Source organism: Ruegeria sp. HKCCE4148, assembly GCF_017872495.1.
Lineage (GTDB): Bacteria > Pseudomonadota > Alphaproteobacteria > Rhodobacterales > Rhodobacteraceae > Ruegeria.
In genome coordinates this window covers 855738-971080 of sequence record NZ_JAEDOS010000001.1, presented here as the reverse complement: position 1 = coordinate 971080, position 115343 = coordinate 855738, and the positions used below count along the sequence as shown (strand labels likewise).

Below are 115343 nucleotides of genomic sequence, written 5' to 3'. Positions count from 1 at the left end.
TGTCTGGATGGCTACGCGCATACTTTGTCGCGTCGCTTGCGGTCGGCATATTGATCGGTCTCAACGCAGACAAAAGTAGCATGATCTATTCAATTTCGACTGGGTTAACAGGGGGTGTGATAATAGCCCTGTCTCTTCGGGTTAAACTACCCAGCCTTTCGGCAGTGAATACAAAAGCTCTGTTGATTGGTGTGGTGTTTGCTGCGGTCGCAGTCGAGGTCACCCGGTACTAACCCGACGACACTGTTAAGTCTTTCCGTAGTATAAGCCGAGCCATTTGGCTCAGCTTACTAGATTTAGATAATCTGAAATTCATTTACTCAAAGTCTCTGCAATACCTTTCATCACAACCATAGAGTCCAGGTACATAGGTGTATTTTGAACGTCTGGCTGGCTTGATAGCTTCACCATAACCACATTGGCTTTTTGGTTCACATACAACAGCTGCCCATAGACACCAATGCCGTAAAACGCACCTTTTTCTCTGTCTTTCACCCAAACTTGATTACGGTAGTGGAAGCCTTCAAACACCTCCGCGTATGCGCTTTTCTCATAAGCTGCGATAACGTCATCATTTGCTTGAATCGTGTCAGCTATCCAATCTGGAGGAATAACTTGAGTGTCGTTAACCTTTCCGTTGTCCAGCATCATTATGCCAAATCGCAATAGGTCACGAGAGCTGGTAAATAACCCACCACTCGTTTGCACAATCCTTTTGGGTCCTAGTTCGCTATATGCAGGGTCCTGAGCACCGATGTCCTGCCACAACTCGGCCAGTACATCCAGATAGCTTTCTCCAGTCGCCGACTCGATAACCATACCCAGCAGCGCAGATAGCACTGAACGGTAACTATAAACTTCACCGTCTTCTACCAAGGTCTCGCGATCGCTAAGAGAGATCATGTACTCCTTAACGCCAGACTCTGTATCACAAATTTCAACTTTTTCAGAGAGGTCCTGACCAAACGCACAGAACAGATCACCGGCGTCGTCTAAGTAGCCGCTAGAAGCATCTTTCCAATCAACAGCAGCGGTCATATCAAGTAGGTGTCTAACCGTTGTATTTTTGAATGCTGGGCCTTCCAACTCTGGCAGGTATTCGGTGATCAGCTTTTTGGGATCTAATTCTCCCGCCTCAACCGCCAGCCCTGCTGCCATACCCAACACTGTCTTGGTGATCGAGTGAATGCGGTGAGGCGTATCAGCTCTCATGCCATTGAAGTACTTTTCAGCGACCAATTTGCCATCGTGATAAATCAAAAAGCTATCGGTATGTGTTTGATGCAACCAATCGTTGATATTCTGTTCTTCATTATTGCTAGCTGTGAAAACAAAAGTCTCAAGCTCAGTTGGGTATGCCGCTTTTTCCAAAGTACGTACCCAATCTGACGGTGGAACTCGTGCCAATTCGCCAAAAACATTTATGCCTTCAAATATCCAAGGGCTTCTATCTACAGACTCAACGGTTTCATCCCAGAAATAACCAGCCTCTGCGCTTGCTGGTTGTGTAGAAGCAGTAAATACCGCACCGGAGGCCAAAAGAGCGATAGCAATAGCGGAGGTCACTAACGGCTTGTTTGCATGACTTTTCATTTTTGGGGATCTCCGAAGGATTGGGCAATCTCCAAGCAACCCAGCCATGCTTCAGCTCTGGTGTCTAGCCCCTTGTGCCTGGACCACGGAGCGGTCAGACGACTGCGAACTACTCTACGATAGGACAGCTTAGTAGTCGCAAGCGGTTGTGGGCTGATAAAATTGCGCTGGTCGCCTCATGCAATGTCCTCTTGGTCCGCATCTGTGAGGATGTAAAGCTCGCAATGAAGGTCCGCTTCCGGGCTGCGACCGGTTATCAGAAAGCGATGAGCATAAGGCGGCTTTGTCCCGCACACCGCAACTTGGCCCATCGCGCGAGGAAGGTCCGGATAGAGCCCGTTTTGACAAATGCCGCAGGTCGCATGAATGTCCGTTGTGCGCCCTGCGGTTTTTGGCTTGGGTTAGGTCGCCTAAGTGATTTCTCCGGCAAAGGCCCTGCTCACGCCGGGAACACCCAAAACGCGTTGCTTCAAGGCAGCAAGCGCAGGGAAAATTTGTGTGATCTTACCGTCGATCTTGGCCTCCCAGTGCAGTGTCGACGCCACGTATAAATCGGCCAGGCTCATTGTATCACCCGCGAGAAAATCCTGATCCCGAAGGGCCGCGTCCAGTAAGGCATAATTATCCATCAAATCAGTCTCAGCCAGCTTGGAAACCGCTGCAAGATCGCCTTCGCCCGCAATACGCTGCGGAAAGAACAGCCTGATCCAAATCGGATGAATCGTTGCGTAGCAGAAGAACAACCATTTCAACGCTTCACGCCCTTCATAAGTAGAAAGCTCCGGCATCAAGCCTGCCTCAGGGTTCTTTGCTGCGAGCCATAGGTTGATGGCTCCGCCTTCGAAGGCAGGCCCGCCGTCGTCCAAAAGTGCTGGCACTTTTCCAAGCGGGTTGGCTTCTTCAAACGCCTCTGACTTGTTGCCGAGATCGACGACTTCGAGCTCAAATGGGGTTTGCGTGATTGTAAGTGCCGCGTGAACCGCTGAAGAGCAGCTGGCAGGCAAATGGAAAAACTTGGTCATTTCAGTCTCATGTGTGGGTTTGTGTCGTGGCGGATGGAGAGCAGAAAAGAGGGCCCACTCTCCATAGCACTTAGTTGCGGCGCATCCAGTCCGCGATGGCGCGGCCAATCGCGATTGGCTGATCTTCCTGGATGAAGTGCAGGCCCTGACCGATAAACACTGTCTCCAGATCACCGATCAGGTTGCTGTAGAAAGGAACGGCTTGTGGCGGCACCAGAACGCCCGGCTCCGCGTAGGTCAGCAAGACAGGCATATCCGTTTCGCCCATGAAGGATTGAATGTCGGCCATCAGCTGAACATTCTCCGTTGGTTCTCCCCCAATCGGAACTTCGCGCGGCCACATCCAGGTTGGAAGACGGCTTTCGACAGCTGCATAGGGTGCGCCATAGGCCTGCATTGCCTGCTCGCCCAGGGTGCGGTTGACCATCATGGGTAAGATGCCTTCCACGAAGAAATTGCCCTCCATGACCATCTCGTATCCCTGTTCTTCATCCTGAAGTGCGCGGAACATGCCGCCCATCTCTTCGCCCATGGCTTCATAGCTGGGCTGCGGCATCGCGGGTGGAAGAACGCCTTCCATAAAGGCCAATCTGACTACGAGATCGGGATTGCGCCGGGCAAAATCCCACGCCAGTGCGGCACCCCAGTCATGCCCGACGAGCGTAATATCTGTAAGGCCCATCTCGGCAACAAATGCGTCGAGAAACCGGGCGTGATCCGCGAAGGAATAGTCGATGTCCGGTTTGCCAGATGACCCCATACCGATAAGATCCACTGCGATTGCGCGATGCGTTTCGGCCACATGTGGCATGACATTGCGCCAAAGATAACTTGAGGTCGGGTTTCCATGCACAAACAGGACCGGATCCCCGGAACCTGTCTCGATATATGACATCGAAGAAGACAGAACATCGACACTCTGTGGAGCGAGCGTCAGTTCCTCCGACACTGCAGGGATCGGCAGTTTTGCGCCTTCGGACATCGCAGCAACTGGCATCGAGGCGAGCGCCATCGTTCCGGCCAAAGCCAGAATACTTGACTTGAGTTTCATGGTATTTCCTTGAAGGTAGTTGGTTTCTTCCGGACAAGGACTGCTTGCTCGTCCGGTTTCAGGGCGCCTGATAGCTCAGGCGTGCTTCGTGGTCAGAATGATCGACGCGCTCTCTAGGTCGAATATCGAGTCGCGCAGTGCAACATGCGACTGATACTCGGCGTCGCCAGCCATGCCCTGCATCGAGGATTCGGGATCGTCGGTCTCGAACAAGTTGACGAGGTCAGCCTGTTGCGTCCCTCGCAGCGACTTGAGCGCCCGAAGTGGGGCATCAACGCGCCGCAGTCCGTTGCGTTCCATCGCGGGGCGGACTTTCTCAAAATACTCCAGCGCGTCTTCGATGGTTTTGCCTTCCCTGAAGGGAAGAATGTCAACAAGAATAAATGCCATTTCGGTTCTCCTAAGTGCTTCTTTTCTCACCCCAGGCACGGCCTCACAGACGGCGTTTGGGGCATGATCTCGGGCTGAGTTGCTCGAACAGGGCAAAGCTAGTAGTCTCACTACCGGTACGCAATTTCCTGAGAAGAGACACCTTGGTGCAAAAATGAGACAGATGGATTGGAGCGACTTGAGGCTTTTTCTGCTGTTTGTGCGAAGTGGCTCTACTCGGGCTGCTGGCGCGGCTCTCGGGATCAGCCATTCGACCGTCGCGCGCCGGTTGGAGGCGATGAGCACGTTAGCGGGTGCACCACTTTATCAGCGACAAGGTAGCAAAATCGAGCTTTCTCAAACTGGACAGGAAGTGCTTTCGACAGCTGCAACCATTGAGGATGAGATCGCCAACTTGGATCGCCGCACTTTCGGGCAGAGCCGCGAGATTTCCGGACCGCTCACCCTGTCGATGGGGGATGTTCTGGCGGTCAAACCGATGCTGGAGATTCTGGACGAATTCAGGCAAAGTCATCCTGGTATCGATCTGCGGGTGATAACGAGCGCATCGCTGTCCGACCTGGACAGACGTGATGCCGACCTTGCATTGCGGTTCGGACAAAGCCCGGACGACCACCTCGTTGGTCGCAAACTGACTGAAACCGCCCGCGCGGTTTATCTTTCCAGGGCACTTGCTCAGAAAATTCGAAACGGCAAGCCATTTGAGGACGTGGGTTGGATAAGCTTTAGTCCCAGTGGCTCTTCAGAGTCCTGGAAGAAAAGCACCCCCTTCCCAAACCATCCTACAGTCATGCGGATAAGTGACATGCGAACGCAGCAGTTTGCCTGTCGCGCGGGCATTGGTCTGGTTCTTTTGCCTTGTGTCCTTTGCGACCAGGACCCCGAGTTGGTGAGGATAACAGACCCCGAATTCGTTCCACGCCAGGATCTTTGGCTGTTGCGCCACGCGGAACTTCGCGACAATGCCCGTGTGCGCGTTCTGAGTGATCATTTGGTACGCTCTCTTCCGCAGCTGATCGGTGTATACAGGGGTGAGAGTGCAGTGACGATAGAGCTGCCAAAACAGACTGGCTGAAATCGTCTTTCAAGCTGAGTGAACCCCCGCCGCCATTTTGAACCGCCTCTTCGAAACTATTCTGCTCTGCTTAGCGACGGCAATTGTTGTAAAGGCCACGAAACTTTGCTGCTCTTCTCTTGCTCGCGGGTGACGCCAAGTTCCTGAAGCCGTCGTTCGAGCAGAATAGTTCAACGGTAGCTTTGTCCGCACTGTGGTCCTTGCCACGTTTTCAGCCAACGTCCGCTGTCTAGAGAAGCGGTCGTTCGTTTATAGGTCCCGACCCTAGCCACGCCGCAGAAATTTAAGCGGCCGTTTAGTCACGCTGCAGCTAGATTTGCAACGCCCACTGCGGCTTTGCGAATAGAACTGCCGGTTGCTTTGGATCCAAACAAAGCGACCGCAAGATGCGGTCACTCTTAGAAATTTGTTCAAAGACTAATTGCTTCAGCCGCCCTGGTTCCTTTGCAAGCTCTCCAGCACTTGGTCGATCGAGAAACTCGCAGGCTTTTGTCGGGGCGGATAATTCTCGAATGTTGACAAGAATTGCGCAACAAACGCCTGAGCAGGGACCAAGAGATAGGTCCGGTCGAGCCGCCATCTTGAGTACCCGATTGACTCGTGCTCCGCCCGTTCGAACGGATCGGTGTAAAGGTCGATGATCTTTGGTAGCCGCAGGAACGTCAGGGGCTCCTGCCAGACGTCAAACCCATGAGCGCGCTGTTCCGCAAAGACGACCTTCCAGCGATTATAGCGGAGGTTCATCAGGTCGCCACCGTCCGAGAAGTACAGGAACTCTCGCCGTGGACCTTCTTCCGCCTCACCCCGGAAGTAGGGCATGAAGTCATACCCGTCCAGGTGCACCGGCTCGTTGTCCTCGCCAAAAGGCGCCTCGGTCAGCATACGTTCTTTCATGTCTCCATCGCCGAGCGCCGACATCAGCGTTGGGAACCAGTCGAGGTGGCTGATGATCTGGTTAGATTTTCGACCCGGCTCGATCACGCCGGGCCACTTGACCAGCAACGGAATGCGGAATCCACCCTCCCAGTTGTCGTTCTTTTCTCCCCGGAACGGCGTTGTGCCGCCATCTGGCCACGAGAAGACTTCGGCGCCGTTATCGGTGGAATACATCACAACGGTGTTGTCGGCGATGCCAAGCTCGTCGAGCTTATCCAGCATTTGCCCGACCATGCCGTCATGCTCCACCATTCCGTCCGGATAGACGCCGAGGCCGGTAACGCCCTCACTTTCCTCCTTGAGACGTGTATGGATGTGCATCCGCGTGGTGTTGTACCAGAGAAAGAATGGCTTATCCTGATCTACCGCGCGATCGATAAAGTCCAACGCCCCGGCGGTGACCTCTTCATCGATGGTCTCCATGCGCGTCTTCGTCAGTGGACCTGTATCTTCGATCTGCCCGTCAGCGGTTGATCGGATAACGCCGCGCGGACCGAAGTTCTCGCGAAACTCAGGGTTCTGAGGATAGTCGACGTTCTCTGGCTCTTCCTCAGCATTGAGGTGGTAAAGGTTGCCGAAGAACTCGTTGAAACCATGGTTGGTTGGAAGGTGTTCATCCCTGTCACCGAGGTGGTTCTTGCCGTATTGCGCGGTCATATAGCCTTTCGACTTCATGTACTCGGCAATCGTCGGGTCCTTCTCGGACATACCTTCGGGCGCACCCGGCAGACCGACTTTGAGCAGGCCGGTTCTGAAGCCGGATTGCCCCGTGATAAAGGAGGCCCGCCCCGCAGTACAGGACTGTTCGCCATAAGAATGCGTAAACAGCATCCCTTCGTTGGCGATCCGGTCGATGTTGGGCGTCTGATATCCCATCATGCCCTGATTGTAGGCACTGATGTTCCAATATCCGACGTCGTCGCCCCAGATGATCAGGACGTTTGGAGGAGCGTCCTGAGCTACGACAGCTGTAGCGGAGACTGTCAAGCCAATTCCAATAATCACTCCGGACAACGGTCGGCGAGCGAATTGTAATAATTCGGGCAATCTCATTTGTGTCCTCCCAAAACGTAAATCCTGGTTTAGTTTGACAGGTTAGCCGTGATTGCGCTTAGCTTTTCCGGCCAAGAGACGGAGGTGTTTACGCCTGCTCTTACCTAGGGCGGAGTTCTTTTTGGGCTGTTGAGAGAGAAGACATGGCGAACCTGAACCTCGTTATCGCGCAGGCTATCAAACCGGCCATCAGTGCATCAGATTTGTCACTGTACACCTTGGAACGTATCGCTGACCACGCCGGGCTGCCACCAAGTATCGTTGAGAACCCAGCGGGTATTGTGCCGCTGCATGCGGTCGAGTTTTTTCTTGCCCTTCTCCAGCAAAAGGTAGGCGAACAAAGCTTTTTGTTCAGAAGTCTCGAGCTTGACCCAGAAGAAAACAGGCAGACGCATTCAGTCGTTGGCATCCCGCTTCCCTGCGGCTTAACGAATTTCGAAGGGCTGAATCACCTGACCGAGAAGTTCAACAGTTTTATATCAGGAGCACGCTTTTTCTGTCATAGGCAGGGCGATCGTTTTTGGATTATGCGAACCACGGCCGCGACGGATTGGTCGGATGAATGGCCCACGCTTCAATACAATCTGGCTATAATGCAACTCGCAACCCGGCGCGTACTCGGCTGCAGCGTGCTCCCAGTCGCGCTGGCCCTACCCATGTTTCCAGAAAAGGTCGAGTTGCATGACGAGCTTCGCCACATTCCTGTGGTCCAATCAAAAGATCACTTTGGTATTGCTTTCGATCTTATAGGTATCGTTGACCGAAACTTCACGCTTTCCCCAACCAGCAGGACCGTTCTCGATGAAGAACCGCTTCCGATTGACTCCAATCTGAGGCAATCAATTATTAGTTGCATTTCGACATTTTTGACGTTGTCGACAACGGACAGTCTATCCGACCGAGTAGCCAAAGCCTTCGGCATCAGTACGCGAACATATCGGCGCATCTTGGCTGAGCATGGAACGAGTCATGCTCGTCTCCTGTCGGATGCTCGTCTAAACCTCGCGACAAAACTGCTTTTGCAAGACAACTGCAGTATCACCGAAACTGCATTGGAACTGGGTTACGGATACCCCGGTGATTTCACCAGATTCTTCAAAAAGCGAATGGGAGTTACTCCGGCCGAATTTCGTCAAATATATTTCAAATAAGCGTTTAAACAGACTAATTCCTATGACTGTGCAACCGCTTTAGTGGCTGCAAGACAGTTACCGAACGTCGCGAAAAGTTTTTTGCGTCTACGAATTTATTCGCCTTATCATTTCGATAACGGGCTTGAAGCCACGAACGACCGGCTCCGTTTACTGTGCTGTCAGCCGCTTTCAACGACCGCTTCCGGATAATCGCGTTGCAATGCTGCGACAGGCTTCGAAAGTAAGCGGTCGCATTGAGGCCAATTTCGCTGCATTAGCTTCGGGCGGGTTTGTCACGCACCGCGTGAGTTCAGCCAGTCTCTGATTTTGCGCTTGCAGCGAACGGCAGGTTCGACGGGCCGCGCCGCAGCATCGGTTACCATAGCTCAATGGCCGGTTTGGGCCGTAAAGGCCCAGAACAACGAACCCGATGCCGCAGCCGCAGGGGTTTTCTGCGCAAACAAAAGCTGCGCCTGCACGGGTCCGTTTAGTCCGCGTATGCGACCTTCGCGGCAGCTTTATTGAACGGCAGCTTTCTCTACGTGAGGACGGGGATCATTTCCTTATGTCGTCCAGGAATTCCAGAACGCGCGCATAGTCTCCACTGACCTCGCGCGCTTGCACCAAGGTCTGCAATAGAGAAACCGGCCAAATTTGCGCGGCCGGTCTTTCGATTTTACCGATTTCTGAGGAGATTTTCAGGTCGGCTCTGCTTCTCCGGCGGGTTGGAATGTTCAGCCGGTCTCACCGAATCCTTTCGGGACTGGCAGATCAGGCAAGGTCGCCGCACGTTTCTGCAGGGCCCGCCCGATGACCACGCGGCTGATTTCGGTTGTCCCGTCCACGATCCGCAGCATTTGTGCAAGGCGGGACAAACGGTCCAGACCATATGGCTGCAACAGCCCCATGCCGCCCAGCACTTGCGTGCAGGTGTTCGCAGCCTTAAATGCGGCATCTGGCACAAACCGTTTGGCATGAGCGGCCATCAGTGGGCCCTCGGGCGTGCCCAGGGATTCCGCCGCCTTGCGATAAAGCAGCCTGGAGGCTTCAAGATCTGTTGCAACCTCGCCCAGCATCCACTGGATCCCGTCCAGATCGAGGTTCCTGCCGCCAAACATCTTGCGGTTCCTGGAATAGGACAGCGCCGTATCCAGGGCAGCCTGCATCAATCCACAGCATCCTGACGCGATTGAGACGCGGGCGATGTCGATCGCCATGAGTGAACCTTGCAGGCCCTGACCAATGGGCAGGATGATGTTGTCTTCGCTCACCACGACCTTGTCCATATACATCTCGGCCAGAGGCAGGAAGTTGTAGGACGGTGTGTCGTAGAGCGGGCCAAAGCTGAGGCCCGGCGCGTCGGCGGGAATAGCGATCATCGCCATATCCCTGTGGCCGGGTGCGTCACTGGTTTTGACCACGGTGAAATAGATATCGGCCTCGGTCGCCAGGCTGACCCATGCCTTCGCGCCACTGATCGTCCAGGTGCCGTCGCCATTGATCGTGGCGCGGCTGTACATGTTCATCGGGTCCGATCCCGATTGCGGTTCGGTCAGCGCAAAGTTCGCCAGTTTGCGCCCCGAAGTCAGGTCGCGCGCCCATTTTTCTTTGAAGGTATCGGTGCCGTATCCGCAGCCCGCGAAGGTGCAGATATTGTGCATCGACAAGGCAAAGGCATAAGCGCCATCGCCCAGCCCCAGTTGTTCATAGACCTGAATGCCCTCTGCCAGCGGCAAGCCCTGACCGCCAAACTCTTCGGGGGCGTAGAGGCCCGTCAGGCCGGCGGCCCCGGCTTTGTCGGACGCATCACGGGGCCATGTCTTGGCGGTGTTCCAGGCGTCCACATTGGGCAGGACCACCTGCTCGGCGTGGTCGCGTGCGGCCTGGAGTATGGTGGCGAGTTTGTCTGACATTGGTGGATCCTTTCAAGGACGATTATTCTCATTTGACGCCACAAACCCGCAGCCATGAATGGCCGGATTGATGAGCTATCAAGGCGAAACTTCAGCTGAGAATGCTTTTCTGCCGCAAGATTTAGCGAGTCAGCCCGCTAAGCTCTATCTCGTGCGCTGACAGATCATTGTCCAAAAGTGACAAAACAGGCGCTTTACGTCTGCATCCTGCGATAAGAGCTGGGGGTGCTGCCGGTCCAGCGTTGAAAGGCCCGGTGAAAATTGGCAGCCGAGGAGAATCCGACATCATGTGCGATGGCCTCGACGCTTTTGCGTCCCGCCTGCAAATCGCGGATCGCAATGTCGCGGCGCAGGGCATCCTTGATCGCCTGAAACGATGTGCCATCCGCCTGCAACCTGCGGATCAGGGTGCGCGGGGTCATGTGCATTGCGGATGCTGTCTGGGTCAGGGTCGCCGCGTCCCATCCCGTTTGACCCAGATAGGTGCGCACCCGAAGCGATTGGGTGTGCTCGCGCGAAGAGGTGAAGATCCAGTCCCGGGGCGCGTTTTGCAAAAACCGGTCAAGGTCAGCGGTGCTGCGCGTCTGCACGGGACCCAGTGCATTCGGATCGAACGAGATTGCGGTGGCGGGCTGGCCAAACCGCAGCGGTGCAGGAAAGATGATCGCGTAATCCTGATCAAAGTCCGGGCGGTCAAACGCGAAACCGACAGCCTTAACCGGAACCTCATGCCCTGCCAGCCAAGACATGAGCCCGTGGGCAAGTTTGAGGATCAGCATATGCCCAAACCGCTGAAGCGGCACGTCGCCTTGTGGTTTCAGGGTGAGCACCAATGCGCTTTCAGTATCATCCAGGTCAAACTGATAGTCATCCAGCAGCAAATTCCAGAAGGTCGAAAACCGGTAGAGCGCCGATGCAAGAGACGTGGCTTCCCTGACAGTGGTCAGAAGATGTTGTAGGGCCCTCGGCCGGACGGGTCTGCTCCAAAGCCCCATCATCTCATCACCGATCTCAACTGCGGCAAGTTGATAGAGGCAAACGATCTGATCCAGCGTGACGCGACCATTCGGCGAGCGCGTATCCGCGTTCAGACCGGACCGGCTAAGCAGCGACGCCATCTGCGCCTCTGGGCACAGGGCACGCAGCGCCGCCAGCCAGTCATCGACAAACTGGCTGGAAACCGTGGAAAGGATCGTTGGCGTGACATTGGTCATAACGCCTCAGGAGGTATCACCAATTCCGGTCGACATGAAACGCAGGCTTGCAGATGGCGGCCTTCGCAGATGACAGAATGTCAATGTCTCAACCAGATAACGCTCTGCTTGAACTCATTTCAGTGGGGTCAGGCGACTTCGAACAACGCTGCGGCCCCCATGCCTCCGCCAACACACATGGAGGTCACCACGTATTTTACGCCACGACGCCTCCCCTCAAGCAGAGCGTGCCCGACTTGTCTCGCACCTGTCATGCCGTAGGGGTGGCCAATCGATATCGCACCGCCGTTCACGTTGTAGATTTCGGGATCAATCCCAAGGTGGTCGCGGCAATAGAGAACCTGGCAGGCAAAGGCTTCGTTAAGCTCCCAAAGGCCGATGTCTTCGATGCGAAGACCTGCATTCTTAAGCAGCTTTGGAATGGCATAGATCGGGCCGACCCCCATCTCTTCCGGTGCGTTTCCTGCAACAGCCATGCCGCGATAGATACCTAGCGGTGTGAGACCCTGTTGCTCAGCCATTTTGCCTTCCATGAGCACACAAGCCGAGGCCCCGTCAGAAAGCTGGCTTGCGTTTCCGGCAGTGATCAGTCCTCCTTCGACAACCGGGTTCAGCTGGCCAAGTGTTTCGGCCGTCGTACCCGGCCTGTTGCCTTCGTCTTTTGACAAGGTCACTTCTTCCAGGGTTTCCTCTCCGGTTTCGCGATTCTTGCCCCGCTTTATCGCAGTGATCGGGACAATCTCGTCATCAAAGGCGCCAGCAGCCTGAGCCCGGGCCGTCCGACCTTGGGAAAGTGCAGCATATTCATCCTGGGCGTCACGACTGATCCCATATACCTGCGCCACATTTTCCGCCGTCATCAGCATCGGCATATAGGCATGTTCAGATTGGGCGATAACGTTTGGATCTTTCTCATCGCCCGCCCATTTCAGATAGGCATTCTGCAGGATGGAAATATTTTCCTGCCCGCCTGCCACGGAGACATTCTGACCATCCACAATGACCTGCTTTGCGGCCGTCGCAATGGCCATCAATCCCGATGAACATTGCCTGTCGATCGTCTGTCCTGCCACCGTATTGGGAAGGCCCGCCGCCAGCGCCGACAAACGCGCGACATTCATGCCTGCGGTTCCCGCCGTAAGGACCGATCCGATGACGACATCTTCGATCGAACCGGGGTCCACGCCTGCACGTTCAACAGCGTGTTGAATGGCGTGCCCCATCATGGTAGGGGATTTGATGTTGTTCAGCGAACCTTTGAAGGCAACCCCAATAGGGGTTCGTGCGGTTGAGACGATAACGGCTTCTCTCATGATTTTTCCTTTTTGGCATCAAAATGCGCGGCAAGTGTTACGCCCGAGGTTGCGAGTTCTTCCAGCAAAGGCGCAGGCGTGAACCACATCTCACCATAGGCACCAAGCGACTGCCGATAGTGGTTCATGCGTTCCAGAATCTGGCTTAATCCAAACTCGTCGGCATAGTGCATTGGGCCGCCGCGCCAGTTCGGAAAGCCATAGCCGTTGGTCCAGATCAGGTCGCAATCACCCGGGCGCGTCGCAATGCCCTCTTCAAGGATCAAGAAGCCCTCGTTGATCAGGGGGAACAGACAACGCTCAAGGATTTCCTGATCGTCGATTTCCCTGCGCTTCACGCCATGCAAGTCTGCCAATTGGGCACTGATTTGAACAATCTCAGGGTCTTCGACCCGCGTCCGCCCCTCGTAGACATAGCTTCCTCGCCCGGTTTTCTGACCCAGTCGGCCTAGTTTAAACAACCTGTCCTGCACAGCCTGGTATGTCGGGTCATGCGCGATTTCACTACGCCGCTCCTGACGCACGCGGGCGCCCACATCGACTCCCGCCAGATCTGCCATCGCATGAATGCCCATGGCCATGCCGAAGCCTTCAAGGACGTCATCCACCTGTTTCGGCGTCGCCCCCTCTAGAAGCAGACGGGATCCTTCGCGGAAGTATGGCTCCAGCATCCGGTTTCCAACAAAGCCGTAGCACACGCCAACCGTGACAGGGAGCTTTCGGATCTTCTTTGCGACCGTGATTGCCGTTGCAATGACATCGGGAGCGGTCTTGGCGCCGCGCACCACCTCCAGCAAGCGCATGACATTGGCCGGGCTGAAGAAATGGAGACCAATCACATCCTCCGGGCGGGATGTGACTGCGGCGATTTCATCAACATCCAATGTCGATGTGTTTGAGGCCAGTATCGCGCCAGGTTTTGCGTGTCGGTCCAGGGCTTCAAAAATCTGGCGTTTGACATCCATGCTTTCAAACGCCGCTTCAATGATCAGGTCGGCCTCTGCAAGGTCGCCGTAGCTGAGTGTCCCGGTGGCGTTGGCGGAGATTGCCTCTGCCCGATCCGCACTGAGCCGCCCTTTTTGAGCCGCACGCTGGAAATGCTCCCGGACCTTTTCCAGCCCCTGTTCGAGCGCACCTTGCGTGGTTTCCAGAAACGTGACCGGATACCCCGCCTGCAGAAAGGCGATGGCAATGCCGCGCCCCATTGTTCCGGCACCGATCATAGCCACCGATGAAATGCTACGTGGTTGGTCAGCACGGGTACCGCTAGCGTCTTTGACGAGTTCGGAGGCTCGTACCAGCCCATAGACAGTTCAGCGAATGCTCGGGGATGAATATTGGGCCTTTCCTCTGTCTTGGCACAGCCGCTCATATGAACGTCTATTCAGCACAGTAGAGTTCGGGCAAATGGTTGAACCGTTGAGTTCCCTCTCGCAGCGCAAAGTTTCTGCGTGGATAAATCGCGCCGTATCCCGCACTTGCGCGTCCGCCCGCGATGCAGCGAAAGGTCGCTCTGAACTTCACCGCCCGAGCAATGTTGAATGACCCAAAACGGGAAGCGCAGGGCTTCGCTGCGTAAAGTCTTCTGCACTCGCAAAGGAATGTTGCATCAGCAGTAGCCGCGCGCGCATAAGGCGGATTAGTCCCGCAGAGCACCAGTTCCGCCAACTGTCGATTATGCACTTGCAGCGAAGGTCCGGTCTGAGGAGTTGCACCGATGCGACATCGGATACTTGTTGAAGTCCAATTGGCAGCGTTTCACACTCAGCTTCGGTTTTTCCGGGGCGGGAAACCCGCCCCGGCGCACCGGTCACTCAGCAACCGGATCGTCATCGCAGCGTGGGAAGGCGACCATTTCGACGTCAGGGAACATGCTGTGTTTGACGTTGATCGACGTGATGTTGCCGAGGTCGTCGGTGTTGACGAATAGCACGCCACAGCGGTCCCAGAAGTTCTTGCCGTCTTTTTCACCGGATTTGACGTTCAGTTTCAGAGTTTGAGTAGCCATTGTTTGATCCTCATTTTGAGTGTTTCGATGAACACGACCAACGCGGGCACCAAGGGGCTGTCAGCGAGAAACTTGCCTCGCGAGGAATGCGCTGGCGCAGGGGAATTTTCTTGTTGAAGCGGGGCTTGCACCGCGTCCGGCACGGCTGCCCGCTTATGTTCAGCAGCCGGAAACACGGCACTGAGGATCTGGGTTTGGCGCGACAATCTGACCTGATCTCGTTTGAACCAGAATAGACGCACTTTCGCACGAGGCAGGCGCAACCAGCTTTAGTTCAGCAGGTGCAACCTAGCCGTCAGCGCGCCATCGATCGAAGCAAGCAACGCCTCAGGGAAACCTTCCGGAAGCTGATTGAACGTGGCCTCAATGATCGCGTGCGAAGTCTCCTGCAGCTCTTCGAACAGGCGCTGCACGACTGCGCGGGAAATGCCGGATTTAACTCCTGTCTCCACGATGTGGCGGCCGACTATATTTGCCACTTTGTAGTGGTTTGAGTTTCCGAAATTCATAGCGAGCTTGAAGTATTTCCGCTCGATCTGCCGGGCGTCGACGGTCGGCTGCACCGTCAGCACGTCGTAAAGCGGTGTCATGCGGAAACGGCCGCCGGGTAAGAGGCTGACGCTGAAGTTCTTTCCATGACCATCTGTTGCACCCAGCAACCAGAAAAGGACATTCGCTTTGAAAAAATCGTACCGGTCTTTGTTGGGGTCATCACTTCCCAACAAGAGATCCATGATATCCGGGATCCCTGGACCGCCCTCGTTCTGGTACTTTTGCGTGGGCACAATGGATAGTGCTTGGCAGCAATCTTCCTGTGGCAGACGGATCAAGCGGCCATCAGACGTCCAGCGCCGATCAAAACGCTCAACCACCAAGGCTTTCTTGTCGCCAAATTGCGCCATCTCGACATTCGCCGCCCGAAGCCCAAACGCCTCCATCAGCTTGAGACACAAGTATTCATTCTCAATGCTGTCGGACAGATCCATGCCGTTGGGCAGTCTGCCTATTTGCGGCTTGATGATGTGCGTGGTTGGTGTCGTGCCGGTTGGCTCTATCCACTGGCCATCTTTACGAAGGAGCGCTGTCTTTTCCTGCGCGCCTGCGACCGAAATTCGGAAGTCATTCTCGCGGCGGATACCCAGTGGTGCTAGATCGAGGTCGCTCAAAATTGCCCCGATCTGCGCCTCGTCAACAGGTTCTCCCGTTAACTCGGACATTGGCTGGGGCTCTTGCCCATCGGGCAGAAACTGCAGCGCGCCAATGCAATCGCGCCCGATTTGTGACAGCAGGCTGAAGGCATCGACGCCTTCAGCCCCTACACGTTCCGCGACCCGTCGGCGGATGACGTCGCTGTCAGGCAACAGGTTGTCAAAAACGGCGAGCACAGGAGCGCCGCTGTAGCGGTTCTCCTGCAATGGCAATGATAGCGACACCGGCATCCGGTGCTCCCATTCGAGCCAGTCTCGCGCATAGGCGAAACTGACGCCGCCCGAGGGCTCACGGACCAACTGGCCCACGAGCCGCGAGTTCAGGAAAACGTTCAGCGGTGTGTAGCTGCGCTTACGGCCCATGTCAGAAGATGTCCTCTAGCCCGTCTGATGTGCCTTTACTGCGCTCGGTCACAGTTATTTCGAGATTCAAAGCCGCGATCAAATCGAATACCGTTTCCAGCTTGGCTCCACCGCTGCCGTTCTCGATCTTGGAAATTGTCTCTTGCCAGACACCGCTCATCGAGGCGAGTTCCTTCTGGGTAAGGTTCTTTGCCTTCCGAGCCTGACGAATTGCGTGGCCCAAGTTTTTTGATGTACGAACGAGGTGCTTCATGGCGGTTCTCCTGCCACTCCATATGACCTCTGGGTCATAAATTGTCAATATGATCTCCAAATCATAATCGCACAGTATGATCTGAGCACCATAAATCCGACGGCATTGGTAGCTGTCTCCCAGACTTAGCGAATGCTCTCACACCTGCAGCCCCGCAGCACGAACCTGTTCGGGCGTCACCAGCTGTGATGCAATCAAATCCTCGATCTGCCGGTTGGTGATGTGGCGGCATAGAGGATGGCGCTCGTGGATCCATTCGGCAAGGCTGGCGCGCCCTTTGGCTTCGGCCTCTAGCGCCTTCTCTCGGTCCGCCCGTATGTTCCCTCTTTCAGTCCTACGTGGTTTCTGCTGTCAAAGAACCACATTGAAAGAGTATCGCGATGGAAGCGACTTATCTCAGACCAGAATAATTCGTGATTTTAATCTGACTATGCTGATTTCCCCGTCGTCGTCGCTCGTTTCGCCGCACAGAACGAGCCAAGAAGGCGTCAATCACAGATTTCGAACGTCTGCACTGCCGCGACAGCTGACCCCGCACTGTCGTGCTCTGTCAGGCGTTCGCCATTAGACAAACTCCCAGAAGTTGATAGTAGCGAAATAGTCAATGCCATTTTCTAGCAGCAGCGGAGTCGCTATTTTTTACAATGTGTCTGAACGCTGCACACACGTATTTGGGTAGAAGCCCTAGCTATCTGTGCGACAGAAGGCCTACGTCTTGTGACCCAAGGCATGCCCTTGAATGAATCCAACAAGATTACCAAAATGTGAAGCCTCATCAGTGCAGGCGCTTTGTTCAAACAGACCTTGCGGAACTTTCTTAACGTAACTTTTTCCTGAACCAATCGTCATTCTATCTACCTTCCAAGCTTCTTCTGGCTATTTGCTCGTTTCACATTCGCGAAGTAGACCGTGCCTGGACGGACGTGCTTAACCCCTGCCGTGCAGCACAAATAGACGCCTATATCAAAGTGGTTCATTTTTGCCTTTTTGTGCGGAGCATTTGGAGCAACGTTAAGAGTTGGTCCACTGTAATTCGCGACTTGCTGAGCATCTATGTAGACGATGATTTGTCCGTCTGCCTTATGGGACCATTTGGCGTACACTTGAAAGTTCCGCCATTGGTTTTTGAAGTCACGCATGTTCATCAACGGAATGCGGGCAACGTCCCTGCAGTCGTGATTTGCAGCGTCGCGAGGCGCTTGGAGGCGCAAATAAATAGTGTCGCCTTGACCCTTGCGTGTAGAGTGGTTGATTGAAGCGTGAGGGCACGCGCCGCCCTTCCATTGAGTGAAAATGTAACTTCCCTTGGTCTGTGACCCTTGTGTAGGAAAGCTCGCTGGAACAAGCATATCCCACCCATACCAAGCCTCTGATGGTTGGGCGAAAATCCAAGTGCCATCGCTCTTAGCTTCCCTAAGCATTGAGCGGACAGAACCATATGAACAATCGCCCTTACCTGTACCATCGCCGTAGGTAGAAGTTACGCAATCACCGCCATAGATAGAAAATGAATGCACACGCTTTGCTTTAATACCGTCAACTTTACGCAACCGCTTGTATGAATTTGGCAAGTTCGATGCGCTCTGCTCAAATCTCACACCGCCCGCATTCAACGGGGCACTGAATGTCGCTACTACTATTGCCGCCACCAAAATTATTTGTGGCACAAAAATTTTCACTGCCTCAATCCTCCAATTTCGTTCATTCACGCGAAGCACAAGTAGCTCACGCTCCATCTATAAGTGCCAAATTGGGACTTGTTGCGCGTACCAGTCAAGCCCTATGTTGGAAATCAACTAGTTTGCAGCTTTGGGCTTAAGCATGGCAGGGATTGAAAAATTAGCACGTCTGAAGCAACTGCTACTTGGCATGGAGCGGGACTTAGGAATTGATGATTTAAGTGCCGTTCAGAGAAATATTGTGTACGCTGCAACGCTCCTGAGCGAAACTTCAAAAACGGTTGAGACGGAAGAACTGCGGCAACATGAATTGCTGAATGGTGTGTCGCGTAGTGCCTTTTTTCGAGCATTGCGAGAACTAGTAGAAGCAGGGTACTTACAACACGCGCAGGGGCGACAACGATCGTCGTATGTCGTGTCGAAAGAGTTAGGTAGCTGAGCCGTTGAAAGCATTTAGCGACCAAAACCTGCTGACACCGTTTCTTATTATCTCGCTTGCGCACCTACTCGCATTTGGAATCTCAATTTACATTTTACTCCCCCTACAAGCCCAATACACGCCAGAGCTAGCACCCTATGCCAGCTTACTTTTCCTCCCACATGGCGTCCGCATATTGTCAGCATGGATGATGGGCTGGAAAGCTATTCCGTTGTTCGCACCAACTGCTTTACTGACGCACTGGATGAACTTTGGGGTTGCGGGTTTTACACTGGCGGGGCTTGCTGGTGTTTTCTCTGGAATAGTGTGTGCTGCGGTAACCTTTTGGACGCTAGCAAGGATTGGGATGGACTTTCGAATAACGGCAAATCGTGCAGCAAATTGGCGAGATGTGATGGTAGCAGGTGCAATTGCCTCAGCAATCAATACCTTTGGAATGGGTTGGGCTTTTAGCCACAACACAGATACGCTGATTGGCTATTTCATTGGCGACGTGAGTGGATTGTTTGCATGTATGCTAATCCTCATGCTGGCTTTTAAAGTCATGCGCGAGACAGCTGAAAAGGCAAATAAGATCAACTAACTACGGGAAAGTTTATTGGTACACAAAACGGCACACAGCGTAAATTTTCCCGCGCATATTATTGAATTTAATTTATTATTCTTGCCGTCGATCTCTTGCAAATCCGTGTACACCGGTTCGATTCCGGTACTCGCCTCCAAATCAGTCAACCACTTTCGTGACGCCTTGCCGCGTTCTTGCGCCCACAATTAGCGGTGCGATTATGTTTTTGTGCCTTTAGGCCGCGATTTTGCTCGATTGGGTTTAGGCAATACCTTGTCGTTTTCATTCGGAACTGCCTGCATGTAACACTCGATAACTTGCGCTATGCAGCATGCCGACCAACCCCGATAACATCGCGAGTTGGCGTAGTGACAGAGCTGCGTTCAGCAATCGGGTCGCGGCTGTCACGTGTGCAACTAATAGTTAATAGTGCCCTCAATCAGCCATTGATCCATCGAGGTGTCCCAACCTCGTGCCGTTACTTTGCAATTTGGGTCGAAGCCACCATGCAAGGTCCTCCGACCTTGGTTTCAAAATGCGATGCAAATCAAATGGGTACTTCAGGCAATCAGTTTTGCCAATATGGCCAATGACTAAGGCAGGTGATTCCAAATACACGCCCCATCCCAAGCTTAGACTTGAATTGCCGGGCCTGTCTAAATTTGAGAGCCCATTTCACGCATTGCTTCTATTATGGTGTTCGCACGAAGTTTTTTTTGACCATCAGGCTCCTTAACCTGGCTCGCCATCGTCCAAGCCTGTAGCAAGCGGTCCTCCAATTCTGGATCATGTATCTTTTTCAAGTGAGGATCTGAAAACAGGTCTGGATCATTGGCGGGAAGAAGCTGTTCCACATTGTCTTCTTTCAATTGCTCCCAAGCGCCAATCCAACGTGCATCACGCCCCTGTTTGATTGCTTGTTCGGTCTTTTGGAGAAAGTTCTCAAGCACGCTTGGCGTTAGACCTCGATAACGCTCAGTATCTTTAAAATCCAAACCTTTTGTAAGCTCGATCAGTTTCGCTCTTTGCAGCTGAGAAATCGTATCTCCTGCTTCAGCGCAATTGAATCGCACCCATTTCTTAAAGTGTACCTCTCTCGGCCCGGCGCCGACATTAAGACGCTGCTCGGATGCCGCCGCGCCAAAGTCCGTGATTCCCAGCTCTTGCAAAAAACGTTTTGCGACTCCTTCACACTTCACTTCCCTAGTGTAAGGCAGCACTCTCACTTCGATTTCAGGAAACCTATTGAATGAGCCCCATAAGGGCAGTCTAGTAAATTGCAAAGACCGTCGATCTGCAAATTCGCGGAAACTATCAAAGCGTTGAAAGGCGGAAACCATTTGCGAATACGCCGAGTCTAATCCAGTGGCAGGGTGACGCAAAAAAAGAATACATGTTATTCTATAACCCAAATCCTCAAAATAGTTCTTAATTCGTTCCAAGCAAAGCGGTTCGCGCATAATCACAAACATTGTCTCTGAAGAAATTAGGAGATCTGGGAAGCCTGCGCCCGTTATCTCTGCGGTTAGGCTTTGAATTAACCCGGACAAATCTGTCCGCGCTGGCAATCCAGATATCGCACGCACAAGCTGGTGGTGTGCGCCATTCGTGTTCTGCCCTGCACTCGGAACGAACAGCCCGTGGTGATTAAACCAATCTCTATTGTCCAGAAGAAGTGTTTGAATTGACGTCGTTCCAGTCTTAGGCGCGCCAATATGCAGATAACAGTGCCGTGAGATGTCAAACTACCTTAACTATCAAGTCTTTGCCCGAGTTCGTGTTGTGAAAGCCTGACACCAACGTCACTTTGAAGTCAACTGGCACATATAGCACCTTCGGGTGGCGTTTATGATCGGGCTTTATAGAGAGCATTCCGGGCCATCCAGCCTGAAGCCGTTCGACCCTATAGCACATGTCAGAAGCTGAGATATCGGGTCTGGTAGCGTGTTGCCGCGCATTCGAAGAAGACAGTCATCGCCACCAAACACACCCAACCCAGTGCGAAGTATTATGTCCCTCATTCGGTCTAAAACGAAATTTCATGACAACGCGAACGGAATGGACTAAGGACTAATGCAAGAGAAGCCAAAATATCTGGACGAATTGTGGAATACATAGCATTTACCTTCGAGATGGGGGTCGTTTGCGCCCTTCTCGCTTTCACTGTTTTCCTGTTTGTGTCCGAGATCGTCAGAATTGATCTTTCCGCAATATTGGTTTTGGTTCTTGTCGGCTTGCTAAGCTACGCGCCCGGCCTTGAGAATCTGGCGGATGTGCCGCGTCTGTTTGATGGATTCGCGTCAAACGCAGTTATCTCGATCATTGCGGTCATGATTGTTGGCGCTGGACTGGACAAAACTGGCATCATGAACAAGGTTGCGGCTGCTATTTTGAAATATGGCGGCAAGTCGGAAAACCGGGTTCTGCCGATCATATCCGGAACCGTTGGCGTCATTTCGTCTTTCATGCAGAACGTGGGCGCGGCCGCATTGTTTCTGCCGGTTGTCAGCCGGATATCCTCGCGATCTGGAATACCTCTGTCGCGCCTGCTTATGCCGATGGGGTTCTGTGCGATTCTGGGCGGCACGATGACGATGGTGGGGTCTTCACCGCTGATCTTGCTTAATGATCTGATCCAGACAGCAAATGACGGATTGCCGGACTCTCAGAAAATGCAACCGTTCGGATTGTTCTCGGTAACGCCGATCGGTGCGGTATTGATCCTGACCGGCATCGGGTATTTTCTGTTGCTGGGGCGCTGGGTTCTTCCCGAAGCGGAAGGGGAAGACAACACTGGCACCGGTCAGGGCACACAGGAGTATTTGCAGAGGGTCTACGGGCTAAAGGCAGATGTATTCGAAGTTGTTGTGCCCGCGGAAAGCCCGCTGGTGGGAAAAATTCTTGCCGATATCAACCACGAGAGCCACCTGTACATCATTTCAACTTTCTATCGCGGTAAAACCTCGATGGTTCAGGTTCTGACCGCAGAAATCGCGGCCCCTTGTCGGCTGGCTATTGTCGGACGACGTTCTGAGGTTCAGGAATTTGCCACGAAATACGGTTTGACCGTTCTTCCTGATCTGGACATTTTTGTTGAAGAGTTCGCCCCCACCAATGCCGGCGTGGCCGAAGTGGTTATCACCCCGGACAGCAAACTGATCGGGAAATGCCCGCGTGAGCTTTTGTTCCGCAAGACTTATGGCATGTCGCTGCTTGCCATTCACCGAGGGGAAGAAACGCTCAGCCACGTTGAGACTGAAGATCACGAATCCACTCAGATAGGGCTTGAAAAGTTCCATGCCGGGGACATGCTTGTTGCGCATACCCGTTGGGACAACCTTATGCGGATCACGCGCGATCCCGATTTCGTTGTGGTGACAACCGATTTTCCACAGGATGAACTGAGGCCGCAGAAGGTCGGGTGGGCCCTTGCCTTTTTTGCCATTTCATTGTCCCTAATCCTGTTCACGGACGTGCGCCTTTCGCTGTGTCTTCTGACCGGGGCAGCCGGAATGATGTTGACCCGCGTGCTTAGCGTGGATGAGGCCTATCGTGCCGTTGGATGGAACACCGTCTTCCTGCTCGCCTGCCTCATACCTTTGGGACAGGCCGTGCAGAACACCGGCACAGCTGCATGGATCGCACAGCAAATCATGGTCATTCTTGACGGCTGGCCACTTTGGTCGCTTCAAGCAGGCATTGCCGTTCTGGCAACAGCGTTTTCATTGGTCATGTCGAACGTTGGCGCCACCGTTCTGCTCGTACCACTGGCCGTATCAATTGCCGTGGCTGCAGGAGGCAACCCAGCAGTCTTTGCACTCACAGTCGCCATATCAACCTCGAACAGCTTCATCATCCCGACCCATCAGGTCAACGCACTGATCATGGGTCCGGCCGGATACAAGGTCATGGATTTCGTACGCTCGGGCGGCATTATGACTGCTTTGTTCCTGATCGTTTCGTTGGTGATGATCAACGTCCTGTACTAGCGTAGCAATCGGGGCCGGATTTATGGGCTGACCAACCCCGACTGCCAATGACACCTCACTGGAAAGCCCAGGCTGGACCTTTACGCCGGACCTCGCCCTTGCGGAACAACCTCGTACCCTGGCTCTTCCGGTTCATCATCTTCCATCTCCGGCGGGAAACCGGGGGCTGTGATGTCCAGGCCTGTCGCCTCTTCCAGTCGTTTGATGATATTCGGCGACAGCTCGCGATCCCCATACCGGGCAATGCCATCTTCAAAAATCTTGATCATGACCGGGTTCATTTCCAGAGGCACCCCGGCGCGGTCAGCGACCTCTTGAAACAGACCAATGTCCTTTTTCACCAAGTCCATAGTGAAAGAAATATCGCGCGATCCGTTCAGGATGACCTGACTTTCCGTTTCATGCACAAAGGACGTACCGGACGAGATTTTTATCGCCTCGTATGTTGTGTTCAGATCCATCCCGGCAGCCTTTGCCGTGACCAGCGCTTCGGCGCAGGTGATCAGGTTGGCCGTGGCCAGATAGTTGGTCATCACCTTCAAAACCGAGGCAGAGCCCAATTCACCAGTGTGCAAAACACGCCGCCCCATGGTGGTCAGAAACGGCAGAATTCGCTCAAAAGTCGCACGATCACATCCCGCGAAGATCGAGATATTGCCGGTGGCCGCCCGGTGGCACCCGCCCGAAACCGGGCAGTCCACTGCCGCGCCTCCGCGTTCGATCACCTCGGCCCCCAAACGCTTGACTTCGGCCTCATCGGTTGTCGACATCTCCATCCAGATTTTGCCGGGGCCCACTTCGGGCAGCATCTCTTGCATGACCGCATCTGATGCCGCAGGCGATGGCAAGCAGGTGATGACGGCATCGCAATCGCGCATCAACTGTGCCGGACCTTCGGCTGCCTTTGCGCCAAGGGCGACGAACTCGCCCACCAGATCCGCGTTCAGATCATGCACTATCAGATCAATCCCGTTTCGCAGCAAGGAACCCGAAAGCTTGCCGCCAACGTTTCCCAACCCGATGAATCCTACTTTCATATGTCGCCTCTCCCTGCTGGCTTGTACCCGTCATGCGATCACGGATTTATCTGACCATTCATGCCGCCCAACGACAACCACAGGTCGCTTTTCACACCCACACCCTGATGTTACGCGCAACGCGCTTGACAAGCGGGCCAGCGGTGCCGCATGACCCATTCGTTGGTGTCGGCAAGAGCCGATGAAAAGGGAATGCGTCAACGGATCTTCCGCCAAACGCAGCCGCCCCCGCGACCGTGACCGGAGAGGGTGCCCAATGCCACTGGCCAAGGCCGGGAAGGCGGGACATCCGACAGAGGACCCTGACGTACCGGGCCTCTGACATCCGCAAGCCGGGAGACCTGCCAGCACCCGAAGTTGAAACCGGGCGGGGTGTTCCGGTATCGGGTCCATGTTGCAACACGTGGCCCGCTTGAAACCCCGTCCCCCGCGAAGAGGATTTGGGGGGATGAGAGACATGACTGAGACCACACCGGTCGAACTGCTGGTCTGCACGACCTGCCGCCGCGGGCTGCCCATCGAAGACGATGCGCAACGCCCCGGCACTTTGCTGCACCAGGCATTGGAACAAGCCGAACTGCCTGAAGGCATCACCCTGAAACCTGTCGAATGCCTTTCGAACTGCGATCAGGGCTGTTCTATCGTGCTGCGTGGTGGTCCCGATCGCTGGACCTTCGTTTACGAGAACCTGAACGAATTAGACCATGTCGATGTAATCGTCGACGGCGCAACCAAGTATCTGGCCACCGAAGATGGCCTGGTGAAATGGCGCGAGCGCCCTGAACATTTCCGCAAAAACTGCGCCTCGCGCATTCCCCCGATTGGAGCCTGACATGTCGAATCTCGAAAAACTTCCCGTCACCGTGATCACCGGCTTTCTGGGCTCGGGAAAAACAACGCTGGTCAAACACCTGATGCAGAACCCTCAGGGCAAACGTCTGGCCGTCGTCGTCAACGAGTTTGGCGATGTGGGCGTGGATGGCGATATCCTGAAATCCTGCGCCATCCCGGATTGCCCTGCGGAAAACATCATGGAGTTGGCAAACGGTTGCATCTGCTGCACCGTCGCGGATGACTTCATCCCGACCATCGAGGCGCTGATGGCGCTGGAACCGCGCCCCGAGCATATCCTGATCGAAACCTCTGGCCTCGCCCTGCCAAAACCGTTGTTGAAGGCGTTCGACTGGCCGGATATCCGCTCAAAGATCACTGTCGATGGCGTGATCGCTCTGGCCGATGCCGAGGCCGTCGCCGCCGGTCGCTTTGCCCCGAATGTCGAAGCTGTCGATGCCCAGCGCCTCGCCGACGACTCGATCGATCACGAAACGCCGCTGTCCGAAGTGTTCGAAGATCAGATCTCGTGCGCCGACATTATCCTTCTGACCAAGCCTGATCTTGCAGGGCCCGAAGGTGTGGCCAAGGCCAAAGAAGTGATCGCCGCCGAAGCCCCTCGCCACCTGCCTGTTGTCGAAGTCGCCGAGGGCGTTGTGGATGTCCGCGTTGTACTGGGTCTGGAAGCCGCAGCCGAGGACGACATGGATGCGCGTCCGTCGCACCACGACGGTCACCACGATCACGAGCATGACGATTTCGAAAGCACCATCGTCGAGTTGCCGGAACAAACCGATCCAGCTGATCTGGTCGCCAAGATCGAACGTCTGGCGACCGAGCTGAACATCCTGCGGGTCAAAGGTTATGCGGCAGTACAGGGCAAACCCATGCGCCTGCTGGTTCAGGCTGTGGGCGCACGCGTCCGTCACCAATATGACCGCCCATGGGGACCAGAGGAAGAGCGCCGTTCGCGTCTGGTTGTTATCGCCGAGCATGACGACATCAAAGAGGCCGAAATCCACGCGATCCTCGCGGGCGTCACCGAGGCTGCCGAGTAAACCATGCACGTCGTCTTCCGCGAAAGCCACGGGCTCGAGGAAACCGAGACCCCAACCGATCTGGGCCAAAGCCCGGCGGATCTGGTTGTTTTGTCCTTCTCGGACAGCGACCTCGGCGCTTTCGCGGCGGGCTGGCATCGTGGCGGCGGAACCGAGGGGCGAATGCCGACGCTTCGATTGGCCAATTTGACCGCGCTCAAACACCCTCTGTCCGTCGACACCTATGTCGAGCAGACGTTGGACGGCGCCAAGGGCATTCTGATCCGCCTGATTGGCGGCGTGCCTTACTGGTCCTACGGCTTGCAACAGGTTCTGGCGCTGGCGCATGCTAAGGGCATCGCGCTTGCCGTTCTGCCCGCGGACGGGCGAGAGGATACGCGGCTGGATGACTACTCTACCCTGCCCGTTTCAACGCTGCGCCGTTTGGCCCATCTGTGTGACACCGGTGGTGAGGTCGCAGCGCAAGCCGCATTGGCCCAGATGGCCTTGGCAGCAGGGCTTTATGCCGGGCCGGTGATGGGCGCAAAGACCCTGCCTGAATGCGGCGCATGGTGCCCGGATCGCGGTGTAATCCCAACGGATACCGCGTTCGAAGGCGACGCAAAACGTATCGTCGTCACGTTTTACCGCGCATATCTGACGTCGGCCGACACTGCCCCAGTCGCAGCTCTGATCCGCAGTTTGCGTGCGCGCGGATTTGCGGCAGTGGGCCTGTTCGCACCTTCGCTCAAAGCGCCAACTGCTGCCGATTGGTTGCGCGAGACGCTTGGGGCGTTGACCCCCGCTGCCATCATCAACGCAACGTCCTTTTCGGGCAAAGGCGCGTCGGGCACGTCTCCGCTGGATGCCGCCAATGTGCCGGTGTTTCAGGTCGCTCTGGCCACCTCGCGCCGCAAAGCCTGGGCTGAGGCGGAACGCGGTCTCTCGCCTGCCGACCTTGCCATGCATGTTGTCTTGCCTGAGGTAGACGGACGAATTTCGGCGGGCATCGCCTCGTTCAAAGAACCGGGCAAACGCGATCCTCATCTGGAATACTCCCGCTTTGCCCATCGGGCCGAGGCCGAACGGATCGAAGCCATTATCGACCGGGTATCAGGCTGGCTGCGCCTGAACGACAAACCAAAGACGGATCAGATCCCGGCGCTTGTGCTGTCGACCTACCCCGGGAAAGACTGGCAGATGGCCCATGCGGTGGGTCTGGACGCGCTGGCATCCGCCGAGGCGATGCTGTCCGATCTCCAGAACGAAGGTTATGACACCGCGCCAGCAGAACCGATTGCCGAGACTCTTTTGGACGCTCGGATTTCATGGCCGCTGGACGAGTACTTGCAAGCGCTGACCTATCTGCCCGAGCAATTGCGAACCGACCTTCGAACGGTTTGGGGCAAATGCGAAGACGATCCGGCCTTTGCAGATGGCGCGTTTCACTTTACAGCTCTACGCCGGGGCCAAGCTCTGGTCGCGCTGCAACCCGAACGCGGAACACCGGAACTGCGCGATGACGATTATCACGACCTTTCGCGCACGCCCCGTCACAGCTATGTCGCCTTTTATTTGTGGCTGCGCAAAGGTCTTGGTGCGGACGCGCTGATCCATATTGGTGCGCATGGCACATTGGAATGGTTGCCCGGGAAGTCCGTTGCACTGTCTGCTGATTGCTGGCCCGAAGCGCTGATCCGCGACCTGCCAGTGATCTACCCCTTTATCGTCAATGACCCCGGCGAAGCCGCGCAGGCCAAGCGTCGGATCGGGGCCGTCACGCTGGGCCATATCCCACCGCCGATGAAGGAAAGCGGGACGCCGGACCGGATGGTGCGGTTGGAGTCGCTGCTGGATGAGTTCTCGAACGCAGACGGGTTAGACCCCAAGCGCCGCGACCGTTTGCAAGAAGATATTCGGGACGAAGCGCAGGCCATCGGGCTGGAAAACGATCTTGGGCTCGATCAAGCCACCTGCACAGCCGAGGCGATCACCCGGATCGACCGTTTTGTCTGTGACATCAAGGAAAGCCAATTCGGCGACGGGCTACATATCTTTGGCCGCGTGCCCGAAGTGACAGGCAATTTCGACCCAACGGCTTCGGCCCATGCCGAACGAAGTGCTCTGATCGACGCGCTCGGGGGCAAAAGGATCGAGGCTGGCCCATCCGGCTCTCCCTATCGTGGGCGGTCGGACGTGCTGCCGACAGGGCGGAACCTTTATACAACCGACCCACGCTCGGTCCCAACCCGCGCAGCATATGCGCAGGGCGTCAAACTGGCTGAAGAGCTTGTGCGCCGTCATCTGCAAGAAGAAGGCGATTACCCCAAAGGGCTGATTGTTGACCTGTGGGGCTCAGCCACCATGCGTACTGCGGGCGAAGAATTCGCCATGGCGCTGCATCTTCTGGGTGTAAAGCCTGTTTGGGACAAAGGTTCAGAGCGTGTATCTGGCATCGAGGTGCTTCCGATCACGGATCTCAGTCGCCCGCGACTGGACGTGACGTTGCGCGTGTCGGGCCTGTTCCGTGATGTGTTCCCGACCCTTTCGGCGCTGTACGGTCAGGCCGTTCGTGCGCTGTCTGCGCGCGACGAAGCGCCGGACTGGAACCCCTATGCAGGCTTGGCCCCTACGGCCCGCGTCTACGGCCCGGCGCCCGGCAGTTATGGCGTCAACATGACCCAATTGTCCGAAGTCTACACCGACGAAGCGCGCGTCCAGGCGGGCGAGGCTTGGCTGGAAGCCAGTTCTTTCGCGCTGGAAGGCGAACACATCGCACAGGACAAAGACGGTATCACCCAGCGCGTGGCCAATGCTGACAGCTTTGTTCACCTGCAGGATCTGACCGAAACCGATCTGCTGCTGGCCAATGACTACGCTACGCATGAGGCCGGATTTGCGGCAGCCAAGAAAATCACCGGTGGTAGCGTGCAGCTTTACCATCTGGACAACACAAACCCCGAAATCCCCCGCGCCCGAACCCTGCCGGAAGAGATCAGCCGTGTCGTTCACGCTCGCGCCGCAAATCCCAACTGGATCGCAGGGATGCAACGGCATGGCTTCAGGGGCGCAGCTGAAATCGCGGCGACGCTGGATCACATGGCATCCTTCGCCCATCTGTCCGGGACGGTCGCACCACATCTGTTCGATCTTTACCACGATGCCACTTTGGGCAACGAAGAAGTGGACACCTTCCTGCAAGAGGCCAATCCCCTGGCCCATCAAGCAATGCAGGACCGGTTCCGCGCGTTGCTTGAGGCCGGGCTTTGGAACACCCGTCGAAACTCGATCCGGGCGGATCTGGAGGGCCTGACATGAGCGCTCCTATCGTGCAGGGTTGGTGCCCCGGTGCCCATCGTCCAATGATGTCTGGTGACGGATTGGTCGTGCGGGTCCGGCCCCGGCTTGCACGACTGACAGCGGATCAGGCGCTGGGTCTGTGCGACCTTGCAGATCGGTTTGGCAACGGGTCGATCGACTTGACCAACCGTGCCAATCTTCAATTGCGGGGCGTGGAGGACTATGACCATCAGCCGCTGCTTAAGGAGCTTGCAGCGCTGAACCTTCTGGATGCGGAACCCGGCATCGAGGTGCGACGCAATATTCTGGTCACACCGCTGTATCAGGCTGGTGATTTGACTGCGCGCCTCACCCAGGAACTGATCGACCGGTTGGCAGAGTTGCCTGCCCTGCCCGCCAAGTTCGGCTTTGCCATCGACACCGGACCCGCGCGGCTTTTGAACGCGGATTCAGCGGATATTCGTCTGGAAACGGGCGTTGACGGCCTGATCCTGCGCGCCGATGGCTGCGAAACTGGGCGACCTGTGACCGAGGCCGACGCCATTGATCATATGATCGCGTTAGCCATGTGGTTTTCAAAGATATACACTTCCGAAACTCGCCGCATGGCGCGGGTCATCGACGCGTTGCCGCAGGAATGGCAAGGACATGCGCCGGGCCCCGTCGGCTCAAAACTGCAACCTGGCCCATGTGATCTGGGCGCGCTGTATGGTGCAGCTTTTGGATCGCTGCCTGCGCGCAAGCTTTATGATCTGATTGACGACGGCGGCGCGACTGCCCTGCGTGTCACGCCGTGGCGGCTGATCTTACTGGAAGGCGGGGCGGCGATACCCGCAACAAAGTTTGTCACGGATGCCTCTGACCCGCTGATGACCACCGACGCCTGCCCCGGCGCACCGTTCTGCCCACAGGCGCAGGTGGAAACCCGCGACATCGCCCGCGCCTTGGCCGCGCGCATACCCGGACGACTGCATGTCTCGGGATGTGCCAAGGGCTGTGCCCGGATGGGGCCTGCCGACATCACATTGGTGGGCGCAAACGGACGATTTGATCTTGTAAAACAGGGCCGCGCAGGGGATGAGCCCTGCCAGCGCGGGCTCGACCCCGAAACACTCATGACTATGGACTTCACCTGATGCCCTACACATACGAAACCGATGGCGCGGCGATCTACAAGGAAAGCTTTGCCACCATCCGGTCCGAGGCTGATCTGGCCCGTTTTGATGCCGATGAAGAGCAGGTCGCCGTCCGGATGATCCACGCTGCGGGTATGGTCGGGCTGGAAGAGTTCATTCATTTCTCGCCTGGTTTTGTGACGGATGCCCGCACGGCGTTGGAAAATGGCGCACCGATCCTGTGTGATGCTCGTATGGTCAGCGAAGGTGTGACCCGTTTCCGCCTGCCCGCCGATAACGAAGTGATCTGCACCCTGCATGACGAACGCGTGCGCCCTTTGGCCGCCGAGATGAGCAACACCCGCTCTGCTGCCGCGCTGGAACTGTGGCGTCCGCATCTGGACGGGGCATTGGTCGCCATCGGCAACGCGCCAACGGCCCTGTTCCACCTTCTGAACATGTTGGAAGACCCCGACTGCCCGCGCCCTGCCGCGATCATTGGCTGCCCCGTGGGCTTTGTCGGCGCAATGGAATCCAAGGATGCGCTGTGGGAGGCACAACCGGTGCCGTCCTGCATTGTCAAAGGTCGTCTGGGCGGCAGTGCCATCACCGTGGCAGCCGTCAACGCCATCGCAAGCCGGGCAGAATGAGCATGGGCACCATATACGGCGTGGGTCTTGGCCCCGGCGACCCGGATCTGATGAGCGTCCGGGCAGATCGTCTGTTGCGCAATGCCAAGCATGTGGCCTTTTTCCGCAAGCCGGGCCGCAGCGGTCAGGCCCGCAAGATCGTCAACGGCATGATCCCTGAAGGTGCGGTGGAATTTCCGATGGAATACCCCGTAACCACCGAGATCCCCGTCACGGACCCGCGTTACAATGAGTTGCTGGCCGCATTCTACGAGGATTGCACTGCCCATCTGAAAACACTGTCCGAACAGGGCGAAGACGTTGTGGTTCTGTGCGAGGGCGATCCGTTCTTCTATGGCTCTTTCATGCATCTTTACAACCGGTTGCGCAATGAAACTCCGGTTGAGGTTGTGCCTGCAATCACCGGCATGTCCGGTGCGTGGACCGCGACAGGTGACCCGATCACATGGGGTGATGACGTGTTGACCGTGCTGGTTGGCACCTTGCCGGAAGACACTTTGGCCGAGCGTATGGCGCAAACTGATGCGCTCGTTGTGATGAAGATCGGGCGGAACATCGAGAAGGTGAAGCGGGCTTTGAAAACCTCAGGCCTCTATGACCGGGCGTGGATCGTCGAATACGCACAGATGCCGAACCAAACGGTGACAAAACTGTCGGAGGCATGCGAAAAGATCACCCCGTATTTCTCGATCATCGTGGTGCATGGTCAGGGACGGCGGCCATGAGCGGTTGGGTCAAGATTGCAGGGCTGGGGCCGGGCGACGAGGCATTGGTGACACCAGAAGTCACTGCGGCGCTGGCTGAGGCCACCGATGTGGTAGGTTACATCCCGTACGTCGCGCGTGTGACCGAACGCCCTGGCCTGACCTTGCACGCAAGCGACAACCGGGTCGAAATCGACCGCTCGCAACACGCATTGCAAATGGCTGCCGAGGGCAAAAAAGTTGTCGTCGTATCCTCAGGCGACCCCGGTGTGTTTGCCATGGCCGCAGCCGTCTTTGAGGCGCTGGAGAGCGGCCCGTCTGAATGGCGCGAACTTCAGATCGATGTACTGCCGGGCATCACCGCAATGTTGGCCGCATCTGCGCGGGCGGGTGCGCCCATGGGACATGATTTCTGTGCCATAAACCTCAGCGACAATCTGAAACCGTGGTCATTAATCGAAAAGCGTCTGCGTCTGGCGGCACAGGCCGATTTCTCGATGGCCTTCTACAATCCACGCTCAAAGTCTCGTCCGGAAGGCTTTGTAAAGACATTGGAAATCCTACGTGACGAATGCGAGCCCGAGCGCCTGATTATGTTCGCTCGCGCGGTTTCGCGGTCAGACGAGGCGATCCGAATTTCGACGCTTGCCGAAGCCACGCCCGAGATGGCGGATATGCAGACAGTGGTCATTGTGGGTTCGTCCCGCACCCGCGTGATCGAGCGCAAAGGCACACCAATCGTCTACACCCCACGTTTTACCCCTGATAAGGATCAGGGATGAGACAGCCAGTCCAGAACCTGTGCGACAGTCGTAAGCTCGGTCCGTTGCGGCAGAACCGGGCGGTCGATCATCAACACGGGCAAGCCCAGCGCGCGCGCCGCATCCAGCTTGGCCCGCGCGCCGGTGCCTCCCGCGTTCTTGGAGACGACAAGCTGCGTCCCATGGCGCTGCATCAGCGCGCGATCGTCGGCTTCGGTAAAGGGCCCTCTGGCAACGACAACTTCGGCATTCGGCAGGGGCAAGCTGTCGGGGTCATCCACCAGACGCAGCAGATAATTGTGCTGGGGCTGGGCGGCAAAATCCTCAAGATGCATGCGGCCAACGGCCAGGAAAACCCGCTGTGCGTCCCCGGACAGTGCATCGACAGCCGCCGCGATATCAGGGACGTGATGCCAGTTATCGCCGGTCTGCGGCGTCCACGCCGCGCGGGTCAGCGCGGCCAGGGGCATCTGCGTTGCCCAACACGCCTCGATCGCGTTTCGGCTCATCTGGGCCGCAAACGGATGGGTTGCGTCCACGACATGAGTGATGGCGTTGTCGCGGATGAAATCCGCCAAACCTTCCGAGCCGCCGTAACCGCCAACACGGACTGGCAAAGGCTGCGGGCGTGGCGTTTCCACCCGTCCTGCGTAGGAATAGACAGCCGTAATTCGTTGTTCCACAAAGGTTTTAGCCAAGGCGTTGGCCTCGGTCGTACCGCCCAGAAGCAACACATTGGGGATCAGGAGATTAGTCATGTCTGATGCTCCGTGGCTGACCGTTCTGGGATTGGGCGAAGATGGGCTTGATGGCCTGTCGCCAACAAGCCGTCAAGTGCTGGACCGGGCCGAAGTGATCATGGGGCCACCGCGCCACCTGTCGCTGGTGCCCGAAACCTGGGCGGAACGCATTGAATGGCCGGTGCCGTTTTCGGATGGCTTGCCGATCCTGCAAGGTTTGCGCGGGAAACAGACCGTTGTTCTGGCTTCGGGCGATCCGTTCTGGTTTGGCGCGGGCTCGGTCATTGCTCGCAATTTCGATGCCGGTGAATGGACCGCCCTGCCCGGCCAATCCACCTTTTCGCTGGCCGCTGCACGGCTCGGCTGGCCCTTGGAAAGTACTTTGACCTTTGGCCTGCACGCCGCGCCGCTGACCCGTTTGCGGCCCCATCTGGCCCCGGGTCTGCGCGCGATTCTGTTGCTGCGCGACGGAAAGGCTGTGGCGGAACTAGCAACATATTTGACTGAAACCGGTTTTGCAGATTCTTCTCTGCACGTTATGCAGGCTTTGGGCGGTCCGCGCGAAAGCTCCAAAACCGTCACTCTGACCGAGGCCCTTCTTGGCACGTTCGACCATCCCGTCTGCGTTGGCCTGGACGTCACTGGCTCAGGTCCGGCCCTGTCCAAAGCGTCTGGCAAACCCGATGACATCTTTGAAACCGACGGTCAAATCACCAAACGCCCCATCCGAGCGCTGACCCTTTCAGCGCTTGCCCCGCAACGGGGCGAACATCTGTGGGATATCGGCGGCGGCACGGGTTCAATAAGCATCGAATGGCTGATGTGTGATCCGACCCTTTCCGCAACGTGTTTCGAGCCCCGTGCTGACCGGGCCGAGCGTATCCGCCGAAATGCAGATACGTTGGGGCAGGATCGATTGAATGTAGTACACGGAACCGCACCAGAAGCGCTGTCCGGTGTCGACCTGCCGGATGCCGTTTTCATCGGCGGAGGGTTGAGCGCCAATCTGCTGGCGTGGCTGCGCGATGCGCTTCCCAAAGACACACGTCTTGTCGCCAATGCGGTCACATTGGAAAGCGAGGCCCTGCTGGCACGTTGGCACGAAGACTTGGGCGGTGACCTGCTTCGGATAGAACTTGCACAATCAGCCCCGCTGGGACCAAGGCGCGGCTGGAAATCCGCCTATCCGGTGGTGCAGTGGAGCGTGACGCTATGATCGTTGCTGGCCTCGGTTTCTCCTCTTCTGCGACAGCCGACAGCTTGCGTGAAGCGTTTGACGCGGCGACTGCGAACCATGATGTGGCAGCCTTAGCGACTGTCGCCGACAAGGAAGGCCATTCAGCACTGACATCCTTTGCAGAAGAGGTGTCTCTGCCCGTGCATTTCGTTGCCGCAGCTGATCTGGCCGGGCAACGCACGCTCACTTGCTCGACCCGTAGCCGGGCCACCTATGGCACCGGAAGCGTGGCCGAAGCATCCGCATTGGCTGCCGCCGGAAAGCTTGTTGGCTCGGGCGCGCGGTTGCTCTCACCCAGACAGATTTCAGACGACCGGCTGGCGACCTGCGCCATAGCCATCGGAGGACAAACATGACCGTTCATTTCATCGGCGCCGGACCGGGCGCCGCCGACCTGTTGACACTGCGCGGGCGCGATATCATCGCATCCTGTCCTGTGTGCCTTTACGCTGGGTCTCTGGTGCCGGAAGAGATCCTGAGCCACTGCCCCGAGGGCGCAAAGATCATCAACACAGCGCCGATGGATCTGGATCAGATCATGGCCGAGATCGACGCGGCCCATAAAGCGGGTCAGGATGTGGCGCGCCTTCATTCCGGTGATCTGTCGGTCTGGTCGGCTATGGGTGAGCAAATCCGCCGCTTGAAAGAGATGGGCATCCCGGTCAGCGTCACACCGGGCGTGCCTTCGTTTGCCGCTGCCGCTGCTGCGCTGGGTACGGAACTGACGTTGCCGGGTCTGGCGCAATCCGTGGTGCTGACCCGAACACCGGGACGAGCATCCTCGATGCCCGAAGGCGAAACCTTGGAAAACTTCGCGCGCACAGGGGCGACGCTGGCTATTCACCTGTCGATCGGCAATCTGGACAAGGTCATCGCCGATCTGACACCGGCCTATGGGGCAGATTGCCCGGTAGCCGTAGTTTACCGCGCCAGCTGGCCGGATGAGCAGATCATTCGAGCAACGCTGGAGACGCTGAAAGACGCGCTGGACGAGAAAATCTCGCGCACTGCATTGATTATGGTCGGTCCGGCGCTGGCGGGCGAAGGCTTTGACGAAAGCTGCCTGTATTCAAAAGATTACGACCGCCGCTATCGCCCGCAAAGCGCAGAAAGCCCTTGGTCCAGCTGGAGCCACGGCGATGACTAACCCCCCCGGCGTTCTGATTTCAGCGCCGTCCTCCGGCACCGGCAAGACAACGGTGATGCTGGGCCTGTTGCGGGCTTTGGCCGAGGATGGTCTGACCGTGCAACCGTTCAAAAGCGGACCCGATTACATTGATCCTGCGTTCCATCGGGCGGCAGCGGGACGAGCCTCGTTCAACCTGGACAGCTGGGCGATGGGTGATCCTTTGCTGAGCGCAATTTCAGCGCAGGCCGAAGGTGCGGATATCGTTGTGGCCGAAGGTTCGATGGGGCTGTTCGACGGTGTCGCCAAGCCCGGAGAGCTGGGCCACGGGTCAAGTGCTGAAACCGCTGCGCGGATGGGATGGCCGGTGGTGCTGGTTCTGGACGTCGGCGGTCAGGCGCAATCGGCGGCAGCGACGGCGTTAGGATTCAAGTTGTACAATCCCGATCTGCCTTTTGCCGGAGTGATCCTGAACCGCTGCGCCAGCCCCCGGCACGAGCGTTTGACCCGACTGGGCATGGAACGCGCAGGATTGCCGGTACTGGGCGTGCTGCCCCGTCGCGGAGATCTGACATTGCCGGAACGGCATCTAGGTCTGATTCAGGCGGTTGAGCATCCGGATCTGGAAAGCGCAATCGTCGGCTATGCTGCGTTTCTGCGCGAACATGTTGATCTTGAGGCGATCAAGCGGGCGGCTTCCTCAGGCCCCGGCGGGCCATCGTCAGCCGCGCTGCCGCGCCCACCTGCTCAGCGGATTGCGCTGGCTCGGGATGCGGCCTTTTCGTTCACCTATCCGCACCTGTTGGAAGGCTGGCGCGCGGCTGGGGCCGAAATCCTGCCTTTCTCGCCACTGGCCGATGAAGCCCCGGCGACGGATGCCGATCTGATCTGGTTGCCCGGTGGATACCCTGAGTTGCACGCCGGAACCTTGGCCGCAGCGAACACGTTCCTGACGGGTCTGCGCAAGCATGCCGAGACCAAGCCGGTTCATGGGGAATGCGGGGGCTATATGGCGCTTGGGACAGCGCTGATCGACAAGGATGGCGTGCAGCATGAAATGGCAGGCTTACTTGGGCTTGTGACCTCTTACCAGAAGCGAAAATTCAACCTTGGGTACCGCAAGGCTGAATTGCTGGCACAGATGCCCGGTTTTGCTGAAGGCGCTGCACTGCGCGGGCACGAATTCCACTATTCTTCGATTGTGGAGCAACCTGATGCCCCGCTTGCGCGTGTGTTTGATGCAGAAGGCGCAGAAGGCCCGCAGACAGGCTCGGTGCGCGGCAATGTCACCGGCACGTTCTTTCACCTGATCGCAGAGGCCTCGGCATGAGCGGCTTTGTCTCTTTCATCGGTTCGGGCCCCGGAGACCCTGAACTGCTGACACTGAAGGCCGTGGACCGGATGCAGAAAGCGGATGCCGTGCTGTTTGATGACCTGAGCAGCGGGCCCATTCTGAGCCACGCGCGCGAGGATGCGGATCTTGTGGGGGTCGGCAAACGGGCTGGACGCCCCTCGCCCAAACAGGACCACGTCAGCCGGTTGTTGGTGGATTATGCCCAGACCGGCCAGCACGTTGTGCGGCTGAAGTCCGGCGATGGCGGGATGTTCGGGCGTCTGGAAGAAGAGCTTGTGGCCCTGCGTGAAGCAGGTATTGCCTATGAGATCATTCCTGGCATCCCCTCAGCCATTGCGGCGGCGGCTGCAGCCGGTATTCCGCTGACACGCCGTCTGACCGCACGGCGGGTACAGTTTGTCACCGGTCATGACGTCAGCGGCGAACTGCCGGACGATCTGAACCTGACTGCTTTGGCTGACCCTCAGGCCACCACCGTTGTGTTCATGGGCAAGCGCACCTTCCCGCTGCTGGTTCAAGCGTTGAATGCTCATGGCCTGCCACTGGACACTCCGGCGTTGATGGCTGAATCCGTGTCGACCCCGGATCAAAAGCTCCGGCGCGCTACCATCGGCGCGTTGGCGGATCAGTTGAAGTCCGAGATTGGCAAAGCTCCGGCGCTGATCCTGTATGGCCCACTGGCGGAGTTCGTAGATGATTGACCTAAGCCTGATCGGCATCGGCACGGGAAACCCCGATCATGTGACCTTTCAAGGGGCGAAGGCGATCCGGGCGGCGGACTTGATTCTGATTCCGCGAAAAGGGGAGAACAAAGCCGATCTGGCCGGGCTGCGCGAGGAAATCATTGCCGAAGTAACCGATACCGCGCCCCAGATCGCTTACTTCGATATCCCCAAACGCCGCGCTGACGATGGCTATTTGCGCGGAGTTGACGAATGGCACGATGCCATTGCCCTGCGCTGGCAAGAGGCTATGGATACCCACCCAACGGCACAACATGTGGCCTTGCTGATTTGGGGAGATCCGTCGCTTTATGACAGTTCGCTGCGCATCGCGTCGCGGCTGGACCCCAAACCCAACACGAAAGTGATCCCCGGCATTACTGCCTTGCATGCGCTGACTGCGGCCCACGCGATCCCGATCAATGATCTGGGTGCGCCTTATGTCGTCACAACAGGCCGCCGCATTCGGGATGAAGGGTGGCCCGCAACCGGCTCAAAAGTAGCGGTTATGTTAGATGGAGAATGCTCGTTCCAATCCCTTGAGATGGCGGAATTCGACATCTGGTGGGGCGCGTATGTGGGTATGAAAGAAGAGCTGCTGATCAGCGGTCCGCTGGATCAGGTCGCGCAGCGGATTCTGGACACCCGAGCCAAAGCCCGCGCCGATCACGGCTGGATCATGGATATCTACCTGTTAAAGAAGCGCGCCGCATAAAAGCGCGAGCCGAACACGGGTTTGTGACTGCGCTACACGGCCAAGTCTGGCACACATGATTCAGCAAGTTTTCGGAGACGTGATGATGAAAGCGCTCATACCCCTGTTCTGCCTGATCGCTTTGCCCGTCTGGGCACAAGACATACCCAAGGGTTGGGTCGTACACCCATCAGACAAGCCCTATGCCGAACTGGTCGATGCCACCAAAGCCGCCATCAAGGAAAACGGGTTGATCGTCGTAACTCAGGCTGGCCCCACCAAGGCGGCGGCTGCGCGCGGGATCACCATTCCGGGCAACCGGGTGATCGGGGCCTTTAACAATGACTATGCAGTGCGGGTGCTTGAAACCTCGACCCATGCGATGATCGAAGCGCCCATCCGCTTTTATGTCACCGAAAACGAGGACGGCTCTGCCACTCTGTCCTACAAAACTCCCAGCTTTGTTTTTGCCCCATACGCATCGGAAGGTGGGCAAGCCTTGCTGGACATTTCCGCAGAACTTGACACAAAGTTTCAATCTGTCGCCGAAGACGCAGTCAAATAGTCACACTGGCGTGAACCGGCTTGCGTCTGTGGGCGTCCTCCGCAATCTGCTTTGAAACGGTTATTTCGGAGCATGACTGATGCAGGACTCTTCGCCCCGCGCTGCGGATCTTCTGGCCCAACGACTGTACGAAGCGGGGTGCCGCCACGCATTTGGGATGCCAGGGGGTGAGGTTCTTACGCTGGTGGACGCACTAGAGAAGGCAGGCATCACCTTCCATCTGACCAAGCATGAAAATTCTGCCGGGTTTATGGCAGAGGCGGTGCATCACCGCGATGGCGCACCTGCGATATTGGTGGCCACACTTGGTCCGGGAGCGATGAACGGTATCAACGTCGTTGCAAATGCGCTACAGGACCGCGTGCCCATGATCGTTCTGACCGGATGTGTCGACGCAGATGAGGCCCTGACCTACACGCATCAGGTCATGGACCACGCCCAAGTATACCGCTCGATCACCAAGGGTACCTTCACGCTGACCGCCAACGGCGCGGACGTGGTGGCCGACAAGGCGGTATCGCTGGCCATGCAGCCGCGCCCCGGCCCGGTTCATGTTGATGTACCTATCTCGGTTGCTGAAACGCCAGTGATCGGTGTGAAACGCCGCCGTCTTGCCAAGGTCGCGCCAGTAAGCCCGGGGGGGGAGTGTCTGGAAAAGGCCCGCCGATGGGTGGCCGAGGCCGAGCGCCCAATTGCCATCATCGGTCTGGATGTCCTCTATGATGACTCGCGCAGTGTGGTGCAGGCGTTTTTGGAACATTTTGGCATTCCCTTCGTGACGACCTACAAAGCCAAAGGCGTGGTGCCCGAGGATCACCCCCTGTGTCTGGGCGGTGCGGGCCTGTCTCCTTTGGCGGACAAACATCTGGTGCCGCTGGTCGAACAATCCGATTTGGTGCTGTGCCTGGGCTATGACCCGATCGAAATGCGGCCCGGTTGGCGCGAGATTTGGGATCCCGAAACCAAGCGCGTCATCGACATCTCTGCCGTGGTGAACGATCATTACATGCATCAGGCGGGTCTAAACCTTGTTGCCGATACAGGCGAAACGCTGGAAGCCATCGCCAAAGGCAACCCCGCCCGTACAACTTGGCCAAATGGCGAGCCCTCACAGGTCAAAACTGCTTTGGCAGAGGCTTTCCCAAATGACGAATCCTGGGGACCGGCGGCAGTCATTGCTGAAACCCGGGCGGTTTTGCCCCCTGAAACTCTGGCAACCGCAGATAGCGGCGCACATCGTATTTTGCTGAGTCAGATGTGGGGGTGCAGTGAAGAGCGCGGGCTGATCCAGTCTTCGGCGCTGTGTACTATGGGCTGCGCGGTTCCGATGGCCATCGGCCTGAAACTGGCCGAACCTCAACGCCCGGTCATCAGCTTCTCAGGCGATGCCGGTTTTCTGATGGTGGCTGGTGAATTGTCGACCGCCGCCGAAATGGGAGGCAACCCGATCTTTTTGGTCTTTGTGGATGCAAGCCTTGCTCTGATCGAACTGAAACAGCGTCAAAGACAAATGGGCAACAAGGGCGTGGACTTTGGCCACCATGATTTCGCGGCCATGGGCCGAGCCTTTGGTGGGAATGGCCAAACCGTTCGCAACAGGGCAGAGTTGCGCGCAGCGTTGGAAGCTGCTGTAAAGGCCGAGACATTTACCGTCATTGCTGCTGAAATTGAGCGCGGAGGTTATGATGGCCGCATCTGAAGGCCCCCTGAACGGCGTCAAGGTTCTGGATCTTAGCCGGATTCTGGCAGGGCCCACATGCACGCAGTTGCTTGGCGATCTGGGCGCAACCGTCATCAAGATCGAAAACCCCGCCACAGGCGGCGACGACACAAGACAATGGGGTCCACCCTATGTGACAGATGCCCAGGGCAACCGCTCGGACCTAAGTGCGTATTTCATGTCAGCCAACCGCAACAAGAAATCCGTCGCTCTGGATATCGCCAAAGCCGAAGGCCAGGCGGAAATTCGGCGGCTGGCGTCACATGCGGATATACTTATCGAAAATTTCAAGCCCGGCGGGCTGGCGAAATACGGTCTCGACTACGCCACCCTGTCGCAAGAGTTTCCCGATTTGGTCTACTGCTCAATATCGGGCTACGGACAGACAGGCCCCAATTCCAGCAAGCCCGGCTACGATCTGATGGCACAGGGCTATGGTGGGATCATGTCACTGACCGGCGATCCGGAAGGTGCGCCCATGAAAGTTGGCGTCGGAATCGCAGATGTGATGTGTGGTATGTACGCAACCGTCGGCATCCTTGCCGCACTACGTCACCGCGACCTGACTGGCGAAGGGCAGCAGATTGATCTGGCTTTGGTGGATGCTCAGATCGCGTGGCTGATCAATGAAGGCGTAAATTATCTGACTTCAGGCGATGTCCCGCAGCGGCGCGGCAACGGGCACCCGAATATCGTACCCTACGACGTCTATGAAACCGCTGACGGGCACGTCATTCTCGCGGTTGGAAATGACGGTCAGTTCAGAAAACTCTGCAGCTTTATCGAAAGAGCAGAACTGGCAGACGACCCCAGATTTGCAACCAATCCAGCCCGTTTGGAAAATCGAGATGCGCTGAACGCGGTTCTTCGTCCTGCGGTTAAAACGTTGAGCACACAGGCCGTTATTTCTGGACTTGAAGCCGTCAAAGTTCCTGTTGGTCCGGTTCAGACGCTTGATCAGGTCTTTGATACTGAACAGGTGGCCGCGCGGCAGATGCAGATCGCAATGCAAGCCCAACCTGGTCAGGTCAACCTGATCGGGAATCCACTCAACTTGTCTCGTACGCCTGTAACATATCGCAGCGCGCCACCGGTCTGCGGGGCGGATACTCAGGCGGTTCTGAGCGCCGAAAACCCTTTCGAAGATTGAAATACTTGCACATTTAGGCAGCAACTCGCTGAAACATGCTCTTGAATCGGCGGTTTTTTTCGCCTTTTTCGCACACGGCATTTCACCAATTCGAGAGCAGGATCGATACTGTTACGCCCCTCCCTCACACTCTGTTACATCGAACAGTGTGAAGTACCGCAATCAGATTGGACCAAAGTATGAAACAAGACGTTTTTGGACAGATGAACACCCTGACGCAGCCAGCGGCTGTGGATGCATGGAATGGTGTTCTGCTTGGGTTCATGGCGCATGCGGCAGTCACGCCCCAACATCTGGGCAAGGTGCTTGAGCTTGAGCCCGACTTTGCGCTGGGTCATGCGGTCAAAGGTCTGTTCATGGCTCTGCTGGGTCGGCGCGAGATGATGGCGGTCGCGGTAGAGGCTCTGGCTGCGGCCAATGCCGCGTCCGAGCGGCAACCGATTTCGGCCCGAGAGCAGCTGTACGTAGACTCGTTGGCGCTGTTTCTGACAGGCCAACAGACGCAGGCGGTTCAGAAATTCGAAGCCATTCTGCGCGAACACCCGCAGGACACATTGGCGATGAAACTGAGCCATGCGACACGATTCGTACTGGGTGATGCCGATGGGATGCGCCGGTCGATTGAACGCGTGATGCCATCCTATGATCCCGACCATCCCGGTCGGGGTTATCTGTTGGGCTGCCACTCCTTTGCGCTGGAGGAAACTGGTGCCTACGAAAAAGCCGAGATCGCTGGCCGTCAGGCGTTGTGGATGGTTTCGGATGATGCGTGGGGTCTGCACGCGGTGGCCCATGTTCATGAGATGACCGGCAACGCACAGCTGGGTCTGGATTGGTTGGCCGGACGCGAAGACGCCTGGGCGCACTGTAACAATTTCCGCTATCACGTCTGGTGGCACAAAGCCCTGATGCATCTTGATCTGGGCCAGGTCGATCAGGTGATGGAGCTGTATGACGCCCATATCCGCAAGGATAAAACCGACGACTACCGCGACATTTCGAATGCAACCTCGCTGTTGTCTCGGCTTGAGCTTGAGGGCGTAAATGTTGGAAACCGCTGGGAAGAACTGGCTGATCTGAGTGCTGCGCGCACCGAAGATGGCTGCCTGATCTTTGCGGACCTGCATTACCTGCTGGCCTTGACGGGCGATAACCGCGCCGATTCCACCGCCAAGATGCTGAGCCGGATGAACCGTGATGCCGCCCAAGCCAATGATGACGCCACCCGTCGTATGGCTGATCCGGGTGTTTCAGCAGCCATGGGATTGGAAGCCTTCGGAGACGGCCATTATGGCACCGCCTTCGATCACCTGCTGACGGCGCGTGGATCGATGCAACTGGCCGGTGGCAGCCACGCGCAACGTGATGTATTTGAACGCATTACCATCGATTCTGGCCTGCGCGCCGGACGCCTGGACGCGGTCGAGCGCATTCTGGACGACCGTCGTGCCAAACGCGCCGGAGGCGAAGACAATTACGCCGTCGCGCGCCGTGCCCTGATCGACGCGGCCCGAGACAGCGGCGACGTTCAAAGCGTTCCCGCAGAATAACAAGACGACCAAGAAGGACAGAAAACGTATGGCGACCATATCGCCCGCTTCTGATTTTGCATCTGCATCGGCCCCGGCCGCAGCTCCTGCCCGCACGCGTGATCCGCGATTGGATTTCTATCGCGGCATCGCGATGTTCATCATTCTGATTGCCCATATTCCCAACGATCCCTGGGCCAGGTGGATACCCGCGCGGTTCGGTTATTCAGACGCGACCGAGATCTTTGTGTTCTGTTCGGGCATGGCCTCGGCCATTGCTTTTGGCGGCGCATTTCTGCGCAAAGGTTGGTGGATGGGAACAGCGCGTGTCGCCTTCCGTATCTGGCAGGTCTACTGGGCGCATATCTGCCTGTTCTTCTTTGTAGCCATGACCATGGCCGCGCTAGATCAGACAGGGTGGTTTGAAAAGACCTATATCTCATCCCTCAACCTGCAGCATTTCTTCAACGATCCGGCCCCGCAGATGGTTGGAATTTTTACGCTGACTTATGTGCCAAACTACTTTGACATCCTGCCGATGTATCTGGTGGTCCTGGCGCTGATGCCGCTGTACATGGCGCTCTACCGTGTCAGTTTCTGGCTGATGGCAGCGGTTTGCGTGGCGATCTGGTTTATCGCTCAGACCGGTGCGCTGGCATTGCCGGCCGAACCGTGGTCAGACCGTCAGTGGTTCTTCAATCCATTTGGTTGGCAGCTGCTTTTCTTCACAGGGTTCGCTTTTATGCGCGGCTGGATTCCCGCCCCGCCGATATCAAGGGCACTGATCTGGGCGGCAATCGCCTTTGTTGTCTTGTCGGCTCCGTTCGGGTCGTGGAAGGTCTTTACCTGGATCAACACTGCCGCGCCCGAGCTTGGCGCTGTGATCCGCAAGGGCTGGCCCCTGACTGAAGAGCTGCGCGGCAAAACCGAGTTCGGCCTTCTGCGCTATGTCCACTTCCTGTCACTGGCCTATCTGGGCTGGGTTGCAGCCGGTGAACACGGCCATCGCCTGATCGCAACCGGCCACAGCATGGGCGCGCGTGTCTGGCAATTCCTGCTGGCAGTTATCACAAAGGTCGGTCAGCAATCCCTTGCCGTCTTTGTGTTTTCCATGGCCGCAGCCCGCTTGATCGGCGTGGCGCTAGACCAATCTGGGCGGGATGTTGCCAGTGTCTTTATCGCCAACATGATTGGCTTTGCGATGATCATCGGCGTGGCCTATCTGGCCGCGTGGTTCAAGTCACAACCCTGGAAGACAAAGAAATGAACTTTACCCGTCGCGCATTCCTCGTCTCGACGACCGCCTTGGCCTTTGCCCCGTCTGCCTATGCAACGGGCGGTGAGGTTCCGTTTGACCGCGACTATGTGATCAAAATGGCCCGCGACCTAGCCAGCCGCCCCTATGCAGAACGCGAGATGGTGCCGCAGGAATGGCAGGATCTGACCTATCAGCAGTACCGCTCGATCCGGTTCAGGCTGGATCGTGCTCTATGGTACGAAACCGAAACGCCGTTCAACGTCGATTTCTTCACGCCGGGTCTGTATTTCCCGCGCACTGTCAAAGTGGAAACGGTTGAGAATGGCATGACCACGCCGGTCGCATTCGATCTGGCGATGTTCGATAAATCCGAAGACGTGCCACAACTGCCGATCGACGATACGCTGGGTTTTTCGGGCTTGCGCCTTCGGACCGAGATGCACCGCCCCGGCAAGACAGATGAATTCTGCGTCTGGCAGGGAGCCAGCTATTTCCGCGCCATCGGCCTGCACGAGGTTTATGGCCTGTCCGCGCGTGGTCTGGCGCTGAAAACCGGCGATCCGGATGGTGAGGAGTTCCCCGAATTCATCCGCTTCTGGCTGGAACGTCCCGCACCCGGCCAGCGTAATATGGTCGTCCACGCGCTGATGGACAGCCCCAGCGTGACCGGTGCCTATCGGTTCAACGTTACCGCAGGTGCAGACTGCATCATGGATGTTGAGGCAACGCTGTTCCCGCGCGAAGATCTGTCTCATGTCGGTATCGCACCGGGAACGTCGATGTTCCTGTTCGATCAGACCAACCACAGCCGGTTCGACGATTTCCGCCCGGCGGTTCATGACAGCGACGGGCTGCTGATCCGCAATGGCGCAGGCGAAGTTCTGTGGCGGCCGCTAGCCAATCCGACCCGTCTGCAAATTTCGTCTTTTGTGGACACGAACCCACGTGGTTTCGGTCTGATGCAACGCAAGCGCGAGTTTTCGGATTACGCAGACCTTGAGGCCAACTATCACAAACGTCCCGGCCTGTGGGTCGAACCCAACCAGGATTGGGGCAAAGGCACCGTGACGCTGGTTGAAATCCCGGCAGATCAGGAAATCTATGACAACATCGTCGCCTATTGGCGCCCATCAGAGCCCTATGCGGCGGGCAGTCAAGTCGACCTGTCCTATCGCCTGATCTGGGGGGAAGAACCCCAACGCACTCCAATGCCACGTGTCATCAACAGCGCGATGGGCGAAAATACCTTTGGTGAGGGTCGTCTGGCAGTGATCGACTTTGAAGACAGTGAACTGTTCGAGGACATCGACGCGATCTCGATCTTTGTTGACTCGCCTCATGCCGAAACTTCTGAAGGTGTTCTGCAACGCAATCCCGATACCGGTGGTCTGCGTCTGGCCTTTTCTTTCCAGCCCGAAGATCGCAATCATGTCGAACTGCGCGCTCAGCTTCTGAAAGACAAACAGCCTGCCTCTGAGGTCTGGCTTTACCGTTGGACCACATGAGCCGCGATCTGCATATCATGCCGCCAGAAGCCCCTCTGGCGATGCCCGCGCAGAACTTCAGCGCGCGGTTCCGGGATGCGGATGCGCCTTCCGGCAAGCGCGGCTCGTCGGCTGGGTTCTGGCGTGCTTTGGCGTTTTCCCCGGCAATGGCGGCAACACTGGGTCTGCTCTGGGTGATGAGTGACTGGTTCAGCGCCGAGGGGATCAATCTGGTCGAAGCGATACTGCTGGCGCTGATCTCGTTCAACTTTTTCTGGATCACTTTCACGGTTTGCACGGTGCTTTTGGGTATGGTGTCCCTGTCTAGGCAGGACCGTCCCCAAAAGAGCCATCGCGCGCAGCCGCTGCGTGTGGCCTTGCTGACCCCGGTTTACAACGAGGTGCCGTGGAACGTACTGGGCAACGCCCGCACCATGCTTGAAGATTTACAAACCCGTGGTGGGCGGCACCACTATGCCATGTTCATTTTGTCGGACACGCGGGACCCCGAGATAGCAGCGCAGGAACAGGCCAGTGTCGAGGCGTTGCGCACCACTTTGGCACCGGGGCTGGAGTTGTACTATCGACGCCGTGAACAGAATACTGACCGAAAGGTAGGCAATATCGCCGATTGGGTGAGCCGCTGGGGTGCGGACTGGGATGCGATGCTGGTGCTGGATGCCGACAGCCTGATGACCGGACGCGCGATCTATCGTCTGACCGATGCGTTGGCGCGTGATCCCGGTGCGGGATTGATTCAAAGCTACCCGCAGCTCATTGGCGCGCAGTCAGTTTTTGCCCGGATGCAGCAATTCGCCAACGGTGTCTATGGTATCGCCTTTGCCGAAGGTCTGGCGCGCTGGTGCGGGCAAGAAGGCAACTATTGGGGCCACAACGCCATCATCCGCACCAAGGCTTTTGCCACAAGCGCTGGCCTGCCCAAGCTGCGTTCATTCAGCGGTCAGGACAAGCTGATCATGAGCCACGATTTTGTCGAGGCGGGATTGCTGCGCCGCGCGGGTTGGGCCGTGCGCTTTCTGCCGCGTATTCGCGGATCATACGAAGAAACACCACCCACCCTCATCGATCATGCCATGCGGGACCGCCGCTGGTGTCAGGGCAACCTGCAACACCTGAAACTGCTGGGGTCAACCGGGTTCCGCGCTGTGTCGCGCTTTCACATGTTCCATGGCGCCATCGGATATCTGATGTCACCCTTGTGGTTCGCACTGCTCTTGATGTGGGCGCTGATTGGTCAAGGTCAGGACGCATCCGTCCTACACTATTTCAGCCCTGACAATCCGCTGTTCCCCCAATGGCCCGAGATGTCGGAAACCCGTCATGTGCTGATTATTCTGGTCATGTACGCCATGCTGCTGGCCCCCAAAGTGCTGGGTGTTTTGGCTCTGCCACTCAGCGGTGTGCGCTATTCCGACTTTGGTGGTGCGCGCAAGTTTCTGACGTCGTTCCTGGCCGAGGTTCTACTTTCTATTCTGTACGCGCCTATTCTGATGGTGCAGCAGATGATTGCGGTCTTCCGCACGGCCTTTGGCATCCAACGCGGCTGGTCTCCGCAAGCCCGCGATGGCGGCAGCTATGGGCTCGGTACGTTGGTGCTGTGCCACGCATTGGAAACGATCAGTGGCATCGCGCTGAGCGTCGGTATCCTGTCCGGTCTGGTTTCGATCTGGTTGGCCCCGATTGCCATTAGCCTCGCGCTGGCCATACCGCTTTCGGCCCTCAGCGGTGTTTCGGCAAGCGCGGCCCGGAGAATGGTCGGAATGCGCGAAGACTTCAGCGAACCCGCCATCACTCGATCAGCCCGCCGTTATCGGGATGAGTTGAAGCGGTTGGTCGAAGGCAAAGGCAACATGACCCCGGCAGAATAATCAGCTGCCGGGTAACCCCTCGTACCAATCGACGATCATGTCTGCCCAACCGGCAGGAACATTGTGCCCCCCGGGAAACAGCGCGAATTCTAACGCGCTGCCTTCGGCGCAACCGGTCCAGCGGCGACGCATGAAGTCGTCCGTCACAGTGAAACTGCTTGGTTTGTGATCGACGCAGCCATTGGCTTCACGCCAGATTTCAAGCCCGGCAAAGATGTCGCCTTGTTGAAAGCGCCCACCGCCCAGCAATCGCCCTTCAAGCGGTACGACATTGTCTGTCCAACCGTGGGTGTGGAACATGCGGATCGGGCCTTCACACGTCTCAGGATGCGGACGCCAGAACCCTCCGGACACCGGTACGTAAGCGGAGAATGTATCCGGTGCGTCACAGGCCAGGTAGTTGACCATAAAGCCGCCTGCCGAAAATCCACCCAGCAGAACCCGATCAGGATCGACGCCAAACCGGTCTGCGGCATCTTGCATGACTTCGGTCAGAAAGGCGGTTTCGTCCCGATCACCAAAACCCGGATAAAAGTTCCAGCTTTTGGTGCCGCCACGGTCCGGTCGCTCCAAACCCTCAGGCGCCATAACCGCATAGCCACGCTTCAGCAGAGGTTCGACCATCGAGCGATTGCGCATCGTGCCCGATCCGCTGCCACCATAGCCGTGCAGGAACACCACCATCGGAGGGTTGTCCCCCTCGGGCAGCTCAAGATGATACGCGCCCATCGGTGTTTCGCAAACCATGTCTTGACCGGCGCATCCGGCCCAAGCGGCCTGCCCGGCGGCGGCAATGAGTGCCGCCAGACTAAGTGTTCGGATCATCCTGCATCCTCGTTAAACTTTCGAACCGGCAGCCCGGCCCTGACCCAACCCGGGCCTGCGGCCGAGCCCAGCATACCCTCGGGCACGTCAATGATCTGGGTAAAACCCGCTGCAATAAGTTGGTTGCTCAAACGCGCTGAGCGCACCCCCCGCGCACATATGAGCGCCACTGGCGTATCCAGCCTCCCACCGGTCATCTGCTGCAAGGTCTCAACGAAGTCTTCGCGCCGCATATCAAGCGGCGATGCACCTTCGCCAATGCCCGATGCGCGCCATTCCCGCGGAGTTCGTATGTCGACCAACAGTATTTTTCCTTCGCGGGCCTGTTCATGCGCCATTTCAACGCTGATCCGCCCGCCGCCGTGATCTTCTGGGATCAAACGATATTCCCGGATCGCAAAGCCCGCGGCGATCGCGACACCACCGCCGATCAACACCCACCTTCGGGTTCGGTTCACTTTTTCGATCACCGATAGCCTCCTGTTCGATGCCCATTCATCTAGCACATTTGGGTGGAAACGGATGCCTTAAAACCTATGCACAGGATCAAGATTGCGTCATTTTTTCACAGGGCTACCGTACAGTTAAATGTTTCGCTAGTTATCAGTGAAGAAGTTACAAAATCTGGACAGCCTAGGAAATATCTTTACAAAATAGGCTTCATCCTGACCGCTCAGACCGGAGTATCGCACTTGTCCCTATTCCTTATCGCGGCCCTTCCTTTCCTTGGTGCTGTATTCCCTGCTCTGCTGATCCGAGCAGGCAGAAACGCGGCAGCATCCGCTGCGGCGTTAACCACGTTTCTTGCCCTAATGGGTTTGCTGATCCACATCCCATCGGTCATGCGCGGAGACGTCGTGACCGCCCGCTTCGATTGGATTCCCGGTCTTGGCCTGAATGCCAACTTCATGTTGGACGGGTTGGGCTTTCTGTTCGCCCTACTGATATTGGGTATCGGTCTGCTGATCATCCTTTACGCGCGGTTCTACCTGTCGCGCGAAGATCCGATGGGGCAGTTCTACACTTATCTGCTATTGTTTCAGGGTGCTATGGTCGGGATTGTTCTGTCAGACAACATCCTGCTTTTGCTTATTTTCTGGGAACTTACATCGCTCAGCTCGTTCCTGCTGATCGGTTATTGGAAGCACCTGCCCGAAGGCCGTCAAGGTGCGCGGATGGCGCTGGCCGTCACCGGAGGCGGCGGGTTGGCAATGATCGCCGGGATGCTGATCCTGGGAAACATCGTGGGCTCATATGACCTGAGTGTCATTCTACAGAACAAAGAGCTGATCCAAGCTTCGCCCTACTACCTTCCCGCACTGATCCTGATCCTGCTGGGCGCTTTCACCAAATCGGCGCAGTTCCCTTTCCATTTCTGGCTACCGCACGCGATGGCGGCACCGACACCCGTATCTGCTTATCTGCACTCGGCCACCATGGTGAAGGCCGGTCTGTTCCTAATGGCGCGGATGTGGCCGGTTTTGGCCGGGACGGATGCGTGGTTCTATATCGTGGCCACTACCGGTCTGGTGACGATGTTGCTGGGCGCGGTGATTGCGCTGTTCAAGGATGACCTGAAAGCGCTGCTGGCGTTTTCGACTGTGTCGCATCTGGGCCTGATCACCATGTTGCTGGGTTTCGGCACGAAATTCGCAGCCGTGGCAGCGGTGTTCCACATCATCAACCACGCGACCTTCAAGGCAGCGCTGTTTATGACAGCTGGGATTGTCGATCATGAGACCGGAACACGCGACGTCAAGCGGTTGGGCGGTTTGCGTCATTTGATGCCGATCACCTTCACAATCGGCACCATCGCCGCGCTTTCAATGGCTGGTTTGCCACCCCTGAACGGCTTCTTGTCGAAAGAGATGATGCTGGAAGAAACCGTGCACACCACATGGCTGAACTCAGCCTATCTGGTGCCGGGCCTGGCCTTGCTCGCATCTCTGTTTTCCGCAGCTTATTCCTTCCGTTTCGTGAGCCACGTGTTCCTTGGCCCGCAGCGCGACGATTACCCTGCACATCCGCATGATCCGCCGGTTGGGCTTTGGATTGCCCCCGCTTTCCTTGTCGTGCTGGTCGTTCTGATCGGTCTCTATTCAGCCGCCATTGTCGGTCCGTTGGTCGCCGTGGTGTCCAGCGCTGTGATCGGTGGGGAAAAGCTGCCATACTATTCGCTTAAACTGTGGCACGGCTTTGTGCCCGCGCTGTACATGTCGATCGTAGCAACGCTGGGCGGTCTGTTCCTGCTGTCGATGCACAAACGCGGAGAGCAGCTTTGGAATGCCCTGCCACGCCCTGAAGCCAAGGTGATATTCGAAACCATCATCCACGCCTTCACGCGCCTCAGCCAATGGGTTACGGATGAGCTGCACAACGGTGTCCTCAGCCGTTATGCGATCATCTTCATCGCCTTTACGGTCGGGCTGGGCTACTACGCCTATTCGACCGGTACCATTGGGGTTGAAACCCGCGTTCCACTGCCTGCGCAAATCATCCCGATCGTCGGCTGGCTCTGTCTGGTCGGCGCGACGCTGGGCATCATGTGGTTCCACCGCAACCGCCTGCTCTCGCTTGTTCTGATTGGCGTTGTGGGCCTGATCGTGTCAGTCGCCTTCAACTATCTATCCGCGCCGGACTTGGCGCTGACGCAAATCTCGGTTGAAGTTGTAACCATGATCCTGCTTCTGCTGTCGCTGAACTTTCTGCCCACGGAAACGCCGTGGGACAGTTCAGCCGCACGGCGGTGGCGAGACGCTGCGATTTCTGTCGTCGCGGGCATCGGGACCGGCGCACTGATCTACGCGATCATGCTGCGGGATTTCGCGTTCCCAACGATCTCGGACTTCCATTTGGCGAACTCCTACAAAGGTGGTGGCGGCACGAACGTCGTGAACGTCATTCTGGTCGACTTCCGGGGCTTTGATACCTTTGGCGAGATCATCGTACTGGGCATCGCGGCGCTGATCATCTTTGCCCTGACCGAAGCGGTTCTGGGTACAAATGTGCGCGGCTATTTGCTGAACCGCAAACCGCACTGGCCTCAATCTGGGGACTCACATCCGCTGATGATGGTTGTGGTCACTCGCGTCATGATGCCAATCGCATTGATGGTGGGCGCCTACATCTTCTTCCGCGGACATAACCAACCCGGGGGTGGCTTCATCGCGGGCTTGATTGTCGCGATTGCGTTCCTGATGCAGTACATGGCCAGCGGTTACACCTGGGCCATCGAACGGCAAAGGTTCTACTATCACGGAACCATCGGCTGGGGCGTGCTGATAGCTGCGGCGACCGGATTGGGGGCCTGGTTCAACGAACGCCCCTTCCTGACCAGCGATTTTGGCTACATCAACTGGCCGCCGCTGGAAGAGTTCGAGTGGGCCACGGCCATGCTGTTTGACGTGGGCGTCTTTCTCGCCGTTCTTGGGGCGGTGATGCTCGCGCTGGACAGCCTGTCACGCTTTGCCTGGCGGCCGGGCATGGCACAGGAATTCCCAATGGATATCAACCCGCTGCGGGATTCCTCTGAAGATGAAGACAAAGAGAAGGAGCAGGCCTGATGGAAGCGCTCGTAGCCTCTGCCGTAGGCATTATGACCGCCGCCGGGATTTTCCTGATCCTGCGTCGTCGGACATTCCCGGTCATTCTGGGCCTGTCACTCATCACCTATGCTGTGAACGTGTTCTTGTTTGCCACCGGGCGACTCGCGCTGAATGCGCCTGCCGTTCTGAACAAATACGAAGACGTGCCCTATACCGACCCGCTGCCACAGGCGCTGGTGCTGACGGCCATCGTGATTTCTTTTGGAATGACAGCCGTAATCGTGATGATCGCGCTCTCGGCTTATTTGTCCTCGAAGGATGACCATATCGACATGAGCCCACAGGACAGCGTAGACGCGCCGGGAGAAGACGCATGAACCACTGGATCGTTGCGCCGATCGTCCTTCCCGCGATCCTGGCCCCGTTTATCATCATGGTCCTGCGCTATCATCTGGACCTGCAGCGTATCTTCTCGGTCTCGGGCGTTATTGCCCTGCTTGGCATAGCGCTGACCATTACCGCGCAAGCTTCGGGCGGTGAAATTCTGGTCTACGAGCTTGGCAACTGGCCAGCGCCATTCGGCATCGTCATGGTGCTGGACAGGCTGTCGGCCATGATGGTTCTGCTAACGGCACTGCTAGCCCTGCCGATTGTGCTTTATGCCATCGCGTCGGGCTGGGATGAGCGCGGCAAACATTTCCACGCGCTGTTCCATTTCCAGCTTATGGGCGTCTGCGGAGCTTTCCTGACAGGCGATGCGTTCAACCTGTTCGTTTTCTTCGAGGTCCTTCTAATCGCCTCTTACGGTTTGATGACCCATGGAGGCGGTTCGGTCCGGTTAAAATCCGGCGTGCAATATGTTGCGTACAACCTCTTGGGTTCGACCCTGTTCCTGTTTGCCTTAGGGACAATCTATGGCGTCACCGGTACGCTGAACATGGCAGATATCGCTGTGCGCGTTGCCGAAATCCCCGCCGAGGACACCGCCCTTTTGCGGGTTGGCGCGGTGCTTCTGCTTTTGGTGTTCTGTATCAAGGCCGCCGTTTTGCCGCTGCATTTCTGGCTTCCAGCCAGCTACGCCAATGCGCCATTACCCGTGGCTGCCCTATTTGCCATCATGACCAAAGTTGGTGCTTACTCGATCATTCGCATGTATACGCTGGCCTTCGGACCCGAGGTCGAAGCGACGCAAGGTTTGGTAGGCGATTGGCTGCAACCCGCAGCGCTTGTGACTTTGGCCGTTGGGGCCATCGGAATTTTGGGATCGCAACACATAGCTCGCATGGTTGCGTTTTGCGCCATCGCCTCGATGGGGACCTTGCTGATCGCGATCTCACAATTCACGCCAGATGCGACGGCTGCAGCACTCTATTATGTGTTCCACTCGACCTTGGCGACTGCGCTGTTGTTCCTTGTTGCTGATCTGGTGATGGAGCGTCGCGGCGGGGCAATTGCACCAACAACGCCCATGCCGCAAAGCGGCCTGATCTCGGCCCTGTTCTTTGTCGGGGCCATCGCGATGGCAGGTATGCCGCCACTTTCAGGCTTCATCGGCAAGTTGCTGGTATTGGACGCGTCGCGGGATGCATCGGACGCAACTGCGGTCTGGGCTGTTATTCTGATCGGATCTTTTGTCACCATTGTTGGGCTGGCGCGCGCGGGCACATTGATCTTCTGGAAAAGCCACGACACGCAGGTGGTTACCGTAGAAGACCCTGTCGATGGTGAAGAGGTACCCGCACCGGTTGCCCCGGAACCGCAACCGGGCCTTGCTATCACAGCCGTGTTTGGGTTGGTGGCAGGTCTGATCCTTCTGACCCTGTTTGCGGGCCCTGCATTGGAATACACAAGCAAAACGGCAGGCCAGTTGTTTGCGCCTGAAAACTACATCTCTGCCGTATTGGGAGGGGAAGAATGATGAAACTGCTGCGCCGGATTTTTCCGCACCCTCATCTGACTTTCTTGCTGACATTCGTGTGGGTTTTGCTGGCCAATAATGGATCGTTGAATTCGTTGGTTTTTGGCCTGATCCTGGGGATCATCATCCCCTTCATAACGCAGCCCTATTGGCCGGATCGCCCCAAACTGCGTAATTGGCGGATGGTGGCAGAGTATATACTGGTCGTGCTTTGGGACATTGTGGTTGCAAACGTGACCGTTGCCCGGATCATCCTGTTCAAGCGGGATGCCGACCGCCAACCCAACTGGATCTGCGTCCCGCTGGAACTGCGCACCCCCGAGGCGATTACCGTGTTGGCCGGAACAATCACCATGACCCCCGGCACGGTCAGCTGCGATCTGTCGGCACAAGGGCATAACCTGCTGGTCCATTGCCTTGACGCCCCCGACCCCGAGGCGGTTCGCGATCAGATCAAACAACGCTATGAACGCCGCCTGAAGGAGATTTTCGAATGATCGAATACGCCATCTACTTCGCCTTCGCCTGTTTTGGCGCCGCAATCATGATGTGCCTGTGGCGGATCATCACCGCTGACGGCGTCGGCACGCGCGTTCTGGCGCTGGATACGATGGTGATCAACACCATTGCCCTGATGATCCTTTATGGTCTGGATCAAGGTACCGAGATCTTTTTCGAGGCCGCCATGATCATTGCCATGCTGGGTTTTGTTTCAACCGTGGCCTATGCGCGCTTCATGCTGCGCGGCAACATCATCGAGTGAGGGCGACATGACATTTCTCGTCGAATTGCTGATCGCCGTCTTCTTGATCATGTCGGGTATCTTCGGGTTTGTCGGCTCGTTTGGGATGATCAAACTGAAAGATCCAATGTCGCGCCTGCACGCGCCGACCAAGGCGACAACGTTGGGAGTGGGCGGCGTCTTGCTGGCTTCAATAGCGCATTCGGTGCTGCTGGAGGGTAAACTGTCCATGCACGAGCTGCTGATCACGCTGTTTCTGTTCCTGACCGCTCCGATCACGGCCCTGTTCATTGCCAAATGGCACATTCACCGTCATGAAAAGCCCGAAGGTCTGCCGGATGCCGGTGAGGATGAGCTTTGGGCCACCCACGCGGTCGAGCAGGTCGAAGACGTCCCGGACCATAGCGCGAACTAATTCCTATGCATTCACCTCCGCTGCCCCTGACCCGCGATTTGGTTCTTGTTGGCGGAGGTCATACCCACGCGCTGCTTTTGCGAAAATGGGGGATGACTCCTCTTGCAGGTGCGCGGGTCACTGTAATAAATCCAGGCCCTACTGCTCCTTATTCCGGTATGTTGCCGGGATATGTCGCCGGGCACTACGACCGATGGGAATTGGACATCGATCTGGTAAAACTGGCGCGCTTTGCAGATGCGCGGGTCATACTGGGTGCCGTCGAAGGGATCGATACTGATAGCCATCAGGTGCATGTTTCCGGGCACCCGCCAGTCGGGTTCGATGTGGCTTCGGTCAATGTTGGGATCACCTCGGACATGCCCGCTCTGCCGGGCTTTGCCGAACATGCCATTCCAGCCAAACCTCTGGGCCGATTTGCCGCGCGATGGGCTGACTATCTGAATCATGATGGCCCTGCGTCTGTCGCGGTGATCGGCGGGGGCGTTGCCGGGGCCGAATTGGTCATGGCCATGGCCCACGCTCTCAAAGCAAAGGGGCGCGCGGCGCGGATCACGCTGATCGACAATGCCTCAATCCTGGCGGCTACCAAACCCAAGGCGGAGGCCACGATCCGTCGCGCCATGCAGGATCTGGGTGTGGAAGTCATCGAAAACGCAGTGATTACCCGGATCGCCGCTGATCACGTCCAACTGCAGGACGGCCGCGCTATCCCCGCCCATTTCGTCACCGGAGCCGCCGGGGCGCGCCCATATGACTGGATCGCACGTACAGGGCTGGATCTGCAAGACGGGTACATCCGGGTGAACAGCTATCTTCAATCCAGCGATCCTGCTGTCTTTGCCGCCGGGGATTGCGCTCATCTGTCAGAAAATCCGCGCCCCAAGGCAGGCGTTTACGCGGTGCGCGAAGCACCCGTTCTTTTCGACAATCTGCGTGCTGCACTAAGTGCGGGACGGATGCGCAGATATGTCCCGCAGAAGGATTACCTCAAACTGATCTCGTTGGGCGGCAAATCCGCGCTGGGTGAGCGTTTAGGTACATCCTTGAGCGGCCCGATCATGTGGAAATGGAAGAACCACATCGACCAAACTTTCATGAACAGGTTTCGAGACCTGCCGCAAATGAAGCTTTCTGCATTGCCACACGACCGGGCCTTCGGGCTGGATAAGGCGCTTGGGGAAAAACCCATGTGCGGAGGATGCGGCGCCAAGGTCGGGCGCGATGCGTTGCAGACAGCACTGAAATCCCAGCCCGCGCCTGACCGTTCAGACATCATCCCCCTGCCCGGAGACGATGCAGCCTTGCTACAAACAGGTGGCGTTCAGCAGGTCATGACATCAGATCACCTGCGGGCTTTCACCAATGATCCCGTCCTGATGGCGCGTATCGCTGCTGTTCACGCTTTGGGGGATATCTGGGCCATGGGGGCTGCACCTCAGGCCGCAACTGCGACGATCATCCTTCCTCGTATGTCTGCCAGTCTTCAGGGCCGCACCATGTCAGAAATCATGGCAGTGGCAGGCGACGTGATGAGAGAGGCCGGGGCTGAGATCGTGGGTGGCCACAGTTCCATGGGCGATGAGATGACCATCGGCTTTACCATAACCGGCCTGTGTGAAACGCCGCCCATCACTTTGTCGGGCGGGCAACCGGGAGACCGTTTGATCCTGACCAAGCCCTTGGGCAGCGGCGTTCTGATGGCTGCCGAAATGGCCGGTCTGGCAGATGGAGCCTGGGTCGCGGCCGCTTATCAGCACATGACCCAATCGCAAGGGAAAGCATCAAGAATACTGGCCAAGGCCCATGCGATGACCGACGTGACCGGGTTTGGTTTAGCCGGGCACCTGCACGGTATCTGCGACGCGTCAAACTGTGGTGCAGTACTTGATCTGAACGCGGTCGAGGTAATGGACGGCGCGTTGACTTTGACAGATCAGGGCGTGCGCTCGACCATCTTTGCCGACAACCGGGTGATTGCCATGGACCTGCCCGCCGAAGGCAAAGCCGCTTTGCTGTTTGATCCTCAGACGGCTGGTGGTTTGCTTGCCGCTGTCGATCCGTCAGTGGCCGATGCCCTGATCAAGGATTTGAAGGCCGCGGGTTATCCGGCTGTAATCATAGGCGAATTGACTGAAACACCGGGCCTGCGGCTTCAAAGTTGATCCAGCAGGCTTTCGATTTGGGACGCGGCCGCTGAAAGGCCGCCGTCGTCCAAGGACGCAATGTCGAGATTGGCCAGCACCTCAACCGACCGGGATTGCCGTGATTTGGTGTAGGCCGGGTCGTAGTGCTGTTCCATCAACGCCTGTGTCAGCGCGTGTTTTTCACCCGCATCGATCAGGCACATCCACCCGTCGACGACCTCGTGACCGCGATGAAAACGCAGCGGGGACAACCGATCCCGCAAACGATCACTGTCGGACAGGATATCGTCATAGGCCCTCACCAGATAAGCGGTCCGCGCTTCAATCGGCGCTGTGATTTGCACCCTGGGGGCCGCACACAACGCCGTCCAAAGGCTGGGCGGCAGGATCAGACTGCCGATTTTCGAAGACTCCGCCTCGACTACAACAGGACGCGCTGGATCTATTGCGCACAGCGCGCTGGACAATGCCGATTCAAACGCCTTTTGCGCAGGCTGTCCACCTGGCCTTTCCCCCAGCAAAGATCCCCTGTGATTGGCCAATGCCTCAAGGTCCAGAACCTGTACGCCGCGCCTTTGCAACAGAGCCAACAGATCCGTCTTGGCCGTTCCGGTATAGCCATCCAAGGCGATCAATCGATGCGGCAGAGGATCGTCGTACAAATACGCATTCACCAACCGGCGATAGGTGCGATAGCCGCCTTCGACCACATCAGCGCGCCAACCGATTTGCTGCAACATCCAGGTGAACGATCCGGAACGCTGGCCACCGCGCCAGCAATAGACCAAGGGGCGCCAACTGCCCTCGTGTTGGCTCAGGTGCTGTTCGATGTGATTGGCTGCATTGCGGAACACAAGCGCCGCCCCAAGTTTCCGTGCCAGAAAGGGGCTTTCCTGCACATAGATGGTCCCGACGCGCGCCCGTTCCTCATTATTCAGAACCGGCAAGTTGATCGCACCCGGCAAATGATCCTCGGCATACTCAGCCGGGCTGCGCACGTCGATAACCGTGTCAAAACCATGCGCGTAAAGTTGGGACAGATCGGGGAATTTCAAAGCCATACCAGAGGTCTAGCTTGCTGTGTTTCGAAAGGAAAGGCCACGCGCCCTCACCCGCCAAAAGGTTCATTCAGTTCAGGTCCGCTGGCCCGGTTCGAATTCACTGCCGGGTCGACGCGGTGAAAGGTCAGCACATCCTCGGCCCCCGGCTGCATCAATCGCGCGGCCCCTTTTCCCGCCTCGCCCAGCCATAATGGCCAATCTTCAGGCTCAAGGATCAAGGGCATCCGATGGTGTATGCCCTTGAGGCCTTCATTTGCACCTGTCGTCACGATCGCACAGGTGCCCTGTCGGCTTTCCTGAGGGCCCCAGTCCTGCCAAACCCCAGCAAAGGCAATCGGTGCCCCATCCTTGCGATGGATGTACCACGGCAAGCGGGTTCCCTGTTCGGTCTTGGTCCATTCATAGAACCCCGTAGCCACGATCAAACAACGGCGCGATCGGCAAGCGTCGCGAAAGGCTGGTTTGTCAGCCAAAGTCTCTGACCGGGCGTTGATCAACAATGGTCCGGCTGTTTCGGATTTGTACCAATGTGGCAAAAACCCCCAACGCAGCGCATCTAAATGACGACCGGTCTCGCCACTGCGCACCACATGTACCTGATTTGTCGGACAAACATTGTAATTTGGAACAGCCGGTAAGGCATTTGCAGGCCGGGCAGAAAACAGCTGTGCCATGGCGTCATTGGGAAGAGTTATTGCAAACCGTCCGCACATAGGTAATGAACCATCGATATATTCTTGATACAGGCGCAGGATCTTTCGGGTCACATGAAAAACCAAACCGCTCAAACCCTCAAGAGCAAAGCAATTTCCCTTTTGGAAACAGGCAAACTGCAACAGGCGTTGAAGAAAGCCCAGTTTGGGGTCAAGAAATTCCCCAAGGACTCGGATTTTCATGCAATCGCCGGTTTTGTTCTGACAGAGCTGAAGCAGTATAAGAAATCCATACCCCACTTTTTGGAAGCCTCGCGCAAGAAACCCGATGATCCGCAATTTGCCGAAAACCTGGCAAATGCCCTGATGCAAACGGGGCAAATCACGCGCGCACTGACATATGCCGAACAAAAGGTTGAACAGTTTCCCAACAACAAAGAGCTTCGCCGGGTCATTGACGAGATTCAGCGCGAAGGCCGAAACTGGCGTTCGATTGTAGAGTTCACAACGCATAGCCTTGCTTCGGACCCTGACAACCCGGAACTTCTTGCAAAAAGGGCGCGGGCTTATCTTCAGATGGGCTTTGTCGAGGAAAGCACGCGTGACATAGAACGCGCTTATGACTTGGCACCGGAAAACATCATGGTCGCTTTCCAAAAGTCGCTCAATCTGCATCATTCTGGCGACAAGGAAATGGCGTTCAGTATCTTAAACGACATCCTGAACACTCAACCCCATCACGCAAATGCTCTGCTGCAAGCGGCCACAATGGCGTCAAAAGAGAACGTGCCGCAATTGATGTCTGCGGTCGAGGCTGCGGCGGCTGAAAAAGATGAACCCCTGCAAGAGCTAGAATTTGCCAAGGCGCATCTTGTCCAAAAAACCGACGGTATCGCCGCGGCTTTGCCCCAGTTTGCAAAAGCAAATGCCGTACAACACGACGCGGTGCCTTATGACTTTGCAGCAGAAGAAGAAAAGCTGCACAAAATCATCGAGCTGTTCCCCGAAGGAACATCATCCTTTGAAGGTATCCAGTCCGAAGCGCCGCTGCCGATTTTTGTGATTGGACAGCCGCGATCCGGCACGACCCTGATGGAAATGATGCTGAGTTCGGCCCCCGACATCGCCGGGTGCGGTGAGTTGATGTTGATCCCGGAACTGACAAACAATTTCCACGCAACCGACAAGGTGTTTGACGCGGAAGCCGCAAAAGACATCGCGCGCTCGTATCGGGAAAACATGCCGAACATACCGGAAAACTCGATTGGGTTTGTCGATAAGCTGCCGCACAATTACCAGCGCGTTGGGTTTATTCTGGCCGCCTTCCCCAACGCCAAGATTGTCAACATGCTGCGCGATCCCAGAGACGTCGGTTTGTCGAAATGGATCAGACGTTTTCCCGCAGGCGGCATGAACTACGCCTCAAGTCTGGACGCCATTGCACATTCCGCCAATCTCTATCGCCGCTATATAGCGCACTGGGACACGGTGTTCGAAGGTCAGATCCTAACTTTGCCCTACGAAGAGTTGGTGGCAGATCCCAAAACCCACAGCCAGCGCGTGGCTGAATTTTGCGGAGTAGATTGGCACGAGTCGATGGTACACCCCGAGAAAAACACAAAACAGGTTCGCACGGCCAGTGTGGATCAAGTGCGAAGCAAGATCTCGACCAAGTCAATTGGCGGCTGGCGCGAAGTGGCCGATCACATAACGGCAATGCTGGACGGCTTTGACCCGAAACTCTGGCCGGAATACGATTTCAGCTGACACGCAGCGAAACAAAAAAAGCCGCATCACCTGGATGCGGCTTTTTTGTTTCAGACGGTAGATTTACTTCTGCTTGATACGCCCATCCAGATAAGGCTGATACGGCGCGTTTTCCGCCAGATATTCAGCTGTGACATCGGCCAGATCGGGGCCGAAATCATAGGCATTCTTGTCGTCGCCTTCGAACATCGAGTACCCGTCGCCGCCGTTGCGCACATAGTTATTGGTCACAACGAGGTAGGTCTTGTTCGGGTCAATCGGAACAAACCCATCACCTTCGGCCACCATGACCTCACTGATGCGGCCTTCGTTCGGGGCCATGCTTGGGTCCCAAGTGTAGCTCAGGCCCGCGACTTGCGGGAAGCGGCCTTTTACTTCTTCAACTTGGCTAACACCATTCTCCAGCGCATCAATGACGGTTTGACCGGTGATCTCAAAAGTGGACAACGTGTTCTGGAACGGCAGCACCGTCAGAACTTCACCCATGGTCACGTCGCCCTCATCGATCGAAGCGCGCAGGCCACCTGAATTGGCGATCGCAATCTGCGCACCCTGATCGGCGACACGGGCCAGCATCGCGTCGGCCACAAGGTTGCCCATTTCGCATTCCTGTACCCGACAGACCGACCTGTCGCCCTGAATCGCGGCGGCCGAGCTTGCAACAACGCGTTGCTTCATCTCTTCAATTGGCGCGCCCATTTCGGCCACGCGGGCCGCGATGCCTTCGTCAGGTGTGACTGAGGCGTCCAGCAGTATGGGCTCTCCTTCTGCGGCGATCAGATTGCCATCGTCATCAAAGGTCAGTGTGATTTCGCCCAGGTATTTGGAATAGGCATACGCCTGAACAACCGGCACATCGCCGACCATCGTCGGGTATGCCCCGGCGGCGCCTTCCTGTGTATTTGACAAAAGCGTGTGCGAATGGCCACCGACCACAAGGTCAAGCCCCGGCACCTGTTCTGCAATTTCCAGATCCTTGGCCAGTCCCACATGGTTCAACGCGATGATGATATTGACGCCTTCATCCTGCAAAGCGGCCACATCCGCTTTCAGGCTTTCGATCTCGTCCTGAAACACGACATCTTTGCCGGGGCTTGACGTTTCGACCGTATCCGTAGCCAACGCCGAGATGATGCCCACTTTCTGTCCGCCGACATCAAGCACCACATGGTTTTCAACCTTGCCCTTCAGCTCGGCCGACGATGACAGGTCCAGATTGCCTGAAATCACCGGAAAGCTGACCGTTTCAATAAACGACGCCAACCCTTCCGGGCCGTCGTCAAATTCGTGGTTGCCCACGGCCATGACGTCATAGCCGATCGCTTCCATAAATTCGGCTTCTGCTGAACCTTTGTAGGTGGTGTAGAACAGCGATCCCTGGAACGGGTCCCCGGCGTCCAGCAGCAGAACATTCTGATCCGCCAGCGCATCACGGCGGGAATCAACGATCGTCTTGAGGCGCGCAACCCCGCCAAAACACTTACCTTCTGCTTCATCCTCAGCATCGCAGGTCGAGTCGTATTTGTTTATCGACTCGATGCGGCTATGAATGTCGTTGGTGTGCAGAATGGTTAGCTTGTATTCGGCCGCTGCCACGCCGGCAGTCAGGCCAAGAATTGCTGTAGACGCCAGAAATCGGGTCAACATACTGAATCTCCCTGTTTATATTTTCAGAGATCGTGCGCCTATGACGCCCAAGAGTCAAAGAGGAAATCCAGCTTGATTCCAAGCGCTGCGCGGGGCATCAGATCGATATGCTGATTTACAAAATTTTCCGGGCCGATGAATGGGCCGCCTTGCAAGACAAGGGCGCGACAGATGGCGCGCCAATTGATGTCACCGATGGCTTTGTCCATTTTTCAACGGCTGAACAAGCTGCTGAGACGGCGGCGAAACACTTCGCAGGTGTGGATGATCTGACGTTACTGGCCTGTAATGCCGACGCCATGGGCGAAGATCTGAAATGGGAAGTATCGCGCGGCGGTGCCCTGTTCCCGCATCTCTATCGCCAGATCCGGCTTAGCGACGTTGTCTGGTCACGCCTCCTGCCGTTTGACGGTGCTGTTCACCAGTTCCCCGAGGATATGGAATGACGTCCTTTATCGACCCGGAACGGGATCAGTTCGAGGCATTTAAGGCTCTGGACCGGAACCAGCCAATTGAAATGCTCAATCTGGTGAAATTCCGGGCCACAGCGCAGTATCCTGCTGCGCATGAATTGGCGGGCGCGGGGCTGACCGGGGCACAAGCCTATCAGAAATACGGCGCTGAAACTGCGCCGATTGTTGCACGTATCGGGGCAAGCATTTTGTGGCGTGGGGTGTTTGAAACAACTCTCATTGGGCCGTCGGATGAAACATGGGATGCCGTCTTTATCGCACGCTATCCGACAGCACACGCGTTCCTTGAAATGGTGACAGACCCGGTGTACCGGGCGGCGGTGATCCATCGTCAGGCTGCGGTCGAAACCTCGCGCCTGATCCGGTGCGGATCAGGGGAAAGCGGAAAGGCCTTCGGATGAAACTGATTGAAAAACTGGGGCTGAACGCTCTGCACCGCATGGACCCCGAAGCTGCTCATGGCATGTCGATCAAGGCGCTGAAATCCGGTCTAACGCCCGCGCCGGGGCCTGTGACAACACCGCGCCTGAAAACCAACTTGGCGGGTGTGGATCTGCCAAATCCGGTCGGCCTGGCCGCTGGTTTCGACAAGAACGGTGAGGTCCTCGCACCTCTGTCGCGCGCCGGGTTTGGCTTTATCGAGGTGGGCGCAGTCACGCCCCGTCCGCAGCTAGGAAACCCCAAACCACGCCTGTTTCGTCTGACCGAGGACAAGGCAGCCATCAACCGCTTTGGTTTCAACAACGAAGGCATGGAGGTGATGGCCAAACGGCTGGCAGAGCGCCCCAAAGACGCTGTGATCGGCCTGAACCTTGGGGCCAATAAAGACAGCGAAGACCGAGCAGGTGATTTTGCGAAAGTTCTGGCACATTGCGCGGCACATCTGGATTTCGCCACCGTAAACGTATCGTCACCGAACACGGAAAAACTGCGCGATTTGCAGGGCAAGGCCGCGCTGACCGCGCTGTTGAATGGTGTGATCGAAATACGCGATGCACTGCCCCGCCCGCTTCCGATCTTTCTGAAAATTGCGCCTGATCTGACCGAGCCTGAGTTGCAGGACATTGCTGAGGTTGCTCGCGAAACCCGCGTGGATGCGGTGATCGCCACCAACACCACCCTGTCGCGTGACGGGTTGCGTAGCGCGCATAAAGGTGAAGCCGGAGGATTGTCTGGCGCGCCTTTGTTCGAAAAATCCACCCGCGTGCTGGCAAAGCTGAGCCAGTTGACCGGTGGAGAAATCCCGCTGATCGGCGTCGGCGGCATCAGCAACGCAGAACAGGCTTACGCCAAGATCTGCGCCGGGGCGTCTGCTGTACAGTTCTATACCGCCATGGTTTACGGTGGGATCTCACTTGCTGCTGATATCGCGCATGGGCTAGATCAATTGCTGGCGCGTGATGGCTATGACAGCGTTGCCCAGGCCGTGGGCAGCAAACGAGAGGACTGGCTGTGATCGAATACTGGCATAACCCCCGCTGTTCCAAATCCCGCGCCGGACTGGCGCTTTTGGAAGAAAAGGGTGCGCAGATCACATTGCGAAAATACCTTGAAGATGTGCCCTCGGCCGATGCGTTGCGGGCCGCTCAGAAAGCACTGGGACTGCCTGTAATTGACATGGTGCGTACCGGCGAAAAGCGGTTCAAGGAATTGGGGCTGGCAAAAACCGCATCGGATGACGAGCTGATCCGCGCCATGGCCGAGAACCCCATTCTGATCGAACGGCCTCTGGCCATTGCCGCTGACAAAGCTGCCATCGGGCGTCCGCCGGAGAACCTGTTGGCTTTGCTTTAGGCCACTTGCGCTTCCAGCTTGGGATAGCGCCAGCCCATCGTCGCACCCCGCGCGATGTTCAGAACCATCAGTGCGGCCCAAAGGCCGTGATTGCCAAAGCTCGGTACCAGAACGAACAGAGCGACCACATAGATCGCTACGGATTGAATCATTGCGTTGCGCATGGCGCGGGTCCAAGTGGCACCAATGTAGATGCCATCAAACATCCAACTGGCCACACCGACAACTGGCGCTAACGCCGCCCAAAACAAGTAGTCACGGCTGGCCAAACGCACCTCGGGCGAGGTTGACATCAGATCAATCAGGGACGGGCCAGCCAGGAAGAACACAGCCCCCAGTAATATGGCTCCACCAAGCCCCCATTGCGATGCCATGATACTGGCGCGTCGCAGCTGGTGCCGATCCCGCGCACCGACTGCGCCACCGACCAAAGCCTCGGCCGAAAAGGCGAACCCGTCCAGGGCGAAGGCTGTGATCTCAAGGAATTGCAGAAGAACCTGATTGGCGGCCAGGTTCACGTCGCCCAGATCCGCGCCCACGAAAAGGAAGGTCGTAAACGAGCCCGTCAAAAGGACCGATCGGATCATGATGTCACCGTTGACCTGCATCATTCGGCGTAGGCGCGCAGCATCGAAAATCCTGGCCCGGTCGCGCCAGATTTTACCTTCGAATCCATCCCGACACAGCCAAAGGCCCAGCGCCAAACCAGTCCACTCTGCGATCAGGGTGGCCACAGCGACGCCCTCCACGCCCCATCCCAGCCCCAGAACAAACCACAGGTCCAGAACGATATTCAGCCCGTTCATCCAAATTTGCAGAACGAAAACGCCACGCGTCCGTTCAACCGCGATCAGCCATCCGGTCACGGCATACAAAGCAATGGTGGCCGGAGCACCCCAAATACGAATCTCGAGATAGGCGCGCGTCAATGCCTCAACTTCGGGGCTGGCAGGTGACAGGGCAAATGCCCCGGCAAAGACCGCTGCTTGCGCAAGAACAAAGAACACACCGGCCGCTGCACCCAACATCAAGCCCCGGATCAGCAAAGCACGGGTTTCCACTACGTCACCTGCCCCGCGCGCTTGGGCAGCCAAACCGGTCGTGCCCATGCGTAGAAAACCGAATATCCAATAGATCGAGGCCAGAATGACCGCACCCACACCCACGGCACCGATCGGTGCGGCCTGCCCCATTTGCCCCACAACGCCCGTATCGACCGCGCCAAGAATGGGCACGGTTGCGTTCGACAGAACAATCGGGACTGCGATCTTCAGCACCCGCCTATGCGTGATGGGCGCCGAGGCGTCCTGCATGGTCAGCCCTTATCTCTGGGAGGTTGAGGCATCAGGAAATGCCCGGACGCCTGCGCAAAAAGTTTTGCATGGTTGTCCTGCCAGGCTTCAACCCGGACCGAGGCATAGCGCCGACCGGATCGGCTGATAAAGGCCCGCGCATAGGCATCGCGTGGCAAGCCTGAGCGTAGGTAGTCAACGGTAAAGTCGATTGTCTTGGGAAAGCGAATGCTCTTGTCCGTCACGATGGCTTCGGCGTCTATCTCTCCGCTTTCTATGCTTGGGAACATGTGTTCCCAGCTAAGCGTGATGACGGCTGTCACTTCGAGAAACGCAGCTGTCACGCCGCCGTGAATCGCAGGCAGAAACGGATTGCCAATCAGCTTGTCATCAAAGTGCAGAACACCGGTCAATTCATCACCGCGTCGGTCGAAGCCGATGTTGAGAAAACGGATGTAAGGAACACCATCAACCAACGCGCGCAATGCCGCATCACGCCTTTGCTTGACCACCTGCACGGGTTCTGGACGCGGTCTTGCCATGTTACTTCCCCTCAACCGTGAAAGAGCCGGCCGCAGTCGCCACCGGTAAGTCCTTGTCGTTATCCACTGCAGTGGCCCGAACAAAGGCAACGTTCCGCGTGATGTGATAGCAGGTCGCGCTGGCGGTAATGGTCTGACCTGGCTTTGCCGCACGCATGTAGTCGATCCGGAGGTCGATAGTTGCTGTCCCGCCGGGCGCGGAAGGGTGGCTCATGACAGCAGCGCCGCAGCATGTATCCAAGATGGTCGAGATCGCCCCACCATGGATCACGCCGGTGCGCGGATCTCCGATCAGGTCCTCGTTGTATGGCAGGGTAATCTCTGCCTCACCCTCGCCGATATGGGTCAGCGTCAGGTTCAAAGCCCGCGCATGAGGGATCGCCTCGATAAACTGGCGGGCTAAAACTGTCTTGTCGACCATCGTTATCTGTCCTGTTCTCTGCGCCCCCTTTATGAGCCGCTGCATCGGCAAAGGGCAAGCCCACCTGTTGCGCTTGGGATCGGGACCGCCTAGGTTGCTGGCGAGGAGATCAGGAATGTCCAACAATCGTTTGTCATTCAAAGAGATGTGTGCCGAGTTCGACGTAACGCCGCGCACCCTGCGCTATTACGAATACATCGAACTTTTGCAGCCGGACCGCGAAGGTCGGTCCCGCTTTTACGGTGCGCGGGAATGCGCCCGGATGAAGCTGATCATGCGTGGCCGTAAGTTTGGCTTCCCACTGGAAGAGATTCGCCAATGGCTGTTGATCTATGAAGATCAGGGCAACGCGGCGCAAATGGCCACATTTGTCGAAATGGCTGATCGTCAGATGAGCGAGCTTGAACAGCAGCGCCAGCAACTGGACGAAGCGATGGATGAGCTGAAGCGTCTGCGCGATCAGACGGCAAAGTCTCTGGAATAACCCCCCGTATTCTTAAGTCTGCTTCGCCAAGTCAGCGCGGCTCAGCACACCTCATGCGTGTGAGAACAACTTTCACACACGCAAAAGGCTGAGTTTTCGCGTGACCTTAGGGAAAGAAAATTTCATCAATCAGCGTTTACGCGTTCGGATGTTACGTCAACTTTGAAATGACGCAGCGTCTGAATTACGTAAACGTCACTCACGTGTTGTAAAGCGCAAAGCAACTGCGCAACTCATGTTTCATGACGCCAGTGACGAGAGTATGACGAATGACCGAAGATGTGATGACAATCCGCGAGATGTGCGAGACCTATGATGTCACACCACGCACATTGCGGTTTTACGAGGCCAAGGAACTTTTGTTCCCGATCCGCGAAGGCCAAAAACGTCTGTTCACCAAGCGTGACCGGGCGCGGCTGAAACTGATTCTACGCGGCAAACGCTTTGGCTTCAGCCTGGAAGAAATCCGCCAACTTCTGGATCTGTACCATGTGGGCGACCAGCAGGTCACTCAGATGACCCGCACCTATGAAATCGCGTTAGAACGCCTGGCCGACATGGAAGAACGCCGCCGCGAACTGACGCAAGCCATCGACGATCTGAAAGAGCAGTTGCGCTGGGGCGAGAAGGTTATCGCCTCGATGAAACAGGAAAAGAAGGCGGCCGAATAACCTCGACCCGCCATCCGGACATATGAATTAAGGGAGCTTCACATGCCCGTTTACAACGCGCCAACCAAAGACACGCAGTTCATCCTGCATGACGTTCTGAAAATCTCGCAGTCGGATGTGCCCGGCTATAACGAATTGGAAGCCGAATTTACCGGCGCGGTTCTGGAAGAGGCTGGCAAGGTTGCCACCAACGTACTGCATCCGCTGAATGTCGTGGGTGACACAGAAGGGTGCCGGTTGGAAAACGGTATTGTGTACACTCCTACCGGTTTCAAAGACGCCTTCGAGCAAATGAAGGAAGGTGGCTGGACTGGCCTCGACATGCCGGAAGAATATGGCGGCCAGAACATGCCTTATGTAATTGGCACCGCCGTCGGCGAGATGTTCTCAGGCTCCAACCAGGCATTCACCATGTATCAGGGCCTGACCCATGGCGCGGCCTCGGCCATCCTGGCGCACGGGACTGACGAACAGAAGAACAAGTACCTGCCAAACATGGTCAGCTGTGAATGGACCGGCACCATGAACCTGACCGAGCCGCATTGCGGCACCGATCTGGGCCTGATGCGCACCAAGGCCGAACCACAGGGCGATGGCAGCTACAAGATCTCGGGGCAGAAGATTTTCATCTCGTCCGGCGACCATGACATGGCCGACAACATCGTCCATCTGGTGCTGGCCAAGATTCCCGGCGGCCCCGAGGGCATCAAGGGCGTGTCGCTGTTTATCGTGCCAAAGTTCATTGTCAACGAAGACGGCACACCGGGTGAGCGTAACGGCGTCTCTGTCGGCAAGATCGAAGAGAAAATGGGCATCCACGGCAACTCGACCTGCGTCATGAACTATGACGAGGCCACCGGTTGGCTTTTGGGCGAAGAACACAAAGGCATGCGCGCCATGTTCACCATGATGAACGAAGCGCGTCTTGGTGTGGGGATGCAAGGTCTGGCACAGGCCGAGGCCGCGTACCAGAATGCTCTGGAGTACGCCAAGGACCGCCTGCAAGGTCGCGACGTAACCGGCGTGAAGAACCCGGACGGTCCTGCCGATCCGTTGATCGTACACCCTGACATCCGCCGTAACCTGATGGACCAGAAAAGCTTTACCGAAGGGGCGCGGGCGTTCATCCTGTGGGGCGCGACGATGCTCGACAAAGCGCACCGCGCGGGTGACAAGGACGCGGATGGTCTGATCTCGCTGCTGACCCCGGTCATCAAGGGTTTCCTGACGGATCAGGGCTATGACATGACCGTACAAGCTCAACAGGTCTATGGCGGCCATGGCTACATTGAAGAATGGGGCATGTCGCAATATACCCGCGACGCCCGTATCGCGATGATCTACGAAGGCGCGAATGGCGTTCAGGCGCTTGACCTTGTCGGCCGCAAACTAGCGCAGGATGGCGGCAAGCACGTCATGGCATTCTTTGAGATGGTCAAAACATTCTGCAAGGAAAACGGTGGCAAGGACGAAGCATATGACAAGGCCTTCATCGAACCGCTGAAAGCTGCATCCAAGGACCTGCAAGCCGCTGGCATGTACTTCATGCAGGAAGGTATGAAGAACCCGAACAACGCGCTGTCTGGTTCGTACGACTTCATGCACATGTTCGGTCATGTCTGCCTGGGCCTGATGTGGGCGCAAATGGCAAAAGCCGCACAGGATGCGCTGGACCGAGGTGCGTCGGACAAAGAGTTCTACGAAACCAAGATTAACACCGGCCGCTTCTACATGGCTCGACGCTTGCCTGCGACGGCGATGCACCTTGCGCGCATCCGGACAGGCGCGGACACGGTCATGGCACTGGACGCAGCGAATTTCTGATCTCAATCTTGGCTCAGGCAAAGCTGCCCAAGCCCGCACCCGGAGGAGAAAAGATGCCAAAACGCTTTCGCCTGACCCGCCGTTTTCCCGTCGCCATGACGGAAGACGGATATCGCAAACTCAAAGCCTTCGCGCGTGAGGCCGGTTTGGACGAAGGTGAAGCACTGTCTTTTCTGTTCGAAAATTTCAACAGCGTGATTGATGAGGAAAACCTGACCCATCGCTTGCGGATTTTCAACTCTGAACTTGAAGCGCGCAAGCGGTGACGTCGGAACGCCAAGTCTATGGCACACACAAGCCAACCGATCACTCCGCCTCCGGCGGCCGTATTTGGAACAAGAGGAAGATATGGATGCGCGTCCACCCCGCCATCCGGGAACTGATCTCACTAGGTGGCACTCAGCCGGGACGGCGGGGCTTCTCCTCGTACGGTCATCGGCTCGGCAGCCTGTACCGCAAGAGGACGAAACCGCATTAACCTTAAGAAACCGTTACGAGAAAAGTGTAAACCCGCCCTTCTTCTCGTTTCAAATACGGAACTACCGACCTATCCACAAACGCCACGGGAGGGGCGATTGAATGACCATAAAGCTGCATTGCTTCGGAGAAAGCGGAAATAGCTACAAGGCCGCACTCGCTCTTGAAATGTCCGGGTTGGACTGGGAACCGGTCTTTGTCGACTTTTTCAACGGTGCGACGCGCACCCCGGAGTTTCGCGCCGAAGTGAATGAGATGGGCGAAGCGCCTGTCCTGATCGACGGTGTTTTTCGGACCAGCCAGTCCGGCGCCATTCAGGCTTACGTGACCGAGAAGTCCGGTAAATTCGGTGGCAAGGATCGGGATGAGAACTACGACATCCTGCGCTGGGTTTTGTGGGACAACCACAAGCTCAGTTCAATGGCCGGGCTGACACGGTTCCTGATCAATTTCCTGCCCGAACAGCACCGGAACCCGGACGTAATTGCTTTTAACCAGGGGCGCCTGAAGACAGCTTACCAAGTTTTGAACGCCCATTTGGACGGTCGCGACTGGATCGTCGGTGACGGCGTGACGAACGCCGATCTCAGCTGCTGCGGCTACCTTTATTATCCCGAACCATTCGGCTTTGACCGTGCCGACTGGCCCCATATCGACGCCTGGCTGATCCGGTTATCCGAGCAGCCCGGCTGGAAACACCCCTATGACCTGATGCCCGGCAACCCGTCGGATCGAGCTTAAGGAGAAGACCCATGACCGAAGCTTATATTTATGACGCCTTGCGCACCCCGCGCGGCAAGGGCCGTAAGGATGGCAGCCTGCACGAGGTTACCACGGTGCGCCTGTCCGCCCTGACCCTGAACGCGATGAAAGAACGCAATAACCTTGAAGGCCACGCCGTCGAGGACGTGATCTGGGGCAACGTCACGCAAGTGATGGAACAAGGCGGCTGTTTGGCCCGCTCGGCGGTTCTGGCCTCGGACCTGGATCAGTCGATCCCAGGACTGGCGATCAACCGCTTCTGCGCCTCAGGCATGGAAGCCGTGAACCTGGCGGCAAACCAAGTCAAAGGCGGCGCTGGCGATGCTTATATCGCTGGCGGTGTTGAGATGATGGGCCGTGTGGCTATGGGCAGCGACGGCGCGGCGATTGCAGTTGATCCTTCGCTGGCAATGGAGACCTACTTCGTTCCGCAGGGTATTTCAGCGGATATTATCGCTACTGAGTATGGCTTTAGCCGCGACGACGCAGACGCGCTGGCCGTCGAATCGCAACGGCGTGCGGCAGAGGCCTGGGAAGACAACCGGTTTGAGAAATCCGTCATCAAGGTGACTGACCAGAACGGCCTGACCATTCTCGATCGCGACGAATACATGCGCCCCGGTACTGACATGCAGAGCCTCGGCGCGCTGAACCCGTCCTTCCAGATGATGGGCGAGCAGATGCCCGGCTTCGACAAGGTGGCGATGATCAAGTACCCGCATCTGGAACGGATCAACCACATCCACCACGCGGGCAACAGTTCGGGCATCGTGGACGGCGCGGCGGCTGTTCTGATCGGCAACAAAGAGTTCGGTGAAAAATACGGCCTCAAGCCGCGCGCCCGTATCAAGGCAACCGCCAAGATCGGCACCGATCCGACCATCATGCTGACCGGCCCGGTTCCGGTGACCGAAAAGATCCTGGCCGACAATGGCATGAAGATCGGCGATCTGGACCTGTTCGAAGTGAACGAAGCATTTGCCTCGGTCGTGCTGCGGTTCCAGCAGGCATTCGACGTCGATCCGGCCCTTGTGAACGTGAACGGCGGCTCGATCGCGATGGGTCACCCGTTGGGTGCAACCGGCGCGATGATCATCGGCACACTGCTGGATGAGCTTGAGCGTCAGGACAAGGAAACCGGTCTGGCCACGCTTTGTATCGCGTCCGGCATGGGTGCAGCAACGATTATCGAGCGGATCTGATGCCTAAGCTGGATCTCTCTCAGATCCCGTTCAAGGGTGGCTCGTCCTATCCTGGCAAGCTGGCTGAGGCGGTCGGAGGCCGTTTCAAAAAGGGCGTTGGAGATGCGGGTGGGCTGACCCAGTTCGGGGTCAACATCGTGCGGCTTGAGCCACAAGCTCTGTCCTCGCTGCGTCATTACCACATGGAGCAGGACGAGTTTGCCATCATGCTCAGCGGTACATGCGTGCTGATCGACGACGATCGTGAGCATGAGATGCAGCCCGGTGATTGCGCCGCCTGGCCCGCTGGTGAAACCAACGGCCATCACCTTGTGAACAAAACCGATGCGCCTGCGACCTTTCTGGTGGTGGGCACTCGGACCCCGACCGAGACCTGTTTTTACAGCGACTTAGACATGATGGTGAAGGATGATGAGAACGGATTCTCTTTCACCCGGAAAGACGGCAGCCCGCTGACGGCTGACCAGATTGGAGATGACAATGACTGATTTCACTCTGAGCAAAGACGCGGACGGCGTCGCCTTCGTAACCTGGGACGCCCTGGGCAAATCCATGAACGTGCTGACCCGCGAGGCGTTTCAGGAGGTCAGCCAGCTGATCGATCAGGCCCTGAACGATGATGAGATCAAGGGGATCGTCATCACTTCGGGCAAAGAGGGCTCGTTTGCAGGCGGCATGGACCTGAATACGCTGGCCACCATTCGCCAGGAGGCGGGTGAAGAACCGGCGCAAGCGCTGTTCGATTTCGTCATGGGTGGCCACCACATTCTGCGCAAGCTGGAATTGGCAGGTATGGACCCCAAGACCAAGAAGGGCGGCAAGCCTATTGCCTGCGCAATCAACGGCACATGCGCCGGGATCGGGACCGAGATCGCCCTTGCCTGCCATCACCGCGTGATGACCGACAACCCGAAATCCAAGATCGGTCTGCCCGAAATTCTGCTGGGTATCTTCCCAGGTGGCGGCGGGACAATGCGCTATAGCCGCATGGTTGGTGCGATGGCGGCGGCTCCCGTCCTGCTGGAAGGCAAGATGATGGACCCGAAGAAGGCTAAGGGTGCACAGCTGATCGACGCAGTTTCAGATGACCCGGTTGCTGCAGCCAAGGAATGGGTTCTGAACGCCAAGGATGCCGATTTGGTAAAGCCTTGGGACGCGAAAGGCTACAAGATGCCCGGCGGCGCACCTTACCACCCTGCTGGCTTCATGACCTTCGTGGGTGCAAGCGCGATGGTGAACGGCAAGACGCAGGGTGCGTTCCCGGCGGCCAAAGCTCTGCTGAGCTCGATCTATGAAGGCGCATTGGTTGACTTCGACACCGCCCTGAAGATCGAGGCGCGGTGGTTCACCAATGTCCTGATGAACCCGTCTTCGTCGGCCATGATCCGGTCGCTGTTCCTGAACAAGGAAGCGTTGGAGAAAGGCGCTGTGCGTCCCAAGGATGTACCAGATCAGCGCGTTAAAAAGGTCGGCGTTCTGGGCGCGGGCATGATGGGTGCCGGTATCGCTCTGGTTTCCGCCCAGGCCGGGATGGAGGTTGTTCTGATCGACCGTGATCAGGAAGCCGCCGACAAGGGCAAGGCGTACAGCCAAAGCTATATGGACAAGGGCATCAAGCGTGGTAAAGCCACGGCTGAGAAGAAAGAAGCCCTGCTGGCCCGCATCACCGCGACCCCCGATCTGGAACATCTGAACGGCTGCGATCTGATTATCGAAGCCGTGTTCGAAGACCCCGGTGTGAAAGCTGAGATGACCAAGAAGGTAGAGGCCATCATCCCCGAGGATTGCATCTTTGCCTCGAACACCTCGACGCTGCCGATCACGGATCTGGCGAAAGCCTCGGTGCGGCCCGAACAGTTCATCGGCATCCACTTCTTCTCGCCGGTTGAGAAGATGTTCCTGGTCGAAATCATCAAGGGCAAGGAAACCGGGGATCGCGCAGTGGCGAAGGCGCTGGATTATGTCCGTCAGATCCGCAAGACACCGATCGTGGTCAACGATGCGCGCTTCTTCTATGCCAACCGCTGCATCATCCCCTATATCAACGAAGGTGCGCGCATGATCACCGAGGGCGTCAGCCCTATCCTGATCGACAACGCCGCGCGTCAGCTTGGCTTCCCGGTCGGCCCGATCCAGCTGACCGATGAAACTTCGATTGATCTGGGTGCCAAGATTGCCCGCGCCACCAAGGCGGCCATGGGCGATGCCTATCCCGAAAGCCCCTCGGACGATCTGATCTTCTGGATGGAGGAACAGGGCCGACTGGGTCGCAAGGCCAATGCGGGTTTCTTTGACTATGACGACAAGGGCAAGCGCGTCGAATATTGGAAGGGTCTGCAAGACAAGTACCCGCTGGCCGCCGAGCAGCCTGACCTGATCGAAGTCCAGGAACGCCTGATGTTCGCGCAGGTGCTAGAAGCGGTGCGCGCGCTGGAAGAAGGCGTTCTGGAAGACATCCGTGAAGGTGACGTGGGCGCGATTCTGGGCTGGGGTTTTGCGCCTTGGTCCGGTGGCCCGCTCAGCTGGCTGGACATCATCGGCACGCCCTATGCGGCCGAGCGGTGCGATCAACTGGCCGCAACCTACGGCGAGCGCTTCACCTGCCCGCCGCTGCTGCGTGAAATGGCCGAAAAAGGTCAGAGCTTTTATGGCCGCTTCAATCCCGAAGCAAAAGCCGCTTGAAACAATGATGCAGGCGCGTGAAACCACGCGCCTGCATCGTTCTTGTCAGTGTTTGGTTAGATCTGCCATTCGGGCCGCAGGAACAGAACCGGCGCGTTCGGGCGCCCCGGTCGACCAGGCCGCCTGACCCCAGATGGCGGGCGGATCGGAAATATCGGGTCCTGCGGAATGGGCGCAGGCAGTGCACCCAATGGGTTTGCTAGGGCCGACATGTCGCCCTTGATAGCAATCGAATTGACAAGGTCTTCTGCGGCAGTCTCGTCCACGACCTTGTATGCTTGCACTTGGGCTGTCCCCCGCATCGAAAAGCGACCCGAAGGGCAAAACGCTTGCAAGCCCCCTTCGACAAAGATCACCTGATCCTCGTCAAAGAACAGCGAACTGACTTCAAAAGATGATCCCGGAGCTTGAGACATCATGCGCCCAGCCCCATTCAGAACACGTGCGGGCACCACCGAAATTCCTTCGGCCCCTTCATCAATCTTGGACAAGCTAAGTGCCATACCTTGTTCAGGCATCAACCAAACTGGTCGCCCGTTAAAGGCAGCACGGGCCGGTACAAAGATCGGCAGATATTCAGCGCGCCGCTCATCTGCTGGAATGACCACGGTACTGGTCGAGATGCGGCGCACCTCTTTGAAACCGTGGTCGAGTGTTCGAACCAGATCACCTACAGCGATCCGTTCGACTGGCTTCCAGCCACTGGTGGTGGCAATCTTCGTGCCCTGCAAAAATCCGCCACGGCGCGCGTTCATCGCGTGACTTGGATTGATTGGCTCAAACTCGGGCGATTGATTTAGATAAACAGAAATACTCGTAACTTCAGACACGTGCCGAACCCCCTTTGGCACAAATTGGTTATGCCCAATAGCTAGCACCAAAAAATGAAGGCTGTCTTATTTCAGACATAATTGCGCCTGATTTGAGCAATATTTGCCCCATCCCCTTGTATTTTTGTAAACATTCACTCCGTAAATTCGAGCTTTTTTGCCATTTCTGAAACGAAAGACCCGTGCGGGCTGTGGCGAATCCTCGCCATTCGGCCCTTTGTGAGCGTTAGGCCATCTCTTGCAAGGAGGAAGAGCGTTTAGCCCGCCATCCCAACAATGCGCCCGCCAATGCGATCAAGGCAATGCCCGAAACTTGCATGACGCCGATGGACTGCCCAAGTGCTACAAAAGCAAAAAGCGGGCCAAAGATCATGACTGAATACTCGAAGACAGCCACATAAGATGGCTCACCCACCTGATACGCCTTGATCAACATGAAGACCGCGACCGTCGAACCAACGGCCTGGATACCGATCCAAAGCATCGCAGGTCCGAATGCCCAAACCCAGCCCCGCGTGACAAAGCCTTCCGGTCCGTCAGGGGTGTCAACAGGGGAAAGCGTGAAAGCCATGGCGCCAATCGCTCCGGCTGTACCCAGTGTGATAACCATGGCCGCCAACATGGCCACCGTGCTTTCTGACGAGCAATGTGTGCGTGTCAGGATCGAGCCCAACGCATAGAAAAAACCGGCCACAACCGGCAACAGCGTCCGCGTATCAAAGTCGCTCGGGTTTGGCTGCAGCACCAACAAAATACCGGTGAATCCCATCAGAACGGCCAGAATGCGCCAGGGGCCAATCGTCTGCCTGAGCGCCAGAGATGAAATCAACAGCACGAAGATCGGCGACGTGAACAATCCTGCCAACGCTTGCGCAATGGGCATCATCGCCAAAGATGCAAAATAGCACAGCATGGCGACCGTCATCAAAACACTACGTAAAATGACGGATCTCCAACGGCGTGGGCGCAGCCGACCCAAACCCACAACAGAAAGACCGACAATCAATGGAAACATCAGCAAGGCACGGGTCAGATGGAACTGCCACAAGCCAACCGTTTCGGCCAACAGCACCACCACATTGTCGATCACGCCAATGATCGCCATGGAGCCAATCATCAAACCCGAAGCCAAAACCGGCGAAGTTGTTGAATGATCCTGCATGTAAGTGCCTCGATTGCGATCAAAGTTCTGGGACTTTTTCTTGTCGGGTATCCAGCACATTTTGCTTTAGCTGCGCAACAGGTTTGCGCCTAACGAATGCACCATGCTAAGCTGTAGCAAAACAATTCTGAGCAGACCCCATCAAGATGACGGCCCTGAAAAAGTACCAGCGGATCGAAGCCACCGGTCTGTGGCGCCCTTCGCCCGATGAACAGCGGCGAGAGGTTGTGGTATCGATCGGTGAAGCCACTCTGACGATTTCCGACTTCAATGACAGGGCCTTGACCCATTGGTCTTTGGCTGCACTGGAACGACAGAACCCAGGGTCTTTTCCGGCCGTTTTCAACCCCGACGGCGACCCGGACGAAACGCTGGAACTGGCGGAAACCGAAACCACTATGCTGGACGCCATTGACCGCTTGCAACGCGCCATTGATCGCGCGCGCCCGCACCCCGGTCGTCTGCGGTGGTTGAGTGTCGGGGGCGTTGTTGTCGCTGTATTGGCCCTGCTGCTGTTTTGGTTGCCCGGCGCATTGCAGAGCCACGTCGTTTCCGTCGTTCCTCAGGTAAAACGGCAGGAAATCGGTGAGACCATACTGCACAGGATCGAACGTGTCTCAGGGCGCGCCTGTTCTTCGGTGGATGCGCAGGGGTCGCTGGATCGGCTGGCCAAGCGGACTGGTGTACGCCAGATCATTATCCTGCCTGCAGGCGTACAGGACAGTCTGAGCCTTCCCGGCGGCACGGTTGTGTTGAACAAATCGTTGGTGGAAGACTATGAAGACCCTGCCGTCGCCGCGGGTTATGTCATCGCGGAACGCGCCCGCATGGAACAGACGGACCCGCTTGATGATCTTCTGGATCGAACCGGTGCATCTTCGGCCTTCCGTTTGCTGACAACCGGCGGACTGACGCCTGCCATCATCGACAACTACACCGAACAAGTTGTATCAGACCCTCGGCCTTCGCTTTTGGATGACCAGCTTTTGGCGGTCTTTGCACAAGCCGCCCTGCCCTCGACGCCTTATGCATATGCCCGAGATATAACAGGTGAAACTGTCTTGGGACTGATCGAGGCGGACCCGATGGCGGGTCGCACCCTTGAACAAGTTTTGCCGGACCGCGACTGGGTCCGACTTCAGAACATTTGCGGCGAATAATCAGGCTTATTTGGTGCCGAACATGCGGTCGCCCGCATCGCCCAGGCCCGGCATGATATAGCCTTTCGAGTTCAACTCGCGGTCCAGTGCAGCGGTGACAATATGCACATCCGGGTGCGCTTCTTTCATTCGCGTCACACCTTCGGGTGCCGCCAGCAGGCAAAGGAAGCGGATATCCGTTGCGCCCGCCTCTTTCAGCAGATCAATGGCAGCGGCCGAACTGTTGCCGGTGGCCAACATCGGATCCACGGCAATGACCAAACGGTCTTTCAGGCCTTCGGGTGCCTTGAAATAGTACTGTACGGGCTTCAGGGTTTCTTCGTCGCGATACAGCCCGACAAAGCCAACGCGCGCGGAGGGCACAAGTTCCAAAACCCCATCCAACATCCCATTTCCTGCGCGCAGGATTGACACCAAAGCCATCTTCTTGCCCGCTAGGATCGGGGCGTCCATCTCTTCCATCGGCGTTTCGATATGGCGCGTGGTCAACGGGATTTCGCGCGTGACCTCGTAAGCCAGCAAAAGCGTAATTTCGCGCAGCAACTGCCGAAACTCAGCCGTTGAGGTGCCCTTGTCTCGCATGAGCGTCAGTTTGTGTTGAACCAACGGGTGATCGACGACGGTCAGGTGTTCGCTCATGATGTCTCCAGTCTTTTCTTGACCCGCGTACGGGTATCTTCATCGCAGAAGGCCGCGTTCAGGGCCATCTCATTCAGTGTCGCAAAATCCTCGGCCTCCCAGCCGAAAGCTGCGTTCAACATCTCATACTCCCGCCGCATGGTCGTGTGAAAGAACGGAGGGTCGTCTGTGGACACCGTGACCTTTACGCCTGCGTCGCGTAAGCGTGCGATCGGATGCGCTGCAAAATCCGGGAAAAGGCCCAGAACCACATTCGACCCTGGGCAGACTTCAAGAGTGATGTCCCGATCCACCAATTCGCGAACAAGGTCGGGGTCTTCGATGGCGCGAACGCCGTGACCGATGCGTTCGACCCCCAGATCACGGATGGCATCGCGCACGCTGTCAGGGCCACCGAACTCACCCGCATGTGTGGTCAGACGCAGACCGGCTTCGCGCGCACAATCGAAGGCCCATTTGAAATCACCTTGCGCACCGATGGATTCGTTCCCGCCCATACCGAACCCGGTGATCCAGTCGCCAGCGGTCTCAGCTGCACATTGGGCGCTGCGCTTGGCCTGTTCGGGGCCGAAATGGCGCACGCAGGTGATCACGCCCCTCAGCGTAATGTCAAACTTGCGCTCGGCCTCGTCTGCGGCATCCTGGATGGCGTTCAGATAATCGCACCACGCGTGCAGATCGCCGCCACCGCAGAAATCCGGGCTGAGAAAAGTCTCGGAATAAACCACACCATTCTCGGCGCTTTCTTCCAGAATGGCCAAAGTGAGCCGTCGAAAATCTTCGGGCGTTTTCAAAACTTCGCAAGCGGCCTCGTACACGCTCAGGAAATGCGCGAAGTCGCGGAAATCATAAGATCCGTCCGACTTGAAGATACCGCCCAGGTCCACGCGCTTTTCATGCGCGAGTTGACGGATGAATGCCGGAGGCGCTGCGCCTTCGTGATGCAGGTGCAGTTCGATTTTTGGAAGGTCGGCGACGTTCATAAAAAGTTCCTACCCGGCCCTTGCGCCGGAATGTTCAGGTGATGAGCAATGCTGGCGGCGACATCGGCAAAATCCACTTGTCCGATCTTCCCCGCGCCCTGCCCTGCAATCAGAACCGGCACCTGTTCACGCGTGTGATCCGTTCCGGTCCAGCTGGGGTCATTGCCATGATCGGCGGTCAGCAGCAACAGGTCTCCAGGGCGGAGTTTCGCCAGAATCTTCCCGATTTCCCGGTCGAACCATTCAAGCGCGCGGGCATAACCGCTGATGTCGCGGCGATGGCCATACAAACTGTCGAATTCTACGATATTGGCGAAGGTCAGACTGCCGTCTTCCGCCTCGTCCACGAGATCAGACAGGTGCTGCATCAATTCGGCATCAGATCCTTTGCGCAGCGTGTCGATGCCCTGCATCGAAAAGATGTCGCCGATCTTGCCCACGGCGTGCACCTTCCGTCCCGCATCCTGTGCCCAATTGGTCAGCACTGGTGCGGGCGGCAAAATAGCGAAATCCCTGCGATTGGTCGTGCGTTCAAAGCCAGTCTCTGGCGTGCCGATAAAGGGGCGCGCAATAACACGACCCACTTTCATCTCATGCAATCGCGGCGCGAGCGTGCGGCACATGTCCAGCAGCCGGTCTAGCCCGAAGCTTTCTTCGTGGGTAGCGATTTGAAACACGCTGTCGGCAGAGGTGTAGCAGATCGGCCAACCGGTCCGCATGTGCTCGGCACCCAATTCGGCGATGATCGCAGTGCCCGAAGCGTGACAATCCCCAAGGACGCCTTCGGTCCCTGCCGCTTCAGCCGCGGCACGGCTCAGGTCCGCTGGAAAGGCTGGAACCGTGTCTGGAAAATAATGCCAGTCCCACGGCACTGGCAGGCCTGCCAGTTCCCAATGGCCCGAGGGCGTGTCCTTGCCGGGCGAATGCTCGCGCGCGCAGCCCCACAGGCCGGTGGGTTCTGCGCCCAACCCCGGAGTTTCGTCCCCGGACGCCAAGCGCACAGCCGCACCCAGACCCAACGCATCTAGATTCGGCAAGGTCAAATTGCCTGATCGCCCGCCTTCTGCCCGCCCCTCGGCACAAGCCTGTGCGATGTGGGCCAGAGTATTCGCCCCTGTATCCGGAATACTGCCATTGAAGAACTGACTGGCATCAGGTGCACCGCCTATACCGACGGAATCCATGACAACAAGGAACGCGCGGGTCATACGCTGATCCTTTCGCGCACCAGATCAGGAACCGATGGAGGTGTATCGCTGATCGTAATAGCGCTGAGAACGCTTTTTGCAGCCCGAAGCGCGGCGTCCTCCCGTGCTGAATGGATTACAGCGATGGGTGCCCCTTTGGATACACGATCCCCCAGCCGGAGAATACCAGAGATCCCAACCGCTGGATCGATCTGGTCGCTTTCGACCTGACGACCACCGCCCAGCGCCACCACGGCAAGACCCAGCGCTTCTCCGTCGATGGCCGAGACGTAACCATCCCTGGGGGCGGGAACCTCTTGGATGACGTTGGCCTCTGGCAGGAACCGGGCCCAGGTTTCGACAAACTGTACGGGGCCGCCGACCGCAGCCATCATGCGACCAAACCGTTCTGCGGCGCGCCCGTCCCGGATGACTGCGGCGATCTGTTCGCGTCCTTCCGCGACCGACCCGCACATTCCGGCATCCGTCAACAATACCCCTCCGAGCTCGGCAGAGATGTCTGCCAACGGTGAAGATTGCGATCCGGTCAGGACCTTCATAACTTCTGCAATTTCCAAGGCATTGCCCAACGCGGGGGCCAGTGGCTGGTTCATATCCGTAATCACCGCCGACGTCCGGCACCCCGCCGCGTTTGCAGTCTCGGTCAATGCTGTGGCAAGCTTTTGAGCATCTTCCATCGTTTTCATGAAGGCACCGCTGCCGACCTTGACGTCAAGAACCAGTGCGTCCGGGCTGGCCGCCAATTTTTTGGAAAGGATCGAAGCCGTGATCAGGTCCAAACTTTCGACAGTCGCGGTTACATCACGCACCGCATAAAGTCGCTTATCGGCCGGAGCGATCTGCCCCGTTGCGCCAACAATGGCAGCACCGGTTTCACCCAAGATCTGTGCAAGACGATCTTGCCCGATCTGCGTGCTGACGCCCGGTATCGCCTCAAGCTTGTCCAGTGTCCCGCCGGTGTGCCCCAACCCACGGCCCGAGATCATTGGAACATATGCCCCGCATTCCGCCAGCGCCGGAGCAAGTACAAGGCTAACGCTATCCCCGACTCCGCCGGTCGAGTGTTTATCGATCACCGGCCCGTCGACATCCCAAGTAAGCACATCACCGCTGTCGCGCATCGCGACTGTCAAATCCGCGCGCCCCTGCGGGCCCAAACCGCCCATGCAGACGGCCATGGCAAAGGCCCCGGCCTGCGCGTCGCTGACACTGCCATCGGCCAGCCCCTGTGCAAACCAGATCAATTCTTCGCGCCCCGGCACCTCAAGCCTGCGCAGCTTTGCAATGATCGAACGGGCATCCATGCGTCAGACATCTTCCATATGAGAGGCATCAAACGCGCCAGGCAGCAATTCTCCGATGGTGGTTTCGAACTCGGCACCATCCACGGTTGCCAAAGTGACTTTCACATCACGCTTGCCGAACTCGGCCAGTTTCTGTCGGCAACCACCGCAAGGCGGCACGGGTTGCGGGCTCGAGGCGACCACATAGACCTCAGTGAGGTGCTGTTCGCCTGAGGCAACCATCGCGGCAATCGCACCGGCCTCGGCACAGGTGCCTTCAGGGTATGCGACGTTCTCGACATTGCAACCAGAATAAATCTGACCCGAGGAAGACCGCAGCGCCGCGCCTACCTTGAAGTTCGAATAAGGCGCATAGGCGTTTTCCCGGACGGACAAGGCAGCGTCTTTCAGCGACATGGCGATTCCTCATTTTTGATCATCTGGTCAGAAAATTGGACCCTACCGGAAAAAGGCGGGGGAATAGAAGCCCCCTTACCTTGTTTTTCAGTCACCCCAGTGTTGTGTTGAAGGTACCGGGCAAGGTGACTTCCAGCAATTCCATATCATCCGATGGTGCGGACAAACGCGTACGCATGCCCGGTGGAATGACAAAAGCATCCCCTTGTTCCAGCCGGTAGGGTTCGCGACCTTCGCCTTCCAGTGTAACTTGGCCGTCCATCACGAAGGTGAAATGGATATCGGTGTCATGGCTGGCCCATTCCGGTTCACCCTGCCCTTTGCGCACGACCTGAACCCCGGCGACCCCCTTAGTGTTTTCGGCAATCGTTGTGTCGCGGCAGATGTAACCTGGCAAACGGAACGGCACCCATTCGGCATCCTTCGCCTGATTGTAGACAAAGCGTTGCCCCTGCCATTCCCGATCGGGACGAAAATGCGGGGTTGGGAGCTGCATGTCATGGTCGATTTCCGTGACATGTTCTGCCGGCACACCGATCTCGATGACCTGAACATTGTCGGATGCTTCCAGCACGCGATGGCGAATTTCCGGTGGTTGGATAAAGCAATCGCCAGCCGTCAGCCGCATCTTTTCGCCCTGGTCTTCATAGACCACATCGACCCAACCGTGGATGCAAAAGATCAGTTGAAACCCAACCTTGTGAAAATGCACCATGTCAGGCACGGGGCCGCCGTCTGGAATACGAATATGGCTTGCGATGATTGAACCGCCGAGCCGATCCGGCACCAGATCGCGGTAATGCATTCCGGCGCGCCCGATGATCCAAGGAGCCTGATCCTTTAGCCTGCGCACCACAAAGGAATGAACCGTTTCAGGCATCACAAGCGGCGGGCTACGCTCTTCGATTTCGACACGGGTCCCGTTTGGCGCAACAAGAACCCGTTCACCGTTGGCGAAACCTTCTGGGTCATCGGTCAGAATACGCAGCGTTCCGGCGCTTTCGGGTGCATCCTTTTCGATGCGCAACCGCAAACCATGCCCTGAGAACACCGCAATGCGCGGATCGTCTGCGGGATAGATCATGTCCATCTTCATCCCCAATGTCTTTGTGTAAAAGGGGATGTCGTCACGCAGCTCTTGCGTGGGCAGGCGAAATTCAGCGTATGTCTGCGATGGCTCGGCTGTCTTGGTCATGGGGCGTTCCGTTGGATTGCGTTTTCGGCCATCCGATCAGAACAGAGGCCAAAATGCCAATCGAAAAGAACATCTCGAGCGTTTCTTCCAGAACAAAAAGCCGCACTTGCATGAGGTCAGACAAGGCACCGCTGTACAGCCCGACAAATTCTTCCAACAGCTGAGCAGTCACGGCCGCGCATCCCGCCGCAACGAACACAATCAATGACAGGTTGCGTTGCTTGAACGCACGCCACCCTGTTGGAATGCCGTGCCAGATCGCACCGCCCAGCACCAACAGGATCAGCGCAACCCTGACCCATACGATATCCAGAAACACGTCCAACCCATGAAGGATCGCAAATGGCAGACTTCCTTCGGAATAGATGTCAGCCTCTAACTCTCGCTCAGCAAGCAAAAGGCATGTGAGGCCGATATAGGCACGGGTCACGCCCCGGTACCGCCACAGCGCCGCAAGACCCGCGACAAACAAACCTGCGGCCGAGACTGTTTCTATCGGGCCGCCTTCATGGTTGAACTTTGCCGCGAACTCGGGCCACACAAGAATAACGCTGACCAGAGCACCCGCCAACAACGCTGCACCCCACAGCACCAGCCGAGCATACTGGGCACGCGACATAAAGCCGTAGGACAGGCCACCGACCTGCTCATTTAACTTGATTGTCATAACTGCTTGTTCTTGCCTGAGTGGTGTTATGGGTTGCAAAGTTGCCTGGACATAAATGTTTTGTGACAAAAATCAAGCTTTATACACTTCACGGTTGCGACAACTCGCCGAAGTGACGCAACGTAGCCAAGCTAAAAGAAATAGTTTAAGGTTAAATTATATTTCCCAGGGAGAAGAAACGCCAATGTCCGACACCCCTAGCCTGCGACAGGCTTCGCTTGATTATCATGCCCATCCCAAACCCGGAAAGCTTGAGATCAAGGCGACCAAGCCGATGGCCAACGGGCGCGATCTGGCCCGCGCCTACTCGCCCGGCGTGGCCGAGGCCAGCCTTGAGATCAAGGCAGATGCAGCAAATGCAGAACGCTACACCGCACGCGGCAATCTGGTTGCGGTAGTGTCCAACGGCACAGCGGTTCTGGGGCTGGGCAATATCGGGGCGCTTGCGTCCAAGCCGGTGATGGAGGGCAAGGCCGTCCTGTTCAAAAAATTCGCAGGCATCGATTGCTTTGATATCGAAGTCGACCAACCAGACCCTGAAAAACTGGCGGATATCGTCTGCGCGCTTGAACCAACATTTGGCGCAATCAACCTGGAAGACATCAAGGCCCCCGATTGTTTCATCGTCGAAAAGCTCTGCCGTGAGCGCATGAACATTCCTGTGTTCCATGACGACCAGCATGGGACCGCCATTGTCGTTGGGGCCGCTGCCAAAAACGCCCTGCACGTGGCCGGAAAGTCCTTTGACACCATTAAGGTTGTCTCGACCGGAGGTGGAGCTGCGGGGATTGCCTGCCTGAACATGCTGGTGAAACTGGGTGTCAAGCGCGAGAACATCTGGTTATGCGACATTCATGGGCTTGTCTATGAAGGCCGCGCCGAGGATATGAACCCGCAGAAATCCCAGTTCGCCCAGAACTCGGATCTGCGGACATTGGATGAGGTCATCGGAGAAGCAGACCTGTTTCTCGGCCTCAGCGGTCCGAATGTCCTTAAACCCGAGATGGTTGCAAAAATGGCCAGCCGTCCGATAATTTTTGCGTTGGCCAACCCGACGCCGGAAATCCTGCCACAGGCCGCGCGCGACGTTGCCCCAGACGCGATCATAGCCACGGGTCGCAGCGATTTTCCAAATCAAGTCAACAATGTACTGTGTTTTCCCTTTATCTTCCGAGGCGCGCTGGATGTGGGCGCGACCGAGATCAATGATGAGATGCAGATCGCCTGCGTTGACGGCATCGCGGAAATGGCACGCGCGACAACAAGCGCAGAAGCCGCGGCCGCTTATAAAGGTGAACAACTGACTTTTGGCCCGGATTACCTGATCCCCAAACCTTTCGACCCTCGTTTGGTTGGGGTCGTTTCATCATCCGTGGCCAAGGCCGCCATGGAAAGCGGTGTCGCCAAACGACCAATCGAAGATTTTGAGGCATACAAAGAAAAGCTGAACCAGACCGTTTTCAAATCCGCCCTACTGATGCGCCCTGTGTTCGAGGCCGCTGCGGTCGCATCCCGCCGGATCGTTTTTGCCGAAGGCGAGGATGAACGCGTGCTGCGCGCCTCGCAAGCCATCCTGGAAGAGACAACAGAGACACCAATCCTGATCGGACGCCCGGAAGTGATCGAAGCGCGCTGTGAAAAGCTGGGCCTGACAATACGCCCTGGAACGGATTGCCAGATCGTAAACCCGGAAAACGATCCGCGCTATTACGATTACTGGAACTCGTACCATCAGATCATGCAGCGCCGCGGCGTGACACCGGATCTGGCCAAGGCAATCATGCGCACCAACACCACCGCGATCGGCGCCATTATGGTGCATCGCGGTGAAGCGGACAGTCTGATCTGCGGTACATTCGGCGAGTATCGCTGGCACCTGAATTATGTCGAACAGGTTTTGGACGATGGCGACCTGCGTCCGCATGGTGCGTTGTCCCTGATGATTTTGGAAGACGGGCCCCTGTTCATTGCCGACACCCATGTTCGTCAATTGCCCACCCCTGAAGAGCTGGCCGAAACCACCATTGGTGCGGCACGGCACGTGCGCCGGTTCGGGATCGAGCCCAAAATTGCATTCTGTTCGCAATCCCAATTCGGCAATCAAGCCGAAGGGTCCGGCAAACGGCTGCGTGCGGCGCTGAACATTCTGGATCAACAGCCGCGTGATTTCGTGTACGAGGGTGAAATGAACCTGGATGCCGCTTTGGACGGAGACCTTCGGGCGCGCATTTTCCCGGCTTCGCGTCTTGAAGGCGCAGCAAATGTGCTGATCTTCGCTCATGCGGACGCTGCCAGCGGGGTGCGCAATATCCTTAAGATGAAAGCTGATGGAATCGAAGTTGGCCCCATTCTGATGGGCATGGGCAACAAAGCTCATATTGTAACGCCGTCGATCACCGCGCGCGGCTTGCTGAATATGGCTGCCATCGCTGGCACTCCGGTTGCGCATTACGGCTGAGCAATCGCAATGATAACCCGGACCGCACTCTGGAATGGGGTGCGGTTTACCAGCAATTTACGAATGGCCGATAACTTGTGGCCGTCTAAAGGTTGTTCTGTCGGCAGTAGTCAAACGCGCTTAACACTTCGAGTTTTGTTGAGTCGTAGCCCGTTCCTGTTTTTGCAGCGCAGGGTTTGCAGATTTGCAAACTCGACCTTGAGATCTTTGTTTCCCGCTGGCAGAAAAGGGGTTTGCAAAACTTTGCAGCCTCTTCAGTGGTTTCCTGCAAATATTTTGCGATAAACTGACGCGTCGCCATTTGACACGCTTGCCCGAAAGTTTTCTGGGTCCTAACACAATATTCAAGTCGTTGTGAGGAGAACGAGATGGCGTATCAGGACGTTTATGACAGCTGGAAAACTGACCCCGAAGCGTTCTGGATGGACGCCGCCAAAGGGATCGACTGGGTAAAAGAACCCAGCAAAGCGTTGTTCGACGACAATGCCCCACTGTATGAATGGTTCAGCGACGCGCGGGTAAATACGTGCTGGAACGCGGTAGACCGTCACGTGGAAAACGGTCGCGGAGAGCAAACGGCCATCATCTATGACAGCCCCATCACTCATACCAAGCGCGAGATTTCGTATGTTGAGCTACGCAACCGTGTGGCCAACCTTGCCGGTGCGCTGCGAGCCAAAGGTGTCGAGAAAGGTGATCGCGTCATCATCTATATGCCGATGATCCCCGAGGCGCTTGAGGCAATGTTGGCCTGTGCACGACTGGGCGCGGTGCATTCGGTTGTGTTCGGCGGGTTTGCCAGTAACGAATTGGCCGTTCGTATTGATGACGCCAAACCCAAAGCGATCATCGCCGCGTCGTGCGGGATGGAGCCCGGTCGCGTGGTGCACTATAAACCTCTGCTGGACGGCGCGATCGACCTGGCTGATCACAAGCCAGAATTCTGCGTAATATTTCAGCGTGAACAAGAGGTTGCTCAACTGATTGAAGGACGCGACTTCAACTGGCACGGTTTTCAATACGGCGTTGAACCTGCAGAATGCGTACCGGTCGATGGTAACGATCCGGCCTATATCCTTTACACCTCTGGCACCACGGGTGCGCCCAAGGGTGTTGTGCGCCCCACTGCCGGACATCTGGTGGCGCTGAACTGGTCGATGAAGAACATCTACAACGTCGATCCAGGCGATGTGTTCTGGGCGGCATCCGATGTGGGCTGGGTCGTAGGACATTCGTATATCTGCTACGCACCGCTCATCCATGGGAACACAACTATCGTTTTCGAAGGAAAACCGGTTGGCACCCCCGACGCTGGCACCTTCTGGCGCGTGATATCAGAGCATAAGGTCAAAAGCTTTTTCACCGCACCCACGGCGATCCGCGCCGTAAAACGAGAAGACCCAAAGGGTGAACTGATCGCCAAATACGACCTGTCGCATTTGCGCGCCCTGTATCTGGCAGGCGAACGTGCCGATCCCGATACGATTATTTGGGCGCAAAATGCGCTGAACGTTCCTGTGATCGACCATTGGTGGCAAACCGAAACCGGTTGGGCCATCGCTGGCAATCCCCTGGGCATCGAAGAACTGCCGATCAAGCTGGGCTCACCCGCCAAACCGATGCCGGGCTATGACGTGCAAATTCTGGACGAAGGCGGCCACCCGATGAAAGCGGGAGAACTGGGCGCCATTGCGGTCAAGCTGCCGTTGCCTCCGGGCACGCTGCCGACCCTCTGGAACGCAGAGGAACGGTTCAAGAAATCCTATCTGGAGCACTTCCCCGGTTACTATGAAACGGGCGATGCAGGCATGATCGACGAGGACGGATACCTCTATATCATGGCGCGAACTGATGATGTCATCAACGTGGCGGGTCATCGCCTTTCGACCGGCGGGATGGAAGAGGTTCTGGCCGCCCACCCAGACGTGGCCGAATGTGCTGTGATCGGTGTATCGGATCAGTTGAAGGGTCAGATGCCTGTCGGGTTCCTATGCCTGAATGCCGGCGCCGACCGGGACCACGGTGATGTGGTTCAGGAGGTCATCAAGATGGTGCGCGAAAAGATCGGCCCCGTTGCAGCCTTCAAACTGGCAGTGATCGTCGACAGGCTGCCCAAGACCCGTTCGGGCAAGATCCTGCGCGGCACGATGGTTTCGATTGCTGACGGTCAGGACTATAAAATGCCTGCTACCATCGACGATCCTGCCATCCTTGATGAAATCAAGGACGCCTTACAAACAATCGGTTACGCAAAGTGATCTTGGGGCGGCGCAGGCCGCCCTTTTCACGTCTGCCCTTGCAACCGGAACAAAGCCCCCTACTGTCGCTGTAACACAGTGAGGGCCCATGACAGATTCCGACATCTGGCGTCTCAGCGCCACAGACTTGACCACCCTGACGCGACGCGGTGATCTAAGTGCGACTGAGGTTGTACAGGCTTCGATTGACCGGATGGATGCAGTCAACCCCGACCTGAATGCCGTGGTCGAAGATCTGCGCGCAGAGGCGTTGGAACGTGCACATTCCTTGGATAACGCCCGTGCAAGCGGGCGACCAAGCGGAGCACTGCATGGTGTACCGGTCACGATAAAAGTGAATGTGGATCAGAAAGGTCACGCCACCACCAACGGCGTCGTGGCATTGAAGGACGTCATCGCGCCGGATGACGCACCGGTTGTCCGTAATCTGCATAAGGCCGGGGCCATTGTAATCGGGCGAACCAATACACCAGAATTTTCGTTTCGGGCCGATACGGACAACGCGCTTTACGGGCGCACACATAACCCATGGGGCAGCCATATCTCACCCGGTGGATCATCGGGCGGAGCGGGCGCGGCCGTGATGGCAGGTATCGGGGCGCTGGCCCATGGCAATGATATCGGCGGCAGCCTGCGCTTTCCCGCAGCTGCCAATGGGGCGGTCACAGTGAAACCAGGGCTGGGGCGTGTTCCCGCCTGGAACCCAAGCCAAAAGGTCGAGCGCGGCTTGTTGGCCCAGTCAATGTCTGTTCAGGGCCTGATTACCCGGACTGCAGCAGATTTGCACCTTTCGATGCCCAGCCTGATCTCGGCAGACGCGCGCGACCCATTCCATGTGCCAATGCCTTGGCGCGGTGAATCCCCGGCTGGTCCGATCAAGGTGGCATTCACGAAAAACACTTTTGGCTATGCTCTGCATCCCGAAGTCGAAAAGGCCCTTGATACGGCGCGCGACGCGTTGGTTGATGCTGGCTATGCCGTAGATGAGGTCGATCCGCCGGACGTTTTCGAATGTGGGCGGGTCGGTTATCGCGCACTTATGGGCGAAGTGCTGACCCTGATGAAATCGGATATCGAAGCGGCCGGTTCGCAAACCATCCAAGAGATTTTCAACGTCTACTTTCAGGAATTCCCGCCGATCGTCGAAACCGAGCTGGTAAAAATGCTGGCCAAACGCAGCCACTACGCGCGCGAATGGTCGCTGTTCATGCAAGATTATCCGCTGGTTTTGTCACCCTTCTTGCCGCAGCCCTTCTTCAAGCCCGACCGCGATACGGAAGGGGCTGAAGGCGTGCATGAGGTTCTGGGCTGCGCGGTGTATTCTTACGCGATGAACTTCCTGGGGCTTCCGGCAGCCTGCGTACCCGCGCACTTGGCCGATCTGCCGAAGGGGCCACAACCGATTAATGTTCAAATTGCAGCGCAGCGATGGCGCGAAGATCTGGCGGTAGACGCCGCTGCGGCAATCGAAGCCCGCGTGGGTCAAATGTGCACCGCGCTTTGGGATCAAATGAAAAGCGTATAATTGGCCCCAAAAAGAAATAGACCTCGGGTCATTGTGCCCGAGGTCCAACTGCTAAAATAAGCCCGGAAATCTGATGACGAGCGTAGCACCACCCACCCTCGCCAGCGCAAAATTTGCACAATCATTCGAAAACGCCGTTCAGGTGGCCACTCACTCCCACCTTGGCGTGTTCTCCAGGCAAGTTGAGATTACTAAAACGGCAATCAATTCCATGTGAACTGGTTCACATAAACCGAAAAAAAGTGCGCGGCGGCCCGCTTTTATGTGAATTGCTCAGAAATCAGGCGTTCTTCGAGCCCGTGGCCCGGATCAAATAGAATGCGGTGCTCTATTGCCGGCTCCGACCTGATCTCGACCCAGTCGATATCCGGGAAAGAAATGGAATCGGCATCCGCCATGACCGGGCGCTTTTCGGCATCAAGAACGTCGAATCGAACCTTTGCGATCTTGGGCAGCAGCGCGCCACGCCAACGGCGGGGACGGAACGAGGCAATCGCAGTCAACGCCAAAACGTCCGAACCAATTGGCAGGATCGGCCCGTGTGCCGAATAGTTGTAGGCCGTCGATCCGGCGGGTGTCGACAGCAAGGCTCCATCGCATACCAGTTCCGACATCCGCACGCGACCGTCAACGCTGATCTTCAGCCTTGCAGCCTGTGGGCCAGCCCGCAGCAGCGACACTTCGTTGATGGCCAGCGCCTCGTGCAACTTGCCTGATTGATCCATTGCGCGCATCGCCAGCGGATTGATAACCTCTTCTTCGGCATCCTCGAGACGCGCGATCAGGTCGTCTTCGTGGTATTCGTTCATCAAAAAGCCGATCGTGCCCCGGTTCATACCGTATACCGGTGTGTCGAGATGCTGCATGTTGTGCAGGGTGTGCAACATGAAGCCATCCCCGCCGAGAGCAACCACAACATCTGCGTCGCGCGGTGCAGCGTTTCCGTGTTTAGCCACCAGAGCATCCCGGGCCGTCTGCGCCACTTTGACCTCACTGGCAAGAAAGGCGATTCTCTTTTTCATATTTTACGGTTTCCGGTCCTACGCATTTGGTTCCGAAACAAACATACCTTTCCCCAATAGGCCAGTCTTGACGCGCCAGCTTAGAAATTCGTCGCTTTAAGCCTTTTGGAGAAGCAACGTTTCCGATAGGAAATCCGCAAGATTTCACCCAGCCATGTGGAGCGCCCATGAACGCCAATCTTCGTGACACCGGATTTTTCACCCAATCCCTGTCTGACCGCGACCCTGAGCTTTTTGGCTCGATCACATCGGAACTGGGCCGTCAGCGCGACGAGATCGAGTTGATTGCCTCCGAGAACATCGTCTCTGCTGCCGTAATGGAAGCGCAGGGTTCGGTGATGACCAACAAATATGCCGAAGGCTATCCCGGTCGGCGCTATTATGGCGGTTGCCAGTTCGTCGACATCGCCGAAAACCTGGCCATCGACCGCGCCAAGCAGCTCTTTGGCTGTGAATTTGCCAACGTGCAGCCCAACTCGGGCAGCCAGGCCAACCAGGGTGTGTTCCAGGCGCTGATCAAGCCCGGCGACACCATTTTAGGCATGAGCCTGGATGCAGGCGGCCACCTGACCCACGGCGCGGCCCCGAACCAATCGGGCAAGTGGTTCAACGCGGTGCATTACGGCGTGCGCAAGCAGGACAACCTGATCGACTATGACCAGATAGAGGCGCTGGCGAAAGAGCACCAGCCCAAGCTGATCATTGCCGGCGGCTCGGCCATCCCGCGCACCATCGACTTTGCCCGCATGCGCGAGATCGCCGATATGGTCGGTGCCTATCTGCACGTGGACATGGCCCATATCGCCGGTCTGATCGCGGCAGGCGAGCATCCCAGCCCCTTCCCGCACGCGCATGTGGCCACAACGACCACGCACAAGACCCTGCGCGGCCCGCGCGGCGGCATGATCCTGACCAATGACGAGGCGATCGCCAAGAAAGTGAACTCGGCCATCTTCCCCGGCATTCAGGGCGGCCCGCTGATGCATGTGATCGCGGCCAAGGCCGTGGCCTTTGGTGAGGCGCAGCGCCCCGAGTTCAAGACCTATATCCAGCAGGTCATCACCAACGCGCAGGCGCTGTCGGATCAACTGATCAAGGGCGGTCTGGACACCGTGACCCACGGCACCGACACCCATGTGGTGCTGGTCGACCTGCGTCCCAAAGGCGTGAAGGGCAACGCGACCGAAAAAGCCCTGGGCCGGGCGCATATCACCTGCAACAAGAACGGCGTGCCGTTTGACCCCGAAAAGCCGACCGTGACATCGGGCATCCGTCTGGGCTCACCCGCCGGCACCACCCGCGGCTTTGGCGAGACCGAGTTCCGCCAGATCGCCGACTGGATCATCGAAGTGGTCGACGGCCTGGCCGCCAATGGCGAAGACGGAAACGCTGCTGTCGAAGCAAAGGTCAAAGCCGAAGTCGCAGAACTCTGCGCACGCTTCCCGATCTATACGAACTTGTAAGAAGTTCAGCACATCAGAAAACGGCGCCCCCGAGGCGCCGTTTTTTTTGTCATTATCCGCAGAACTACTGTGCGCGTCGCTGGTTCACTTGAGGGCCTTTTCAAGTCTTTTCTTCCCGCTGGGCTACAGTACGCAGCTTAAAACCCAAGATCAGATCAAGCCGCGCCACCACAGAAAGACCAGCAGCAGTGTCGTCAGGGCCAGCAGGTTAAAAGCCAAGCCACCAAGCATCCCCAGAAACCACCCCCATCTGCGGTCGGCCAGGTTGATCGCGCTGAGATGCCCCTGCACCACATCTGCTGCCCGGATCAACTTGGGTGTGTCGAGAACCTGCCTCAGTTTCGGATGTGCCGCCATCGCCTCGGCTCGGGCCAGCACCATAGCCTGTTTGTAGACACGACGCGGTAAGCGCCGCTTGGCCTTTCGGATTGATGCCTCAAGGGTTTTGTCTCGCACGCCCAGCTTGGCACGCAACAAGGCCACGGTATCGGCGATCCGGGTCTGAATGTCTGGGTCTTGCGACATGGGTGGCCTCCTGCCGCGCAATCTAGCGGCTGGTTCGTAGACCTACAATGGGGGTGGTCGTCCGCGATGTGCGCGAGTATCACTCGGGTTATGCTAAATACGATTGTACATGGCGCACCAACCGCCCTTCCCCCACTCATCATTGCACATGGCCTGTATGGTTCTGCCCGCAACTGGGGTGTGATAGCCAAACGGCTATCGGACGAACGGCAAGTTGTGGCCGTGGATATGCGCAACCACGCCCGCAGCATGTGGAACCCGCAACACGACTATCCCCACCTGGCGCAGGACATCGCCGAAGTGATCGCACATATCGGCGGCAAGGCCGATGTGCTTGGGCATTCCATGGGTGGCAAAGCTGCGATGACCCTAGCGCTGCACCATGGGGCCTTGGTGAACAAACTGGTGGTCGCCGACATCGCGCCGGTAAAATACACGCACAGTCAAATCCAGTTCATCGAGGCCATGCAGGCGGTTGATTTTTCACGCATCGAACGCCGTTCGGACGCAGAACAACAACTGGCCGAACAGGGTGTTGAAAAAGCGTTGCAAAGCTTCTTTACGCAATCCCTGGACATCAATGGCAAACGTTGGTTGCTGAACCTGGATGTATTGGCGGACCAAATGCCCAATATCATGGGCTTTCCCGAGCTAACTGCATCATGGACCGGGCCTGCATTGTTCCTGTCCGGTGGTGCATCTGATTACGTCCTGCCAGAGCATCGCGACAAAATCCGCGCGCTGTTTCCCAGCGCACGGTTTGCCAAAATCCCAGGCGCTGGGCATTGGCTGCACGCCGAGAAACCGCGCGAGTTCGAAGCGGCCGTCAGAACGTTTCTGAATGCTTGATCAAGCGCCCTGATACAGCCGCTTGGCTACCATCCAAGACGCGGGCGCGGCAATCACGGCCCCTGCTGCTGCTGCCCCAACAATTGCGCTGACCGAAACCATCCCAGCAGTCAAAACTGCGATCACAGCCGAACCCGACAGGGCAGTTGCAATCAGTGAATACAGCATTGCGGCAAGACGAAACATGTCCGGATTTCCTTTAGGTAACTTCCGGCCATATATCATGCGATTCGAATGTGTTTTGCCTTGATTTGTGTCAGATGCAGAACGGTTTTGTATCAAGCCCCCACAAGTTCACCGCCCCCGTTTACCCAGTCCGCCAAGCCGCCAAGGTTGTAGACCTGTCGATATCCCATGTCTTTCAGCAGCTTGCCAGCCAACGCCGCTCGGCCCCCCGAGGCGCAATATAGAACGATAGGGCGATCTTTACGCAGTTCCGGGTCATGGGATTGCAACGTGTCATCAGCCCGGAATTCCAGCATTCCCCGTGAGATATGGTGCGCGCCTGCGGCGCGACCCGTGGCTTGCAGCTCTGCCGCGTCTCGAATGTCCAGCAGCAGCCCGCCCTGCTCAAGAATAGTCTTTGCCTGCGCGGTATCGATCCGCGCGACCACCGCATTAGCGGCCTCCATCATGTCTTTGACCGTCACCGGCATGTATCTTCTCCTTCACCTCACCGGCAAAGGGTAACATGCGGAATTTGGAAGGTGTAGAGGTGACCTGAAAGCCCTACCCTAATGCTCGCGAAACGCGCGTGACATACTGTCTGACACGGGCTTGGCGATATAAGCGGCAAAAGTTCGTTCTTCGGTCTGGATCATAATTTCGGCCGGCATCCCAGGCGTAGGAATAAAGCCACTGACCCGTTGCAACTCATCCGGTGTCAGAGAAATGCGCGCCAGATACACTTCCTGCGGACTGCCCGAGGTCTGTTCGGGCAAAGCGTCAGCAGAAATATAGAAAACCTCGCCATATAACACCGGAGTCGTGCGTTGGTTCAAAGCAATCAGACGGACCGAGGCAGTCTGCCCGGTTATTACGCTGTCGATTTCCGTGCGGGGAATCTGTGCCTCGATGATCAGGGGCGCATCGGCGGGCAAAATTTCGGCAATGGGTTCGCCGGTTTCAATAACACCACCCGGCGTGTGATAGTGCAATCGCACCACCGTACCGGTCACAGGGGCCCGAACTACGGCTCGCTCTAGAACGTTGCGCGCTTGACGAGACTTTTCGCGCACACTTTCCAGATCGGCCTCGATCACGCCCAGTTCATCCAGCGCAGCCTCGCGATAAGCAGACCGGGTGCGCGTGATCTGTTCTTCGTATTTCAGTAGCATCTGGTTGATCTCGGCTGCCTCAGCCTGCAACCGTGCTTGTTGCCCTTCAGCTTCGGCCTGAACGCGTCGGATCGCGTTGAGCTCTCCTTTGCGAACAAGACCTTTTTCGTAAAGCTGGCTTTTGGCCTCATATTCTTCCTGCAAAATCTCGGCGCGCCGCACCATGCTATCCAGCTGAGCCTCAAACCCTCTTGACCGGATCTTCAGCGCCTCCATGTTCCTCTCAAGCAAGGCGACATCGTTCAGAAGCGTCTTGCGCGATACATCAAAGCTGAGCCTTTGCCCGTCCAGAATGGCCATGACTTCGACATCCTGGGAAGCTTCAAGAAGGTCCGTAGAAAAGACAAGGCGTTCGCGTTCACCATATTCCGCCAGCAACCGTTGGGTCATGGCTTGCAGGCGTATCTTGCGGATGAACAGTTCACGCTCGTTGGCCTGCGCCGAGGTCTGGTCCAACGTCATCAGCACTTGCCCGGCCTGAACCGACTGCCCCTCGACTACTTTAATTTCTTCGATGATCCCGCCCTCAAGATGCTGAACGATCTTGTTTCGACCGGTTGCAACAAAACTGCCCTGCGCAATCACCGCAGCCGCCAGAGGGGCGCTGAAGGACCAGACCCCGAAACCGCCAAAGCACACCAGTAGCATGACCAGTCCGATGGCAATCAGCCGGTTGATTGAGCGTGGAACCTCGGCATACCAAAGTTGAGGTTCGTCGGCAGAATTCTTCACAGGTACGAGGTCGTTCATGCTCAGCCCCCCTGCTGGCCTTCAATTCCGGTTTCTTTGCGCGGCGCGTTGATTTGTTGCAGAACCTGATCGCGTTGACCGAACAAGGCCACGCGCCCATCGGTCAGCAACATGATCTTGTCGACTACGTTCAACAGCGTCGGTTTCTGCGTGATGACAACTACGGTGATCTTGCTTTCGCGCGCCTGCTCAATCGCCCGGGCCAGCGCTTTGTCACCAGCAACATCGAGGTTCGAGTTCGGCTCGTCCAGCACAACCATTCTCGGGTTGCCGAAGAACGCCCGCGCCAGCGCTATACGTTGCTTTTGCCCACCAGACAAAGGCGCGCCATCTGCGGCCACCACCGTCTCATACCCTTGCGGCAGGGTCGCGATCATGTTGTGAACATCGGCCAAAACGGCAGCATCGTGGATCTGTTCGTCGGTCGCATCTGCCCGCATCCGACCAATGTTGTCCTTGATCGTGCCGGGGAACAGTTGGACATCCTGCGGAAGGTAGCCGATGCTTTCCCCAAACTGGCGCGGATCCCAGTTGCGAATATCCATCAGGTCCAGCCGCACACTGCCCGAAGTGGGCAGGATAGACCCGACCAGTGTTTTCCCCAGCGTCGTCTTCCCCGCACCGGAATTGCCGATAATGGCCAACGTTTCTCCGGGTGTCAGCGAGAATGTGATCCCGTTCAAAACCACCCGTTTGGTCCCACCGGGCACATACAGCAAGCGTTCAACATCCAAGCGGCCTTCGGGACGCGGCAGGCGCAGCTTTTCGTATTGCAGGGCAGAGGTCGACAGCAAAGCCTTGATCCGCCCATAAGCGCCGCGTGTCAGCAGATAGCTGTTCCAACCCTCGATCGAGCCTTCGATGGGTGCAAAGGCGCGCCCCGCAATGATCGAGGCGGCAATCACCATCCCGCCGGTGATCTCTCCTTGCAACGCCAGATAGGCACCCCACCCCAGAATACCGATTTGGGTTAGCAGCCTGACAGCGCGCGAAACCGCTGCGAAGATCACGTTGCGGTCCTGAGCGCGCACCTGCCAAGTCAAAGACTGAGCGGTGTCCCTGCCCCAGATCCGCACAGCTTCGGGGATCATGGCCAGCGCGTTGATGATCTGGCTGTTGCGTGACATCGAATCCAGATGCTGGTTCGCCAGCGACTGCGCCTTGTTGGCTTCGGCAAAGGGTTTGGCCGTCATTTTCTGGTTGATCAGGGCAATCGTCATCAAGAGCAGCGCGGTTACGACAACGATCATGCCCAACTGCGGATGCACCAGGAAAATCATCAGGATGAACAAGGGCGCGAAGGGGACGTCCAGGAACGAGATAAGAGTGCCCGAAACCAGAAAGCCACGTAGTTGCTGCAAATCGCCTAACGTCTGGTATTCGCGCCCGTTGCCATGCAGCGACGCATGGGCCGCCGCGCTGAGAACCGGCGCGCCCAAACGGGCTGCCACTTCGACCCCGGTGCGCATCAGCATGAAACGGCGTACCGCGTCGAAGGCTGACTGAAAGATCACCGCGCCCGCAACAATTGCGGTCAGCATGATCAATGTATCCAGAGACCGGCTGGTCAGAACGCGGTCACTGATCTGAAACAGGTATATCGGGATCGCCAGGATCAAAATGTTCGTGGCGCAAGTCAGAACCAACACAAAAGCTAGGTTGCGCCAGATCGCGCGGATCGACACCCGCAGGGTGCGCTGAAAGTCCTCGGGCGGGGTGCGCTTGTGAAAGGTTTGGGGTGGCCCTTTGCCGTCTCCGCCACCAGTCTGATTTTGCGGCAGAGGTTGGTTTGCCTTGGCCTCGATCGTGGTGCCCATGCGGTTTTCGCCGGCCGCGCGCGCAGAGGGGGTCTTGCGCGCAGTCGTTTCCTCGGCGGTTACCTGACCAGGGCCATCAGCATCGGCCACCCCATTGCCGCCACCCGTCGGGTCTTTGTCATGCGCGGGTTGCGGCTTTGCACACTGATGGGGAGGATCAGCGCGCAGTTGTTCGCGTGAGTGGTCGTGATCTTCGGATTGCTTCAGTTTCTCAGGTTTCACTGACTGTTTTGCTTTCGGGTCCGACACGCGCATTTGCTTTGTCAGATGCAGACGCGGCGCAATTTTGGGCCCTGCGGGCGTGGCTTTCACCTTCTCACCAAGATTTTGGCTTTGCGGCCTTCCTCCGCCCTGCCTGTCCAAGGGGCTGGATAAGTACGGGCGGTGCGACGTAAATACGATCGACATCTACTAACCTTCTGGTCACTCGGTAAAAAACGAAAAAATCAAGCCAGCACGGTTTGCAGGCCATCGTCGTTGGTCGTGGTATCAGTTGTTGGAGCGGTCAAAGCCAACGCTGCATCAGGCTGCGCGACACTCATATCGCTCATGATTGCGGCGATGGCTTCATTGGTCATTGCCGTTATGTCTTCATTGGTGGGCATGTCGAGCAGACTGGCCTGATGCAGAAGCAGATCCGAGTACGCTCCGTTTGCGGCCATGATTGTCGAATCCACACCCATCTTGGTCACGCTTGCGCTGTTCAACAGGGCGTTGCTGCCAGCAACCACTTCTGTCTGGGATGCATCGGGGCCGGATAGCTCTATGTCGTCCTGATCCTGCACCACGGTTGTCTGTTCCACGACATTGACCTGCACCAAATCGCCGTCGATCTTGAGAACGCGTATTTGCTCCATCCCGGCGAAATCAGGATTATTCATCAAGGCATCCTCAAGCGCGGCTATGTCGTCATCAGCCAGCGCCATAGTGTCCGACATTTCTTGGGACATGTCCTGATAGGTGTCATCCCCTACCGTTTTGACAGAGGCTTCGTTCATCACGAGGTTTTCGTCGCCACCCGCTTCGTCTTCGTCCATTGCCGGGTCCATGCCGCCGCTAATGACATCGTCGTCAACCAACACGAGTGTCTGGTTTACAACGTCCACAGAGATCATGTTTCCGTCGATGATGATCACATCATAATAATTGCCCAGCTGAATAAGGTCCGAGACGTTGTACATCTCGTTGTCGCCCAGCGCATACATGGTTGACGAAGCAGAAATTTCGGTCTCGATTTGGTCGATATCCGTGGCATCGATATCCTGCTTGATGAAATTCGCGACGACCAGATCACCCTGAACATGGTCCACGATAACAATCGGTGCCGCAGACGCAGCGCCAGATGATGCACCCAGCCAAGGTGCCGTTTTGGATTCGACCTCGATTTGCGAGGTCTGCACGATGTTTGTGCCACTGCCCGTTCCCGGCTCACCTTGATCCCAGTCGGAAACAACTGCGACCTGACTAATGGCCGTCAGGCTGACCGCCTGCCCTCCGACCGCGATGATTGGGGCATCCACCCAAGCCACAGTGGCCGCCATTGCATTGATCGCAACGTTGCCACCGGTCACAACCAGGTGCCCGTCATCAAATTCTGGGTCCTTTGACTGATCCCATTCTACAGGATACGGCAGCTCAGCCGTGTTTTCCGTGTCATCGGGCTGATGATATTTAGGAAGCAGATCTTTCCATTCCGGAGCGTCCGTGACGTATTCGCCGTTGACGATCACACCCATCGCATCGCCGCCGTGGAATTGATGCACCGTTACGCCTTCAATGTCCGCGATCATCGGGTTCGCCATCTGATCGGCGAGTGCCGCGAGCATTTCGGTCGATTGGTAGTCCGCGAGTGAAAATGATGGCGCGGCAATGGCGTGAAGCGACAGAGCCATGTCTAGCATCTGCTCGCCCTGCACCATTAGCGCTTCGGGGTCTCGAAAATCTCCGTCGCCCACAACGTCATTGTCGCGCATGTAAACCGTCTGCACGGTAACGGTCACGGCCGATCCCAGCGGCACGGTTTCCGGTTGCAGAATGATCAGTTGGACAAAGTAAGACGGGCCTGTATCGCTTATTTCGTTTTCCGGCACATAACGCACAGGCTCTCCGGGACCGTCCAAAACAATCACCGCCTCTGACACCGGCCCAAGAGGTGCAGCCGGCAGCGGCATTTCGGGTTCAGAGGGTTGAAAACTGTAGGGCAGAGCTTTGTACTCGCCTGCCGGAATATCCAAGTCTGCCTTGATATGGATCGAGGCCGGATCGTCCAGCCCTTCGACATCGGCTTTGCGCCTCAGCGCTGTGAATTCCTCGTACTGATCCCGCAACCGGGACTGTTCGATCGTAAGCTCAAATGTTCCAACAAAATGCGCTATCGTCTCGGAAATACTGTCAAGGGCCATGTCGGTTTTCCTTTACACCCGCACCGGCCAAAATTTCCGCTTTGGGTTCAGTTGGGCCGAGGCCGCGATGAACGGCCTCGGCAGGTTTCAAAAGACATACAGGGCCCGGAAATGCGGGCCCCGCTTTTGTGACTTAGGTGTCGGTGTCGTCGCTTGCGTACGAGGACGTCATCGAACCGCCAACCATGGTCGTATCAACCGAGTTGCCAAGTACATTGGCACCCATGACGATCGACTGGTTGAAGGCCGAGGTGTCGACAACCGCCGCAGCCGAGGCGTAGGATTCGCCGGTCACGATGCCATCGCCACCATTGTTTGCGCCCCAGTTGCCGCCCGAGCCGCCTGCGCCACCGTCACCCGAATAGGCTCCGGCTGCGCTGCCGCCCGTAATGGTGCCACCCATGGTGTCACCCGAGGTTGCGCTGCCCATCGAGGCTCCGCTGGTTCCGCCGTTTGCAGCAGACGCGCCACCGGCACCAGCATTCCCTGAATCAGCCGAACCCATTGCGTCACCGGATCCGGTCGAGGTCGAGTCGTTGTCGGAACTACCCGCGCCACCGTAACCGGCAATCGCTTCGGCCAAGCTGTCCGCCGCACCGTTTGTGTCCGCGTCTCCGAAGACATCCGCTGCACCGCCGCCGCCTGCAGTATTGGCTGCATCGGCAGATCCAGCTCCGTTGCCGCTGGAAGTAGACGTCGGAGTGGTGCTGCCACCTGCACCGCCGTCACCATCTGCAGCTGATGTTCCGGAACCCATCGCATCGGCCGCGCCGTCAGCCGCATTTGAACCGCCGTCACCGCCGCTGCCATCCGTTGCTTGCGAATTGCTGGCTGAACCGTTCACATCGCCTGGGCTTTGATCAATATCCGGACCACTTGCCGATTGATCGCCAACACCCTGGGCGTCGGAATCTGCATCTGCAGTGCCACCCGAACCATCGCCGCCCGAGCCATCGCCAGCCGTTCCGTCACCACCAGAGCCGTCTCCTCCGGTTCCGTCGCCGCCGGTTCCGTCACCGCCTTCGCCAGGTTCGGCATCAATCATGCCCAGCTGTTCCTGCAACTCCATGATCGCAGCTTCAAGCATCGCGGCAAAGCCACCTTCGCCATCACCGCCGGTTCCGTCACCACCAGTGCCATCACCGCCGGTTCCGTCACCACCGGTTCCGTCACCACCAGTGCCATCACCGCCGGTTCCGTCACCGCCTGTGCCATCACCGCCGTCACCATCAGCAGAACTGTCCGCACCACTGTCTGCAGTGCCATCCGCCGTGTTGTCGCCTGCCGAGGCGTCATTGGCTTCAGTGTCGCTGTCGCTGCTGTTCGAAGCTGAACCTTCTGTCGCAGCACTGCCGTCACCACCATCAGCTCCGGACGCATCCGTTGCGTTATCCGCTGTACCGGTACCGGTGCCGGTGGAATCGGAATCGCTGTCTCCACCGTCGGCGTTACCTGAAGAGCTTGCACCGGACAGACCCAGACCCAGACCCAGACCAAACGAATCCGCGCTACCACCAGCGCCACCGGTTCCATCACCGTCTACGCTTGTGCTGCCGTCGTTGTCCGACGAGGCCGAGCCGTCAGCATCTCCGCCATTGCCACCCGAGCTATCGCCGGTCGAGCTGGCATCGGATGTACCCATACCCATACTTGCGTTGGACGCGTCACCCGAAGACCCACCGTCACCGCCTGCCGAATCCGCATCGGCGCTGCCGGTGTCTCCACCTGCGGCCCACGCGTGGCTGCCAAGCGTTGACGAGTTTGCCGAACCGCCTACTGTGGTTCCACCGTCACCCGATGTTCCGCCATCTGCATTCGCCCGGATACCTTCTGCAGCCGTGGCTGTGCCGCCATTGGCGTCGCCGTTCTGGTAGAAACCTGAATTGTTCGCAACGCTCGCTGACTCCAGCGTGTCGTCATCGCTCAGGCTGGCAACCTGGTTGTTAACTGATGACATCGCGGTGCCCGCACCATCCATTGAGATGTCCAGATTCATGTCATCGCCGGGATCATAGTTCAGATTACGGCCTGCGGTGATCACATCGCCAACTGTCGCGGAATCCCCAAGATCCAGATCAACTTGATCATCGTCGCGCGGAATCCACTCGCCACCACCAAAATCGATATTGATGGCGTTGTTGTTGGAGTTGTCGTTGCTGTCGTCACCGGCATCCAGCGACTGAGACTGGTCTTGTCCCTGACCCTGATCCTGACCTTGACCTTGGTCCTGACCCTGATCCTGGCCTTGGTCTTGTCCCTGACCTTGATCCTGGCCTTGACCTTGGTCTTGACCCTGACCTTGATCATTCGAGTTGTCGACATTCTGGTCTTGCTGCTGTTGTTGCGCTGTCAGATCGGCCTCGACAAAGGCTTCTTCTACAGGGATCTCAACATTGACCGGTGCATCCAGATTTTCGACGTTAATTTCATCGACGGTCGTTACGTTTGTATTATTTACATTACGTCTCATGACAAATTCCCATTTCTGGAACGCCAGACCGCCATTCATCTACAAAGCGGTATCAGGCGCGGTTGAAACAAAAAAGCACACACAGCGAAAAAGACGCTGAATGCGGTATTCGTTTTCTTACTCTGGGCCACCTCCTTTCCCGGCCAAGCCGAAAACGTGACCCTCCAAATCAAAGCAAAAATACGCTGAGGGCGATCACGTCAGGGATAGTCACTTCTGAAATTGAAGCCCGCCCATGTTTGCAGCGACCCCGATTCGCGCCTAGCTAGTGAAAAGTTCTGACAAGTTTATTTTATTGTTTTTATTGTATTTTTTACAAAAACAATCTCAGCCAGCACATAGCCGGGGCAAAAGTTCTAGACGGAGATACTGACAAAAAATAAACACAATTGTTTCCGCCGGTTACACAAAAGAGACCGCAAAATCCTAAACGAAAGTTCTATGAATCCCAGTGTGGGCTTGCGCCATCAGGTTGTAGGCATTCAAGATTCGAGTTATAATAAAAGGACTATAATTTATTGATTAGTTAACGTTTTTTACTCGTTCCATTTTTTAAGAATCAAATTCCAGTTACGCCTGTTTTGTAGGGGGCAATAATGAGTAAGTCTTTGCAGAATGAAACTGCCACTCAGGGCAATTATTCCGAAGATTTGTCGATCGTCTTTGTCGGAAAAGAATTGTTCTATTCCAACCAAACACTCAGAAGCGTTCAAACCGAATTTGGCGTCCGCGCCGAACGCTTTGAATCCCTCGAAGCGATGAGCGCGAATGCGCAAAACAGCAACAAGATCATAGTTGTCGACCAGATGATGATCGAAGATCTGCTGTCGCGTCCCGACGTCTACACCAATTGTACAGGCTCGGGCTGTATTGCATTTGCCTATCGTAAGGAAGGTTTGGCGCGTCGCCTGTTTCAGCAGTGGGATCGGGCCCGGTTGGGTGAGATCGGTTTTCTACCTATGAATGTTGCACCGGATGCCTGGCGCGCGATCCTCAGACTGCTGATGCATGAAGAATTGTACTTGCCCAGCTTTCTGGCCGATTGTGTACAAGTTACCCCCCAGAACCCGACACCGGCAGCTGTACATTCGCCCCCAGTCACACAAAATGGTACCGATCTGAATTCACGCTACGCCAAGCTGACGCGCCGCGAGAAACAGGTGCTGCAATTGGTCTCGCAAGGCAAAAGCAACAAGCTGATCGCAGCCAAGCTGGGCATCACCGAACATACGGTTAAGCTGCACATGCACAATGTCGTCGGCAAGATTGGCGTCAACAACCGAACTGCAGCAGCTCATTTCTATTTCGAGGTCGCACCTCATGCGGTGCAGCAGCCCGCCCTTGACTGACACGTTCGAAACCCGGTTCGACCGCCTGATCTTATTGGTTGGTAGGTTGAACTATATGTGGACCAACACCGAAAGCCTGTTGATCCATCTGATAGCTGGCCTAACAGGGGCATCCAAAGACGTCTCCGTCATCATCTTTCTAACTCTGAACACCACCCGTGCCCGAATTGATTTGGTCGAACGCTTGGCCAAGATGGAGGGGCGTCCGCCACAAATCCGCGACCCGATCCTTGCGCATACGCAGCGTCTGACAAAGCTGTCGGGCATCCGCAACAAATACAATCATTGTATCTATTCCTTCGACCCCGAAAGCGGTAATCCAAAGACCATCCTGATGCGCATCGCGGATCGCAAAACCGACATCAAACTCGGCCGCGAAGACACAGTAGACGATAAAGCCCTGCGCGAGATCGAAGGGGTTGTTGATCAGTTGTCTGCGGCAAACAGAGACATTTGGAAGTTAATCCAGGATCTTGGGTATCCGGTCTAGATCAGACAGGTATGATCGGTTTCAGAGCAACGATCGAACTATAACAATAAAAAATGAAATTTGCGTGGTATGTGTGGCAAGCACTGCGTTGATATTTTCACGAACTGATTAAACTTGTAAACCACTGTATCTGAACATTTTTCTACTCCAGATTGTATAGAAACGAGTAAACACGCCGCCAACCAGCCCGACAAAAGTTTGAGACAGACAAATGACGGCTACCTGGCTACTTTTCCTCGCGACTAAAAGCCTTCTGTTGGGGCAAGCGCATCCAGTAGGTCGGAGTACCCTGGTGGCAGCAATGGCTTGAGGAAGAACATCGTCGGTTCCATTGGCAGAGCGTCAGCGATGCTCTCCTCGCCACGCAAACCCTCCAGCACAATGCGGATCTTCTCCTCCGCAGAATGATGCTTGCGCGTCTTGCGGCGAATGTCCTTGACGACCCGTTCAGTCGTCGGTTTGTCTGTTCCAGCTTTCCGTCTCATCTTCACTCCTTAACGGTTCAGATGAGCCAGAAACCTTATGCCTTTTGATTTTGCCAGCAAAGTAACAGGGGTGGCAATGTGCATACTCTTAGCCGGCTGTGCTCAGCCAGCGCAAAAAACGGCCATGGTTCCGGGTTCAATTGCACCAACACCAAGTTCGGCAAAATACCACAGTTCAGTCGGAAAGGTGACTGGATATGGTGGGGAAGAAACCAACCCCATGTGGACATCGGAAATATCAAAAGAAGATTTTCAGGCGGCTTTAGAAACTTCTCTTCGTCAAGCTGGAATTTACTCTACTTCAGGCCAGTACACGCTACGTGCTGATATTCTTAGTGTCGAACAACCGCTTGTTGGCTTCGAATTGAAGGTCGCAATGACCGTCCGATACAACATTATTGATACTAATAGCAGGATACTTTTCGACAGAACTATAAAGTCGGAGTACACGGCAGATTTGTCGGAGGCATTTGTTGGCGTTGAAAGGTTGCAAAAAGCTAACGAAGGTGCCGCAAGAGCGAACATTGATTTACTACTAAAGGCATTGGGTTCTACGTCATCCGGTGGACAAATAGGTGCAGTCTCCTGAAGGCTGAGCAGCCTGATCTGACTGGGCCCATTTTTTTGTTCCTTTTGTCCAAAAAGGACGTTGGTTGAAGGTTGGTTGAATGACCGGTCTGCAGACAAAGCTTCCATTTGTTGCGGCAACGATCAATCGGGGAGATCAACCCATCAACCCAGAAAGAACTCGAGCGGGTTTTCTTAAGGCGTCACAAACCAGGCAAAATTGACTAACAACAAAATATTTACAGCAAAAGGCGCGGTATTCTTGTTCTTGTAGTGCTAAGATGAAGAGATATCGCTTGGTCTTCTTTTTTCTGGTAAATGAGCCGATACCTTGAGACGAATTCTTGCTTTCGCCGCACTGTCGGCTGCAAATACGACCAGTCCAACCTTTGCTCAAAGTATAAACCCTGATGCCTCCGAGGCCGCTGCACAAGCGGCTTTGTCTGTCTTGAGTATCGCCGCCACCCCAAATGAGACTTTATCCTCGTTTTCTTTTCTTGATGCTTCCGGAGGTACCAAAAGTCTACGCTCGACCCAGCTGCGAGGAGGGTACAAGCCATTTGAAAACGGGCTTTATTTAGAGGGTCTTGTTGCCTACCAAAAGTACAACCCGGTAATCTTCTTCCCGGGGATCGCTACCGGCACTGAGTTGGATGTAACTTGGTCAAGCGTGGCAGCAACGGTTGGCGTCGGCTGGGAGTTTCCCTTGATAAACGAGTGGAAGATTCGGCCGGTCGGACATTTCTCACTTGGCCAAGTGACTGCAGATGCCATTTTTGCCGACTTTCCACTGCTGGGCCCGAGATCTAACTCCAACGAACTGATTGATGGGAATTTAAACGCATTCGGGATCGGTGCTTCGCTTGGCATTTTCCGAGAGGCGCAATTTGGGCCGTGGTAAGTGGAATACCGTTTCCGTCAAACATTCTTGGAATTTAACCCGATCAATGAGCCGCAGGCTGGGAACGCAAGTGCGAGTTCCAATCAAACAACCTTGTTCTCACGTCATCGCTATCCGCTGAACAACGTCAGACTCTTCGAACTCCCAACGCAACTTGTTCTGGATGCCGGTGTCGTGCTGTATCACGGTGACAGCGCAACCGTTCTTGATACCGATTGGCTAGCAACGGCTGGTTTCGGACTTGAGATTGATACTCGCTTGACCGGCCTACCGGCCGTTCGAGCGGGACGCTTAATGTTAAACGGTATAGTTGCCGAAGAATTTTCCGGTTTTTCGATAGGCTTCGGTCTACGGTTCTAAGTCGAGGCTGCTCTTGCCTGACAATAACAATTAAGCTCAATTTCATTTTGAACCGCCACTTGCGGTTGTGCTGAGTAGAAAAATGACCGAATTGGGTTCAATGCAGGCGTTCGCATAATCGGGGCGGATGCCCACTTTGCAGGGCTGAGCAGACTATTCATTGAGTTCTTACAGTCTTGGTCAAAATTGGCCGCAAAGGCCAATCGGTAATAGATTTTCTGGAAAGAATTTTTAATAGCAAGCCCGAGTTGGAGGAGACAGTCCGGCGAGCCCTATCCAAACTGGGAATGACTTTGTTGTCGACGTGGCCAGTAAATTCGGCGTCAATGTCCTCAACCAGATGAGTCTGGATCAAGGTATTTCGACGACTTGAATGCTTTACGCGCCCGCTTCGGACATTGACCGTTACAGCGCACTCTAGGGTTTTCAAAAAGTGCTTTATCTAATTGGCGTTCAGGATCGGACCATCCAACAACCTGACCAATTCTCCAAAATACCCTCCAGAACGCGCCGGATGCGTAGGATCAGATGTAATTGCGACAGCAAGGTTTCGATCAGGATGGGCCGCTATTATTTGGCCCCCATACCCACGCGCCAACTCATATCCTGAAGGGGACAGAAACCAGCCATAGCCGTAATCCAATCCAGAGAAAGGCGAACGGCCGTGTGGCTTGGTCGATTCCAAGACCCAACGCTCAGGAATGATCTGCCTGTTGGCAAAAGCCCCGCGGTCCCGAAGCAACACCGCGATCTTCAACATCGACCTCGGCGTAATCGCCATCTCATTCCCACCCAAGTAGTAACCCTGTGGATCCTTCGTCCAAGCAGGTATCTCGATACCAAGCGGTGCACCCAGCCTCTCACGCGTCAATCTCAAAAGACTTAGGCCGGTCGCCACAGTCAATGCTGCGCCAAGCAGATGGGTCGATCCGGTAGAATAGAGCATCTGTTGTCCTGGCTCTGCAACCATGGGTCGTGTCAAAGCATCCGCTATCCAGTTGGGAGAGTTGACCCATTCTCCATAGTTGCTGCCAGAGGTTCTTTCGAGCCCTGCCCGCAGTGTCACCAGATCTTCCATTGTAATGCTCTCAGAACCGGGTGTGGCATTGGCGGGCAAGAGTTGCGGAGCGACCTCCTGCAAGGTGGCATTCACAGACGGGATTTCCTGCCGGTCGATCGCCGTCCCAAGCAACAAAGCCACAATGCTTTTCGAACAAGACTTTATATTCGCTGGTTTATCCAGGCCTGCACCCTGTCGAGCCTGAGCAAAAATGACGTCGTCTCCGCGTTGAATTTGAAGTGAATGCAACTGCTGAAGATCGCTGATTGCATCATTCAGCGCCACCGTTTGTCCCCGTCCAATATACGGCGCACAAATTGCGGTTGTCGTTACCAACAGGAACTTTCGACGTGTGATCATGGCAGTCATTTGGAAGCAAATATCCGAATGTCCAGTTACTAAAGCAACATCAAAGCTTTTTTGTCGAAGATGCTCAAAATGCCTCCCAAAACGAACACCGGGATTTCAGGCAACAGAAAGCTTCGTCACACACTTGGCCGGCATTCTCGGGCGTAAGAACTGTGGTAGGCTGACCTTGAGGACATTCTAGCAGGAGATCTCCCGTTGCTACAGAATTCACTCCGTCTCACACTCTCTGCCGCGGCAATTGCCATCTCGGTAGGCTTCTTGCCGGACCGCGTCGAAGCATTTTCGCAAGATATACCAGCGTGGTTACAAAAACACGTGGGAACAGGTGATGGGCAAATCGCACCAATTGTTCTGAACAGGGCGCGTGCGCTTTACATCGAGAAAGTACGACGAGGCGAAGTAAAGAACCCCTGCTACCTTGCCAAGGATGCAACCCGCCCCAGCACTGCAAGAAACGGCAATCCGGGCAAGCGGTTTTACGTCATTTGCGAGTCACAAAAGTCCTTCCGAGCGGTTTCGTCCGGCTATGGCAATGGCAGAAAACTAAAGAACGCCAATTTTTCGAATGGTCGGCAATGCGCGAAGAACTTCAGCAATGCAGAAGGGTCTAAACTTACCGCCGGCGGTGCCTATGTGACGGCTGAAACCCGCACGTCGTTCAAAGGTTATTACAGTCACTCCGGCAAAACGCAGCCGTTCTACCGCACTTTTCTTTTGTTCGATGGGGAAGGAGAAACGAGCAATGCTCGGGAGCGCGCCATTGGAGGCCATCCAGCTGTCTTCCTTAAGTGGCAATGTAGATTCAAGAATCCTAGAAGCACACATGCAGACAACGACGGCTATGTCCCCTACGGAAAACTTGTGAACTATACGGGTGGTCGTAGCAACGGTTGCACAACCTGGTCTCAGTCCGACTCAAAAGAGATTTTGGCACTTGTTGAGGGGAACCCGACGACGCTCTACATCTACCCAGAATCCAAAGACATAAACGCTGTCGCCAAGGCGGTAAAAAAAGGAAAATCACTGTCTCGAGCTGGAGTTTATTGGAACGCAGTTTGCCTACAAGCAATTGGCGCCCCAAAGTTCTGGCCCAAAAGCAGCCTCCAACCGATTATAAATAATTGGAGAGCATCCTTGCGCAAACAGCCGCCATTGGAGTTACCTATCTGCAATTAATCTGCACAGCAGACCCTGGGCGCGCTGCCCCTCAAGCATTTCTGTTAAGGGCTCAAATTAGTCTTTCGCCGCGCTTTGCTCGAACGTCCGATGCGGCTCTTGCGTTCAGGCATGTATCAACGCTCGGCAACGGCCGTTAGCGGATCGGCTTAGCCGCTTGGGATCCAAAATAACCAATTATTAAACCTTTTCGCACCGCACAGAACCCTACGCAGACTTCCGAAAAACGGTTACCCACGCTCGAATTCAATAATAGCGGTTCACTTGGCGTTGCATTTGCTTGCAATGACGCAAGATACGCACAACTGGGTGTATCATGGTTACAGCGTGTTCGGTGCGAGTGTGCCTAGTATTTAAAGCCTTAAGAAGCATTTCGACCTCCTCTTGTGACGCTACGTTAACCTGGATGAATGAGCGGTTCTGTGAACTGGGACACAGAGCGCCATTACAAATTTCCGCTACGGACCCCACCCGCCAGCACTAGCGAACACCCGCCAGCCCCCGTAACGACTCGTCAGCAGCCCGCTCTTCCAGTCACTGGCACAAGGATGGCCGAGCCTTTTCGAGTTACGCAGCCGCGTGGGATCGCAGCCTTGCTAAAGTGCGACTGGGTGGCGTCCGCTCTGCGGTACGATTCAAACGATCGATGCAACACACTCTTCGAACGTCTCTGCGGGTGAGAAGTAACTCAAGGTCTTTCTTGGCCGCTCGTAGAGTTCGCGGGCGACGGCATCAAAACGCTCTTGGGCGTGCACGGAGAGGTCAGTACTTTTCGGGAAGTACTGGCGCAGGAGTCGGTTAGAGTTCTCGTTTGTGCTACGTTGCCATCGCCTGACCCCAATAAGCTGAATTGGATATGTGGTATAGATTGAATGGAACCCATGCTTGATTTGAATGCTAACTAAAGCAAACCGCAGTCCTGCTCGAAAACCCCGCGTCTACCTTTATTGATCTAACAGGCAATTCTTCGGTCTATTGCGGTTCAACTTCGAATGCGCCCTGACCAAGTCAGCCAACTCTGGCCTGCATGAACCGCAGTTCTTTCCAGCCTGAAGAGCATCTCCGATATCGTCCACATCGATCAAACGTTTGTCGCGAATGGCGTCGATGATGGTTTTTAGTCCGACCCCAAAACACGAACAGACGATTGGTCCACAGTCTTCAGAAGCAGCAGATGACCGGCCAGACAGAATCTGATGGAGTGAGACCTCAGGCAAAGTTGCCAAATATTCTCGCATTAGTGTGATAGGTTGGCGGGAGATGAAGAGCGCCGCCAAAAGGCGCTTTCCGTCCGACAGCGCGATCCTGTGCGAGCCGCGTTTGGAATCTTTGATTGAAGTCACTACGGCATCGGGCAGTCCAAACCACTCGCGGGCTTTGTGTTCCCAATCGTCAATGTCTTGCATCCCTGCTAACTCGATCCTGTAACCTTTGGCCGTTTTGCTCATTGCCCAGTATTCTGCCGTTGGTGAGGCCGCGTCGACGGACACGGCGAAACCGTACCACGAAGCATTCACACGTCGCACCGAAACAGCCGCCGCCTTGCTCTCAGGTTGTCCAGAGACTGGATCAACTACACTTGGAACAAGCGCATCCACACGGGCTGTTGGCGCCGTTTCACCTGTCCAGTGAATAGGAGCAAACACTTGACCTGGCGCGACTGCGTTTGTGATGCGAAGTCGAAAGATACCGCTTCCTACTACGCTGTTGAGTTCGACCAAATCTGCGGCAGCAAGGCCCAACCGATCGACATCATTCGGATTTACCTCGACATATGGTTCGGCCAAATGGGCCGAAAGACGGGGTGACAACCCAGACCGGGTCATAGTGTGCCACTGATCCCGGTTTCGTCCCGTATTCAACATAAACGGGTATTGTTCAGAAGTCGTCGCTTGAGGTGCACGATGGGTAACAGGGACAAAACGTGCTTTACCATCAGGATGAAAAAATTGCGCATCACCGAAAAAACGACCATCCGATTTGCGAGATGTCGTCGGCCACCGTGTCGGGCTCAGCGCTTCGTAGCCCGCGTCATCAATGTCCGAAAATTCTGTAATGTCCAGGTCTTTGCCAAATGCCACGGCAAGCGAGGTCATATTTGCGAATTCTCGAAAAATCTGCGCCGGTGTCTCATAACTGAATGCCTCGGCCCACCCCATGCGGCGGCCCACCTCGGCCATAACATCCCAATCTGCGCGTGCTTGTCCCGGAGGTGACAGAACGGCGCGTTGTCTGCTGATTGTGCGGTCTGAATTGGTTACTGTACCGCTTTTTTCGCCCCACCCCGCAGCGGGCAACAAAACGTCTGCACCGCGTGCGGTGTCTGTTTGGGCAGTCAGGTCACTTACAACTGTGAATGGACATTTTTCGATAGCCGCCATCACTCGGTCTGCATCAGGCATGGTAGCCGCCGGATTGGTGTGGATGATCCAAAGTGCTTTTATCTGACCGCCTTCGACAGCGCGAAACAGGTCAACAGCTTTGAGCCCCTGCTTCTCTGGCATCTTTGGCGCCTTCCAGAAGTCCTGGACGGCTGATCTGTGTGCTTCGTTTTCGATATCCAAGTGACATGCGAGCATGTTGGCCAAGCCACCGACCTCTCGGCCCCCCATAGCGTTAGGCTGACCGGTGACCGAGAACGGACCCATCCCTGCGCGCCCGATCCGCCCGGTGGCCAGATGGCAGTTCAGGATCGCGTTAACCTTGTCTGTTCCGCAAGAGGATTGGTTTACGCCCTGACTGAAGATCGTAACAACGCGCTCAGTCCCAATCCACAGGTCACAAAAAGCCTCAATCTCATCGGGGTTGAGCCCGGTCGCGTCAGAATCGTCAAGCTGCGCCAGCTCGAGTGCTTCGAAGAATCCAGTGCTGCGATCCAGAAAATCCACTGCCACATGCCCGGTCTGGTGAATTCTGCTCAACAACCGGTTAAATAGCGCAACGTCGCTGCCGGGTTGCAATGCCAAATGCAAATCGGCTTGATCGCAGCTAGCGGTTCGGCGTGGATCAACGACAACAATCTTCGTGCCGCGCGCCTGACGCGCAGCCTTGACGCGTTGGTAAAGAACGGGATGGCACCAAGCGAGATTCGAGCCAACCAAAACAACCAGATCAGCCTCGTCCAGATCCTCATAGGTTCCGGGTACTGTATCTGTCCCGAAGGCGCGTTTGTGCCCGGCCACGGTTGAAGCCATGCAAAGCCGCGAATTGGTGTCGATATTCGCCGAGCCCATGAAGCCTTTCGTCAGCTTGTTGGCAACATAGTAGTCCTCGGTCAGCAACTGTCCTGAAACATAAAAAGCCACGCTGTCCGGACCATGCTTCTTGATAGCTGCAGAGAACCGATCTGCGACCAATTGCAAGGCATTGTCCCAACTGGTGTCTTGGCCAAAGACGCGAGGAACCAGCAACCGGTGTTCCAGCCCGACGGTTTCACCCAAAGCCAGTCCTTTCGAGCACAAACGACCGTAGTTCGCCGGATGATCCGGATCGCCGCGAACGGTCAAACCTCCGACCCCATCGGGCCGTAGAAGCACACCGCAGCCGACCCCGCAATAGGCGCAGGTCGAGCGAACCTCGGGCAGACCACTTCCATCCATCAGGCTGCGCTCCGCCGGGTAATCGCGCCGTCGTTCAGTAGAATACGGCCATCCTCAAGGCGCACCGGATAGGTGGTGATGCGGCCATCATCAGCGCCCTGCGCTTCGCCGGTATTAAGGTCGAAGACCCAATTGTGCAAAGGGCAGGTCACCGATTGCCCGTGCACGATACCCTCGGATAGTGGACCGCCCTTGTGCGGACAGCTGTTGGTCGCGGCATAGATATCCGCCTCGGCTGTGCGGAAGACCGCGATGCAGCCGATATGCGTTTTCACCAGACGTGCCCCGCGTAGGGGCACCTCGTCGATATGTCCGATGTCGATCCAGCTCATTCCGCGGCCTCCAGTGTGAAATCTGCAATCGGCGCGTAGGACTGCGCTTTTTCTTTGACGTGTTCTGCCCACGGGTCTTTGCGGTAGATGCTCTGCGACAGTTCGAACCGGGCGACCAGGGCGGCGCGGTTTTCAACGTCATCGACGACCTTAGCTTTGACCCAATCCATGCCCACCTTACCCAGCCATTTATACAGTCGATCCAGATATTTACCGCCTTCTCGATAGGCCTGCGTGACGGCCATCACGACCTCGGTCGCTTCTTCTTCGGTGGGAACTTGACAGAGTAACTCGGTCTCTTTGACATCCATCCCTGCGGCCCCGCCGATGCTTATCTGATAGCCAGAGTCGACGCAGACGACGCCGATGTCCTTACAGGTCGCCTCGGCGCAGTTTCGAGGGCAGCCGGATACGGCCAGCTTCAGCTTATGCGGCGTCCACGACCCCCAGAGAATTTTCTCTAGCTTGATACCCAGACCAGTGCTGTCCTGCGTGCCAAACCGGCAATGATCGGTTCCAACACAAGTTTTGACCGTGCGCAGACCCTTGGAATAGGCATGGCCCGAGACCAGACCGGCCTGGTTCAGATCCGACCAGATCGCAGGCAGGTCTTCCCCTTTCACGCCCAGCAAATCGATGCGCTGACCACCTGTAACCTTCACGGTCGGTACATCGTATTTGTCCGCCGCATCGGCGATAGCGCGCAATTCATCGGGGGTGGTGATGCCACCCCACATACGCGGCACAACGCTGAACGTGCCGTCTTTCTGGATGTTGGCGTGCTTGCGCTC

Annotated in this window: 103 protein-coding genes, 2 pseudogenes and 1 riboswitch (2 of these 106 cut by a window edge); of the genes and pseudogenes, 58 read left to right on the top strand and 47 right to left on the bottom strand. The window is 56.7% G+C overall.

What is annotated here, in order from left to right; all coding sequences use genetic code 11:
- Positions 1–233, top strand: partial view of a hypothetical protein gene (locus I9187_RS04735; RefSeq protein WP_209940077.1) — the 3' portion only. The gene continues 469 nt to the left of window position 1, outside the view; 233 of the gene's 702 nt are visible here — the last part of the coding sequence; the start codon falls outside the window, past its left edge; the stop codon is at positions 231–233.
- A 79-nt stretch (positions 234–312) separates the two neighbouring features.
- Here I9187_RS04735 and I9187_RS04730 read toward each other — a convergent pair whose 3' ends face one another.
- From I9187_RS04730 to I9187_RS04715, 4 genes are all read right to left on the bottom strand, one after another.
- Positions 313–1593: a serine hydrolase domain-containing protein gene (locus I9187_RS04730; RefSeq protein WP_170469006.1), complete on the bottom strand. Its 1281-nt coding sequence runs from the start codon at positions 1591–1593 to the stop codon at positions 313–315.
- Between the two features lie 410 nt (positions 1594–2003).
- Positions 2004–2615 (bottom strand): glutathione S-transferase family protein, encoded by a 612-nt coding sequence (locus I9187_RS04725; protein ID WP_170485374.1) that lies wholly within the window; start codon positions 2613–2615, stop codon positions 2004–2006.
- Between the two features lie 70 nt (positions 2616–2685).
- Positions 2686–3666, bottom strand: coding sequence for a haloalkane dehalogenase (locus tag I9187_RS04720; protein WP_170485371.1), 981 nt, complete (start codon positions 3664–3666; stop codon positions 2686–2688).
- Between the two features lie 75 nt (positions 3667–3741).
- Complete coding sequence (locus I9187_RS04715; RefSeq protein WP_209509597.1) at positions 3742–4056, bottom strand: hypothetical protein; 315 nt, start codon at positions 4054–4056, stop codon at positions 3742–3744.
- Between the two features lie 154 nt (positions 4057–4210).
- Between I9187_RS04715 and I9187_RS04710 the strand changes: the two genes are divergently transcribed.
- A complete protein-coding gene (locus I9187_RS04710; protein WP_209509596.1) occupies positions 4211–5131 on the top strand; it encodes a LysR family transcriptional regulator in 921 nt (306 codons plus the stop codon).
- Positions 5132–5557: 426 nt separating this feature from the next.
- On the opposite strand, the gene I9187_RS04705 is transcribed toward I9187_RS04710, so the two are convergent.
- On the bottom strand, positions 5558–7120 hold the full coding sequence (locus tag I9187_RS04705) for an arylsulfatase (protein WP_209509595.1): 1563 nt from the start codon (positions 7118–7120) through the stop codon (positions 5558–5560).
- Positions 7121–7263: 143 nt separating this feature from the next.
- On the opposite strand from I9187_RS04705, the gene I9187_RS04700 reads away from it, so the two are divergent.
- Entirely contained in the window at positions 7264–8271 is a 1008-nt protein-coding gene (locus tag I9187_RS04700; protein WP_209940076.1) for a helix-turn-helix transcriptional regulator, read from the top strand.
- Between the two features lie 716 nt (positions 8272–8987).
- On the opposite strand, the gene I9187_RS04695 is transcribed toward I9187_RS04700, so the two are convergent.
- The 8 genes from I9187_RS04695 to I9187_RS22070 all read right to left on the bottom strand — a co-directional run bounded on the left by I9187_RS04695 (position 8988) and on the right by I9187_RS22070 (position 18204).
- Positions 8988–10166, bottom strand: a complete 1179-nt coding sequence (locus tag I9187_RS04695) for an acyl-CoA dehydrogenase family protein (RefSeq protein WP_209509593.1) — start codon at positions 10164–10166, stop codon at positions 8988–8990.
- Positions 10167–10360: 194 nt separating this feature from the next.
- Positions 10361–11380 carry an AraC family transcriptional regulator gene (locus tag I9187_RS04690; RefSeq protein ID WP_209509592.1) on the bottom strand — a complete coding sequence of 340 codons (1020 nt, stop codon included), beginning with the start codon at positions 11378–11380 and terminating at the stop codon, positions 10361–10363.
- 128 nt (positions 11381–11508) lie between these two features.
- Positions 11509–12693: an acetyl-CoA C-acyltransferase gene (locus tag I9187_RS04685; RefSeq protein ID WP_209509591.1), complete on the bottom strand. Its 1185-nt coding sequence runs from the start codon at positions 12691–12693 to the stop codon at positions 11509–11511.
- On the bottom strand, positions 12690–13916 hold the full coding sequence (locus I9187_RS04680; RefSeq protein WP_245223133.1) for a 3-hydroxyacyl-CoA dehydrogenase: 1227 nt from the start codon (positions 13914–13916) through the stop codon (positions 12690–12692). The genes I9187_RS04685 and I9187_RS04680 overlap by 4 nt, the downstream gene beginning before the upstream one ends.
- 587 nt (positions 13917–14503) lie before the next feature.
- Entirely contained in the window at positions 14504–14701 is a 198-nt protein-coding gene (locus I9187_RS04675) for a hypothetical protein (protein WP_170484359.1), read from the bottom strand.
- A gap of 269 nt (positions 14702–14970) precedes the next feature.
- Positions 14971–16272 (bottom strand): type II toxin-antitoxin system HipA family toxin, encoded by a 1302-nt coding sequence (locus I9187_RS04670; RefSeq protein ID WP_209940075.1) that lies wholly within the window; start codon positions 16270–16272, stop codon positions 14971–14973.
- A 1-nt stretch (position 16273) separates the two neighbouring features.
- Positions 16274–16525: a helix-turn-helix transcriptional regulator gene (locus I9187_RS04665; protein ID WP_170484362.1), complete on the bottom strand. Its 252-nt coding sequence runs from the start codon at positions 16523–16525 to the stop codon at positions 16274–16276.
- Positions 16526–17379: 854 nt separating this feature from the next.
- Entirely contained in the window at positions 17380–18204 is an 825-nt protein-coding gene (locus tag I9187_RS22070) for a heparin lyase I family protein (protein ID WP_209509589.1), read from the bottom strand.
- A gap of 142 nt (positions 18205–18346) precedes the next feature.
- Between I9187_RS22070 and I9187_RS04655 the strand changes: the two genes are divergently transcribed.
- Positions 18347–18643 carry a hypothetical protein gene (locus I9187_RS04655; RefSeq protein WP_209509588.1) on the top strand — a complete coding sequence of 99 codons (297 nt, stop codon included), beginning with the start codon at positions 18347–18349 and terminating at the stop codon, positions 18641–18643.
- A 4-nt stretch (positions 18644–18647) separates the two neighbouring features.
- Positions 18648–19226 carry a hypothetical protein gene (locus tag I9187_RS04650; protein WP_209509587.1) on the top strand — a complete coding sequence of 193 codons (579 nt, stop codon included), beginning with the start codon at positions 18648–18650 and terminating at the stop codon, positions 19224–19226.
- A 638-nt stretch (positions 19227–19864) separates the two neighbouring features.
- On the opposite strand, the gene I9187_RS04645 is transcribed toward I9187_RS04650, so the two are convergent.
- Positions 19865–20680, bottom strand: a complete 816-nt coding sequence (locus I9187_RS04645) for a hypothetical protein (RefSeq protein ID WP_171177473.1) — start codon at positions 20678–20680, stop codon at positions 19865–19867.
- 660 nt (positions 20681–21340) lie between these two features.
- Between I9187_RS04645 and I9187_RS04640 the strand changes: the two genes are divergently transcribed.
- Complete coding sequence (locus I9187_RS04640) at positions 21341–23197, top strand: SLC13 family permease (RefSeq protein WP_171178075.1); 1857 nt, start codon at positions 21341–21343, stop codon at positions 23195–23197.
- Between the two features lie 80 nt (positions 23198–23277).
- On the opposite strand, the gene I9187_RS04635 is transcribed toward I9187_RS04640, so the two are convergent.
- Entirely contained in the window at positions 23278–24234 is a 957-nt protein-coding gene (locus tag I9187_RS04635; protein WP_171177475.1) for an NAD(P)-dependent oxidoreductase, read from the bottom strand.
- Between the two features lie 146 nt (positions 24235–24380).
- A riboswitch (cobalamin riboswitch) is annotated at positions 24381–24598 on the top strand.
- 93 nt (positions 24599–24691) lie between these two features.
- Between I9187_RS04635 and I9187_RS04630 the strand changes: the two genes are divergently transcribed.
- The 7 genes from I9187_RS04630 to cobJ are packed head-to-tail and all read left to right on the top strand — an operon-like array spanning position 24692 to position 32653.
- Positions 24692–25066, top strand: a complete 375-nt coding sequence (locus tag I9187_RS04630; RefSeq protein ID WP_171177477.1) for a DUF1636 domain-containing protein — start codon at positions 24692–24694, stop codon at positions 25064–25066.
- A 1-nt stretch (position 25067) separates the two neighbouring features.
- Positions 25068–26123: a cobalamin biosynthesis protein CobW gene (gene cobW, locus I9187_RS04625; RefSeq protein WP_171177479.1), complete on the top strand. Its 1056-nt coding sequence runs from the start codon at positions 25068–25070 to the stop codon at positions 26121–26123.
- Between the two features lie 3 nt (positions 26124–26126).
- Complete coding sequence (cobN, locus tag I9187_RS04620) at positions 26127–29420, top strand: cobaltochelatase subunit CobN (RefSeq protein WP_171619785.1); 3294 nt, start codon at positions 26127–26129, stop codon at positions 29418–29420.
- Positions 29417–30538, top strand: a complete 1122-nt coding sequence (locus tag I9187_RS04615; protein ID WP_171177484.1) for a cobalamin biosynthesis protein CobG — start codon at positions 29417–29419, stop codon at positions 30536–30538. The genes cobN and I9187_RS04615 overlap by 4 nt, the downstream gene beginning before the upstream one ends.
- On the top strand, positions 30538–31167 hold the full coding sequence (locus I9187_RS04610) for a precorrin-8X methylmutase (protein WP_171177486.1): 630 nt from the start codon (positions 30538–30540) through the stop codon (positions 31165–31167). Before I9187_RS04615 ends, I9187_RS04610 begins: the two co-directional genes overlap by 1 nt.
- Positions 31164–31892: a precorrin-2 C(20)-methyltransferase gene (locus I9187_RS04605; protein ID WP_171177488.1), complete on the top strand. Its 729-nt coding sequence runs from the start codon at positions 31164–31166 to the stop codon at positions 31890–31892. Before I9187_RS04610 ends, I9187_RS04605 begins: the two co-directional genes overlap by 4 nt.
- A complete protein-coding gene (gene cobJ / locus I9187_RS04600; protein ID WP_171177490.1) occupies positions 31889–32653 on the top strand; it encodes a precorrin-3B C(17)-methyltransferase in 765 nt (254 codons plus the stop codon). Before I9187_RS04605 ends, cobJ begins: the two co-directional genes overlap by 4 nt.
- Here cobJ and I9187_RS04595 read toward each other — a convergent pair.
- On the bottom strand, positions 32644–33390 hold the full coding sequence (locus I9187_RS04595) for a cobalt-precorrin-6A reductase (RefSeq protein ID WP_171177492.1): 747 nt from the start codon (positions 33388–33390) through the stop codon (positions 32644–32646). The two genes, cobJ and I9187_RS04595, sit on opposite strands and share 10 nt — an antisense overlap.
- On the opposite strand from I9187_RS04595, the gene cbiE reads away from it, so the two are divergent.
- The 13 genes from cbiE (at position 33389) to mdoH (ending at position 48100) form a co-directional block, all read left to right on the top strand.
- Positions 33389–34588: a precorrin-6y C5,15-methyltransferase (decarboxylating) subunit CbiE gene (gene cbiE / locus I9187_RS04590; RefSeq protein ID WP_171177495.1), complete on the top strand. Its 1200-nt coding sequence runs from the start codon at positions 33389–33391 to the stop codon at positions 34586–34588. The genes I9187_RS04595 and cbiE overlap by 2 nt on opposite strands.
- A complete protein-coding gene (locus I9187_RS04585) occupies positions 34585–34965 on the top strand; it encodes a cobalamin biosynthesis protein (protein WP_171177497.1) in 381 nt (126 codons plus the stop codon). The genes cbiE and I9187_RS04585 overlap by 4 nt, the downstream gene beginning before the upstream one ends.
- Positions 34962–35756 carry a precorrin-4 C(11)-methyltransferase gene (cobM, locus tag I9187_RS04580; protein WP_171177499.1) on the top strand — a complete coding sequence of 265 codons (795 nt, stop codon included), beginning with the start codon at positions 34962–34964 and terminating at the stop codon, positions 35754–35756. Before I9187_RS04585 ends, cobM begins: the two co-directional genes overlap by 4 nt.
- Positions 35749–37065, top strand: a complete 1317-nt coding sequence (locus tag I9187_RS04575; RefSeq protein WP_171177501.1) for a cobyrinate a,c-diamide synthase — start codon at positions 35749–35751, stop codon at positions 37063–37065. Before cobM ends, I9187_RS04575 begins: the two co-directional genes overlap by 8 nt.
- Positions 37062–37790, top strand: a complete 729-nt coding sequence (cobA, locus tag I9187_RS04570) for a uroporphyrinogen-III C-methyltransferase (RefSeq protein WP_171177503.1) — start codon at positions 37062–37064, stop codon at positions 37788–37790. Before I9187_RS04575 ends, cobA begins: the two co-directional genes overlap by 4 nt.
- Positions 37783–38526, top strand: a complete 744-nt coding sequence (gene cobF / locus I9187_RS04565; protein ID WP_171177505.1) for a precorrin-6A synthase (deacetylating) — start codon at positions 37783–37785, stop codon at positions 38524–38526. Before cobA ends, cobF begins: the two co-directional genes overlap by 8 nt.
- 85 nt (positions 38527–38611) lie before the next feature.
- Entirely contained in the window at positions 38612–39070 is a 459-nt protein-coding gene (locus tag I9187_RS04560) for a DUF302 domain-containing protein (protein WP_171178077.1), read from the top strand.
- 79 nt (positions 39071–39149) lie between these two features.
- Positions 39150–40769, top strand: coding sequence for a thiamine pyrophosphate-binding protein (locus I9187_RS04555; RefSeq protein ID WP_171177507.1), 1620 nt, complete (start codon positions 39150–39152; stop codon positions 40767–40769).
- Positions 40756–41940, top strand: a complete 1185-nt coding sequence (locus tag I9187_RS04550; RefSeq protein WP_171727606.1) for a CaiB/BaiF CoA-transferase family protein — start codon at positions 40756–40758, stop codon at positions 41938–41940. The genes I9187_RS04555 and I9187_RS04550 overlap by 14 nt, the downstream gene beginning before the upstream one ends.
- Positions 41941–42119: 179 nt before the next feature.
- A complete protein-coding gene (locus I9187_RS04545) occupies positions 42120–43490 on the top strand; it encodes a tetratricopeptide repeat protein (RefSeq protein ID WP_171177511.1) in 1371 nt (456 codons plus the stop codon).
- A 28-nt stretch (positions 43491–43518) separates the two neighbouring features.
- On the top strand, positions 43519–44736 hold the full coding sequence (locus I9187_RS04540) for an OpgC domain-containing protein (RefSeq protein ID WP_171177513.1): 1218 nt from the start codon (positions 43519–43521) through the stop codon (positions 44734–44736).
- Positions 44733–46232 (top strand): glucan biosynthesis protein G, encoded by a 1500-nt coding sequence (locus I9187_RS04535; protein ID WP_171177515.1) that lies wholly within the window; start codon positions 44733–44735, stop codon positions 46230–46232. Before I9187_RS04540 ends, I9187_RS04535 begins: the two co-directional genes overlap by 4 nt.
- Entirely contained in the window at positions 46229–48100 is a 1872-nt protein-coding gene (gene mdoH / locus I9187_RS04530) for a glucans biosynthesis glucosyltransferase MdoH (protein WP_171177517.1), read from the top strand. Before I9187_RS04535 ends, mdoH begins: the two co-directional genes overlap by 4 nt.
- On the opposite strand, the gene I9187_RS04525 is transcribed toward mdoH, so the two are convergent.
- Both I9187_RS04525 and I9187_RS04520 read right to left on the bottom strand, forming a co-directional pair.
- Positions 48101–48925: an alpha/beta fold hydrolase gene (locus tag I9187_RS04525; RefSeq protein ID WP_171177519.1), complete on the bottom strand. Its 825-nt coding sequence runs from the start codon at positions 48923–48925 to the stop codon at positions 48101–48103.
- Entirely contained in the window at positions 48922–49395 is a 474-nt protein-coding gene (locus I9187_RS04520) for a rhodanese-like domain-containing protein (RefSeq protein WP_171177521.1), read from the bottom strand. Before I9187_RS04520 ends, I9187_RS04525 begins: the two co-directional genes overlap by 4 nt.
- A gap of 222 nt (positions 49396–49617) precedes the next feature.
- Here I9187_RS04520 and I9187_RS04515 point away from each other — a divergent pair, with 222 nt between their 5' ends.
- From I9187_RS04515 to selD, 7 genes are read left to right on the top strand one after another with little or no spacing between them, the layout of a single operon-like run.
- Positions 49618–52488, top strand: coding sequence for a monovalent cation/H+ antiporter subunit A (locus I9187_RS04515; RefSeq protein WP_171177522.1), 2871 nt, complete (start codon positions 49618–49620; stop codon positions 52486–52488).
- Positions 52488–52847, top strand: a complete 360-nt coding sequence (locus I9187_RS04510; protein ID WP_170751150.1) for a Na+/H+ antiporter subunit C — start codon at positions 52488–52490, stop codon at positions 52845–52847. Before I9187_RS04515 ends, I9187_RS04510 begins: the two co-directional genes overlap by 1 nt.
- A complete protein-coding gene (locus tag I9187_RS04505; protein WP_171177524.1) occupies positions 52844–54388 on the top strand; it encodes a monovalent cation/H+ antiporter subunit D in 1545 nt (514 codons plus the stop codon). Before I9187_RS04510 ends, I9187_RS04505 begins: the two co-directional genes overlap by 4 nt.
- A complete protein-coding gene (locus I9187_RS04500) occupies positions 54388–54885 on the top strand; it encodes a Na+/H+ antiporter subunit E (protein WP_171178079.1) in 498 nt (165 codons plus the stop codon). The genes I9187_RS04505 and I9187_RS04500 overlap by 1 nt, the downstream gene beginning before the upstream one ends.
- Positions 54882–55151, top strand: coding sequence for a K+/H+ antiporter subunit F (locus I9187_RS04495; protein ID WP_170459173.1), 270 nt, complete (start codon positions 54882–54884; stop codon positions 55149–55151). The genes I9187_RS04500 and I9187_RS04495 overlap by 4 nt, the downstream gene beginning before the upstream one ends.
- Before the next feature lie 7 nt (positions 55152–55158).
- Positions 55159–55545, top strand: a complete 387-nt coding sequence (locus tag I9187_RS04490; RefSeq protein WP_171177527.1) for a Na+/H+ antiporter subunit G — start codon at positions 55159–55161, stop codon at positions 55543–55545.
- 5 nt (positions 55546–55550) lie between these two features.
- Positions 55551–57710, top strand: coding sequence for a selenide, water dikinase SelD (gene selD, locus I9187_RS04485; protein WP_209509584.1), 2160 nt, complete (start codon positions 55551–55553; stop codon positions 57708–57710).
- Here the strand turns inward: selD and mnmH are convergent.
- Both mnmH and I9187_RS04475 read right to left on the bottom strand, forming a co-directional pair.
- Positions 57701–58753 carry a tRNA 2-selenouridine(34) synthase MnmH gene (gene mnmH / locus I9187_RS04480; protein WP_171177531.1) on the bottom strand — a complete coding sequence of 351 codons (1053 nt, stop codon included), beginning with the start codon at positions 58751–58753 and terminating at the stop codon, positions 57701–57703. The genes selD and mnmH overlap by 10 nt on opposite strands.
- Before the next feature lie 47 nt (positions 58754–58800).
- On the bottom strand, positions 58801–59466 hold the full coding sequence (locus I9187_RS04475; RefSeq protein WP_171727649.1) for an SOS response-associated peptidase: 666 nt from the start codon (positions 59464–59466) through the stop codon (positions 58801–58803).
- A gap of 54 nt (positions 59467–59520) precedes the next feature.
- Here I9187_RS04475 and I9187_RS04470 point away from each other — a divergent pair, with 54 nt between their 5' ends.
- The gene (locus tag I9187_RS04470; protein ID WP_171177533.1) at positions 59521–61173 is read left to right on the top strand and encodes a tetratricopeptide repeat-containing sulfotransferase family protein; all 1653 of its coding nucleotides are present in this window, start codon (positions 59521–59523) and stop codon (positions 61171–61173) included.
- A gap of 63 nt (positions 61174–61236) precedes the next feature.
- Here I9187_RS04470 and I9187_RS04465 read toward each other — a convergent pair whose 3' ends face one another.
- Positions 61237–62820, bottom strand: coding sequence for a bifunctional metallophosphatase/5'-nucleotidase (locus I9187_RS04465; RefSeq protein WP_171238241.1), 1584 nt, complete (start codon positions 62818–62820; stop codon positions 61237–61239).
- A 107-nt stretch (positions 62821–62927) separates the two neighbouring features.
- Here I9187_RS04465 and I9187_RS04460 point away from each other — a divergent pair, with 107 nt between their 5' ends.
- From I9187_RS04460 to arsC, 4 genes are read left to right on the top strand one after another with little or no spacing between them, the layout of a single operon-like run.
- Positions 62928–63266 carry a DUF952 domain-containing protein gene (locus I9187_RS04460; protein ID WP_171727610.1) on the top strand — a complete coding sequence of 113 codons (339 nt, stop codon included), beginning with the start codon at positions 62928–62930 and terminating at the stop codon, positions 63264–63266.
- Positions 63263–63694, top strand: a complete 432-nt coding sequence (locus I9187_RS04455; RefSeq protein ID WP_171238239.1) for a DUF1330 domain-containing protein — start codon at positions 63263–63265, stop codon at positions 63692–63694. Before I9187_RS04460 ends, I9187_RS04455 begins: the two co-directional genes overlap by 4 nt.
- Complete coding sequence (locus I9187_RS04450; RefSeq protein WP_171177541.1) at positions 63691–64749, top strand: quinone-dependent dihydroorotate dehydrogenase; 1059 nt, start codon at positions 63691–63693, stop codon at positions 64747–64749. Before I9187_RS04455 ends, I9187_RS04450 begins: the two co-directional genes overlap by 4 nt.
- Positions 64746–65087 carry an arsenate reductase (glutaredoxin) gene (gene arsC, locus I9187_RS04445; protein ID WP_171177544.1) on the top strand — a complete coding sequence of 114 codons (342 nt, stop codon included), beginning with the start codon at positions 64746–64748 and terminating at the stop codon, positions 65085–65087. The genes I9187_RS04450 and arsC overlap by 4 nt, the downstream gene beginning before the upstream one ends.
- On the opposite strand, the gene I9187_RS04440 is transcribed toward arsC, so the two are convergent.
- From I9187_RS04440 to I9187_RS04430, 3 genes are read right to left on the bottom strand one after another with little or no spacing between them, the layout of a single operon-like run.
- Positions 65084–66400: an MATE family efflux transporter gene (locus I9187_RS04440; protein ID WP_171177547.1), complete on the bottom strand. Its 1317-nt coding sequence runs from the start codon at positions 66398–66400 to the stop codon at positions 65084–65086. The genes arsC and I9187_RS04440 overlap by 4 nt on opposite strands.
- Before the next feature lie 2 nt (positions 66401–66402).
- Positions 66403–66921 (bottom strand): PaaI family thioesterase, encoded by a 519-nt coding sequence (locus I9187_RS04435; protein ID WP_171177549.1) that lies wholly within the window; start codon positions 66919–66921, stop codon positions 66403–66405.
- Between the two features lies 1 nt (position 66922).
- Complete coding sequence (locus I9187_RS04430) at positions 66923–67342, bottom strand: PaaI family thioesterase (RefSeq protein WP_171177551.1); 420 nt, start codon at positions 67340–67342, stop codon at positions 66923–66925.
- Between the two features lie 115 nt (positions 67343–67457).
- Between I9187_RS04430 and I9187_RS04425 the strand changes: the two genes are divergently transcribed.
- From I9187_RS04425 to I9187_RS04390, 8 genes are all read left to right on the top strand, one after another.
- Positions 67458–67826, top strand: coding sequence for a MerR family DNA-binding transcriptional regulator (locus I9187_RS04425; RefSeq protein ID WP_171177553.1), 369 nt, complete (start codon positions 67458–67460; stop codon positions 67824–67826).
- 269 nt (positions 67827–68095) lie between these two features.
- Complete coding sequence (locus I9187_RS04420; RefSeq protein ID WP_171091075.1) at positions 68096–68497, top strand: MerR family DNA-binding transcriptional regulator; 402 nt, start codon at positions 68096–68098, stop codon at positions 68495–68497.
- Between the two features lie 42 nt (positions 68498–68539).
- A complete protein-coding gene (locus I9187_RS04415; protein WP_171177557.1) occupies positions 68540–70321 on the top strand; it encodes an acyl-CoA dehydrogenase C-terminal domain-containing protein in 1782 nt (593 codons plus the stop codon).
- A gap of 53 nt (positions 70322–70374) precedes the next feature.
- Positions 70375–70587, top strand: coding sequence for a hypothetical protein (locus I9187_RS04410; protein WP_171091078.1), 213 nt, complete (start codon positions 70375–70377; stop codon positions 70585–70587).
- Between the two features lie 313 nt (positions 70588–70900).
- Entirely contained in the window at positions 70901–71539 is a 639-nt protein-coding gene (locus I9187_RS04405) for a glutathione S-transferase (RefSeq protein ID WP_171177559.1), read from the top strand.
- A gap of 11 nt (positions 71540–71550) precedes the next feature.
- Entirely contained in the window at positions 71551–72762 is a 1212-nt protein-coding gene (locus I9187_RS04400; RefSeq protein ID WP_171177562.1) for an acetyl-CoA C-acetyltransferase, read from the top strand.
- The gene (locus I9187_RS04395) at positions 72762–73250 is read left to right on the top strand and encodes a cupin domain-containing protein (RefSeq protein ID WP_209940074.1); all 489 of its coding nucleotides are present in this window, start codon (positions 72762–72764) and stop codon (positions 73248–73250) included. Before I9187_RS04400 ends, I9187_RS04395 begins: the two co-directional genes overlap by 1 nt.
- Positions 73243–75444: a 3-hydroxyacyl-CoA dehydrogenase NAD-binding domain-containing protein gene (locus I9187_RS04390; protein ID WP_171236484.1), complete on the top strand. Its 2202-nt coding sequence runs from the start codon at positions 73243–73245 to the stop codon at positions 75442–75444. The genes I9187_RS04395 and I9187_RS04390 overlap by 8 nt, the downstream gene beginning before the upstream one ends.
- A gap of 56 nt (positions 75445–75500) precedes the next feature.
- On the opposite strand, the gene I9187_RS04385 is transcribed toward I9187_RS04390, so the two are convergent.
- Together I9187_RS04385 and I9187_RS04380 are read right to left on the bottom strand one after the other, a co-directional pair.
- Positions 75501–76274: a Hint domain-containing protein gene (locus tag I9187_RS04385; protein ID WP_348540071.1), complete on the bottom strand. Its 774-nt coding sequence runs from the start codon at positions 76272–76274 to the stop codon at positions 75501–75503.
- 226 nt (positions 76275–76500) lie between these two features.
- Positions 76501–77436 carry a DMT family transporter gene (locus I9187_RS04380; protein ID WP_171178085.1) on the bottom strand — a complete coding sequence of 312 codons (936 nt, stop codon included), beginning with the start codon at positions 77434–77436 and terminating at the stop codon, positions 76501–76503.
- A gap of 146 nt (positions 77437–77582) precedes the next feature.
- On the opposite strand from I9187_RS04380, the gene I9187_RS04375 reads away from it, so the two are divergent.
- Positions 77583–78596, top strand: a complete 1014-nt coding sequence (locus I9187_RS04375) for a hypothetical protein (RefSeq protein WP_171619736.1) — start codon at positions 77583–77585, stop codon at positions 78594–78596.
- A 6-nt stretch (positions 78597–78602) separates the two neighbouring features.
- Here I9187_RS04375 and upp read toward each other — a convergent pair whose 3' ends face one another.
- The 7 genes from upp to I9187_RS04340 form a co-directional block, all read right to left on the bottom strand.
- Positions 78603–79235 carry a uracil phosphoribosyltransferase gene (upp, locus tag I9187_RS04370; protein WP_209509583.1) on the bottom strand — a complete coding sequence of 211 codons (633 nt, stop codon included), beginning with the start codon at positions 79233–79235 and terminating at the stop codon, positions 78603–78605.
- The gene (locus I9187_RS04365) at positions 79232–80218 is read right to left on the bottom strand and encodes an adenosine deaminase (RefSeq protein ID WP_171177571.1); all 987 of its coding nucleotides are present in this window, start codon (positions 80216–80218) and stop codon (positions 79232–79234) included. Before I9187_RS04365 ends, upp begins: the two co-directional genes overlap by 4 nt.
- A complete protein-coding gene (locus I9187_RS04360) occupies positions 80215–81426 on the bottom strand; it encodes a phosphopentomutase (RefSeq protein WP_209940073.1) in 1212 nt (403 codons plus the stop codon). The genes I9187_RS04365 and I9187_RS04360 overlap by 4 nt, the downstream gene beginning before the upstream one ends.
- Positions 81423–82730 carry a thymidine phosphorylase gene (locus I9187_RS04355; protein WP_171177575.1) on the bottom strand — a complete coding sequence of 436 codons (1308 nt, stop codon included), beginning with the start codon at positions 82728–82730 and terminating at the stop codon, positions 81423–81425. The genes I9187_RS04360 and I9187_RS04355 overlap by 4 nt, the downstream gene beginning before the upstream one ends.
- A 3-nt stretch (positions 82731–82733) precedes the next feature.
- Positions 82734–83126 (bottom strand): cytidine deaminase, encoded by a 393-nt coding sequence (locus I9187_RS04350; protein WP_171177577.1) that lies wholly within the window; start codon positions 83124–83126, stop codon positions 82734–82736.
- Between the two features lie 91 nt (positions 83127–83217).
- Entirely contained in the window at positions 83218–84321 is a 1104-nt protein-coding gene (locus tag I9187_RS04345) for a cupin domain-containing protein (RefSeq protein ID WP_171177579.1), read from the bottom strand.
- Entirely contained in the window at positions 84284–84988 is a 705-nt protein-coding gene (locus I9187_RS04340) for a hypothetical protein (protein WP_171177581.1), read from the bottom strand. The genes I9187_RS04345 and I9187_RS04340 overlap by 38 nt, the downstream gene beginning before the upstream one ends.
- Positions 84989–85172: 184 nt before the next feature.
- Here I9187_RS04340 and I9187_RS04335 point away from each other — a divergent pair, with 184 nt between their 5' ends.
- From I9187_RS04335 to I9187_RS04325, 3 genes are all read left to right on the top strand, one after another.
- The gene (locus I9187_RS04335; protein WP_171177583.1) at positions 85173–87446 is read left to right on the top strand and encodes an NADP-dependent malic enzyme; all 2274 of its coding nucleotides are present in this window, start codon (positions 85173–85175) and stop codon (positions 87444–87446) included.
- 368 nt (positions 87447–87814) lie between these two features.
- Positions 87815–89704: a propionate-CoA ligase PrpE gene (gene prpE / locus I9187_RS04330; RefSeq protein ID WP_171177585.1), complete on the top strand. Its 1890-nt coding sequence runs from the start codon at positions 87815–87817 to the stop codon at positions 89702–89704.
- 88 nt (positions 89705–89792) lie between these two features.
- The gene (locus tag I9187_RS04325; protein WP_171177587.1) at positions 89793–91229 is read left to right on the top strand and encodes an amidase family protein; all 1437 of its coding nucleotides are present in this window, start codon (positions 89793–89795) and stop codon (positions 91227–91229) included.
- Positions 91230–91489: 260 nt separating this feature from the next.
- On the opposite strand, the gene I9187_RS04320 is transcribed toward I9187_RS04325, so the two are convergent.
- Positions 91490–92251, bottom strand: coding sequence for an NAD kinase (locus tag I9187_RS04320; protein ID WP_171177590.1), 762 nt, complete (start codon positions 92249–92251; stop codon positions 91490–91492).
- Between the two features lie 167 nt (positions 92252–92418).
- Here I9187_RS04320 and glyA point away from each other — a divergent pair, with 167 nt between their 5' ends.
- A complete protein-coding gene (glyA, locus tag I9187_RS04315) occupies positions 92419–93714 on the top strand; it encodes a serine hydroxymethyltransferase (RefSeq protein ID WP_171177592.1) in 1296 nt (431 codons plus the stop codon).
- A gap of 150 nt (positions 93715–93864) precedes the next feature.
- Here the strand turns inward: glyA and I9187_RS04310 are convergent, their stop codons facing one another.
- Positions 93865–94239, bottom strand: a complete 375-nt coding sequence (locus tag I9187_RS04310) for a hypothetical protein (protein WP_171177594.1) — start codon at positions 94237–94239, stop codon at positions 93865–93867.
- A 90-nt stretch (positions 94240–94329) separates the two neighbouring features.
- Here I9187_RS04310 and I9187_RS04305 point away from each other — a divergent pair, with 90 nt between their 5' ends.
- Positions 94330–95088, top strand: a complete 759-nt coding sequence (locus I9187_RS04305; protein WP_171177596.1) for an alpha/beta fold hydrolase — start codon at positions 94330–94332, stop codon at positions 95086–95088.
- Here the strand turns inward: I9187_RS04305 and I9187_RS04300 are convergent, their stop codons facing one another.
- From I9187_RS04300 to I9187_RS04275, 6 genes are all read right to left on the bottom strand, one after another.
- Positions 95089–95274, bottom strand: a complete 186-nt coding sequence (locus I9187_RS04300) for a hypothetical protein (protein WP_171177598.1) — start codon at positions 95272–95274, stop codon at positions 95089–95091.
- 92 nt (positions 95275–95366) lie between these two features.
- Positions 95367–95744 (bottom strand): rhodanese-like domain-containing protein, encoded by a 378-nt coding sequence (locus tag I9187_RS04295; RefSeq protein WP_171177600.1) that lies wholly within the window; start codon positions 95742–95744, stop codon positions 95367–95369.
- A 78-nt stretch (positions 95745–95822) separates the two neighbouring features.
- Positions 95823–97175 (bottom strand): HlyD family type I secretion periplasmic adaptor subunit, encoded by a 1353-nt coding sequence (locus I9187_RS04290; RefSeq protein ID WP_171177602.1) that lies wholly within the window; start codon positions 97173–97175, stop codon positions 95823–95825.
- A 2-nt stretch (positions 97176–97177) separates the two neighbouring features.
- Entirely contained in the window at positions 97178–99400 is a 2223-nt protein-coding gene (locus I9187_RS04285) for a type I secretion system permease/ATPase (RefSeq protein WP_171177603.1), read from the bottom strand.
- 38 nt (positions 99401–99438) lie between these two features.
- Positions 99439–101394 carry a type I secretion protein gene (locus I9187_RS04280; RefSeq protein ID WP_209509582.1) on the bottom strand — a complete coding sequence of 652 codons (1956 nt, stop codon included), beginning with the start codon at positions 101392–101394 and terminating at the stop codon, positions 99439–99441.
- A 133-nt stretch (positions 101395–101527) separates the two neighbouring features.
- Positions 101528–103864, bottom strand: coding sequence for a hypothetical protein (locus I9187_RS04275; protein ID WP_171727617.1), 2337 nt, complete (start codon positions 103862–103864; stop codon positions 101528–101530).
- Between the two features lie 596 nt (positions 103865–104460).
- Here I9187_RS04275 and I9187_RS04270 point away from each other — a divergent pair.
- Together I9187_RS04270 and I9187_RS04265 are read left to right on the top strand one after the other, a co-directional pair.
- Entirely contained in the window at positions 104461–105213 is a 753-nt protein-coding gene (locus I9187_RS04270) for a response regulator transcription factor (RefSeq protein ID WP_171177609.1), read from the top strand.
- Positions 105206–105703: a hypothetical protein gene (locus I9187_RS04265; RefSeq protein ID WP_209509581.1), complete on the top strand. Its 498-nt coding sequence runs from the start codon at positions 105206–105208 to the stop codon at positions 105701–105703. The genes I9187_RS04270 and I9187_RS04265 overlap by 8 nt, the downstream gene beginning before the upstream one ends.
- A gap of 341 nt (positions 105704–106044) precedes the next feature.
- Here I9187_RS04265 and I9187_RS04260 read toward each other — a convergent pair.
- Positions 106045–106188, bottom strand: a pseudogene (locus I9187_RS04260) (IS3 family transposase); the annotation flags it as partial.
- Between the two features lie 37 nt (positions 106189–106225).
- Here I9187_RS04260 and I9187_RS04255 point away from each other — a divergent pair.
- From I9187_RS04255 to I9187_RS04245, 3 genes are all read left to right on the top strand, one after another.
- The gene (locus tag I9187_RS04255) at positions 106226–106777 is read left to right on the top strand and encodes a hypothetical protein (protein ID WP_171727618.1); all 552 of its coding nucleotides are present in this window, start codon (positions 106226–106228) and stop codon (positions 106775–106777) included.
- Positions 106778–107086: 309 nt separating this feature from the next.
- Positions 107087–107656, top strand: coding sequence for an autotransporter domain-containing protein (locus tag I9187_RS04250; RefSeq protein ID WP_209940072.1), 570 nt, complete (start codon positions 107087–107089; stop codon positions 107654–107656).
- Positions 107657–108016: a hypothetical protein gene (locus I9187_RS04245; RefSeq protein ID WP_209940071.1), complete on the top strand. Its 360-nt coding sequence runs from the start codon at positions 107657–107659 to the stop codon at positions 108014–108016. It begins immediately after the preceding gene.
- A 442-nt stretch (positions 108017–108458) separates the two neighbouring features.
- On the opposite strand, the gene I9187_RS04240 is transcribed toward I9187_RS04245, so the two are convergent.
- Complete coding sequence (locus tag I9187_RS04240) at positions 108459–109436, bottom strand: serine hydrolase (protein WP_171177624.1); 978 nt, start codon at positions 109434–109436, stop codon at positions 108459–108461.
- A gap of 204 nt (positions 109437–109640) precedes the next feature.
- On the opposite strand from I9187_RS04240, the gene I9187_RS04235 reads away from it, so the two are divergent.
- Entirely contained in the window at positions 109641–110621 is a 981-nt protein-coding gene (locus I9187_RS04235) for a hypothetical protein (protein WP_209509580.1), read from the top strand.
- Between the two features lie 635 nt (positions 110622–111256).
- Here the strand turns inward: I9187_RS04235 and I9187_RS04230 are convergent.
- The 4 genes and pseudogenes from I9187_RS04230 to nirB all read right to left on the bottom strand — a co-directional run.
- Positions 111257–111448, bottom strand: a pseudogene (locus tag I9187_RS04230) (IS30 family transposase); the annotation flags it as partial.
- Between the two features lie 117 nt (positions 111449–111565).
- A complete protein-coding gene (locus I9187_RS04225) occupies positions 111566–114220 on the bottom strand; it encodes a nitrate reductase (RefSeq protein WP_171727620.1) in 2655 nt (884 codons plus the stop codon).
- The gene (gene nirD, locus I9187_RS04220) at positions 114220–114552 is read right to left on the bottom strand and encodes a nitrite reductase small subunit NirD (protein ID WP_171177629.1); all 333 of its coding nucleotides are present in this window, start codon (positions 114550–114552) and stop codon (positions 114220–114222) included. The genes I9187_RS04225 and nirD overlap by 1 nt, the downstream gene beginning before the upstream one ends.
- Positions 114549–115343, bottom strand: partial view of a nitrite reductase large subunit NirB gene (gene nirB / locus I9187_RS04215; RefSeq protein ID WP_209940070.1) — the 3' portion only. The gene runs 1641 nt beyond the window's last position; the window shows 795 of its 2436 coding nt (coding positions 1642–2436); its start codon lies beyond the right edge, outside the window — the gene reads right to left on this strand; it ends in the stop codon at positions 114549–114551. The genes nirD and nirB overlap by 4 nt, the downstream gene beginning before the upstream one ends.

Coding starts and splice junctions, on each gene's coding strand:
- I9187_RS04730 (WP_170469006.1), bottom strand. CDS start 1,593: ATGAAAAGTCATGCAAACAAGCCGTTAGTGACCTCCGCTATTGCTATC.
- I9187_RS04725 (WP_170485374.1), bottom strand. CDS start 2,615: ATGACCAAGTTTTTCCATTTGCCTGCCAGCTGCTCTTCAGCGGTTCAC.
- I9187_RS04720 (WP_170485371.1), bottom strand. CDS start 3,666: ATGAAACTCAAGTCAAGTATTCTGGCTTTGGCCGGAACGATGGCGCTC.
- I9187_RS04715 (WP_209509597.1), bottom strand. CDS start 4,056: ATGGCATTTATTCTTGTTGACATTCTTCCCTTCAGGGAAGGCAAAACC.
- I9187_RS04710 (WP_209509596.1), top strand. CDS start 4,211: ATGAGACAGATGGATTGGAGCGACTTGAGGCTTTTTCTGCTGTTTGTG.
- I9187_RS04705 (WP_209509595.1), bottom strand. CDS start 7,120: ATGAGATTGCCCGAATTATTACAATTCGCTCGCCGACCGTTGTCCGGA.
- I9187_RS04700 (WP_209940076.1), top strand. CDS start 7,264: ATGGCGAACCTGAACCTCGTTATCGCGCAGGCTATCAAACCGGCCATC.
- I9187_RS04695 (WP_209509593.1), bottom strand. CDS start 10,166: ATGTCAGACAAACTCGCCACCATACTCCAGGCCGCACGCGACCACGCC.
- I9187_RS04690 (WP_209509592.1), bottom strand. CDS start 11,380: ATGACCAATGTCACGCCAACGATCCTTTCCACGGTTTCCAGCCAGTTT.
- I9187_RS04685 (WP_209509591.1), bottom strand. CDS start 12,693: ATGAGAGAAGCCGTTATCGTCTCAACCGCACGAACCCCTATTGGGGTT.
- I9187_RS04680 (WP_245223133.1), bottom strand. CDS start 13,916: ATGATCGGTGCCGGAACAATGGGGCGCGGCATTGCCATCGCCTTTCTG.
- I9187_RS04675 (WP_170484359.1), bottom strand. CDS start 14,701: ATGGCTACTCAAACTCTGAAACTGAACGTCAAATCCGGTGAAAAAGAC.
- I9187_RS04670 (WP_209940075.1), bottom strand. CDS start 16,272: ATGGGCCGTAAGCGCAGCTACACACCGCTGAACGTTTTCCTGAACTCG.
- I9187_RS04665 (WP_170484362.1), bottom strand. CDS start 16,525: ATGAAGCACCTCGTTCGTACATCAAAAAACTTGGGCCACGCAATTCGT.
- I9187_RS04655 (WP_209509588.1), top strand. CDS start 18,347: ATGGCAGGGATTGAAAAATTAGCACGTCTGAAGCAACTGCTACTTGGC.
- I9187_RS04645 (WP_171177473.1), bottom strand. CDS start 20,680: ATGTTTGTGATTATGCGCGAACCGCTTTGCTTGGAACGAATTAAGAAC.
- I9187_RS04640 (WP_171178075.1), top strand. CDS start 21,341: ATGGGGGTCGTTTGCGCCCTTCTCGCTTTCACTGTTTTCCTGTTTGTG.
- I9187_RS04635 (WP_171177475.1), bottom strand. CDS start 24,234: ATGAAAGTAGGATTCATCGGGTTGGGAAACGTTGGCGGCAAGCTTTCG.
- I9187_RS04630 (WP_171177477.1), top strand. CDS start 24,692: ATGACTGAGACCACACCGGTCGAACTGCTGGTCTGCACGACCTGCCGC.
- cobW (WP_171177479.1), top strand. CDS start 25,068: ATGTCGAATCTCGAAAAACTTCCCGTCACCGTGATCACCGGCTTTCTG.
- cobN (WP_171619785.1), top strand. CDS start 26,127: ATGCACGTCGTCTTCCGCGAAAGCCACGGGCTCGAGGAAACCGAGACC.
- I9187_RS04615 (WP_171177484.1), top strand. CDS start 29,417: ATGAGCGCTCCTATCGTGCAGGGTTGGTGCCCCGGTGCCCATCGTCCA.
- I9187_RS04610 (WP_171177486.1), top strand. CDS start 30,538: ATGCCCTACACATACGAAACCGATGGCGCGGCGATCTACAAGGAAAGC.
- I9187_RS04605 (WP_171177488.1), top strand. CDS start 31,164: ATGAGCATGGGCACCATATACGGCGTGGGTCTTGGCCCCGGCGACCCG.
- cobJ (WP_171177490.1), top strand. CDS start 31,889: ATGAGCGGTTGGGTCAAGATTGCAGGGCTGGGGCCGGGCGACGAGGCA.
- cbiE (WP_171177495.1), top strand. CDS start 33,389: ATGTCTGATGCTCCGTGGCTGACCGTTCTGGGATTGGGCGAAGATGGG.
- I9187_RS04595 (WP_171177492.1), bottom strand. CDS start 33,390: ATGACTAATCTCCTGATCCCCAATGTGTTGCTTCTGGGCGGTACGACC.
- I9187_RS04585 (WP_171177497.1), top strand. CDS start 34,585: ATGATCGTTGCTGGCCTCGGTTTCTCCTCTTCTGCGACAGCCGACAGC.
- cobM (WP_171177499.1), top strand. CDS start 34,962: ATGACCGTTCATTTCATCGGCGCCGGACCGGGCGCCGCCGACCTGTTG.
- I9187_RS04575 (WP_171177501.1), top strand. CDS start 35,749: ATGACTAACCCCCCCGGCGTTCTGATTTCAGCGCCGTCCTCCGGCACC.
- cobA (WP_171177503.1), top strand. CDS start 37,062: ATGAGCGGCTTTGTCTCTTTCATCGGTTCGGGCCCCGGAGACCCTGAA.
- cobF (WP_171177505.1), top strand. CDS start 37,783: ATGATTGACCTAAGCCTGATCGGCATCGGCACGGGAAACCCCGATCAT.
- I9187_RS04560 (WP_171178077.1), top strand. CDS start 38,612: ATGAAAGCGCTCATACCCCTGTTCTGCCTGATCGCTTTGCCCGTCTGG.
- I9187_RS04555 (WP_171177507.1), top strand. CDS start 39,150: ATGCAGGACTCTTCGCCCCGCGCTGCGGATCTTCTGGCCCAACGACTG.
- I9187_RS04550 (WP_171727606.1), top strand. CDS start 40,756: ATGGCCGCATCTGAAGGCCCCCTGAACGGCGTCAAGGTTCTGGATCTT.
- I9187_RS04545 (WP_171177511.1), top strand. CDS start 42,120: ATGAAACAAGACGTTTTTGGACAGATGAACACCCTGACGCAGCCAGCG.
- I9187_RS04540 (WP_171177513.1), top strand. CDS start 43,519: ATGGCGACCATATCGCCCGCTTCTGATTTTGCATCTGCATCGGCCCCG.
- I9187_RS04535 (WP_171177515.1), top strand. CDS start 44,733: ATGAACTTTACCCGTCGCGCATTCCTCGTCTCGACGACCGCCTTGGCC.
- mdoH (WP_171177517.1), top strand. CDS start 46,229: ATGAGCCGCGATCTGCATATCATGCCGCCAGAAGCCCCTCTGGCGATG.
- I9187_RS04525 (WP_171177519.1), bottom strand. CDS start 48,925: ATGATCCGAACACTTAGTCTGGCGGCACTCATTGCCGCCGCCGGGCAG.
- I9187_RS04510 (WP_170751150.1), top strand. CDS start 52,488: ATGGAAGCGCTCGTAGCCTCTGCCGTAGGCATTATGACCGCCGCCGGG.
- I9187_RS04505 (WP_171177524.1), top strand. CDS start 52,844: ATGAACCACTGGATCGTTGCGCCGATCGTCCTTCCCGCGATCCTGGCC.
- I9187_RS04500 (WP_171178079.1), top strand. CDS start 54,388: ATGAAACTGCTGCGCCGGATTTTTCCGCACCCTCATCTGACTTTCTTG.
- I9187_RS04495 (WP_170459173.1), top strand. CDS start 54,882: ATGATCGAATACGCCATCTACTTCGCCTTCGCCTGTTTTGGCGCCGCA.
- I9187_RS04490 (WP_171177527.1), top strand. CDS start 55,159: ATGACATTTCTCGTCGAATTGCTGATCGCCGTCTTCTTGATCATGTCG.
- selD (WP_209509584.1), top strand. CDS start 55,551: ATGCATTCACCTCCGCTGCCCCTGACCCGCGATTTGGTTCTTGTTGGC.
- mnmH (WP_171177531.1), bottom strand. CDS start 58,753: ATGGCTTTGAAATTCCCCGATCTGTCCCAACTTTACGCGCATGGTTTT.
- I9187_RS04475 (WP_171727649.1), bottom strand. CDS start 59,466: ATGTGCGGACGGTTTGCAATAACTCTTCCCAATGACGCCATGGCACAG.
- I9187_RS04470 (WP_171177533.1), top strand. CDS start 59,521: ATGAAAAACCAAACCGCTCAAACCCTCAAGAGCAAAGCAATTTCCCTT.
- I9187_RS04465 (WP_171238241.1), bottom strand. CDS start 62,820: ATGTTGACCCGATTTCTGGCGTCTACAGCAATTCTTGGCCTGACTGCC.
- I9187_RS04460 (WP_171727610.1), top strand. CDS start 62,928: ATGCTGATTTACAAAATTTTCCGGGCCGATGAATGGGCCGCCTTGCAA.
- I9187_RS04455 (WP_171238239.1), top strand. CDS start 63,263: ATGACGTCCTTTATCGACCCGGAACGGGATCAGTTCGAGGCATTTAAG.
- I9187_RS04450 (WP_171177541.1), top strand. CDS start 63,691: ATGAAACTGATTGAAAAACTGGGGCTGAACGCTCTGCACCGCATGGAC.
- I9187_RS04440 (WP_171177547.1), bottom strand. CDS start 66,400: ATGCAGGACGCCTCGGCGCCCATCACGCATAGGCGGGTGCTGAAGATC.
- I9187_RS04435 (WP_171177549.1), bottom strand. CDS start 66,921: ATGGCAAGACCGCGTCCAGAACCCGTGCAGGTGGTCAAGCAAAGGCGT.
- I9187_RS04430 (WP_171177551.1), bottom strand. CDS start 67,342: ATGGTCGACAAGACAGTTTTAGCCCGCCAGTTTATCGAGGCGATCCCT.
- I9187_RS04425 (WP_171177553.1), top strand. CDS start 67,458: ATGTCCAACAATCGTTTGTCATTCAAAGAGATGTGTGCCGAGTTCGAC.
- I9187_RS04420 (WP_171091075.1), top strand. CDS start 68,096: ATGACCGAAGATGTGATGACAATCCGCGAGATGTGCGAGACCTATGAT.
- I9187_RS04415 (WP_171177557.1), top strand. CDS start 68,540: ATGCCCGTTTACAACGCGCCAACCAAAGACACGCAGTTCATCCTGCAT.
- I9187_RS04410 (WP_171091078.1), top strand. CDS start 70,375: ATGCCAAAACGCTTTCGCCTGACCCGCCGTTTTCCCGTCGCCATGACG.
- I9187_RS04405 (WP_171177559.1), top strand. CDS start 70,901: ATGACCATAAAGCTGCATTGCTTCGGAGAAAGCGGAAATAGCTACAAG.
- I9187_RS04400 (WP_171177562.1), top strand. CDS start 71,551: ATGACCGAAGCTTATATTTATGACGCCTTGCGCACCCCGCGCGGCAAG.
- I9187_RS04395 (WP_209940074.1), top strand. CDS start 72,762: ATGCCTAAGCTGGATCTCTCTCAGATCCCGTTCAAGGGTGGCTCGTCC.
- I9187_RS04390 (WP_171236484.1), top strand. CDS start 73,243: ATGACTGATTTCACTCTGAGCAAAGACGCGGACGGCGTCGCCTTCGTA.
- I9187_RS04380 (WP_171178085.1), bottom strand. CDS start 77,436: ATGCAGGATCATTCAACAACTTCGCCGGTTTTGGCTTCGGGTTTGATG.
- I9187_RS04375 (WP_171619736.1), top strand. CDS start 77,583: ATGACGGCCCTGAAAAAGTACCAGCGGATCGAAGCCACCGGTCTGTGG.
- upp (WP_209509583.1), bottom strand. CDS start 79,235: ATGAGCGAACACCTGACCGTCGTCGATCACCCGTTGGTTCAACACAAA.
- I9187_RS04365 (WP_171177571.1), bottom strand. CDS start 80,218: ATGAACGTCGCCGACCTTCCAAAAATCGAACTGCACCTGCATCACGAA.
- I9187_RS04360 (WP_209940073.1), bottom strand. CDS start 81,426: ATGACCCGCGCGTTCCTTGTTGTCATGGATTCCGTCGGTATAGGCGGT.
- I9187_RS04355 (WP_171177575.1), bottom strand. CDS start 82,730: ATGGATGCCCGTTCGATCATTGCAAAGCTGCGCAGGCTTGAGGTGCCG.
- I9187_RS04350 (WP_171177577.1), bottom strand. CDS start 83,126: ATGTCGCTGAAAGACGCTGCCTTGTCCGTCCGGGAAAACGCCTATGCG.
- I9187_RS04345 (WP_171177579.1), bottom strand. CDS start 84,321: ATGACCAAGACAGCCGAGCCATCGCAGACATACGCTGAATTTCGCCTG.
- I9187_RS04340 (WP_171177581.1), bottom strand. CDS start 84,988: ATGACAATCAAGTTAAATGAGCAGGTCGGTGGCCTGTCCTACGGCTTT.
- I9187_RS04335 (WP_171177583.1), top strand. CDS start 85,173: ATGTCCGACACCCCTAGCCTGCGACAGGCTTCGCTTGATTATCATGCC.
- prpE (WP_171177585.1), top strand. CDS start 87,815: ATGGCGTATCAGGACGTTTATGACAGCTGGAAAACTGACCCCGAAGCG.
- I9187_RS04325 (WP_171177587.1), top strand. CDS start 89,793: ATGACAGATTCCGACATCTGGCGTCTCAGCGCCACAGACTTGACCACC.
- I9187_RS04320 (WP_171177590.1), bottom strand. CDS start 92,251: ATGAAAAAGAGAATCGCCTTTCTTGCCAGTGAGGTCAAAGTGGCGCAG.
- glyA (WP_171177592.1), top strand. CDS start 92,419: ATGAACGCCAATCTTCGTGACACCGGATTTTTCACCCAATCCCTGTCT.
- I9187_RS04310 (WP_171177594.1), bottom strand. CDS start 94,239: ATGTCGCAAGACCCAGACATTCAGACCCGGATCGCCGATACCGTGGCC.
- I9187_RS04305 (WP_171177596.1), top strand. CDS start 94,330: ATGCTAAATACGATTGTACATGGCGCACCAACCGCCCTTCCCCCACTC.
- I9187_RS04300 (WP_171177598.1), bottom strand. CDS start 95,274: ATGTTTCGTCTTGCCGCAATGCTGTATTCACTGATTGCAACTGCCCTG.
- I9187_RS04295 (WP_171177600.1), bottom strand. CDS start 95,744: ATGCCGGTGACGGTCAAAGACATGATGGAGGCCGCTAATGCGGTGGTC.
- I9187_RS04290 (WP_171177602.1), bottom strand. CDS start 97,175: ATGAACGACCTCGTACCTGTGAAGAATTCTGCCGACGAACCTCAACTT.
- I9187_RS04285 (WP_171177603.1), bottom strand. CDS start 99,400: ATGTCGATCGTATTTACGTCGCACCGCCCGTACTTATCCAGCCCCTTG.
- I9187_RS04280 (WP_209509582.1), bottom strand. CDS start 101,394: ATGGCCCTTGACAGTATTTCCGAGACGATAGCGCATTTTGTTGGAACA.
- I9187_RS04275 (WP_171727617.1), bottom strand. CDS start 103,864: ATGAGACGTAATGTAAATAATACAAACGTAACGACCGTCGATGAAATT.
- I9187_RS04270 (WP_171177609.1), top strand. CDS start 104,461: ATGAGTAAGTCTTTGCAGAATGAAACTGCCACTCAGGGCAATTATTCC.
- I9187_RS04255 (WP_171727618.1), top strand. CDS start 106,226: ATGCCTTTTGATTTTGCCAGCAAAGTAACAGGGGTGGCAATGTGCATA.
- I9187_RS04240 (WP_171177624.1), bottom strand. CDS start 109,436: ATGATCACACGTCGAAAGTTCCTGTTGGTAACGACAACCGCAATTTGT.
- I9187_RS04225 (WP_171727620.1), bottom strand. CDS start 114,220: ATGGATGGAAGTGGTCTGCCCGAGGTTCGCTCGACCTGCGCCTATTGC.
- nirD (WP_171177629.1), bottom strand. CDS start 114,552: ATGAGCTGGATCGACATCGGACATATCGACGAGGTGCCCCTACGCGGG.